Source organism: Oscillibacter sp., from assembly GCF_032018205.1.
Classification (GTDB): domain Bacteria; phylum Bacillota; class Clostridia; order Oscillospirales; family Oscillospiraceae; genus Oscillibacter.
Window position 1 is genome coordinate 140,883 of record NZ_DALZOY010000004.1, and the last position, 92,473, is coordinate 233,355.

At 57.6% G+C, this 92,473-nt stretch carries 76 protein-coding genes, 1 pseudogene and 1 other annotated feature (1 of these 78 running past the window's edge); of the genes and pseudogenes, 21 read left to right on the forward strand and 56 right to left on the reverse strand.

Annotated elements, in window-relative coordinates; translation table 11 throughout:
- Together RTU96_RS04820 and RTU96_RS04825 are read right to left on the reverse strand one after the other, a co-directional pair.
- Positions 1 to 2,113, reverse strand: partial view of a DUF3656 domain-containing protein gene (locus tag RTU96_RS04820; protein WP_312635262.1) — the 5' portion only. 14 nt of this gene lie to the left of the window's left edge; 2,113 of the gene's 2,127 nt are visible here — the first part of the coding sequence; its start codon is at positions 2,111 to 2,113; its stop codon lies off the left edge, out of view.
- On the reverse strand, positions 2,113 to 2,460 hold the full coding sequence (locus RTU96_RS04825; RefSeq protein WP_293009622.1) for a cell division protein ZapA: 348 nt from the start codon (positions 2,458 to 2,460) through the stop codon (positions 2,113 to 2,115). The genes RTU96_RS04820 and RTU96_RS04825 overlap by 1 nt, the downstream gene beginning before the upstream one ends.
- A gap of 261 nt (positions 2,461 to 2,721) precedes the next feature.
- On the opposite strand from RTU96_RS04825, the gene RTU96_RS04830 reads away from it, so the two are divergent.
- Positions 2,722 to 3,651, forward strand: coding sequence for a DnaD domain-containing protein (locus RTU96_RS04830; protein WP_293009621.1), 930 nt, complete (start codon positions 2,722 to 2,724; stop codon positions 3,649 to 3,651).
- Positions 3,652 to 3,663: 12 nt separating this feature from the next.
- Entirely contained in the window at positions 3,664 to 4,659 is a 996-nt protein-coding gene (locus tag RTU96_RS04835) for an ATP-binding protein (protein WP_312635264.1), read from the forward strand.
- A 256-nt stretch (positions 4,660 to 4,915) separates the two neighbouring features.
- Here RTU96_RS04835 and RTU96_RS04840 read toward each other — a convergent pair whose 3' ends face one another.
- The 16 genes from RTU96_RS04840 to RTU96_RS04915 form a co-directional block, all read right to left on the reverse strand.
- Positions 4,916 to 6,727, reverse strand: coding sequence for a VanW family protein (locus tag RTU96_RS04840; RefSeq protein WP_312635265.1), 1,812 nt, complete (start codon positions 6,725 to 6,727; stop codon positions 4,916 to 4,918).
- 40 nt (positions 6,728 to 6,767) lie between these two features.
- The gene (locus RTU96_RS04845) at positions 6,768 to 7,628 is read right to left on the reverse strand and encodes a ParB/RepB/Spo0J family partition protein (protein ID WP_312635266.1); all 861 of its coding nucleotides are present in this window, start codon (positions 7,626 to 7,628) and stop codon (positions 6,768 to 6,770) included.
- Between the two features lie 297 nt (positions 7,629 to 7,925).
- Positions 7,926 to 9,632 carry a S8 family peptidase gene (locus RTU96_RS04850; RefSeq protein ID WP_312635267.1) on the reverse strand — a complete coding sequence of 569 codons (1,707 nt, stop codon included), beginning with the start codon at positions 9,630 to 9,632 and terminating at the stop codon, positions 7,926 to 7,928.
- A gap of 121 nt (positions 9,633 to 9,753) precedes the next feature.
- Positions 9,754 to 11,460 (reverse strand): S8 family peptidase, encoded by a 1,707-nt coding sequence (locus RTU96_RS04855; protein ID WP_312635268.1) that lies wholly within the window; start codon positions 11,458 to 11,460, stop codon positions 9,754 to 9,756.
- Between the two features lie 36 nt (positions 11,461 to 11,496).
- Complete coding sequence (locus tag RTU96_RS04860; RefSeq protein WP_312635269.1) at positions 11,497 to 13,203, reverse strand: S8 family peptidase; 1,707 nt, start codon at positions 13,201 to 13,203, stop codon at positions 11,497 to 11,499.
- Positions 13,200 to 14,927, reverse strand: a complete 1,728-nt coding sequence (locus RTU96_RS04865) for a S8 family peptidase (protein WP_312635270.1) — start codon at positions 14,925 to 14,927, stop codon at positions 13,200 to 13,202. Before RTU96_RS04865 ends, RTU96_RS04860 begins: the two co-directional genes overlap by 4 nt.
- Before the next feature lie 81 nt (positions 14,928 to 15,008).
- Positions 15,009 to 15,257 (reverse strand): hypothetical protein, encoded by a 249-nt coding sequence (locus tag RTU96_RS04870; RefSeq protein ID WP_294855426.1) that lies wholly within the window; start codon positions 15,255 to 15,257, stop codon positions 15,009 to 15,011.
- Positions 15,258 to 15,461: 204 nt separating this feature from the next.
- Positions 15,462 to 16,457, reverse strand: a complete 996-nt coding sequence (locus tag RTU96_RS04875; RefSeq protein ID WP_312635272.1) for a bile acid:sodium symporter family protein — start codon at positions 16,455 to 16,457, stop codon at positions 15,462 to 15,464.
- A gap of 9 nt (positions 16,458 to 16,466) precedes the next feature.
- On the reverse strand, positions 16,467 to 17,426 hold the full coding sequence (gene prmA, locus RTU96_RS04880; RefSeq protein WP_312635274.1) for a 50S ribosomal protein L11 methyltransferase: 960 nt from the start codon (positions 17,424 to 17,426) through the stop codon (positions 16,467 to 16,469).
- 81 nt (positions 17,427 to 17,507) lie between these two features.
- Positions 17,508 to 18,386 carry a DegV family protein gene (locus tag RTU96_RS04885; protein ID WP_312635353.1) on the reverse strand — a complete coding sequence of 293 codons (879 nt, stop codon included), beginning with the start codon at positions 18,384 to 18,386 and terminating at the stop codon, positions 17,508 to 17,510.
- A complete protein-coding gene (locus RTU96_RS04890) occupies positions 18,386 to 18,958 on the reverse strand; it encodes a DUF1836 domain-containing protein (RefSeq protein ID WP_312635276.1) in 573 nt (190 codons plus the stop codon). The genes RTU96_RS04885 and RTU96_RS04890 overlap by 1 nt, the downstream gene beginning before the upstream one ends.
- A 163-nt stretch (positions 18,959 to 19,121) precedes the next feature.
- Positions 19,122 to 20,501: a tRNA uridine-5-carboxymethylaminomethyl(34) synthesis GTPase MnmE gene (mnmE, locus tag RTU96_RS04895; protein WP_312635277.1), complete on the reverse strand. Its 1,380-nt coding sequence runs from the start codon at positions 20,499 to 20,501 to the stop codon at positions 19,122 to 19,124.
- A 79-nt stretch (positions 20,502 to 20,580) separates the two neighbouring features.
- Complete coding sequence (locus RTU96_RS04900; RefSeq protein WP_312635278.1) at positions 20,581 to 22,731, reverse strand: polyribonucleotide nucleotidyltransferase; 2,151 nt, start codon at positions 22,729 to 22,731, stop codon at positions 20,581 to 20,583.
- Between the two features lie 180 nt (positions 22,732 to 22,911).
- Positions 22,912 to 23,178, reverse strand: a complete 267-nt coding sequence (rpsO, locus tag RTU96_RS04905; protein WP_293009607.1) for a 30S ribosomal protein S15 — start codon at positions 23,176 to 23,178, stop codon at positions 22,912 to 22,914.
- A 345-nt stretch (positions 23,179 to 23,523) separates the two neighbouring features.
- On the reverse strand, positions 23,524 to 24,555 hold the full coding sequence (locus RTU96_RS04910; protein WP_312635279.1) for an alcohol dehydrogenase catalytic domain-containing protein: 1,032 nt from the start codon (positions 24,553 to 24,555) through the stop codon (positions 23,524 to 23,526).
- A gap of 16 nt (positions 24,556 to 24,571) precedes the next feature.
- Complete coding sequence (locus RTU96_RS04915) at positions 24,572 to 24,979, reverse strand: hypothetical protein (RefSeq protein WP_312635281.1); 408 nt, start codon at positions 24,977 to 24,979, stop codon at positions 24,572 to 24,574.
- A gap of 321 nt (positions 24,980 to 25,300) precedes the next feature.
- Here RTU96_RS04915 and RTU96_RS04920 point away from each other — a divergent pair, with 321 nt between their 5' ends.
- The 7 genes from RTU96_RS04920 (at position 25,301) to ileS (ending at position 33,074) form a co-directional block, all read left to right on the forward strand.
- Positions 25,301 to 25,663 (forward strand): GntR family transcriptional regulator, encoded by a 363-nt coding sequence (locus tag RTU96_RS04920; protein ID WP_312635282.1) that lies wholly within the window; start codon positions 25,301 to 25,303, stop codon positions 25,661 to 25,663.
- Positions 25,660 to 26,556, forward strand: a complete 897-nt coding sequence (locus RTU96_RS04925) for an ABC transporter ATP-binding protein (protein ID WP_312635283.1) — start codon at positions 25,660 to 25,662, stop codon at positions 26,554 to 26,556. Before RTU96_RS04920 ends, RTU96_RS04925 begins: the two co-directional genes overlap by 4 nt.
- Positions 26,531 to 28,531 carry a hypothetical protein gene (locus RTU96_RS04930; protein WP_312635284.1) on the forward strand — a complete coding sequence of 667 codons (2,001 nt, stop codon included), beginning with the start codon at positions 26,531 to 26,533 and terminating at the stop codon, positions 28,529 to 28,531. Before RTU96_RS04925 ends, RTU96_RS04930 begins: the two co-directional genes overlap by 26 nt.
- 47 nt (positions 28,532 to 28,578) lie before the next feature.
- Complete coding sequence (locus RTU96_RS04935; protein WP_312635285.1) at positions 28,579 to 29,226, forward strand: peptidoglycan recognition family protein; 648 nt, start codon at positions 28,579 to 28,581, stop codon at positions 29,224 to 29,226.
- Positions 29,227 to 29,232: 6 nt separating this feature from the next.
- Positions 29,233 to 29,511, forward strand: coding sequence for a hypothetical protein (locus tag RTU96_RS04940; protein ID WP_312635287.1), 279 nt, complete (start codon positions 29,233 to 29,235; stop codon positions 29,509 to 29,511).
- A 173-nt stretch (positions 29,512 to 29,684) separates the two neighbouring features.
- Positions 29,685 to 29,937 (forward strand) — a binding site (T-box leader).
- 47 nt (positions 29,938 to 29,984) lie between these two features.
- Entirely contained in the window at positions 29,985 to 30,218 is a 234-nt protein-coding gene (locus RTU96_RS04945) for a PF20097 family protein (protein WP_312635288.1), read from the forward strand.
- Positions 30,219 to 30,260: 42 nt separating this feature from the next.
- Positions 30,261 to 33,074 (forward strand): isoleucine--tRNA ligase, encoded by a 2,814-nt coding sequence (gene ileS, locus RTU96_RS04950; protein ID WP_312635289.1) that lies wholly within the window; start codon positions 30,261 to 30,263, stop codon positions 33,072 to 33,074.
- A 113-nt stretch (positions 33,075 to 33,187) separates the two neighbouring features.
- Here the strand turns inward: ileS and rsmI are convergent, their stop codons facing one another.
- The 3 genes from rsmI to RTU96_RS04965 all read right to left on the reverse strand — a co-directional run bounded on the left by rsmI (position 33,188) and on the right by RTU96_RS04965 (position 35,076).
- Positions 33,188 to 34,033, reverse strand: coding sequence for a 16S rRNA (cytidine(1402)-2'-O)-methyltransferase (gene rsmI, locus RTU96_RS04955; protein ID WP_312635290.1), 846 nt, complete (start codon positions 34,031 to 34,033; stop codon positions 33,188 to 33,190).
- Positions 34,030 to 34,773 (reverse strand): methyltransferase, encoded by a 744-nt coding sequence (locus RTU96_RS04960; protein ID WP_312635291.1) that lies wholly within the window; start codon positions 34,771 to 34,773, stop codon positions 34,030 to 34,032. Before RTU96_RS04960 ends, rsmI begins: the two co-directional genes overlap by 4 nt.
- Positions 34,774 to 34,902: 129 nt before the next feature.
- On the reverse strand, positions 34,903 to 35,076 hold the full coding sequence (locus RTU96_RS04965; protein WP_293009967.1) for a DUF362 domain-containing protein: 174 nt from the start codon (positions 35,074 to 35,076) through the stop codon (positions 34,903 to 34,905).
- 311 nt (positions 35,077 to 35,387) lie between these two features.
- Here RTU96_RS04965 and RTU96_RS04970 point away from each other — a divergent pair, with 311 nt between their 5' ends.
- From RTU96_RS04970 to RTU96_RS04980, 3 genes are all read left to right on the forward strand, one after another.
- Positions 35,388 to 35,843, forward strand: a complete 456-nt coding sequence (locus RTU96_RS04970) for a CtsR family transcriptional regulator (protein ID WP_312635293.1) — start codon at positions 35,388 to 35,390, stop codon at positions 35,841 to 35,843.
- Positions 35,844 to 35,935: 92 nt separating this feature from the next.
- Positions 35,936 to 36,445, forward strand: a complete 510-nt coding sequence (locus RTU96_RS04975) for a UvrB/UvrC motif-containing protein (RefSeq protein ID WP_312635294.1) — start codon at positions 35,936 to 35,938, stop codon at positions 36,443 to 36,445.
- A 32-nt stretch (positions 36,446 to 36,477) separates the two neighbouring features.
- Complete coding sequence (locus tag RTU96_RS04980) at positions 36,478 to 38,928, forward strand: ATP-dependent Clp protease ATP-binding subunit (protein WP_312635295.1); 2,451 nt, start codon at positions 36,478 to 36,480, stop codon at positions 38,926 to 38,928.
- A gap of 151 nt (positions 38,929 to 39,079) precedes the next feature.
- Here RTU96_RS04980 and RTU96_RS04985 read toward each other — a convergent pair whose 3' ends face one another.
- A complete protein-coding gene (locus RTU96_RS04985) occupies positions 39,080 to 40,969 on the reverse strand; it encodes a CvpA family protein (protein WP_312635296.1) in 1,890 nt (629 codons plus the stop codon).
- Positions 40,970 to 41,254: 285 nt separating this feature from the next.
- On the opposite strand from RTU96_RS04985, the gene ppdK reads away from it, so the two are divergent.
- Positions 41,255 to 43,888, forward strand: coding sequence for a pyruvate, phosphate dikinase (gene ppdK, locus RTU96_RS04990; protein ID WP_312635297.1), 2,634 nt, complete (start codon positions 41,255 to 41,257; stop codon positions 43,886 to 43,888).
- Between the two features lie 233 nt (positions 43,889 to 44,121).
- On the opposite strand, the gene RTU96_RS04995 is transcribed toward ppdK, so the two are convergent.
- The 7 genes from RTU96_RS04995 to argC all read right to left on the reverse strand — a co-directional run bounded on the left by RTU96_RS04995 (position 44,122) and on the right by argC (position 53,746).
- Positions 44,122 to 45,909, reverse strand: a complete 1,788-nt coding sequence (locus RTU96_RS04995) for a methyl-accepting chemotaxis protein (protein WP_312635299.1) — start codon at positions 45,907 to 45,909, stop codon at positions 44,122 to 44,124.
- A gap of 524 nt (positions 45,910 to 46,433) precedes the next feature.
- Positions 46,434 to 47,534, reverse strand: a complete 1,101-nt coding sequence (locus RTU96_RS05000; RefSeq protein ID WP_312635300.1) for an alanine racemase — start codon at positions 47,532 to 47,534, stop codon at positions 46,434 to 46,436.
- 22 nt (positions 47,535 to 47,556) lie between these two features.
- Positions 47,557 to 48,972, reverse strand: coding sequence for a Na+/H+ antiporter NhaC (gene nhaC, locus RTU96_RS05005; protein ID WP_294855463.1), 1,416 nt, complete (start codon positions 48,970 to 48,972; stop codon positions 47,557 to 47,559).
- 286 nt (positions 48,973 to 49,258) lie between these two features.
- A complete protein-coding gene (locus RTU96_RS05010) occupies positions 49,259 to 50,482 on the reverse strand; it encodes an aspartate aminotransferase family protein (protein WP_312635301.1) in 1,224 nt (407 codons plus the stop codon).
- A gap of 40 nt (positions 50,483 to 50,522) precedes the next feature.
- Positions 50,523 to 51,395, reverse strand: coding sequence for an acetylglutamate kinase (argB, locus tag RTU96_RS05015; protein ID WP_312635302.1), 873 nt, complete (start codon positions 51,393 to 51,395; stop codon positions 50,523 to 50,525).
- A gap of 11 nt (positions 51,396 to 51,406) precedes the next feature.
- The gene (gene argJ / locus RTU96_RS05020) at positions 51,407 to 52,627 is read right to left on the reverse strand and encodes a bifunctional glutamate N-acetyltransferase/amino-acid acetyltransferase ArgJ (protein WP_312635304.1); all 1,221 of its coding nucleotides are present in this window, start codon (positions 52,625 to 52,627) and stop codon (positions 51,407 to 51,409) included.
- Between the two features lie 45 nt (positions 52,628 to 52,672).
- Positions 52,673 to 53,746: an N-acetyl-gamma-glutamyl-phosphate reductase gene (gene argC / locus RTU96_RS05025; RefSeq protein WP_312635305.1), complete on the reverse strand. Its 1,074-nt coding sequence runs from the start codon at positions 53,744 to 53,746 to the stop codon at positions 52,673 to 52,675.
- A 181-nt stretch (positions 53,747 to 53,927) separates the two neighbouring features.
- On the opposite strand from argC, the gene RTU96_RS05030 reads away from it, so the two are divergent.
- Positions 53,928 to 54,821 (forward strand): LysR family transcriptional regulator, encoded by an 894-nt coding sequence (locus RTU96_RS05030; RefSeq protein WP_312635306.1) that lies wholly within the window; start codon positions 53,928 to 53,930, stop codon positions 54,819 to 54,821.
- Positions 54,822 to 54,963: 142 nt separating this feature from the next.
- On the opposite strand, the gene RTU96_RS05035 is transcribed toward RTU96_RS05030, so the two are convergent.
- From RTU96_RS05035 to miaB, 18 genes are all read right to left on the reverse strand, one after another.
- The gene (locus RTU96_RS05035) at positions 54,964 to 55,635 is read right to left on the reverse strand and encodes a YoaK family protein (protein WP_312635308.1); all 672 of its coding nucleotides are present in this window, start codon (positions 55,633 to 55,635) and stop codon (positions 54,964 to 54,966) included.
- 375 nt (positions 55,636 to 56,010) lie between these two features.
- The gene (gene lepA / locus RTU96_RS05040) at positions 56,011 to 57,822 is read right to left on the reverse strand and encodes a translation elongation factor 4 (protein WP_312635310.1); all 1,812 of its coding nucleotides are present in this window, start codon (positions 57,820 to 57,822) and stop codon (positions 56,011 to 56,013) included.
- Positions 57,823 to 57,870: 48 nt separating this feature from the next.
- Positions 57,871 to 58,911 (reverse strand): hypothetical protein, encoded by a 1,041-nt coding sequence (locus tag RTU96_RS05045; protein ID WP_312635311.1) that lies wholly within the window; start codon positions 58,909 to 58,911, stop codon positions 57,871 to 57,873.
- A gap of 10 nt (positions 58,912 to 58,921) precedes the next feature.
- Positions 58,922 to 60,361, reverse strand: a complete 1,440-nt coding sequence (locus RTU96_RS05050) for an MBOAT family O-acyltransferase (protein ID WP_312635312.1) — start codon at positions 60,359 to 60,361, stop codon at positions 58,922 to 58,924.
- Positions 60,362 to 60,365: 4 nt separating this feature from the next.
- Complete coding sequence (locus RTU96_RS05055) at positions 60,366 to 61,043, reverse strand: helix-turn-helix transcriptional regulator (protein WP_312635313.1); 678 nt, start codon at positions 61,041 to 61,043, stop codon at positions 60,366 to 60,368.
- Positions 61,044 to 61,270: 227 nt separating this feature from the next.
- Positions 61,271 to 62,155, reverse strand: a complete 885-nt coding sequence (locus tag RTU96_RS05060) for an HAD family hydrolase (protein WP_312635316.1) — start codon at positions 62,153 to 62,155, stop codon at positions 61,271 to 61,273.
- Positions 62,156 to 62,333: 178 nt separating this feature from the next.
- Positions 62,334 to 63,149: a DivIVA domain-containing protein gene (locus RTU96_RS05065; protein ID WP_312635317.1), complete on the reverse strand. Its 816-nt coding sequence runs from the start codon at positions 63,147 to 63,149 to the stop codon at positions 62,334 to 62,336.
- Positions 63,150 to 63,224: 75 nt separating this feature from the next.
- Positions 63,225 to 63,665, reverse strand: a complete 441-nt coding sequence (locus RTU96_RS05070) for a cell division protein SepF (protein WP_293009945.1) — start codon at positions 63,663 to 63,665, stop codon at positions 63,225 to 63,227.
- The gene (locus RTU96_RS05075) at positions 63,662 to 64,378 is read right to left on the reverse strand and encodes a YggS family pyridoxal phosphate-dependent enzyme (protein ID WP_312635318.1); all 717 of its coding nucleotides are present in this window, start codon (positions 64,376 to 64,378) and stop codon (positions 63,662 to 63,664) included. Before RTU96_RS05075 ends, RTU96_RS05070 begins: the two co-directional genes overlap by 4 nt.
- A gap of 16 nt (positions 64,379 to 64,394) precedes the next feature.
- Entirely contained in the window at positions 64,395 to 65,696 is a 1,302-nt protein-coding gene (locus tag RTU96_RS05080; protein WP_312635320.1) for an HlyD family efflux transporter periplasmic adaptor subunit, read from the reverse strand.
- 51 nt (positions 65,697 to 65,747) lie between these two features.
- Positions 65,748 to 65,972 (reverse strand): RNA chaperone Hfq, encoded by a 225-nt coding sequence (gene hfq / locus RTU96_RS05085; protein WP_312635322.1) that lies wholly within the window; start codon positions 65,970 to 65,972, stop codon positions 65,748 to 65,750.
- A gap of 59 nt (positions 65,973 to 66,031) precedes the next feature.
- A complete protein-coding gene (gene miaA, locus RTU96_RS05090; RefSeq protein WP_312635323.1) occupies positions 66,032 to 66,976 on the reverse strand; it encodes a tRNA (adenosine(37)-N6)-dimethylallyltransferase MiaA in 945 nt (314 codons plus the stop codon).
- Between the two features lies 1 nt (position 66,977).
- Positions 66,978 to 67,157 (reverse strand): DUF6440 family protein, encoded by a 180-nt coding sequence (locus tag RTU96_RS05095; RefSeq protein WP_312635324.1) that lies wholly within the window; start codon positions 67,155 to 67,157, stop codon positions 66,978 to 66,980.
- An 18-nt stretch (positions 67,158 to 67,175) separates the two neighbouring features.
- Positions 67,176 to 69,257: a DNA mismatch repair endonuclease MutL gene (mutL, locus tag RTU96_RS05100; RefSeq protein ID WP_312635325.1), complete on the reverse strand. Its 2,082-nt coding sequence runs from the start codon at positions 69,255 to 69,257 to the stop codon at positions 67,176 to 67,178.
- Positions 69,258 to 69,282: 25 nt separating this feature from the next.
- Positions 69,283 to 69,993 (reverse strand): type II CAAX endopeptidase family protein, encoded by a 711-nt coding sequence (locus tag RTU96_RS05105; protein ID WP_312635326.1) that lies wholly within the window; start codon positions 69,991 to 69,993, stop codon positions 69,283 to 69,285.
- Positions 69,994 to 70,015: 22 nt separating this feature from the next.
- The gene (mutS, locus tag RTU96_RS05110) at positions 70,016 to 72,619 is read right to left on the reverse strand and encodes a DNA mismatch repair protein MutS (protein WP_312635327.1); all 2,604 of its coding nucleotides are present in this window, start codon (positions 72,617 to 72,619) and stop codon (positions 70,016 to 70,018) included.
- A gap of 99 nt (positions 72,620 to 72,718) precedes the next feature.
- Positions 72,719 to 73,549, reverse strand: a complete 831-nt coding sequence (locus RTU96_RS05115) for an MBL fold metallo-hydrolase (RefSeq protein WP_312635329.1) — start codon at positions 73,547 to 73,549, stop codon at positions 72,719 to 72,721.
- A gap of 49 nt (positions 73,550 to 73,598) precedes the next feature.
- Positions 73,599 to 75,017, reverse strand: a complete 1,419-nt coding sequence (miaB, locus tag RTU96_RS05120) for a tRNA (N6-isopentenyl adenosine(37)-C2)-methylthiotransferase MiaB (RefSeq protein ID WP_312635330.1) — start codon at positions 75,015 to 75,017, stop codon at positions 73,599 to 73,601.
- Positions 75,018 to 75,229: 212 nt separating this feature from the next.
- Between miaB and lspA the strand changes: the two genes are divergently transcribed.
- The gene (gene lspA / locus RTU96_RS05125; protein WP_312635331.1) at positions 75,230 to 75,724 is read left to right on the forward strand and encodes a signal peptidase II; all 495 of its coding nucleotides are present in this window, start codon (positions 75,230 to 75,232) and stop codon (positions 75,722 to 75,724) included.
- On the forward strand, positions 75,693 to 76,616 hold the full coding sequence (locus RTU96_RS05130; protein WP_312635332.1) for an RluA family pseudouridine synthase: 924 nt from the start codon (positions 75,693 to 75,695) through the stop codon (positions 76,614 to 76,616). Before lspA ends, RTU96_RS05130 begins: the two co-directional genes overlap by 32 nt.
- Positions 76,617 to 76,721: 105 nt before the next feature.
- On the opposite strand, the gene RTU96_RS05135 is transcribed toward RTU96_RS05130, so the two are convergent.
- A complete protein-coding gene (locus RTU96_RS05135) occupies positions 76,722 to 78,194 on the reverse strand; it encodes an S-layer homology domain-containing protein (protein ID WP_312635333.1) in 1,473 nt (490 codons plus the stop codon).
- Between the two features lie 36 nt (positions 78,195 to 78,230).
- The gene (locus RTU96_RS05140; protein ID WP_312635334.1) at positions 78,231 to 79,253 is read right to left on the reverse strand and encodes an LCP family protein; all 1,023 of its coding nucleotides are present in this window, start codon (positions 79,251 to 79,253) and stop codon (positions 78,231 to 78,233) included.
- 257 nt (positions 79,254 to 79,510) lie between these two features.
- Here RTU96_RS05140 and RTU96_RS05145 point away from each other — a divergent pair, with 257 nt between their 5' ends.
- From RTU96_RS05145 to RTU96_RS05160, 4 genes are all read left to right on the forward strand, one after another.
- Positions 79,511 to 80,614 (forward strand): polysaccharide deacetylase family protein, encoded by a 1,104-nt coding sequence (locus RTU96_RS05145; RefSeq protein WP_312635335.1) that lies wholly within the window; start codon positions 79,511 to 79,513, stop codon positions 80,612 to 80,614.
- 106 nt (positions 80,615 to 80,720) lie between these two features.
- The gene (locus RTU96_RS05150; protein WP_294855489.1) at positions 80,721 to 81,428 is read left to right on the forward strand and encodes a response regulator transcription factor; all 708 of its coding nucleotides are present in this window, start codon (positions 80,721 to 80,723) and stop codon (positions 81,426 to 81,428) included.
- Positions 81,425 to 82,861: a HAMP domain-containing sensor histidine kinase gene (locus tag RTU96_RS05155; protein ID WP_294855490.1), complete on the forward strand. Its 1,437-nt coding sequence runs from the start codon at positions 81,425 to 81,427 to the stop codon at positions 82,859 to 82,861. The genes RTU96_RS05150 and RTU96_RS05155 overlap by 4 nt, the downstream gene beginning before the upstream one ends.
- Before the next feature lie 10 nt (positions 82,862 to 82,871).
- Positions 82,872 to 84,242, forward strand: coding sequence for a trypsin-like peptidase domain-containing protein (locus RTU96_RS05160; RefSeq protein ID WP_312635337.1), 1,371 nt, complete (start codon positions 82,872 to 82,874; stop codon positions 84,240 to 84,242).
- 287 nt (positions 84,243 to 84,529) lie between these two features.
- Here the strand turns inward: RTU96_RS05160 and RTU96_RS05165 are convergent, their stop codons facing one another.
- On the reverse strand, positions 84,530 to 86,953 hold the full coding sequence (locus tag RTU96_RS05165) for an MMPL family transporter (RefSeq protein ID WP_312635339.1): 2,424 nt from the start codon (positions 86,951 to 86,953) through the stop codon (positions 84,530 to 84,532).
- Positions 86,954 to 86,988: 35 nt separating this feature from the next.
- Entirely contained in the window at positions 86,989 to 89,289 is a 2,301-nt protein-coding gene (locus tag RTU96_RS05170) for a hypothetical protein (protein ID WP_312635341.1), read from the reverse strand.
- A 321-nt stretch (positions 89,290 to 89,610) separates the two neighbouring features.
- Here RTU96_RS05170 and RTU96_RS05175 point away from each other — a divergent pair, with 321 nt between their 5' ends.
- Complete coding sequence (locus RTU96_RS05175) at positions 89,611 to 90,261, forward strand: TetR/AcrR family transcriptional regulator (RefSeq protein WP_312635342.1); 651 nt, start codon at positions 89,611 to 89,613, stop codon at positions 90,259 to 90,261.
- Positions 90,262 to 90,353: 92 nt separating this feature from the next.
- Here the strand turns inward: RTU96_RS05175 and RTU96_RS05180 are convergent, their stop codons facing one another.
- The 5 genes and pseudogenes from RTU96_RS05180 to RTU96_RS05200 form a co-directional block, all read right to left on the reverse strand.
- Positions 90,354 to 90,755, reverse strand: a complete 402-nt coding sequence (locus RTU96_RS05180; RefSeq protein ID WP_312635343.1) for a sulfite exporter TauE/SafE family protein — start codon at positions 90,753 to 90,755, stop codon at positions 90,354 to 90,356.
- Positions 90,752 to 91,102 (reverse strand): TSUP family transporter, encoded by a 351-nt coding sequence (locus RTU96_RS05185; protein WP_312635345.1) that lies wholly within the window; start codon positions 91,100 to 91,102, stop codon positions 90,752 to 90,754. The genes RTU96_RS05180 and RTU96_RS05185 overlap by 4 nt, the downstream gene beginning before the upstream one ends.
- 94 nt (positions 91,103 to 91,196) lie before the next feature.
- A complete protein-coding gene (locus tag RTU96_RS05190) occupies positions 91,197 to 91,388 on the reverse strand; it encodes a DUF1540 domain-containing protein (protein ID WP_312635346.1) in 192 nt (63 codons plus the stop codon).
- A 276-nt stretch (positions 91,389 to 91,664) separates the two neighbouring features.
- Positions 91,665 to 92,096 carry a 3-hydroxyacyl-ACP dehydratase FabZ gene (fabZ, locus tag RTU96_RS05195; protein WP_312635348.1) on the reverse strand — a complete coding sequence of 144 codons (432 nt, stop codon included), beginning with the start codon at positions 92,094 to 92,096 and terminating at the stop codon, positions 91,665 to 91,667.
- Positions 92,097 to 92,342: 246 nt separating this feature from the next.
- A pseudogene (locus RTU96_RS05200) lies at positions 92,343 to 92,473 on the reverse strand (electron transfer flavoprotein subunit alpha/FixB family protein); the annotation flags it as partial.

Consider the following 92,473-nt stretch of genomic DNA (forward strand, 5'->3'; position numbering starts at 1 on the left):
GGTCAAACAGGCCGCGGGTAAATTCCGCCGGAGCGTCCCCGCCGGAAAGATAGTCCCGAAAAACCTGAACGCACTCTTCCGGGGACTCCGTGGTAAACCGCAGCCGGGCATACCGCAGGCCAAGGCGCTTCCAGTCGTCCCGGTCTCCCAGATACAAAGGCTTGCAGTTTTGAAGCTCCGTCCGGTGGCCCCAAGCGGGAAGAAGGGGGAAAGCCGCGCCCGTTCGGTCCATCAGGGCATAGGGACGGCGGCAGGAACAGCCGGTTTCGTTGCGAACAAGGCAGTTTTCCGTAAGCATCAGGGGAAGACGACCGTAGACAATGGCCTCCGTAGGCAGAAGTTTCGGCATGTCCCGAATCTGCGCACCCCGCAGCTCAAAGGAAACCGTGGCGGATTGCAGGCCCTTGTTTGCCAGATATCCCAGCGCTCGTCCGTTAAAAACGTTTAAACCAAAATCCCCATAGAGAGAAAGGCCCTGATTACGCAGCAGGGGCAGATGCCCCAGATTTCCCACCATGGCGGAGGAAACGCCCAGACCCTCCGCCTTTTTCAGCAGCTCTGAAAAATAAGGCTCGTCCCCGTCCCGCCAGACACGAGGGAGAACGACGCAGTATTCCCCTTCAAATGTCGGCAAAGCGTCCAGAGTTTCAAAAAACTCCAAGGGAAGATATACTCGTCTCGGGTGCAGAGCCAAAAGCGCGGGTGTAAGCTGCTCCCGGCGGACCAGAGAGCAGGTCAGGTCCGGTTCTCCGGCATCGTCAGCGGCCCTTTCAAGAGGGGGAACGGACAAAACGCGCCGCTTTGGCGGCGCAATCCGCAGCGCGGTGAGATTTGCCAAAGCGTCCCGCCGCAGGGCATTTACCGTTGCCGCCGACACGGACAGCCCTTCCTCAAGCGTCACCGACACGGCTTCGCACCGATAGGCGGTGCCGCCGGTTTTTTTCAGCCGGGTTTCCAGCTCCTCCGCTGTCACCGCCCGGTTTCGGGCTTCTTCGGGTACGGTGCCGCTTGCCGTGCCTGCCCGGTTCGCGTCGTCCCGGACAGTCAGGGTACAGGGCTGGTTTTTGCGAAAAACGGCCTCCATGGACACGGGGACCGTCCGCATACCGCCCTTTTCAACAGCGGCTTTCGCCTGCGCGAACAGCTCCTTCGGCTCCTCCGCGTCCGCGGGACGCACTCCAAACTGAGCAGGACCGGACAGGCCCCGCCAGTATCCGTCGGTAAAGCCGGAGCGGGAAAAGGCGGCCTCCAGCGCGGCGGCTTCCTCCGCCGTGGGGCCACGGTGCTCCCGCAGAAAGCGGGCATAGATACCCGTTACCACCGCCACATACTCCGGGCGCTTCATGCGCCCTTCCAGCTTCAGGCAGGCCACTCCCATTTGGGCCATGCCTTCTAAAAAGCCTGCCAAACAGTTGTCCTTCAGGCTGAGGGGGTAGGCACTTTTTTGGGGATTTCCAAGCAGAGACGGCGGAGATTCCAGTCCGGACACGTCCGGTCCGGATAACTCCGTCAGGGTATAGGGCAAGCGGCAGGGCTGGGCGCACCGGCCCCGGTTTCCCGACCGACCTCCAATCAGCGCGCTCATGGCGCACTGACCTGAATAGCACATGCACAAGGCCCCGTGGACAAAGACCTCAATCTCGGCGGGGCAGTTTTTGCAGATGTTTGCGGTGTCCTCCCGGGAGCATTCCCGGGCGATCACCACCCGCTCACATCCGTCCGCCGCCGCTTCGCAGGCCCCCCCGGAGGTAAACAGGCTCATCTGGGTGCTGGCATGGAGCGGAAGGTCCGGCAGGGCGCGGCGCAGCAGGCCAAACAGGCCCAAATCCTGCACGAGCACCGCATCCACCCCCAGATTGGAGGCGGTTTTTGCGCAGGCGAGGGCGGCGTCCAACTCCCGGTCAGACACCAGCGTGTTCAGCGTCAGATAGACCTTTACGCCTCGCTCGTGGCAGTATTGCAGCGCCTCAAAAAACTCCTCATCGGAGAAGTTTTTCGCGCTTTGACGGGCATTGAAGCTGCCCCAGCCCAGATATACCGCGTCCGCTCCGCACTCCACGGCGGCGCGAAGGGACTCCGGGGATCCGGCGGGGGAGAGAAGCTCTGGACGCATCAGCGCCGGTTCCCGTTTCCGCCGGTCTTAGCGTCCAGCTTTTGCTGAAGGCGAAAAACCTCCCGCTTCAAATCGGAAACCTCACCTTGGGCGCGGCCCGCCTCATCCGCGTAGTTTTTAATCTCGGAGCGCAGCTTTTCCGCCGCCTCATAGGACTTAAACAGCTCGTCCGCGATGTTGACGGCGGTAAGGACGGCGGCGTCCGTCCGGCCCACCTTGGCGCCGGTGAGCAGCTCGTCCATTTTTTTGCACACAAAGGCGCCCACTTTTTCCATGTATTCCGGGGACTCGTCCGCCACAAAATTGTAATCCTCTCCGCAGATCGTCACGGTGACACGGTTATTCATCCTGTGATTCCTCCTCTTTTAAAGCTGCCGCCCGGGCGCGGCATAGTAACCCATTTTTATAAGTCAGCATTATATCATATATGCCCGCAGGATTCCAGCTTTTTTCCACGCTGGAGCAAAGTTTTGGGCTTGTCAGAAGCGCTCAAGTCGTATACAATGGGGAATGTCAAAAAGCCGGGGCGGTTCAGTCTCCGGGAGAACGGGCAATTTCGCGCACCTTGGTGGGCGGCGCTGCCGTAAGACAGAGGGGAGGCGCGCCGGATGGCAGGAATTTTAAAGCATTTGGGAGACGAGAGCGTCACCGTTTCCGGGGCCGCGCTGCGCCGCCTTTTAGAGCGGGGGGACGGGGACGCGTCTCTTTTATATCTGGCGCTGCTGCGCCATCAGGGGCTTACCCAGCCCCGGTCCCTTGCGGGAGAGCTGCGCTGGGAGCGGACCCGCATCGAAGCGGCAGAGCTGGTGCTTCGCCAGTTGGAGCTGGTGTCTCTTCCGGCAGCGGAGCTGCCGGAGCCGGCGGACGAGCGGCCGGACTACCGGCAGGAGGACGTGACGGGGGCGCTGGAGGATGACGGAGTGTTTCGCGGCCTTGCCGCCGAGGTGGAGCGGAAACTGGGGAAAAAACTTTCCACCCCGGACATGGGGACGCTTTTGGGGCTTTACGACTATCTGGGCCTGCCCTCCGACGTGATTTACCTCCTGGTGTGCCACTGTGCGGAGCGCATTCGCTTGCGCTATGGAGAGGGACGCCGTCCCACCCTGCGTCAGATTGAAAAAGAGGGATACGCATGGGCGCGAATGGGGCTTGATACCCAAAGCGCGGCAGCGGAGTATCTGAAAAAATACGCCCGGCGGCAGGAGGCTCTGCCCGCCTTTATGCGGGTCCTTCAATTGGGCGACAGAACGCCGGTGGGGGCGGAAGAAAAATACTTGGCCGCGTGGCAGGAGTGGGGCTTTTTGCCGGAGACGGTGGCCTTGGCCTATGAAAAGACGATTTTAAAGTGCCACGAGCTGAAGTGGCCTTACATAAACGGCATCCTGAAGCGCTGGCACGAGGCGGGACTGCACACCCCAGAGCAGGTGGCGGCGGGGGACCGTCCCCGGACGCAGGCCCAGCAGCCCCGGCGGGATCAGCGTCCGCCGGAGGAGGAGATGTTCCGGTATGTGCAGGCGCTGCACCGGGGCAAGGAGTAAGGGGGAAGCGGAATGTCCTACGACGGAAAAATCATGCGCCGGGCATCCGCCCGGTTCGACGCGGACCGCCGCCGCCGGGAGGAGGCCTTCCGCAGGCGGCAGGAGCAGACCTATGCCCGCGCGCCCCGTCTGCGGGAAATCGACGCGGAGCTGACCTCTACCATGAGCCGCATTATTGTCTCCGCCCTGCGCAAGGGGTCCGATCCCCGTCCGGCAGTGGCGGTGCTGCGAGACGGCAACTTAAGCCTTCAGCAGGAGCGGACACAGCTTCTTGCGGATTTGGGACTTTCGCCGGACTATCTTGAGTACAAGCCCGCCTGCCCTTTGTGCGGCGACGCGGGAACAAAAGGCGAGGCGGCGTGCGTCTGCCTGAAGCGATACTATGCGCAGGAGCAGCAGGCGGAGTTGTCCCGCTCTCTGGATTTAGCAGGGCAGAGCTTTGATACCTTTTCCATGGATTGGTATGACCAGACCCCGGACCCGGTTTACGGCATTTCCCCCCGGGAGAACATGGAAACGGTATACGAGGTTTGCGCAAACTATGCCCACGCGTTTAAAAAGCACGGTGGGAACCTGCTGCTGTACGGCAAGCCGGGACTTGGAAAGACCTTTCTCTCCTCCGCCATCGCGGGAGAGGTCAGCGCCGCGGGCTTTTCCGTGGTGTACGACACTGCGTCCCACGTGTTTTCCCGGTTTGAAGATCGGAAATTTGGCCGGGACGAGGGGGAGGGCGTAGAAGAGGATGTGGAGCGCATTATGCACTGCGACCTCCTGATTCTGGACGATTTGGGGACGGAGATGACCACCTCATTTGTCCAGAGTGCCCTGTATGAAATTGTCAACACCCGGCTGCTGGAACGTCGGTCTGTAATTCTGAATACGAACCTGTCCCCGGAGGAGCTTGCCAGACGGTATGGGGCGCAGATTGGTTCGAGACTTGAGGGCGAGTATCAGATTCTTCCGTTTTTTGGACGGGATATTCGTCGTTTGAAAAAGGAGCGGGGCTGAGGCCCAAACAATGGCCTTAAACCGAAGACAGAGAACGCGTAGCCTGTCGTACTGCGTGCCGAATGCGGGGTGGCTCGTTATACCCGTCGGCTCCAGCGGCGTTTTATAAGGGTTCCCCGCTGTTGATTCAGGTGAATAAAAAACGGTCCCTACTTCAATACAATCTGTATTGAAGTAGGGACTTTTTCCTGTCTGTTATTATACAGCAGAGCAGGGTATTTCATTGAAAAGTGCTGGCCGCAAGATTTGCCGCCGCTTACAGCGAGGGCAGGGGGGAGATAATTGCATTCGGGCCGGAGCCCGTGTCGTTCCCCGTTCCGGTTTCTCCGGAAATGGGCGTTTCTTCGACGGGGGGCGTGACAGTGCCGGGCGTTCCATCTGTGGGGGTCACCGTGCCATCGTTTCCCGTTCCGGTTTCTCCGGGGGTCGGTGTTTCCGAGGGAACAACCTGACCGGGCAGCTCGCCCGGAAGCGGACTGACCACGGGAGCGGGGCCCTTTAAGATAATCTTGTTGCGTACCTTATAGTCGCTGTTGGCTTCAAAGGTGCTGGAAATCAGATTCCCTTCGCTGTCGTAAAGATTGCGGTACGTTTCCACTTTATACCCGGTGTAGGGGGTGACCTTCACCGACTCCGTCCCAGCGGGAAGGGTGGCGTCGTCCTCGTAGACCACGGTAAACGGCGTGGTGGAAAGGGTTTTGTTGGTCATCTTCACCGTGGTGTCGTCCACCTTGGTGCCGTATAGCGACATGGTGAGATAGCCCTTGGAATAAATCGACTCGACCTTAACGGGATAATTGGTGTCGTTGCGGAAGCGGTAGTTTGGTCCGCCCCAGCTAACGGTGGCGTCCATCCCCTTGGGAATGTATGCGGGCACATAGCGGTGGGCGTACCGCTCCACAATTTCAAGGTTCGACTTCAGCGTCGCCAGATACAGCGTGGAGGACGGCTGACACACGCCGCCGCCAATTTCGTCCACCGTCTCCCCCTGTACATAGGCAGGAGCGGGCAGATAGCCCCGTGCGGCGGTCCGCTGTCCCACCACCTCGTTATAGTCAAAAATATCGCCGCTGTTCAAGACCGTTCCGTTGACGGCGTCTGAGGCCAGCTTTACATTGCCAATGCGGGCGGCGGTGCCGCCCACGTGGGTGGTGTAGGAGCCAAGCATATCCCGGAATAAAACAGGGGCAAGCTCCTCCGCCGTGACGGCGGGAAGCTGAATATCGGCGGGAATTTCCACAGTGCTGCCGGGCTTAGCGGCGTTCATCCCGGACTGGGCCAGCGCCACGTCAAAGTCAGCGCCCACTTGCTCGGGCGTAATCGTGCCGGTGGCGGCGTCATATCCTGCGTTCTTTACGTCCCCGGAGGTCTGGTCGTAAATCTCCTGCGCGGAAACTGTCCGAGCAGACTCGGCAAGATAGGGAACGTCCAGTGCAAGGTTCAAATCCCACGCGCCAGCCTCAATGCTCTGAGTAAGCGTCTGGGGGTCCACGGTGCGGCCGTCCTCAGCCATGTGTATCAAAATAGAGGCATCACCCAGTTCGTAAGTGGTGTCTTGGCTGGGAAAGGAAAGAAGCTGTGCGGCGGCCTCGGCGGCAGCCTGCGTCTTTTCTTTGTCCAGAGAGATCAGGTCCGCCGTGTCGGAAAATGTACCCGCGTTGGTGAGATACCGCCAGCCCAGCGTGAAAAAATTGCCCTGCAGATTTCCCTGATGGGCGCTGCGAGCCACAGTGGAAGCGGAAATCTCCGCTCCCAAATCCGACAAAGCCACATAGGCGTCCGGCACAGGAGCGCGCTCCGGAACCTGAGACGCCGCGTCGTCATAGAGATAAAGGCCAATTTTCATAGCAGGGAAGGTCCGCTCCAGCTTTTGCGCGGCTTGCGTCACCGTCAGCCCGCCAAGATCCTGCCCCAGAATCTGGGTATTTTTCCAAAGCTGGCCGTTGTTGGCGGCATAGGCGCAAAGACCGACATATCCCGCCGCCAGAGCGCTCAGCAGCACAAAGGCAATGGCGAAAGGCAGCTTCAATTGTTTTTTCTGCGCTTCCTGCACCATTACAGTATCCATGGACTCCTCCCCGTACTTTCTAAATTGAAACAAAAAAGGCCTAGTGGTTCTCAGTATAGCACGTTTTAGGAGAAATGACATTACAATCCTGTAACAATCCGGGCACTTTGGCCCTCGTCTCCCGGGGGATGCGAATGGTCAGGATAATGGCCTCCTCCGTTTCCTCCCGCTGGCTTTGGGCGTCGATTCCGGCGCTTTGAATCAGCTGAAGCCCGTGGTCCACGCTGTTGAGAAACAGGCGCACGTCTTTCAGCACATAGGTCTTCCGCCCGCGAAAAGGCGTGCGCTGCGCTGCCTCAATTCGCCGGGTGACATACCGCTCTGTCTGGGCAACATTCAACCCGGCGGAGGCCGCGTATTTCGCCGCCTCCAGCCGCACATCCTCGCCCTCCAGCCGCAGAAGGGCCCGGGCATGACGCTCGGTCAGGCCGCCTTCCGTCAGCACCCGGCGGCACTCCGGAGACAAGCGCAGCAGCCGCAGCTTGTTGGCAAAGGCGGAGGGGGACAGCCCCAGCTTTTTTGCAGCCAAATCCTGCGTAATGCCTGTTTTGCGCACAAAGGCGGAGAGCGCTTCGGCTTCCTCAAAATAGTGCAGATCCTCCCGCTGAAGATTTTCCACCAGTGCCAGCAGCGCCGCTCCGGCGTCGTTGGCGGCCCACTCAAGACAGGGCACTGCCGCAAGCCCCGCAAGCCCCGCCGCCCGAAGCCGCCGTTCTCCTGCCACCAGTTCCCACCGATCCGGCCCCTGGCGGCGGACGGTCAAGGGCTGCAAAATTCCATTTTCCCGGATAGAGGAGGCCAGCGATTCCAGTCCCGCCGGGTCAAAGACCTGCCGGGGCTGGGCCGGATTGGGAAACACACACCCGATGGGCAGCATCAAAACCCTCTGCTCCAGTTCCATAAAAGCACCCCCTCTTAATTTCCTATATTTTACAGACGGGCCTTTGAAAAAGGACACTTTTTTGGTCGAACCCAACAAAAGTTGCAAGACAGGGTGGAAGGGAGGGGAAATGTGTAAAATTGGTCAAATCAGAAACGCCGCAAAAAGAAGAGGCCGCGAAAGAAAAACCCCAAAAAAAGCGATGCGAAAAAGACTGCGGTTGCCAGATTAAGCCCAAAAGCCCCTAAAAAGCGAGGGGGAAAAAGCCCCGGCCTTCGGGCCGGGGCAAGGCTGCGCACTGAAATCCGGTTTTGGCGGCTACCGTGTTTCCCGCATGAGGTTGAAGGTCTGCACCAAGTCCAGCGCGCCATAGCCCCACTGGGTATTGGGATAAAAAACGGTGGGGCTGCGTCGGCAGCCGCGAATTAAGTAAGCCCGAATTTGGTAGGTACTCATTGACACGTCGTTTCCGTTTACAACGCCCCATTGCAGCATCAGGGCGCAGGCTCCCGCCGTAATAGCGGCGGCCACGCTGGTGCCCGTCATGGTACCCGGCCCTGTGGGGTAGATGCCCTCCACATTGACGCCGGGGGCGCACAGGTCCGGGGCCATCATATTGATGCGGGTAGGTCCCCAGGAGGAGCTTGGATACAGGCTGTCGTCTGCTATGTTGTAGGCGCCGATGCACAGGGCTCCCACGGTGGTGGCGGGCACGGTGATGGTGTAGTTGGGGTTGGCCGCCAGAAATTCAATTCCCGGGGAGGACAGACCCGTGAGAGGAAGCCATGCATTGAACCCGCCGTCCAGCACCAGATCGCCGTATACGGTGATGGTCCAGATGCCCGGAATGGCGTTGTTTACCCGCACGACGGTGAGCTGTCCGCCGCTTCCCTCAATGGGAAAGAAATATCCAACCTGAACGGAGGACTGCTCAAAAACCAGATTGGTGGTGGTAATGGTTCCGGATTTAGGGGGGATTCTGGCGGCCAGCTCTCCGGTGGGAGAGCGGACGGCGACGGACAGCCTGTCGGACACCCCGCTCCAGATGGTTGTGTAAATGACGGAGGATTCGTTGGTCACGGAGATGTCAATGTTCTGAAATTCGCCCACGGCGGAGATTCTTCCCTGGGTGTGGTGGCGGGCCTGACTTTCATTTCCCGCGGCGATGCACAGGCACACGCCCACCAGATTGGAAATTTCGCTGAGGTATTCCTCAAAGATGGAAAAGCCGTCGTGGCTGCCGGAATTTGTTCCAATTCCAAGGCAGATGACCACGGGGCGGTTCAGCTCCTGCGCTTTCTTGAGAACGTATTCCACCCCGATCATCACGGCGGTGGAGCCAAACGCGTTTGGCTGATCCGGGGGTACGGCGAACAGGTCCGTATAAAAGGGGCGGGCCCGTTTCAGCTTCACCACCACCAGCTCCGCATCCGGCGCGGCGCCGAGAAAGTCGTCCACCTCCCGCCCCGCCGCCACGGAGGCCAGAAAAGTTCCGTGGCCGTCGGTGTCCCGCTGGGGAACAATCTCATAGGGATTTTCCGAGGCCAAAGCCTCGTTAATCTGGGCGTGGGTATATTCCGTGCCGATGAAAAACCCCTCGGGGGGCGTGCCCACCGTAGACTGGTCAAAAATTGCCTGAATCTTGCTGGTGCCGTCCTCATAGCGGAACACCTGCTGCGTATAGTCGATGCCGGTGTCCACAATGCCCACCAGAACGCCCCGCCCCCGCAGACCCAGATACGGCTGGCGATGGATGCCCCCAATGCCGGAGGCCTCTACCTCCGGACGGCCCAGAAGGCCCAGCACCACCGGAATGGAGCCGGCATAGTTGCTTCCCATCCGGCTCAGAGTATCTAAAAATTCGCTGGACTTGGCATAACAGACCACATACCGCTCGGCCAGAGTCTGGGTAGCCACAACGTTGGGATTCTCCCGCAGAAAGCTATCCAGAATGTCGTTTCCCCGGACAATAAAGTCAACGGTGTCGGGGGAGTTGATAAATTCCCTCAGTTCTTCCTCGTTCAAGGAAAACGCCTCCAATCGTGAGTGCCGGAGAAATACCGAACTATTTAAAATAGCAGGGTACATCGGAAATTTTGCAAGGGGATGTAAATTTAAGGTGACAGCGGCGATGTTTGATGCTGTCTTACATTTCCCGCATAAGCTGAAAGGATTGCAGCAGGTTCAGCGTTCCGTAGCCCCACTGGGGGTTGGGGTAGGACTGGGTCTGGGTGCGGTCGCAGCCCCGGATGAGATAGGCGCGGATGGGACAGGTGCTCATGGCGGGTTCGTTGCCCTCTACCACGCCCCACTGCATCAGTAGTGCGCAGGCCCCGGCGGTAATGGCGGCAGCCGGGCTGGTTCCGCTCATCACGCCCCGCCCCGTGGGATAAAAGCCCTCAATATTTACGCCCGGAGCGGCGAGGTCCGGAGTAACCTGCTCGTGCCGGGTGGGCCCCCATGAGGAGTTGGGATACAAGGTTCCGTTCATGCTGTTATAGGCTCCGCAGCCGATGGCGCCCATGGCGGTGGAAGGGACCGTCACCGTATAATAAGGGTCCGCGTCCAAAAACTCAACGCCGGGAGTGACAAAACCTGTGATGGGGAGCCATGCGTTGAAGGTCCCGTCCAGAATGATGTCTCCGTGCATGGCAATGGTCCAGACTCCCGGTGTGGCATTCAAAACCCGGACAGAGGTAAGTTGGCCACCGCTTCCCTCCAAAGGGTAATAGCTGGCTACTCGTACCTGAGAGCGCTCCATCACCGCGTTTGAGGTGAGAACAACGCCGTCTTTGGGCGGCTTTCTTGGCACGTATTCTCCGGTGGGGGAGGTAACGGAAACGGACAGCTTGTCGGAAAAGGCGCTCCAGACAGAGACAAAAAAATTTGAATCCGGTTGCACCACTTTTACGTCAATATTTCGGAAGTCGCCCTTGGACGTGACAATGCCTTTTGTGTGGCCGCGGGCTTGACTTTCGTTTCCGGCGGCGGAGCACACGCATACGCCCGCCAAAGCCGCGATTCCGCTCAAATATTCCTCAAAAATGGAAAAGCCGTCGTGGCTTGCAAAATTGGTGCCAATGCCAAGGCAAATCACCACCGGACGCTTCAGCTCGTGGGCCTTTTGAACGATGTACTCGACCCCGATCATCACGGCAATGGAGGAAAACGCGTTTTCCTGTTCCTCCGGTACGGCAAATAGCTCCAGTCCAAATGGTCGGGCCTTTTTCAGCTTTACCACGATCAGCTCCGACTCCGGGGCCACGCCGGTAAAGTCCTCTTGATGCTGTCCGGCCGCCACGGAGGCCAAAAACGTGCCGTGGCCCGCCGTGTCCCGGGAGGGAACGATTTCATAAGGATTCTCCGACTTAAGCGCCTGGTTAATCTGCTCGTTTGTGTATTCCGTGCCGATAAAAAACCCCTTGGGCGGTGTGCCAGTGATGGACTGGTCGTAAAGAAAATGAATTTTACTGCTTCCATCTTCCCGGCGAAAAACGCTTTGGGTATAGTCGATGCCGGTGTCTACAAAGCCCATCAGCACACCCTCTCCGTGGAGGCTCATGTAGGGCTGCTGCCGAATGGAACAAATTCCTGCCTCCTTCAGGCCCGGTCCGCATAAGGGGCCCAGAATTACCGCGATAGAGCTGATATAGCCGGTGCCCAGCGTAGTCAGCAGCCGAGGATATGCTTCCACGGTGGTATAGCACACCACATATCGCCCCGCCAAAGTTTGGGTCGCAATAATATCCGGATTTTCCTCAATCAGGCGGTCCAGATCGTCGGTACCCCGCACTACAAAGCCCACCGTGTCCGGCGAATCAAGAAATTGCTGCATAGACGGATTGACCGCCATTGCACGGCCTCCTTTCAAAGCGTGATAACAGGAGTTTCACAGCTCCCGCATAAGGTTAAAGGTCTGAATCAGGTTCAGGGAACCATACCCCCACTGGGTGTTGGGGTAGGTCATGGTGGGACTGCGGTTGCAGCCGCGGATTAAATAGGCCCGAATCTGATAGGTGCTCAGGGAGATGTCATTTCGCTCCACAATGCCCCATTGCATCATCAGCGCACAGGCCCCCGCCGTAATGGCCGAGGCCACGCTGGTTCCGCTCATGGTGCCGGGTCCCGTGGGAAAAATCCCCCCCACGTTTACCCCCGGGGCCACAATGTCCGGCGCCATTCGATCCAGCCGGGTGGGCCCCCAGGAGGAGTCGGAGTAAAGGCTGCCGGTGGTGCTGTTGTACGCGCCGCAGCTAATGGAGCCGAACATAGTGGACGGGCAGGTGACGGTATAATAGGGCGTGGCTGACAAAAGCTCCACCGTAGGCGAGACAAAACCGGTAAGGGGCAGCCAGGCGTGAAACGTACCGTCAAGAATAATGTCTCCGTAAAGCGTGATGGTCCAGATGCCCGGCGTGGCGTTATAAATGTTTACGGAGGAGAGCTGGCTTCCTGTACTCTCGTAGGGAAAGTAATACTCCACCTGAACTGCGGATTTCTCCAAAATCAGATTGGAGCGGCTGAAGGCCCCGGGCCGGGAGGGAATCCGCCCCACCAACTCCCCCGTGGGGGAGCGGACAGATAGAGAAATTTTGTCCGCAATGGTGTTCCAGATGCCGAGAATGACGTTGCCCGCGTCTTCGCCCACTTTTAAATCAATGTTTCGGGTGGCGCCCTTTTCGACAATTGTACCCTGCATATGGTGGCGGGCCTGACTTTCGTTTCCGGCGGCGGTGCACACGCACACGCCACGAAGGTTTGCGATGTTGCTGAGGTATTCCTCAAAAATAGAAAAGCCGTCGTGCGCGCCGAAGGTGGTGCCAAGGCCGATGCAGATAACCACTGGACGGTCCAGTTCTCGGGCTTTTTTTACAATGTACTCCACGCCGATCATAATGTCGGTAGACTCATAGGCGTATTGCTGCCACGACGGAACGGCAAACCAATTGAGGTAAAAGGGACTTGCCTTGCGCAGCTTTACCACAATCAGCTCCGATTCCGGCGCGGCCCCAATAAAGTCCCCGGACTCGCTCCCCGCCGCCACGGACGCTAAAAAAGTGCCGTGACCGCTCTCGTCCTTTTGAGGGACCAGCTCATAGGGATCTGGGTTGCGCAGGGCCTCGTTAATCTGCGTATTGGTGTATTCTGTACCAATAAAAAATCCTTGGGGAAATGGTCCGTCCACCGTCTGGTCGTAGAGATACTGAATTTTGCTGGTGCCGTCGGGGTAGCGAAAAGCGCTTTGAGTATAGTCGATGCCGGTGTCCACAAAGCCCATCAGCACGCCCTGCCCCCGCAGATCCAGATAAGGCTGCTGCTGAACCTGAATAATGCCCGCCGCCGACAGGTTTGCGCTGTCGAGAAGGCCCAGCACCAAGGAGATGTAGCTGATGAAGCTGGAGCCGAACTGGCTGATCAGGTTGTTAAAGGTCACTGTGTCCGTGTAGCAGACCAGATACCTTCCGGCCAGAAGCTGCGTGGTGTGAATAGCGGGGGTGTTTTGAAGAAGCTGGTCGATAAATGCATTTTTTCGCAGGACAAACGTCACCGCATCGGAAGAGTTGGGGAGCTGCTGAGCGTCCTCCGTCTCATTCATGAAAACGCGCCCCCCGTCCTTGTATATTCCACCAAATCCCCCATGGCTTCGCAAACGCTCAGGGCACCGTAGCCCCACTGGTTGCTGGGGAACACGGTTGAAAACTGCCGGTTGGCACTTTTGCGTAAAAAGGCTTTTACTCGCTGGCCGTATAAAAACGGGTCGTTTCCCATGACAATGCCCCACTCCATCATCAGGGCCGCCGCCCCCGCCACAAAGGGGGAGGCCATACTGGTGCCGGTATAGGCATCGTACCCGCCGCCGGCCCGGGTGGTGAGGACGCTGACGCTGGGCGCCACCAGATCGGGCTTGATGCGCAGGCCGTTTTCACCCAAGGCGCCCCGCCCGGAAAACACGGTGGCGATGCGCAGCATCGCGTTGTACCCGCCCACGGAAATTACATTCTGCACGGTAGAGGGCAGGGTCAGCGTGAGATTCACGTCGGCCCGGAGAAAGGCAGTGTTTCGGGTCACATCCTCCACGGTGGGAAGCCAGATGTTAAACTCTCCGTCCACGATTTCACCCGCCCGGGCAATCAATCGCCACACCCCCGGGGACACGCCTGTTCCCAACGTAGAAAAGAGAAAGTAGACCTCCTGTTGAACGGTGTAGTGGTTGGGCTGGGCGTAAATAATCGAGATTTCCGTGCCGTCCAGCGTTGTATGGGTAACGCTTTGCAGGGACTGGATAATCCCCGTGGACCTTCCACTGGGGCTGAGCAGTTCATAAGTAACGGTGTCCGCAAAATTTTTCCACAGGGTCATGTAAAGCCGCCGGGGAAGACCCGTGACGGCGAACTCGATGATGGAAGTCTCGTTGGCCGAAAGTTTTCCATGGTAGTGGTGAGCTGCGCCGCCCTCGTTTCCGGTGGCCACGGACATAACTGTTTTCCAGCGCTCACACATGGAGTTTAAGTACTGCTCAAACAGGGAATCGCCGGTGTGAGAGCCGTTGTTTGTGCCGTAGCTGAGGTTGATGCTCAGGGGCATGTTCAGCGCCAGCGCCTTGTCAGACAGGTATTTCACTCCCCGCATAATTTCCGTGGTACGGGTAAAGGATTCATTTCCCGTGTGGCCCAGTTTTACCACAATCAGGCTTGCCTTCGGGGCAACGCCCGCTTCCACGCCGCCGCTGGAGGCCCCGTTTCCGGCGGCAATGCCCGCCACCGCTGTTCCGTGGCCCGCAGTATCCACGGAGGGAACAACGGAGCGGGGGTTCGGGCTTGCCAAAGCCTCGTCAATTTGAATACTGCTGTATTCCACACCGCTGCGAAAGCCTGCCGGGGGCGGCCCCACGGAGGTCTGGTCCCAGAGATAAAGAATTCGAGTGCTGCCGTCAGGATTCCGGAAGTCGGGATGCGTGTAATCAATGCCGGAATCAATGATGCCCACAATAACCCCGGCGCCCGTTAGCCCAAAGGCGTCGGGCCGCTGGACGGGGGGGACGCAGGTGCTCTCCAAACTGTCCCGCAGCATAAAGGTAAGGACCTTGGGCAGCTCGATAAACTCAATCTGCGGAAATCCGTAAAGCTCCGCCAGCCGGTCCACCGGTAAAGTGATGATGGCGTAATCGGGGCTGAGCAGTTCAATATCGGCGCCAAGCAGCGCGCCGATACTTAAAAGATCTCCGTTGTATTTGACAATGACCTCCAGCAAGCCGCTTTCGGTAAATTCGTTGGATTCAAACCGGGTTAACTTCTCAAGACGCACCGGCTGTGGGGGCATAGAATCCCTCCTTGCATGAACTCTTATATGTTTTAATCCAAAGCCCCAACGCCCGCGCGCGAAAGGGGCGCAGCGGGCGCGTTAATAAAGGCAGTCTACCAGCGAGACGCGCAACTGGGAATATTCATAGTGGGCTGATTTCCATATGTAGCCGTACAGAATTCCACCGTGTACCTCCGTGGGGTACATCCAAAAACCGTCGCCGTAGACGGTCCATATATAGACAAGATAGCCCACATGCTGGCGAATGGAGGCGGGGCCGGTTCCCCGCAGAATCCGGCAGTAGGTCGGGACCGTGTTGGGCGGTCTTGTTATCGGCATTTTTCGCATACCGCATCCTCCTCATATCCGACACCGGGGGCGTTGACAGCAACACGCACGTCAATCTTCGCCCGCTTGATTTATGATATTCCCAGCGTATGAAAGAGGTGCTGCGCATATGAGGGGATTTTGCTTGCGGCGCTCTTTAAAACAAAAAAGCCCCCAAAGCAGCTAAGCTGCTTTGGGGGAACGGATGCATTTCAGAGAAAGCCTTTACTGGGGCACGGACGCCGACTCTGCCTCCCAAGCCGCCTGATCCGCTTGTCCGGCTTTGGTTCTTCGCAGAAGCTTCACCGCAAGAGCCATCATAATCTGGGTAAAAATCGGAGCAAAGGCCACGGGAAACAGCACGTCGGGGGGGAAATACTGCGCTGCCAGCACAGCGCCTGCGCTGATGTTCCGAGCGCCGGTGACAATTGTCACAGTCTGCACAGAGGGGAAGTCCAACCGCATCAGACGGTGGGATACAAACCAGCCCAGAAAGTAGGAAAAGACGGACAGGCCAACCAGCACCACAATGACCGCCAGCAGAGTGGGAGTGACAGATTTTAAAAACGGAGCCACGCCTGTGGCGTTGGAGACGATGATGAGAAACATCAGAAGCTTTGCAAAGGGAGAAAGGCGCGGCTTCCAATGCTGGGCAAACTGCCCGCCCCGGATGCGGTGGCATAGCAGGGCGAGGGTGGCGGGCAGCGCCACCATGAACAGAAGATCCTTCATCATTCCTGATGCGTCCATCACCACCATAGAGCCAACCAGCAGCTTCATGCTTAAAGGGACCATAAGAGGGGAGAGCAGCGTGTCCAGCAGCAGAGCCGACAGGCACAGGGGCAGGTTGCCCCGGCCAATGGTCACCCACATCAGGGAAACTACGCCGGTGGGCAGCACGAAGTTCAGCACCAGCCCAGTGGTAAACAGTGGATTGTCCGGAAACAGCGGGGTGCAAAGTCCCAGACATAAAACTGGAACCACCAGATGCAGCAGTACCAAAACTATCAGCACGGGGACGGGGTGGGTTGCCACATGACCAATCTGACGAAAACTGCATCCCAGCGTGTTGATAAACGTCATGGCCGCAAAAATCACGGGCGTAAAGGGGACCAGCACGCTGAAGGGCTTGCAGAAAAAGATGCCCAGCAGCAGGCAGGCGATGGTAAACCAGAGAATCTTATCCGAAAGAAACCGGTCAAGCTTTTGCAGTTTTTCCATGCATCCCCCTCAGCGGCAGACAAAGGCGAACCAGCCGCCGTCTTCATGGGATTCCAGAATCGCCCAGCCGCAGCGGCGCAGTCCGTCCGCTACTTCCACAGCCCGGTCGTCAATGATTCCGGAGCACAGAAACAGGCCCCGTGGCTTTAAAAACTGCCGCGCCATGGGCGCAAGGCCCAAAATCACGTCCGCCACGATGTTGGCCGTCACAATGTCGTAATTTCCGCCAAGGGAGGAAACAAGGCCCTCATCACCCAACACGTCGCCGGAGAGGACGGTATACCGGTCCCGGCCCACGCCGTTGAGCGCCGCGTTTTCATAGGCAACGTTGATGCAGTTTGCGTCAATGTCCACCGCTGTGGCGGAGGCGGCCCCCAGCTTCAGCGCCGCGATGGAGAGAATGCCGCTGCCGCAGCCCAAGTCCAGCACGGTATCGCCGGGTTTCACCGCCTGCTCCAATGCCTCAAGGCACAGTCGGGTGGTGGCGTGGCTGCCGGTACCGAAAGAAAGACCGGGGTCCAGAATAAGAGGCACCCGGTCCCCGGGGTTTACACTGTCTTTTTCCCACTGGGGAATCACCAGCAGGCGGCTTCCGATGTTTAGGGGCTTATAATACTTTTGCCAGCCATAGGCCCAGTCCTCTTCCTTCAGGGATTCCATCGTCATCAAAAGCGTTCCGCAGCCGGAATGGGTGCGTCTGAATTCTTCCAAAGCGATGCGAACCTCTCCCAGCCGGGCAAAGCCCGCCTCGTTCTCCTCTAAGTAAAAGGTGATGCGAGACGCGCCGGACTCCTTTTTCAAGAGGTCTTCGTCCACGTAATCCCAGCTCTGCCGGTTTTCCTCCAAAAATGTGTGAAATTCCGTCTCGTCGTCAATGACCACGCCGTCGATGCCAAGGCCCGAAAGAAACGCCTCCGTTGCCTCCAGACCCTCGTGGTTTGTATCTATATGGACTTCCAGCCAGTTCATCAGGCTGCGCCTCCCGTTTCATCCGCCTCAACGGACCGTATTTTAATTGGTCTGTGCGGGGGCTTGCCGGGCCCCGGTTTCTCAGCGCTCCGTGCCAAGGAAAAACAGCGCCACCACGCCGCAGCCCGTGTGGCTGCCGATGACAGGGCCTACGTAATTGATATGTATATTTTCACTGGGTGTGCCGAAGCGGCGGGTGATCTCATTGGCCACCAGCTTCGCGTCGTCATAGCAGTCTCCGTGGCTGATGAAGATTGTCTGCCCGGCGGGGTTCACGGAAAGACGCTCCATCTCATCCACCAGCGCCGTCAAAGAGGCCCTGCGCCCCCGGGCTTTGCTGACGGGAATGAGATGCCCTTCGTTGTCCATGTGCATCACGGGCTTGATGGACAGCATCGTGCCAAATAAGGCGGTGGTGGCGCTGATGCGGCCGCCCCGCTTCAGATGGTTCAAATCGTCCACCGTAAACCAGTGGCACACATGATATTTTTCCTCTTCTGCGTAGGCCAGCACCTCGTCGATGCTTTTTCCGGCCTTTTTCTGCCGGGCGCAGAGCCAAACGAACAGTCCCTGCCCCATTGAGGCACACAAAGAGTCCACCACGTAAATTTTGGCCTCCGGAAATTCCGGGCGCAGGTCGTCCGCCGCGATGGCGGCGGACTGATGAGTGGTGGATAGGCCCGAGGAAAAGCTCAGACACAAAATGTCCTTCCCCTGAGACAAAATTTCCCGCATTTTGGTCTCAAACGCGCCCACGTTGATGGCGGAGGTGGTGCCTGTCTCTCCTGCGCGTATCTTTTCAAAAAACTCCAAAAAGCCAAGCTCGCGCCCGTCCAAATAGTTGTGATATTCCTGCTCCCCGATATGAAAGCTCAGGGGAAGAACCTCCAGCTCCAGCTCTGCCGCCATGTCGGCGGACAGGTCGCAGCTGCTGTCGGTCAAAATTACAAAATCGCGCATCATTCCGCATCCTCCTCTTTCTTCTGCCGATTCCGCTTCTCACGGACCGGCTTTTCCTCCATCTCGCCCCGGCGGTGGCGCAGCAGCGTCACATACCGGCGGCTGGCCGCTCCCGCGGCATAGCTTAAAAGAGCAAAATGAATGGCCGAGTCCGCCAGCTTTTCCGGGTCCTGGTGCTGGTCCATCTGGCTGGCGGTGAGCGCCATGGAGGAATCCAGACTGCGGCAGAAGGCGAGGTAGCCTGCCTCCACGCTGCCGGAGTCCTTTAGCTCCTGATCCAGCAAAAGGCCCATGTCCTTGGAGGAAAAGACCTGCTTGAGCACGCAGATCACCGTAAGATATGCCAGATGCTCCCGGTTATATTTTTTGCCATCGGCCCGGGGCAGCAGCCCGGCCTTGGTGTAGTTGTTCACCATGGCGGCGGTCAGTCCGTCGTCCCCGTCAAAGCGCAGAACCTGCCGGTCCATATAGCTGAGCACCTGATCCATATACAGAGAAAAGTCGGGAAGCTGGTCCCAATCCACCGGGCGCTGCTCCCGCAAACGCGCCTGTAAGTGCGTCTGATCCTCCATTATGCGTCCCCCTCTCAAAATGGGCTTCATTTACAGAGAGAATACCACAATTATCTGGTTTTGTAAATCGCATTTTGCGGAAACCAATATCAGATAGAGCCGGCAAAACAGGCAAGACCTCCGGCTGCGCCTGTCCTGTCGAAACTTCAAAGAAACCGCCCAATTACTTGCCGACGCAGAACCGGGAGAAAATGGCGGATACGATGTCCTCTTTGGCCGTGCGGCCTGTCAGCTCTCCAATTGCACCCATGGCCTCCTCCGTGTCAGCCAAAACCACGTCCGGGGTCAGCCCGGCGCGCAACGCGTCCAGCCCCCGGCAAAGAGCGGCCTTGGCCCGCCCCACGGCGTCTGCCTGCCGAGGATCGGTCAAAAGAAGCCCGGCGGCTTCCGTCCCGTCGGGGAAGAGTGCGGCAACGGCGGATTCCAGCGTGTCCAGCCCCTGCCCGGTGACGGAGCTGAGGGAGATGATTCCCTCCGGCGAAATTGACAACTCCCCGGGAAGGTTTAAAACCTCTGTGCCGCCGCTTTGCAAATCCTGTTTGGTAAGGATCAAAAGCCAGTGGGGACAGCGACTTGCCAGCTCCAAAATCGCGCCATCCTCCTCCGTAAATTCCGCAGTTCCGTCCAGCACGGCGAGGACCAGATCGGCTCCTTCCACGGCAGACTTGGACCGCTCCACCCCCAGCCGTTCCACCAAGTCCTCTGTCTCCCGGATGCCGGCAGTGTCGATCAGCCGCAGCAGTGCGTCGCCGCAGAGGACAGACTCCTCCACCGTGTCCCGCGTGGTTCCCGGCACGTCGGTGACAAGGCACCGGTCAAAGCCCGCCAGCGCGTTCAGCAGGGAGGATTTTCCCGCGTTGGGCCGTCCGATAATGGCGGTGCGCACGCCAGATTTCAAAAGGCGGCCCCGGCTCCATGTGGCAAGCAGGCGGTCGAGAAGTTCCTCCGATTCCCGCAGCGTGGCGGTCAGTCTCTCTGCGTCCAAATCCTCAATGTCCTCGTCGGGATAGTCCACCACGGCGTAGAATTGAGAGGCAATGGCCGTCAGGCTTTCATAAACGCCGGACAGGCTGCGGCCCAGTGCCCCGTTTACCTGCATGGCGGCGTTTCGAGCGGCGGCGGGGCTTTCTGCTTCAATGAGGTCAATGACGGCCTCTGCCTGCGTCAAATCCAGCTTGCCGTTTAAAAAGGCCCGCTGGGTAAATTCTCCGGGCCGGGCCTGCCGCGCACCGGCGGCAAACAGAGCCAATAAAAGCTCTCCCATCGCCACGGGGGAGCCGTGGCAGTGAAGTTCTGCGCTGTCCTGGCCGGTATAGCTGGCGGGGGCAGGGAAACGGACGACCATGCCGCCGTCCAGCACGCGGCCTTCCGTATCCAGCATCCGGCCCATGAAAAGCTTGCGGGGCTCCAGCGCTGAAAATTGCTTTTGGCAGTCCGGGTGAAAAACCCGGCCCACCACCGCGTCCGTCTCCGGGCCGGAAACGCGAATCACGCCGATAGCCACGGGGGTTTTCCCCGTGGCGATGGCGGCAATGGTATCCATGGCGGCTCCTTTCCGTGCAGCGCACAAAAGCGACGGGGCGGAGCGACTGCTCCGCCCCGTATTTCAAAAAGGAAAAAAATTACTGAATGGGCTCGCCCTTGGCCTTCTTCTCTTCAATTTCCTTCATGGCGTCTCTGTGGGAGAGGTTCCAGCGGCCCTTCTCGTCAATTTCCATAAACTTGACCCACATCATGTCGCCCACCTTGCAGGCGTCTTCCACCTTCTCAATGCGGCGGTCCGCCAGCTTTGAGATGTGGCACAGGCCGTCCTTGCCGGGGGCAATCTCGATAAATGCGCCGAAGGTCATCAGGCGCACCACGCGGCCATAATACAGCTTGCCGACCTCGGGAACAAACACGATGTCGTTGATGCACTTTCTGGCGGCCTCACCGGAGGTGGCGTCCGCGGCGGCAATGAAAATGGAGCCGTCGTCGTTGATGTCAATTTTCGCGCCGGTGTCGGCCACGATTTTCTGAATCACAGAGCCGCCCTTGCCGATGACCTCACGGATACGGTCCGGGTCAATGTGCATGGTGATCATCTTGGGGGCGTAACGGGAAACCTCGGTCCGGGGAGCGGAAATGCAGGGCAGCATCACCTGATCCAGAATCTCGATGCGTGCATCCCCGGTAATTTCCAGCGCGTTTTTGATAATTTCCATGGTCAGGCCGTCGTTTTTCAGGTCCATCTGAATGGCGGTGATGCCCTTCTTGGTGCCTGCCACCTTAAAGTCCATTTCGCCGTGGAAATCCTCCACGCCCTGAATGTCGATAAAGGTGGTGAAGCCGCCGTTGTCGTCCTGAATCAGGCCGCAGGAAATGCCAGCCACGGGGGCCTTGATGGGCACGCCCGCATCCATCAGCGCCAGAGTGGAGCCGCAGATGGAGCCCTGAGAAGTGGAGCCGTTGGAGGAAACCACCTCGCTCACCACGCGGATGGCATAGGGGAATTCCTCCACAGAGGGAAGCACGGGGACCAGCGCCCGCTCGGCAAGCGCGCCGTGGCCGATTTCCCGGCGGCCGGGACTGCGGGCGGGCTTTGCCTCGCCAACAGAATAGCCGGGGAAGTTGTAGTGGTGCATATAGCGCTTCTCCGTCTCCTCCCAGATGGTGTCCAGCTTCTGGTTGGCGGAGAGAGTGTCCAGTGTGCAGGCGGAAAGCACCTGCGTCTGGCCGCGGGTGAACAGGCCCGAGCCATGGACCCGGGGAAGAATGCCCACCTCGGCGTCCAGCGCGCGGATTTCGTTGCTCTTGCGGCCGTCGACCCGGTGGCCTTCCAGCAGCCAGGCCTTGACGATCTTCTTCTGGAACTTATAGGTGATCTCGTCCAGATACTGGTCCATATTGGGGTATTCCTCAAGGAACAAACCGTGCCACTTCTCAATGAGCTGGTTCCAGCGGCTTTCACGGATGTTTTTGTCGTCGGTGTCCATGGCGGCCTTGGCGTCGTCCATGGTTGCAGCCACGATTTTGTCAAACAGCTCCTGATTGAAGTCGGCATGGGGATACTCGAACTTGGCCTTGCCGATTTCGCTCACCATCTGGTTAATCAGGGCAATCTGCTTCTGGTTCTCCTCGTGAGCCATGCGGATGGCCTCGTACATGGTGTCGTTGCTCACTTCGTTGGCGCCGGCTTCGATCATGACCACCTTTTTGCCCGTGGAAACCACGGTCACGTCCAGATCAGAGACCTTGTGATCCTCAGAGTTGGGATTGAACACCAGTTTCCCGTCCACAAGGCCCACCTTCAGCGCGGACACAGGGCCGTTCCAAGGAATATCGGAGATGGCGAGGGCGGCGGAGGTGCCGATGAGAGCGGCAATTTCGGGAGAGCAATCCCGGTCCACGCTCATGACCGTGCACATCACGGACACGTCGTTGCGGAAATCGTGGGGGAACAGGGGGCGGATAGGCCGGTCAATGACACGGGAGGTCAAAACGCCCTTTTCGCCGGGGCGGCCCTCGCGCCGGTTAAAGGAGCCGGGAATGCGGCCCACGGAGTACAGCTTCTCTTCAAAGTCCACGCTCAGGGGGAAGAAGTCAATTCCGTCCCGGGGACGGGCGGCGGCGGTGACGCAGCACAGCACGCGGGTGTCTCCGTAGCCCACCATGACGGCGGCGTTGGCCAGCTCCGCCAGCTTGCCTACCTCCAGAGTGAGAGGACGGCCCGCCAAGTCCATCTCGTACTTGCGGTAGCCGGGGTATTGACGCTTGGTAATAATCGTTGACATGTTGCATTCTCCTTTTGGAAAAATAAATTTTTTGCGTCATACTGGCCATTTAGCACTTGAAAACACGGCCTCGCAGGGGTTCTTTCGGGGGCGCATTTTCAACTGCTAAAGGCGCTTTTGGCGGCGCAAAATCTATGAAAAGGGGGCGGTGCAGACAAACTACACCGCCCACGCTTCATCTTACTTACGAATGCCGAGCTTTGCAATCAGGGCGCGGTAACGCTCGATGTCCTTCTTCATGAGGTAGTCCAGCAGGCTGCGGCGCTTACCGACCATCATAATGAGGCCGCGATTGGAGTGCTTGTCCTGAGGGTTCGCCTTCATGTGCTGAGTGAGGGTGTTAATCCGCTCCGTCAGAATGGCGACCTGAACCTCGGGAGAGCCAGTGTCCGTGGCATGGGTGCGGTTCGCGTCGATAACCGCAGTTTTTTCTTCCTTGCGCATCATAATTGTTTCCACCTTTTTTGAAAATTACCCACAAAACTGCGCATCGGGCCGGTGAAAGCCACGAAACGAAGCGTTGGGGCGCCGCATGTTTGCGTGCTTTTTTACTATATCATAAGGATTCCCGGTTGTAAAGATTATTTTCATATTTCTGTTCATCATTTTTCGCCAAAAATGCCGAAATTCAAACGTTTTGACTTCTATTCCCGCTTCTTATAAATCTCTGTCCAGCTAAAACAAAAAACTTTGCCAAAGAAGAAAAAACCCCGAAAAGCCGTGAGCTCGGCTTTTCGGGGCGTTTTTAAAAAGATATAACAAGTGGAAGCACGCGCAGTCCCATTCCTGTGCTTACAGATGGCTCCGACAGTCCACCATGACTTTCACCACGTCGCCGGTGGGGGAGCCGCACAGTTCCATGCCCTGCTGCACCTGATCCAGAGGGAGGACCTTGGTGATCAGCTCGTCAAAATTGATAGGGGCGGCCTCCATCATCTCAATGGCGGCGTCAAAATCCTTGTGGTTGTAGTTGCGGGTGATGATCAGGTTGACCTCCTTCGTGAACAGCCGCTGAAGCTGAAGCTGCATGGGCTTGGGATAAGCCGCCACCGGCACGATATGGGAGTGGGGGTGAATCAGCTCAACCATGGTGTCAAGTCCCGCCTGTGTGCCCGAAACCTCAAACACCGCGTCGGCGCCCACGCCGTCCGTGGCTTCAAAAACGTACTGACGCAGGTCTGTTTCCTTTGGGTTCACTACCGTGAACCCAAGCTGCCGGGCCTTTTCAATCCGAACGGGATTTACTTCGGAAATTACCACCTGAAGCCCCAGATACCGGGCCACCAGCGCCGGCATCAGTCCAATGGGGCCGCTGCCGATGACCACGGCATAGTCCCCGCCCTTGGACTGGGAGCGCTCCAGCGCGTGGAAGCACACGGCCAGCGGCTCCACAAGCGCGCCATGGAGCAGGCTGATGCCCTCGGGCAGGCGGTGAAGCGTGCGCTCGTGGACCGTCCAGCAGTTGCACATAGCGCCCCAGGAGTCCAGCCCCATGAAGTTGAGGTTGGCACAGCAGTTGTTGTCCCCCTCTTTGCATACAACGCAGTCCTCGCAGTAGTCCAGCGGGCAGACCGCCATCCGGTCCCCCACCTTCCACTCCGTGACGCCCTTGCCCACCCCGGACACAATTCCGGCGCACTCATGGCCGATGGCCCGGGGGAGGGATTTAAACCGGTAATCGTAATCGCCGTGGTAAACATGCAGGTCCGAGCCGCAGATGCCGCAGTAGGCCACGTCCACCTGTACCTCATGGGCCTTGGGGAGAGCGGGCTCGAAATCATGCAGGGCAAAGGAATGGTTGCCCTCGTACAAATTCGCTTTCATAAACAGGTACCCCTTTTCAGAATTGTCGCCGAATATAAAGTGCAATTACTACTGATTTTTCAGCAAATCTCATGCCAGTTAAAGGGCAAATTTGGCTTTCAGCAAGCAATTTTCGAAATATTCCAGAAAAGTTTGTAATTTTATCCTTAATTAAAAATGAATTAACTAGAAAAAGTGGCCCACAAGGGCCGTTCCCGGGGAGGAAAAGAACGCCCGAAGGATAAGCAATGGAAAAACGGCGCATGGAAGAGATGGTTTTGAGGTGGCGGCGCATCGGATGATGCTGTTTTACATCTGAAGTTAAAAAAGCGCAACATTCTCTGGCACACTGCACAACAAAACGAAAAAAACTTCGTGAAATGGAGTCCAGCGAGAATCTGCCGAACATTTCTTTTTGAGGCAGCCAACAATCCAGTTTCGTCATGATTTTTTCCTCCCAGATTTTAATTGATCATCATACGGGGCCGCGCAGACAAGCCGCATTGTAAATATTATATAAGAATCGTTTGAAAAGGCGCTTTGGTTAAGATTAATTATACCAAAGGGTCTTTGACTTTTCTTTGGAATTTCTTTGCAGAACATTCAAGTTTTTATTTTGGCGTAGAATCTCACGCTTTTCTTCCAACCAAACCAAAAGGGGATTAAAAACATCTTGACAGCAGAAAGTGAACGTGTTATCTTAACTGTACTAATACGGATAATACAGTGAAGCCGGGAAACCGGCGAACAAAACGGAGGTGGTAAGATGATCAGCCTGAATTACCGGGATTCAAGGCCCATCTACGAACAGATTAAAGACGGACTGCGAAAGCTGATCGTCACCGGTGCGCTGGCGGCGGGAGAAAAGCTGCCGTCAGTGCGGGTGCTGGCAACCCGGCTTAGCATCAATCCCAACACGATTCAGCGGGCCTACAACGATCTGGAGACGGAGGGGTATATCTACTCTGTGCCGGGGAAGGGAAGCTTTGCCGGGGAGCGGGGAAGCGCGGACGCAGCGCGCCGCGAGCTGCTGAAAGATAAGACGCGCCAGCTTTTACACGAGCTGCGGGTGTTGGGTGTGACACCGGCGGAGCTTGAGACGCTGTTGAAGGAGGGAGAAACGACATGATAGAGATTCAAAACGCGGTAAAAACATTTGACGGCTTTGCTGCGCTGGACGGGATCACCCTGACGGTGCCCACAGGCGCGGTATACGGGCTGGTGGGGCCCAACGGGGCGGGCAAGTCCACACTGCTGCGGTGCCTTAACGGTGTGTACCGCCCGGACGAGGGCACGGTGAATATGCAGGGGGAGCCTGTGTGGGAGAATCCGGCGCTAAAAGCGCGGATCGGCTCTATTCCCGATGATTGGCACTATTTTTTGCAGGCCAGCACACAGGACATGATGAAGCTTTACCGGGGGATTTACCCCACCTTTTCCATGGAGCGGTATAAAAAGCTGGAAGACGCGTTTCCCATCGATCCCCGTAAGGCGATCCGGCATCTGTCCAAGGGAATGCAGAAGCAGGCGGCCTTCTGGCTGACCATGAGCTGCATGCCCGATTATCTTCTGCTGGATGAGCCGGTGGACGGTCTGGACCCGGTGATGCGCAGACAGGTGTGGTCGCTGGTGCTGGACGATGTGGCGGAGCGGGGCACCACGGTGCTGGTTTCCAGCCACAATCTGCGTGAGCTGGAGGACGTGTGCGACCATGTGGGCATTTTGGATCACGGAAAGGTGCTGCTGGAGCGGTCTTTGGAGCAGCTTCAGGACAACATGGTGAAGCTTCAGGTGGTATTCCCCGAGGAAATAACCGAGGTCCCCGCCGAGATTCCGGCGCTCCATACCTCGCGTCTCGGACGCATTCATACTCTGATCCTGCGGATGAATGCCAAGGAAGCGGAGACGCTGCTGGCACAATACAAGCCTGTGCTGGTGGACGCTGTGCCGCTGACGCTGGAGGAGATTTTCATTTACGAGTTGGGAGGTGCGAACTATGCAGTCAAAGACATTGTCCTCTAAGGGACTGTTCAGCCCCGCCCTGTTTCGCAATGATCTGGTTCGATTCTGGCCCCTTTGGGCGCTGTATCTGGTAATGTGGCTTCTGATGATGCCAGCGTTCCAGTTTTTGGAGCTGTTTGGCCAAAACGGCTGGGAAAACATGACGGATATGCAGGCCTACGCCATGAGAGAGGTGGCAGGCATGGCCACCGGCGCAGCGCTGGCGATGAGCGTGGGCTTTGGATGCCTGTTTGCGATGACGCTGTTTTCCTATCTCACCGGAACCCGGTCCGTGGGGTTTGTCCACGCCCTTCCCACTCGGAGAGAGGGTCTGTTTGTGACACACTATCTGGCCGGTGCGGCGGTGTTTATCGGAACCCATGCCATCACAGCGCTGCTGACGGCTCTGGTCTGGAGCGCCGCAGGGATGGGGAAGCTGTGGGTCATTGGCCTGTGGTTCCTGTATGCCACCGGGCAGATGCTGTTCTTTTACAGCTTCGCGGTGCTTTGCGCGGCGTTTGCAGGGCAGATGTTGGCCATCCCTGTGTTTTACGGGGTGTTTAACTGTCTGATTTATGGGGTGACGAATCTGTTTTGGAATCTGTGTCAGATTCTGCTGTACGGCTGGACGACCCCCGCCGACCCCGCGCTGGTGGTCTGGCTTACACCGATTAACAAGCTGGCTCAGCTAAGCTGGGACCGATGGAATTATTCCCGCGGCAGCGAGGCGTATTGGAGCGCTTTGCAAAGCGGACTTGTCACCGTGGGGGTTTACGCGCTGGTGGGCGTGGCAATGACGGTTGCGGCGCTGCTGGTTTACAGGCGCCGCCACAGCGAGTCCGCCGGGGACACCGTGGCCGTAAGCTGGGCAAAACCTGTTTTCCGGTACGGCGTGGGCGCATGCGTGGGTCTGAGCGTTGGGCAGCTCCTCTACATCATTCTGTGGGACGCATTTGGCCGGACAGGGGAGTCTTCCGTGGCGCTGGTGATCTGCATGGCGGTTTTGGGCCTTGTGGGCTACTTTGGGGCAGAGATGCTGCTGCAAAAATCCTTCCACATTCTAAAACGCAGCTGGAAGGGAGGCGCGGTCTTGGCTGCCACGCTGATTCTGGCGTGCGTGGCCCTTGAATTGGATCTTCCGGGTGTTGAGCGGCGCGTTCCCGTGGCGGAGGATGTACAGTCATTGGAATTCCAGCTTTACGGGCAGGATTCCATTTATGGCGACAGTCAGAATCCTGAGATGATTGATCGCTTCCTGACACTGCATCAAATGCTGGTGGAAGAGCGCCCTACGGATAGCGACTGGGATGAAAACGCGCTCTATGGAAGCGTAAATCTGGACTACACACTGAAAAGCGGCGCCCATCTGCGCAGGAATTACAGCTTTACGATCTCGCCCTCGGAGATTGGGGCCCATGCCGCACTGGCGGAGCAGTTGACAGAGCTTGCCCGGGACCCGGAGGTGTGGCAGGCGTATATGAAAGAGCGCTTCGAGCCGGGCCGGCTTATGACGGTGGAAATGTATTATGACAGGGAAGGCCGCACGCTGACCTTTGAGGGCGATACCGCCCGGGAAATTCTGGCGGCACTGAAAAAGGACATTGAAGCGGGCCACGCGGGGACCTATATCTTTGATTCTAAAGGCTGGCGGGCCAATACGTTTTCCACAAATCTGTCGTTCTATTACCGTACGCCGGAAGACATCGGCAAAGAAAACTATTATAACGACAGTTACTCCGAGGACGTGCAGATTTCCAAGGACTATACCTACCTTCTGGCAGCGCTGGAAAAGGCCGGAGTGGATATAGACGGCCTGACTACGTATCAGACATACTATGACGAGGACTACGAAGAATACGTGTATTACGAAAATCCCATTTCCCCCGGAGAAACGGGGGAATACCGGGGGCCGGAGGAGTCAGAGATCGTGACGGAGCAGGATTCCTCCGCCGTCATCGGCGGAGCCGACGGCCCCACCGCGGTTTACGTCGGCTAAGGCGCGGGAGCGGAAAGCGCATGGCTTACAGAGAAAAAAGAAGGCGCATGAATCCACGGTTTTTTGCGCTGTGCCTGGCGGCGGTCCTTGTGATCGCCGCCGCTGGCGTTTGGATTTGGGGAAAGATTGGCTCCGATGTTTCGGCAGAGACGGTGGTGCTGCCGGACTATGTGAAGCAGGAATTTTTGACGGTGAATCCATGGTCCCGCCCCGGCACGGAGTTGGAGCAGGTGAAGGGAATTGTCATCCATTACGTGGGCAATCCCGGCACCTCGGCGGAAGCCAACCGCAGTTATTTTGAGGGCCTTGAGGACGGCCATCTGGAGATTTACGCCAGCGCCCACTTTATTGTGGGACTGGAGGGAGAGGTGCTTCAGTGTATTCCCATGACGGAATGGGCCTACGCTTCCAACACCCGTAATGAGGACACCCTCTCCATCGAGGTCTGCCATCCCGACGAGACAGGGGAATTTCTCCCCGTGACCTATGACCGGGTGGCGGAGCTGACGGCGTTTTTGTGCGACGCGTTTGGGCTGACCTCCAGGGACGTTCTGCGCCACTACGACGTGTCGGGAAAGAATTGCCCCAAGTATTACGTGGAAAACGAGGATGCGTGGCAGACCTTTTTGACGCAGGTGGACAGCGGCATAGCAGCGCTGGAAAAAGAAAGAGCAGAAAAAGAGGCGCAAAGCTGAAACTTTTTGCCTCTGAGAACCGTCATATCAATCAAGAAGACGGCGGATGGGGAACTTCGCCGGGAAATTGTGTGCGGGGCGGCGGAAGCCGCAGATAAGAAGAAGGGAGCTTTCCGAATGGAAGCCACAAGAAATGCCGGACTCTGGCGCGTATGGGTAGACACCGTGAACCGTATTGTCTCCTTCCACGAGGCGGAGGGCTTCCGGCCCATTGAGTTTCGCAGCCGGGAGATGTTTTTGTCCTGCGTGGACGAGTACACGGGGAAGCATTACCGATACCAGTGATAAAGGAACGCTTTGCGTTCCTGTTTGCCGGGGGCTTGCTGTCTGTGAATTGCAGGCGGCAGGCCCCTTGGCTTTGCATTCAGGAAAGCCGGGCCGCCTTCCGGGCCGCCTTCCGGGGAATTTCCGACTTGACAAATCGGCGGCGGCGGGTATAATAGTGTTGAAAAATTGAATACTTGGCGTAGATAAGGACGAGTAAGACCCAGCCCCTGCACAGAGAGCGGCCCATTTTGGTGGAAGGGCTGCCGACAGGCGGGACCTGAAAATCACCTTGGAGCCTCCTGCTGAAAGACGACGCGAGTAAGTTAGGACGTGTGACGGCGTTACCCGTCGGCCTGTGAATGCAGGCTGTGAGCGGCTTTTCCCGCAAGGGGGGAGCAACGAGAGTGGTACCGCAGAAGTATTTTAAACGCTTCTGTCTCTTTAAGAGACAGGGCGTTTTTTATTTTGCATGAAAGGGGATCCTAAAGTAAATGGACTGTCCCAAGTGCGGCCAAGAGATGGAACCCGGAATCATGTATACCGAGAAATACGGTTACTGGACGCAGCAGGAGAAGCTGCCGATTTTTCGCGCACCCAAAGACAGTGTGCTGCTCAGAGCGCCGGGGGATGACTCCGCGAGCGGATTCGACATGTTTCCGTTTCATGATTTCCCCGGAACGATGCTGTGCCGTGCCTGTAAGATTGCCGTTTTTGAATACAACTGATTGTTAAATATTTTTGATTGATTATAATTAGGAGGAATTTCCATGGACTATAACAAGACCATCAATCTGCCCAAGACCGACTTCCCCATGCGGGCGGGCCTGCCCAAGCGGGAGCCGGAGATGCTCAAGCGCTGGGAGGATATGGACCTCTATAACGCGCTTTTAAAAAAGAACGAGGGAAAGCCCCTGTTCAACCTTCACGACGGCCCTCCGTTTTCCAACGGCGACCTGCACATGGGCCACGCCCTGAACAAGTCCATTAAGGACTTTATCACCCGGTCCTATGCCATGCGGGGCTATTATACGCCCTATATCCCCGGCTGGGATAACCACGGCATGCCCATCGAATCTGCCATTATTAAGAAGAATAAGCTGGACCGCAAGTCCATGTCTGTTCCCGAGTTCCGTTCTGCGTGCCACGATTTTGCCCAGCACTATATCGACGTGCAGATGGACGGCTTCAAACGCATGGGCGTTATCGGCGATTGGGAGCATCCCTATAAGACCATGGACCCCGGCTTTGAAGCCGAAGAAGTCAAGGTTTTTGGCGAGATGTACAAAAATGGACACATTTACAAGGGTCTCAAGCCCGTGTACTGGTGCCCTCACGACGAGACGGCTCTGGCTGAGGCGGAGATTGAGTATCAGGACGATCCCTGCACCACCGTGTATGTGAAGTTCCCCATGTTTGATGACGGAGGAAAGCTCGGCAAGTTCGACCCCAGCAAGCTCTTTTTCGTCATCTGGACCACCACCATCTGGACCCTGCCGGGGAACCTTGCCATCGCCCTGCACCCCGAGGAGAGCTATGCTCTGGCGAAGGCCCCCAACGGCGAGGTGTATATCATGGCCGAGGCACTGGCGGAAAAGGTCATGAAGCTGGGCGGCTTTGAAGAGTACGAAATCGTGGAGACGCACCCCGGCGCGTTTTTTGAGAATATGCTGGCGAAGCATCCCTTCCTTGACAAAACCAGCCGCCTGCTGCTGGCGGACTATGTCACCATGGATTCCGGCACCGGCTGCGTTCACACCGCCCCCGGCTTTGGCGCGGACGACTATGATACCTGCCGCCGGTACGGCATGGACATGGTGGTGCCCGTGGACGATCAGGGCCGCCACACCGACTATGCCGGAAAGTATGCGGGCATGAAGACGGAGGAATCCAACTCCGTGATTCTGGCGGATATGAAGGAGAGCGGCGCACTGTTTGCTCAGGAAAATATCGTGCACAGCTATCCCCACTGCTGGCGCTGCAAGGGAGCCATTATTTTCCGCGCCACGCCCCAGTGGTTTTGCTCCGTGGACTCTTTCAAAGAGGAGGCCTGCGACGCCTGCGACGATGTGCGCTGGGTACCCGCGTGGGGCAAGGAGCGCATGAAGTCCATGATCCGGGAGCGCAACGACTGGTGTATCTCCCGCCAGCGCAAGTGGGGCCTGCCCATTCCCGTGGTATACTGCAAGGACTGCGGAAAGCCTGTCGTCACCGACGCGTCCATTGACGCCATCTCCAAGCTCTTTGCGGCTGAGGGATCCAATGTCTGGTTTGCCAAAGAGACGGAGGACATTCTGCCTCATGACTTTGCCTGTCCGCACTGTGGCGCCAAATCCGGATTCACCAAGGAAGAGGACACACTGGACGGCTGGTTTGATTCCGGTTCCACCCACTATGCCTCCATGAAAAAAGATCAGGGCTTCTGGCCTGCCACCGTCTATATGGAGGGGTTGGATCAATACCGTGGCTGGTTTCAGTCTTCTGTGCTGACCGCCGTGGGTGCTTTTGGCAAGGGCGCGCCGTTTAAGGAGTGCGTCACCCATGGCTGGACCGTGGATGAGCAGGGAAAGGCCATGCACAAGTCGGCTGGCAACGGCATGGACCCCGCAGAGATTTTCGAGCAGTACGGCGCGGACCTGCTGCGCCTGTGGGCGGCTTCCGCAGACTATCACTCGGATGTGAGCGGATCGGACAGAATCTTCAAGCAGCTCAGCCAAAACTATCTGAAATTCCGCAACACTGCCCGGTACTGCCTTGGCAATCTGGATGGGTTTAATCCCGATGATCTGATTCCTGCTGATCAGATGGAGGAACTGGATCGCTGGGCCGTTACCCGGCTCAACGCTCTGACGGAGAAATGTCTCAAAGCCTATGACGACTATGAATTTTTTGTTGTAACCCACGCCGTCAATGACTTCTGCGTTCTGGAGCTGTCCAACTTCTATCTGGATATCATCAAGGACCGTTTGTACTGTGAGGAAGCGGACGGCAAGCGCCGCCGCAGCGCCCAGACCGCCCTGTTCCTGATTCTGGACACCATGACGAAGCTGATGGCCCCGGTTCTGGTCTTCACCTGCGACGAGATTTGGCAGGCAATGACCCACCGGGCCGGGGACGATGGGCGCAACGTGCTGCTCAACGAAATGAACGGGTCTTTTGCAGACTATGCGCTGGGCGAAAAGGCCATGGAGCGCTGGGAGACGATTGTCCGCCTGCGGGACGACGTGAACGCGGTGTTGGAAACCGCCCGTGCCGACAAGAAGATCGGCAAGGCACTGGAGGCACGCGTTTCCCTTCACGCGGACGACGACGCGGCGGCGCAGGCGCTGATGGCCACTGTGGGCGTGAGCCTTGCCGAGGTGTTCATCGTCTCAGATTGCAGCATCACCACGGCGGAGCCTGCGGCGGAGGCCACCGTGGGCAAGGGGACCAACTTCCCGGGTCTCACCGTGGAGGTGGGCCGGGCTGCCGGCGCCAAGTGCGAGCGGTGTTGGATGCAGTCTGCCAAGGTGGGGGAGAATCCCGACTATCCCACCCTCTGCCCCCGCTGCGCGGACGTGGTTTCCAAGCTGCCCCGTTTTTAAAACGAATAAGAGCTTATAAAATGCCGCGCCGGAGGAATTTCCTCCGGCGCGGCGTTTTTTATTCTACTTATGTGAAATGCTGAAGCAGGAATTTTGGAAGCGGGTCTGCTTCTTTAAAGCTCCTCCGCTTCGGCGGCCACGGCGGCGCTGTACAGCTCGTTCCGGGAAAGACCCGTGGCCTCAGCGACCTGCCGCACGGCGTCCTTCATTCGCAGGCCCCGGCTTTTCAGCTCCAGCACCTGACGGACGCCCTCCTCAGGCGTAATTTCCGTCTCCGCCGGAGGGGCTGCTCCCTCCAGCACGAGGACATATTCTCCCCGTGGACTGTTCTCCCGGTAGTAAGCCACGGCTTCTCCCAGCGTGCAGCGCATCGTCTCTTCATGCAGCTTGGTCAGCTCCCTGCACAGGGCAATTTTCCGCTCCGGGCCGAAAAAGGCGTACAAATCGTCCAGCGTGGTGCGCAGCTTGTGGGGCGCTTCGTGAAACAGCATGGTGCGGCGTTCGTTTTGGAGGGAGGAAAGGTGCTCTCTCCGCTCCTTTTTGTTGGTGGAAAGAAAACCCTCGAAGGTAAATCGGCCTGTGGGTAGACCGCTCACTGCCAACGCGTTCACCGCCGCGCAGCAGCCGGGGATGGCCAGAATCTCCACACCCTGCTCCGCGCAAAGGCGCACCAGCTCCTCTCCCGGGTCGGAGACGGCGGGCGTGCCTGCGTCCGTCACCAGAGCGCAGTTCTCTCCCGCCAGCAGGCGGTTTAAAATAGACTGCCCGGCGGAAACGTGGCTGTGGGCGTGATAGCTCACCATCGGGCGCTTGATTTCAAAGTGATTCAGCAGTTTTACCGAAACGCGGGTGTCTTCGGCGGCAATAAAATCCACCGTTCTCAGCGTCTCCACCGCCCGGGGAGAAAAGTCGCCCAGATTCCCGATGGGCGTGGCGACCAGATACAGCGTTCCGCTCATGGCGTGTTCTCCTTTTGTTCAGGTGTTCGGAAATAGGCGGCGGCATATTCCGCCGAGGGCATACCGGACGCATCTGTCAGGCACAAAGGCGGCCCGATGGCAAGGCCGGGCTTTCCGCCCCGGCGGGCCTCTAACAGTAAAAGAGACGGCGCGGCTTCCGGACGGGATTCTACCATCCGCAGTCGCTTTGGCTCCAGTCCGTTTTCCCGCAGGGCGCAGAGCAAGTCGCACAGCCGCTCCGGGCGGTGGACCAGACAAAAAGCACTACCCCAGCGCAGCAGATATGCCGCCGCGCGGCATAAATCCGAAAGGGTGCAGTCCGTCTCGCTGCGGGCCGTCCGCCTTGAAGGGATCGGAGCGGTTGCGCCGCTTCCGTCCGAAAAATAAGGGGGATTGGAGACGCACAGATCGAAGCTCCCGGCGGGCAAAAGCTCCCGAATTTGACGCAAATCGCCCCGCAGGGTCCGCAGACGGTCCCCAAGAGCGTTTTCTGCCGCCGCCATGTCGGAGAGCACGGCGGCGTGGGGCTGAATTTCAACGCCGGTGATTTGCAGCTCCCGCTGCCGCTGAAGGAGAAGCAGACCCAAAAGCCCCGTTCCGCTGCCAAGATCGCAGACCCGCAGACCGGGACGCAGCGGGGGAAAGCTCCCCAGCAAAAAACTGTCGGTGCCGGGCTTGTGGGCGCGCTCGTCCCAGCAAAAGCGCAGGCCCCCGGGGCACAGACTGTCCCATTGCTCCACGGCGAGCGCCCCCTTTCCGACTGATGTGCTTCTATTATACGGCAAAGTACCGCCCCGCGCAAGAGATGCCCCTCCGGGCATAATAAAAGCACCGCAGAAAACCTGCGGCGCTTTTATGTACGAATCTGGTTATTCGCCGGGAACGATGGCGCTGCTGGGGCAGGTATCGCTGCAAGCACCGCAGTCCAGGCAAGCGCCGGCATCGATCACATAGGAATCATCACCCTGGCTGATAGCACCGGCGGGGCAAACATCCGCGCAGGAGCCGCAGCTTACGCAGGCAGAAGTAATCTTGTAAGCCATGGAAAAGCACCTCCATAAAATTAGTAAACTTATTGTAGCACACGTTAAAAAAAAAGCAAGCGTTTCTGTGAAAAATATATTGGAAATTTAGGCAGTTTGTCGTGTATAACCGCGTTTTTCGTAACTTTTGAGAGAGGTTGGGTGGTGTTCACAATTTCTTTTCAATTTGGTCAAAGAAAGTCAAAAAATACCCATTGACATTTTTGCTGGCGGTGCTATACTACGTATCAAGCAAAGGTTAAAGAAAGTCAAAGTCAAACCTGATACAAGGCGCTATGAATGAATTAACATAAGAGAAAGAGGCGGTTCAAGTGGGTATTTCCGATTTGATTGCCAGCTTCCTGCAAGAAAGCCTGAACGAGACTGACGGCGGAGTGCTGGAGGTGCAGAGAAGCGATTTGGCCCAGCGGTTTAACTGCGTGCCAAGCCAGATTAACTACGTAATGAGCACCCGGTTTTCCCCTGAGCACGGCTATATCGTGGAAAGCCGCCGGGGTGGCAACGGCTATATCCGGATTACCCGGGTGCGGATGGACCGGCAGACGCTGCTGATGCATGTGATTAACTCCGTGGGCGACCGGCTGGATTTTCCCTCGGCAAGAGCGATTTTGAGCAACTTGGTGTCCTCCGGTGCGCTGGAGGACAGCGTGGGGGAAACACTGTTGACCTGTATGGACGACCGGGTGCTGGGGGCTGTGCCCCGAGAGCTACGGGATTTCGTCCGGGCGGAAATGATGAAGCAGGTTTTGATTCATCAGGTGGAGTGATTTTCCCCGTCCACGCGCCGGGAAGACAGGGTGGCGCACAGTACAACTGTTTTTAATAATGATTTTTATATAGACTTGAGGAGGAAACAATTATGAAATGCGAACATTGTGGAAAGAATGAAGTGAACTTCGTTTATGAGAGCAACGTGAACGGGCATGTGGAAAAAGCCCATCTTTGCAGCGAATGCGCCGAAAAGCTGGGCTACACTCAGGCGGTGGTGGCGCATAACCGCAGAATGATGCAGGACTTTTTCGGCGGCGGACTGCTGGACAGCTTTTTCAGCCCTCAACCCTCTCTGTTGGGACCGTCCCTTTTTGGGGAGGACATTTTCGACGATTTCTTCCGCCAAATGCCCGCGCTGGGCGCGGCTCCTGCGCAGCAGCAGGAGGTCCGGGAAAAGCCTTTGGTGGAGGAGAAAGAGCAGGCATATTTTGCGAAAATGCGCCAGTTGAACGCTCTGCGTCTTGAGCAGAGAGCCGCCGTGCTGCGGGAGGACTTTGAAAAGGCCGCCCAGCTACGGGACCAGATTCGGGAGCTGGAGCAGGAAAAGCCGCAGAACCATGCGCCTGCCAAGGATCAGGCGCCGCCCAAAGCGGAATAACAAGGACTTTCCTTTGAAAGGGGAGAAAAACAATGAATGAGACAAGATTCAGCCCCAGAGCCGAAGAGGCCCTGCGGCTGGGACAGGAGGCGGCGGGAGAGCTGGGCCACGGCTATGTGGGGACCGAGCATCTTCTGTTGGGCCTTTTGAGAGAACCGAACGGCACGGCTCACGGTGTGCTGGAAACCGCCGGACTGACCGACGGCATGATTGTGGAAATTATTAAAAAGAGCGTGGGGGCGGGCCTGCCTGGCGGCAACCCCGCGCAGGGACTGACGCCCCGCGCTAAGCGGGTGGTGGAGCTGGCTGTGGAGGACGCGGCCCGAGGTGGCTATAACTTTGTGGGCACCGCCCATTTGCTGGCGGGCCTTCTGCGGGAAGGGAACAACATGGCGGTGCGCATCCTGCGGACCGCCGGGATGGATGCCAAGCAGCTTTACACCGCCCTGATGCAGAAAATGAACGAGGCTCCCCGGGCGCAGGGCCGAGAAGGGACCCGGCCTACCGGGGGCGTTCGGGATGACAGTCAGGACAAAACCCTGCGGGAGTTTACCCGAGACCTGACCGCAAGCGCTCGGGCGGGAAAGCTGGACCCAGTGATCGGACGGGACGCAGAGATTCAAAGAGTGATCCAAATTCTGTCCCGCCGGACAAAAAACAACCCCGTTCTGATTGGAGAGCCGGGTGTTGGCAAAACCGCCATCGCCGAAGGGCTGGCCCGGAAAATTGCGCTGGGCGATGTGCCCGACGAGCTGCTGGATAAGCGGGTGCTTTCTCTGGACCTCTCCGGCATGGTTGCCGGAACCAAGTACCGCGGCGAGTTTGAAGAGCGCATCAAAAAGGCGCTGGACGAGGTAAAGCGAGACGGAGACGTGATTCTTTTCATCGACGAGCTGCACACCATTGTGGGCGCGGGCAGCGCCGAGGGCGCCGTGGACGCGGCCAACATTATCAAGCCTGCGCTGGGCCGCGGCGAAATCCGCTGCCTTGGTGCAACCACACTAAATGAGTACCGCCAGTATATTGAAAAGGACGCAGCTTTGGAGCGGCGGTTCCAGCCCGTTCAGGTGGGCGAGCCGACGCAGGAGGCCAGTCTTGAAATTCTCAAGGGGCTGCGCAAGCGGTATGAGCAGCATCACAAGCTGAAAATTACCGACGAGGCCCTCTCCGCCGCCGTAGAGCTTTCTTCCCGGTATATCAACGACCGGTTTCTGCCCGACAAAGCCATCGACCTGATGGACGAGGCCTCCTCTAGGGTACGGATGGAGGAGGAAGAGCCCTCCGAAGAGCTGAAGAGTCTGGAGGAGAAAATCGCGGCTTTGCAAAAGGACAAAACCGCCGCCGTGGCGGCGCAGGACTATGAAAAGGCCGCCCAGCTTCGGGATATCGAAAGGGATTATCAGGAGCAGGCGGAACTGGAGCGGGACAAACGCCGCCGGAACAATTCCTCTCACCGCCCCGTGCGGGCGGAGGATGTGGCTGCCGTGGTGGCAGAGTGGACGGGAATCCCCGTCACCCGCCTGACAGAAGACGAGGGCGCCCGACTGCTGCGGATGGAAGACGAACTTCACCAGCGGGTGGTGGGTCAAAGCGAGGCCGTGGCGGCTGTTGCAAGAGCCATCCGCCGAAGCCGGGTGGGGTTGAAGGATCCCAAGCGGCCCATCGGCTCCTTCCTGTTCCTCGGCCCCACGGGCGTGGGGAAAACCGAGCTGAGCAAGGCTTTGGCAGAGTCCATGTTCGGCGACGAGAAGGCCATGATCCGCATTGATATGTCCGAGTATATGGAGCGGCACACGGTCTCCCGTCTGATTGGCTCTCCCCCCGGCTATGTGGGCCACGAGGAGGGCGGACAACTGACGGAAAAGGTTCGCAGAAAGCCCTATTCCGTGGTGCTGTTCGACGAGATAGAAAAGGCCCACGAGGACGTGTGGAACATCTTGCTGCAAATCCTTGAAGACGGACGCATTACCGATTCTCAAGGCCGCACCGTGGACTTCAAAAACACCGTCATCGTCATGACCAGCAACGTGGGCGCGTCCAGCATTACCTCCGCCGGAAACCGGCTGGGCTTTGACAGCGGCGCGGCTGTGAACGATGAAGCGGGAGCCTATGAAAAGGCCCGCGAGCTGGTGCTGGATGAGCTGCGGCGCACCTTCCGTCCCGAGTTTTTGAACCGGATTGACGACATCATTGTCTTCCACCGCCTGACACAGGGGGACATCACCGAAATTGCCCGCCGGATGCTGAAGGCCACCGAAAAGCGCATGTCCGCCATGGGCGTGAAGCTGGAGGCCGACGACGCGGCGGTGGAGGCCCTTGCCAAGGAAGGGTTTGACCCCAAATATGGCGCGAGGCCTCTGCGCCGGGCCATTCAAAGCAAGGTGGAGGACGCCGTGGCGGAGCAATTGCTCAGCGGGGGCCTGAAATCGGGCGACACGGCCCACCTCAGCTATACGGATGAAAAGCTCTGCGTGCACAAGTAATATCTGAACCTGCAAGAAGCGGTGGACGGTCATATGACCGTCCACCGTTTTTTGCGCATAGCACAATTATAATTGATGTGCTTGATTATCCGAAAGTTCAGATAGAAACCTTTGCGACCGCGTTTGATCGTCCCGCGAAGGGTTAAAGAACTCACGCAACCTCAGCGGGGGACTGCACGTCGGCAGGCGCCTGCTCCGTCTGCGCTCCTTCGGGCTCCGAAACGTCCGTCTGGGCGGGAGGCAAAACTGACTCCGCCGTTTTGCCCTCTGCCGTCACGCTGCCCGCCGTGAGGATGCTGCCCTCGCTGCCGGCGGTATAGGTGACACGCACCCGGTCGCCCACGTTGAGAATCACCGCCAGAGGATTTTTTGCCGCGCTGACGGCGTAGAACGTATCCGCCCCCTCCAAACGCAGGAAGTAATAGCTGTTTCCGTCCATCACCGCCGAGCGGATTTCTGCCAAAACACCCGAAATTTCCTGCTGATCGGAGGGGACCACCTCCGCCTGATCGTTGTCAATCAGCTTGTTGTCCGCCAAAGCCGTGCGGTAGTTGATTTCGCACTCCGCAAGGGTGGACCCGGTGGCCACGATCTGATACTGCTGGACGTTGACCATGGCGTACATCTTCACCAGGCCGTCCGCGCCCTTCAGCGCCATAAAATAGGTGGGCTGCTCGGCGATGTTCAAAAGCAGGGGGAAGGTTGCGTTATAGTTCATCTGCTGGACCTTGCTCTGGGCGGAGCCGCGAGCGGAATACTCCGTGGCCCCCGCGATGGAGTAGAAATGCGTCTCCTTGGTCCGCTGGTTGCACAGCAAAAAGCCGATAATGGACTCGTCGGAGGTGACAGAGGTAACGCCGGTGTACATATACACGTCGTCTCCGATGGCAATATAATTATAGCCATCCGTGGTCTGGGTTACATTGCGCTGACCGAAGATGGAGTTAAAAAAGCCGCTGTGATAGCTTCCGTAATAGTCGTACTGCTGCATCACCAGCTCGCTGTTGTACACCCGGTCCACCCAAGTGGGAACATCCTCGTAATACGTGCTTTCGCCGGTGATGGCGTTGGTGAGCACCGCGCCATGGATATCCACGCCGCCAAACAGGCCGATGGTTTTCACAATGCGGGCGCTGACCCAATAGGGAACGCCCTCCTCGTCAATCTCAAACACCGGCGCGTCAAACATCATGGTGGGGAACTGAAACCGAAGGTGCCGGTTAAGATTGCGGCCAAAGTGCTCCGCCACGGTGTATTTCATACCCTCGGGAAGCCGGATTACATCCGCGTCCTGCGTCACCATGTCAATGATGATATAGGCCGGAAGGCCCTCCGCCCGGTTCGTAAACCATTTGATCAGATCGCCGTAAGCCAGAGAGGTGACGCGGACAGGGCGGCCCCGGTAGTTAATCTGGGTATAGGTGCTGAGAATCTCAAACTGGGAAACCATGTCCGCCAGCTCGCCCAGCTTCCGGTTGCCCAGCAGGGCGGCGGAGTCCGCATCCAGCATGGGAATCTGATCATAGGAGATCTCATCCACATCCTGGGCAAAGTCTCCGGTCTCAATCGGAAGCAGCTCACTGTAACTCTTGGCGCGAATGACCACCCAGCCCGCAAGCGAGCCCACCGCCGTCACAATAATCATTGCCAATGCCAGAGAAAAGGGAATTGTGCACTGCTTTTTTACAAAATGGAAGTAACCCTTCGCTCCGTCGCCCTGAAAGCCGGAGGTGAGCACCGCGCAGCCGCAGTATACCGCGCACAGCAGGAATAGAAACACATAAAACTCCTGGCTTTGGAAATTCAGCGCAGGCAGATTTACATAAAAGTAAACCAGCCCAACCGCCAGCGTCACCAGCAGATTGAGCAGCACGCGTGTAAAGCGGTTGCCAACGGACTTGCGGGGCTTGCGCTCCTTTTTGGGCCGCCGAGTAAATGGCGGGGGAGTGGCCCCGTTTCCGTCGCTTTGAGGTCCCCCAAAGCCCCCGGAGCCGTTGGGATCAAAGCCGTTTCCGGGCGTAAAATTGAAGTTAAAAGGCATATTTAGTTAGCCCTCCTCGTAATTTTTACCTATTTTACAGTTGCTTGTATTATATGTCAAATATGTGAATAAATCAACTCGCTCCGTTTTTAGGCCGGAATTTCATGTGCGTTGTAGAAATTGTACAAAATTTCTCTTGCAATTTTTGCTCTCCGTAGTTCGTATGATTGAATTGTGACTTGTCTTTTCCTTCATATCCCTATATAATGATTCTATTCAATTCTTGAGGCAATCGTTTACTGGCTTTCCCTGCCGCAGGGCAATTCTAAGACGGAGGAAAAACACATGGCAAAAAAATATGTCTACAAATTTTCCGAGGGAAATAAGGAAATGCGCGAGCTGCTGGGCGGCAAGGGCGCAAACCTGGCCGAGATGACTCTGGCCGGGATGCCCGTCCCTCAGGGCTTCACCATCACAACCGAGGCCTGCACCCAGTATTATACCGACGGTCGCCAGATCAGCGCCGGCATTCAGGCGGAGATTGAGGAGAATATGACCTGGCTGGAGGGGGAAAACGGCAAGAAGTTCGGCGACCCCAGCGACCCGCTGCTGGTTTCCGTCCGCTCCGGCGCACGGGCCTCCATGCCCGGCATGATGGACACCATCCTGAATCTGGGCCTGAACGACGTGGCCGTGGAGGGCTTTGCCAAGAAGACCGGCAATCCCCGCTTTGCCTATGACTCCTATCGCCGGTTCATTCAGATGTTCTCTGACGTGGTGATGGAGCTGAGCAAGAAGCGCTTCGAGGAAATCATCGACGAGATGAAGGCCAAAAAGGGCGTGGAAAACGATCTGGATCTGGACGCCGAGGATATGAAGGCGCTGACCGTCAAATTCAAGGAATTTTACAAGAAGGAAAAGGGCGAGGACTTCCCGCAGGACCCCAAGGTTCAGTTGATGGAGTCCGTGAAAGCCGTGTTCCGGTCCTGGGACAATCCCCGGGCCAACTTCTATCGTCGGATGAACGAGATTCCCTACGACTGGGGCACCGCCGTCAACGTGCAGTCCATGGTCTTCGGCAACACCGGAAATAACTCCGGCACCGGCGTGGCTTTCACCCGCAACCCCGCCACCGGCGAAAAGGCTCTGTTTGGCGAGTATCTCATCAACGCTCAGGGCGAGGACGTGGTGGCCGGCGTGCGGACTCCCTCTCCCATCAGCAAGCTGAAGGACGAGATGCCCGAGGTTTACGAGGAGTTTGCCCAGATTGCCAACAAGCTGGAGGCCCATTACCGCGATATGCAGGATATGGAGTTTACCATTCAGGACCGCAAGCTCTATATGCTTCAGACCCGCAACGGCAAGCGCACCGCCGCCGCCGCCCTGAAGGTGGCTGTGGATCTGGTGGACGAGGGCATGATTACCGAGAAGGAAGCCGTTTTGCGGGTGGACCCCAAGCAGCTGGACGCACTGCTGCACCCCCAGTTTGACCCTGAGGCCCTGAAAAAAGCCGCCGTCATCGGCAAGGGTCTGGCCGCATCTCCGGGCGCTGCCTGCGGCCGCGTGGTCTTCACCGCCGAGGACGCCAAGGAGTGGTCCGACCGGGGCGAAAAGGTGATTCTGGTCCGGCTGGAGACTTCTCCGGAGGATATCGAGGGCATGCAGGTTGCGCAGGGCATTCTCACCGTCCGGGGCGGCATGACCTCTCACGCCGCCGTGGTGGCCCGTGGCATGGGCACCTGCTGCGTGTCCGGCTGCGGCGAAATCGTGGTGAGCTATGAGAAGAAGCAGTTTGAGCTGGGCGGAAAAACCTATTCCGAGGGCACTTGGATTTCTCTGGATGGCTCCACCGGCAATATCTACGGCGAGGCCGTGGGCACCATCCCTGCCGACCCCAACTCCGGCTATTTCGGCCGTATGATGGGCTGGGCCGACGAGTATCGCCAGATGGGCGTTTACACCAACGCCGATACGCCCAGAGATGCCGCTCAGGGCCGCGGCTTTGGCGCGGAAGGCATCGGCCTTTGCCGCACGGAGCATATGTTCTTTGAGGGTGCGCGTATCAAAGCAATGCGGGAGATGATCGTGGCTGAGACGGAGGAGGAGCGCCGCAAGGCTCTCGACAAGCTCCTGCCCTATCAGCAGAGCGACTTTGAGGGTATTTATGAGGCCATGGAGGGATGCCCCGTTATCATCCGCTTCCTAGACCCCCCTCTGCACGAGTTCCTGCCCACCAAGGAGTCCGACATTCAGGAGATTGCCGGCGAGTTGAACATTACCGTGGAGAAGCTGAAAAACGTCATCGAGGGCCTTCACGAGTTTAACCCCATGATGGGCCATCGCGGCTGCCGTCTGGCCGTTTCCTATCCGGAGATTGCCGAGATGCAGACCACCGCTGTCATCAATGCCGCCATCGCCGTCACCAAAAAGGGCGTGTACAGCATCACCCCCAACATCATGATTCCCCTGATCGGCGAGGTGAAAGAGCTGAAGTACGTCCGCGAAATCGTGGTGGCCGTGGCCGATAGGCTCATTAAGGAGTCTGGCGTTGATATGAAGTATGAGGTGGGCACCATGATTGAGATTCCCCGTGCTGCCCTCACCGCCGACGAGGTTGCCAAGGAGGCCGATTTCTTCTCCTTCGGCACCAACGACCTGACTCAGATGACCTTTGGCTTCAGCCGTGACGACGCAGGCAAGTTCCTGAACGCCTATTACGAGAAGAAGATTTACGAGTCCGATCCCTTCGCCCATCTGGATCAGACCGGCGTGGGCAAGCTGGTGGAAATGGCCGTGAAGCTTGGCCGCCAGACCCGCTCCGATCTGCACCTTGGCATCTGCGGCGAGCACGGCGGCGACCCCACCTCCGTGGAGTTCTGCCACAAGGTGGGTCTGGACTATGTGTCCTGCTCTCCCTTCCGTGTGCCCATCGCCCGCCTTGCAGCGGCGCAGGCCGCCATTAAGAATCCGCGGAAATAAGGATTTCCCTGATTTGAAGGCATCATAAGCAGACAAAAGCGCCCCTTGATTTCTGTTGAAATCAAGGGGCGCTTTTTATAGTTTCGCAATGCCGGAAAGAGCTGCGCTTGAATGGAACCAACGCGGCGGTGCGCCGCAAAAGACGTGTCCATCGGCTCCGGTCAGTGCTGAGGAAAGCTATGAATATTCATGGGAATGCACCACTGCCGGTGGTGCATTCCCATGGACTGTGTTTAATATTTTTCTCGGCCTGCGGTAAGCGCCGCTCGGGATTCCTGAACAGCCTCGGCCAACTCCGCGCCTGTCTCCGGGTCTTTAGAGGAGGGCTGCACGGTGCTGTCATGATCCTCCAGCTTAAATTTTGCGATTTCATGCTGCAAAGCCTGTGCCTGCGCGGCCAGCTCCTCGCTGGAAGCGGAGCTTTCCTCGGCAGTTGCGGCATTCGTCTGAACGACCGTGGAAACCTGCGTCAGGCCCTCGCTGACCTGCTCGATGGAAGCAGCCTGCTCTGAGGAGGCTGCTTCGATTTCCTGCATTGCCTGCACGACCATACCGGCTTTTCCGGAAACGTCGGCCAGACGCGCAAGGGTATCCGCCGCCAGCTTTTCACCCTCGGCAACCGTGGAAACGGACTTTTCAATCAGCTCGGCGGTTTGCTGCGCGGCCTCGGCGGACTTGGCCGCGAGGTTTCTAACCTCATCGGCGACAACGGCAAAACCCTTGCCGGCGCTTCCGGCACGGGCAGCCTCGACAGCGGCGTTCAGGGAAAGAATATTTGTCTGGAACGCGATGTCTTCCACCAGCTTTGTAATCTTTGAAATTTGCTGAGAAGAGTCGCCGATCTCTTTCATGACGGTGTTAAGACGCTGCATATACTCGTTGCTGACTGCCGTGCTCTCACCGACCTGATTTACGTACTCAGAGGCCTTTTTCACGCTGAGCGCATTGCTTTCGGCCAACTGAGAGACGCTGGTGATGGAGGAGTTCAGCTCTTCCACGGTTGCAGCCTGCTCGGTTGTTCCCGCCGCCAGAGCCTGCGCCCCGCTGGAAACCTGTCCCGCGCCTGTGTCAACCTGATTTGAAGCCTCGTTAATGGCGGAGAGCACGTTGTTGAGCGCTGAAGCGGTTGCTGCAAGGCCATGCTTAATGGGCTTGAAATCACCTTCGTAGTCCAAGTCAACCCGTATTCTCATATCTCCGCCTGCGAGAAGCTCCAGCTTGGCCCCGATGTCCTGTATGTAGGACAGTATCTTTTCATTTGCGTTTCGGATGCTGTCAGCCATACGGCCAAGCTCGTCCTTGCTCTTATAAGTAACCTGAGCGCGCATATTGCCTTTTTCGATTTCTTTGTATACGCCTTCAATTTCCTTGATAGGCCTTGCAATCGAGCGGGTAATCATAATGGTGATGATAATACAGAAAAACAATGAAAAAAGTGCGGATCCCGCAAGAACAGCCAGCGAGATTGCTCTTGTCCGCGCGGCTTGCACGTTAAGCTCGCTCATGCGGGTGTTGATGGTTTCCGCAACCTCGTTCACAACATCCCCAACTTGCGAGGCATTGGGAATATACTCGTCAATCAATAGCTGTTTGCCCTGTTTCAGCGAATCGACAGTGCCGCGCTTTGCATAAGAAAGCAGAACCTGCTGATAGGTCTCGTTTTTTTCCATAATTTCATCAAGACTCTTCAGGGTTTCCTCACTTGCACCGGAAGCCACCCTAAAATCCACCAGCACTTCGTCAAGCCCGGCCTGCTCGGATGTAATTTTATCTATATATTTCTGCTGCTGCGATGCGTCGTCAGTCAGAAACACCAGAGCCATGTACCGTTGCAGGGAGATGCTATACCTGCGTAAAGTCCAGACATTTACGGTGTTTGGAAGAGCGTCGTCCTGATATCGGGTAATCTGCGAATACAGTGTATTCAGACTAAATAAGGACATAACGGTTGAAATAATCAGCAGAGCAAAAACGGTCCCGAACCCAATGGTTAGCTTTCTGGAAATTTTTAAATTTCTCATAATATATCCTCCCATACCCAATGTTGCTATATTTTTTGTGCCTGCAGTGTCAATTTCTCTTTGTGTTTTGCGCCAAAACGGTCTTTTGCCAGCGTGTCTCCGAGAAAGCAAAAGCGCGCATTTCAACAAACTAAGAACAGTAGGAATGTGCGTAATTTGTCTTTATTAAAAAAGCCAGAATATCTGGCAATGCATTCAGAGATAGAGCCGCAGGCTATTATATTGCCTAAATTTAAAATGTTACAAAAACATTTTGAGATTCAAAAAAGAGAACAAAATGTATCATATTCCTTTGGAGACTAATTGTCAATACACCTGTATCAGTGGGTTTCACCAAAAGAAGATCAAATTCAATGCTAAATATTGCGGTTTTAGCAAATAACGCATTAAATGAATAGCGTAAAAAATTATTGACCTGTATAAATTGCAATTTTATCTCGGCAGACAGCCTGATTCTGCAAAAAATGAGCAGGACCTCCGCTTGCGGAGGCCCTGCCGGCATGTTCGAGAGATGGCTGCGGAGCTTAACGCGGTTCTCCGCCCCGATAGGTAATTTCCACGCTGCTCGTGTTGGTCAGATACACCAAAGAGGGGTAGGCCACGTCAAATTCCAGCACGTCGCCTACCTGAATTTGATCTTTTACAGCCTCCACATCCAAAATGGTGTGGTCGGAGGAAGCCCCCAGAATCTCCACGCCGGGAAGTCGGGGCCTGATGTCGGCAAAATCGCCGTAATCCACTCGGCCAAGAGCCACCAGTGCCCGCCGCCGAATGCCCCGGTCTTCGTAGCTTGCAATTTTTCCGAAGGCGTCCACTGTCAACTCTCCCACAGGGAAGCTGGGCTTGTCCCGGCATTCTACAACCTCCGCTTTGAGGGTAAATACGTCCTTGTGGGTAAAGTCCGGGCTGCATCCGTAAATTTGCCCGGTAAGGACAATTTCGCCCAGACGGAGCAGGTTCATGCGGCAGGGCATGGTCCCGTTCAGAACCATGTACATGGAGGTGGACGCACCGCCGCTGATATACTCCAGAGGACGGCCAATGGCTTTTTCCACGTCTGCCGCCAGAGAAACCAGCCCCTGCATGTTTCTTGTGTTGGGCTTCACAGAGCCATAACAGCTCAGGTTGACGCCAACGCCGATCAGACGGAGGTTTTGGAGGCTGCTTTCGATTTCCAAAGCCGCGTCCACCACTTCCTCCGCGTCCCAAAAGCCCTCCCGCAAATCGCCAAGGTCAATCATCAAAAGAACCTGATGAATTTTACCCTGCCGTTTTGCAGCGGCGTTCATGGCGCGGATGACGGTGAGATCGCTTTGCAGGCTGGCATCGCTCAATGCCACCGCGTCCTCCGCCTCGGAGAGCATAGGAACGCGAATCAGCATTAGCTGCGCCTCGATCCCGGCGGCGCGCAGGTCGCGAAGCTGGTCGATGCGGGAGGTGGCCACGAATCGCACGCCGCTGCGGGCGAACACCCGCGCCACCTCCGGAAGCGCCGTTGCGCCCTTAACAACGCCGGCAACCTCCACACAGGAATCCTGGCAGCGCTCATTGAGCGCTGCCAGATTCTCCTGCAATTTATCCAAATCAATCTCCAATTGGGGATAACGAGTTTGGTTTGCAGACATACATTTGCTTCCTGTCTTTTAATTATTTGGCTACCGGCGCCGCACCCTTCTTCTTACTTGCCAGGCGCACGCCGTCCGCATCGGCCACGGTCAGGCCCATAAAGGCCATCACGATCACGACGATGGGCATCAGCCAGTTAAACACGGCGTAAGGTGCATACTGGGCGGTGGTAATGCCCAGGGTGCTGAAAATAAACACGCCGCAGGTGTTCCAGGGGATCAGGGCGGAGGTAACGGTGCCTGCGCCCTCCAAGGCGTTGGACAGAGTCTTGGGGTGCAGGCCCATCTTGCGGTATTCCTCGGCGTACATCCGGCCGGGAACCACGATGGAGATGTACTGCTCGGGCATGGTGGCGTTGGAAATCACGCAGGTGGCTTCGGTAAGAGTGACCAGCGTGGCGGGGGTCTTGGCAAGCACCTTCAGCTTGTTCACGATGACCTCGAGCTGATGCGTATACTCCATAATTCCACCGAACATCATAGCGATGATGGTCATGGAGACGGAGAACATCATGTTCATAAGGCCGCCGCTGGAAAGCAGGCTGTCAATAGACTCCACGCCGGTGTTGCATTCATAGCCGCCCATGCCGCAGGAGAAAAGGGTGCCCAACGTGCAGTCCGGCTGGAAGATCAGGCCGCACAGAGCGCCGGAGAGAATGCCAAGAGTGATGCCGGGAATAGCCGGAATCTTGCAGGCCACCGCCACAATCACGATAACGGGAGGCAGCAGCAGAATCGGATTGACGTTAAACAGGCCGCTCAGCGCGTCGGAGAGGACCTGCACCTGACTCAGGTCGGCCTCGCCGCCGTGATACTGGGTGAAGCCCAAAACGCCGTATACCACCAGACACACAGCGTAGACCACGGCGGTGGGAAGAATCATAAATCTGACGTGGGTCATCACGTCGGTTCCGGCCATAGCGGGGGCCAGATTCGTGGTGTCGGACAGGGGGGACATCTTGTCGCCAAAGTATGCGCCGGAGATGACCGCGCCGGCAGTCATGCCGGGGTTCATGCCAAGGCCCATGCCAATGCCCATCAAAGCTACGCCCATGGTGCCCATGGTGCCCCAGGAGGTGCCGGTGGCCAGAGAGGTGACAGAGCAGATCAGCAGCGCTGCGATAAAGAAGATGCTGGGCTTGAGAACCTTCAGGCCGTAGTAGATCATAGAGGGAACGACGCCCGAGTCAATCCACACGCCGATCAGAATGCCGATAATTGTGAGAATAATGATAGACTGCAGTGCTTTGTAAATGCCGTCCATCATGGACTTTTCAATGTCCTCCCACTTGTAGCCGAGATACAGTGCCATCAGTGCGGCGCCGATCACGCCGATAAACATGGGAACGTGGGGATCCACTCCGTAGACAACGATGCCAATTGCCAGCATGGCCACGAGGAACAGCATGGTCAGCAGGGCCTCCCACAGTCTCGGCATTCTGGGCTCTTTTACCTTGTTTTCTCCACTCATCGTTTTACCAACCTTTCTTCACTTTTCATGTCGATTTTTGTTGATCGCCAATGTATTCGTTCAGAGGTATGCTTTTACGGTAATTTGGTGAGTTCTTCTCTTCGATGAAATAACCGACATTTCGCAGTTATGCCGCCCTTTTCTCTCCGAAAACCACTCATGCAGGGGTTCGGGCGCCAGCGGGCCGGGGCCGCCATCTTCCCCGGGCCGCCCAAAAGCGGCCTGCGGAGAAGAGGAGCAGCCGGGAAGGACTTTACCAGCCCAGTTTGGTCATGGCGTCGTCCACGGCCTTGATTACAATGTCAATCTCTGCCTCGGTGACAATCAGGGGAGGCACAAAACGAAGCACGTTCCCGTTGGTGTTGTTGATCAAAACGTTGCTGTCCTTGAAGCACAGGTCCACCACGGGCTGGCCGGAAGGCTGATTCAGCTCAATGCCGTCAATCAGGCCGAGGCCCCGGATTTCCTTCACGGCGGAGGGATGCTTTGCGGCAATCACTTCCCGCATCTGCTGGCGGAAGTATTCGCCCACCTTGGCGCAATGGTCGATGACGCCCTCGTTGAGCATCACGTCCAGCGTGGTGGCGGCCAGCGCGCAGGCCAAGGGGCCTCCGGCAAAGGTGGAGCCGTGGGTGCCGGGGGTGAGGGTCTGGGTGGCTTCGCCACGGGCGCAGACCGCGCCAATGGGAACGCCGGAGCCCAGCGCCTTTGCCATGGAGCAGGTATCGGGCTCCACGCCGTAGTTCTGATGGGCAAACAGCTTGCCGGTGCGGCCGGAGCCAACCTGTACCTCATCGAACATCAGCAAAATGCCCTTCTCGTCGCACAGGTCCCGCAGGCCCTGCAAAAACTCCTGAGAAGCGGGACGAACGCCGCCCTCGCCCTGCACGGGCTCGGTGAGGATGCCGCAGACATACTCGTCCATCAAATCCTTTACGGAGTTCAGATTGTTAAACTCGGCATAGCGGAAGCCGGTGGGCAGGGGCTCGAAGAAGCGATGGACGGCATACTGGCCGGTGGCGGTAGCGGTAGCCAGCGTGCGGCCATGGAAAGAGTTTTTCATGGTGATGACCACAAAGCGCTCGGGGTGGCCGTGGTCCTTGGCAAACTTGCGGGCAAGCTTGATCTGGCCCTCGTTGGCTTCCGCGCCGGAGTTGGCAAACAGAACCTTGTCAAAGCAACTGTTTTCAACAATCAGCTTGGCGGTCTGCACGGCGGGCTCGTTGTAAAAATAGTTTGAGCAGTGCAGAATCGTTTCCGCCCGCTCCCGCAGGCACTTTGCAATGGCGGGATGGCAGTGTCCCAGACCATTGACGGCAATGCCGCCCACAAAGTCCAGATACTTGTTGCCGTCCTTGTCAAAGACATAAGCGCCTTCGCCCCGCTCCATGGAGATGGGCATGCGGACATGGTTGCCGTACAGATACTTGTCACCGGCCTCGATGACCTCCGCGTTGGTTTTGTAGAGCTCAATCATGGTGGTTGCCTCCTTGTAGTTATCTGAAATATTATTTTGGTTATTGAATGCCCACGCTGGGCCGCTCCGTCCCCACGGTGGTGCCGATGCCCTCGTCGGTAAAAGCCTCGTACAGGATACTATGGGGTTTGCGCCCGTCAATGATGTGCACGCTGCCAACACCCTCTTCGATGGCCTGCACACAGCAGTCCACCTTGGGAATCATGCCGCCCGCGATGGTCCCCCGGTCCTTGAGCATCTGAACATCCCCGGTGTTGAGATAGCTGATGACGTCCCGCAGCTTGATATCGTTGCAAAGGCCCTCAATGTCCGTCAGCAGCACCAGCTTTTCTGCACCCAGCGCGCTGGCGAGCTTGCCCGCGGCGGTGTCGCCGTTGATGTTGTAGGTGTGGCCCTGCCCGTCGGTCCCCACGGGCGCGACCACGGGGATAAAGCCTGCGTCCAGCATGGCGAGAATGGATGTGGGGTCCACGTAATCAATGTCGCCCACATAGCCCAGCTCTTCGCTGCGCTTGTGGCAGTGATAAATGTCCCCGCTGACGCCGGACAGGCCCACGGCCTTGCCGCCAAGCTTGTTGATAAAGCCCACCAGCTCGGTGTTTACCTGCCCAACCAGCACCATTTCCACCACCCGCATAATGTCCTCGGAGGTGTAGCGCAGGCCGCCGATAAACTCCACGGGGATGTTCAGCGTCTCCAGCATTTTGTTGATGCCGGGGCCGCCGCCGTGGCTCAGCACGGGCCTCAGACCCAAGAGCTTGAGCATCACCACGTCGTGCAGCACGGCGTCCTTCAGCTCTTCGTTGATCATGGCGTTGCCGCCGTATTTGATGACGACGATTTTACCGGCATATTTTTGCAGGTAGGGCATCGCCTCCATCAAGGTTTCCACCTTGTTTGCGATGTTGGTCATATGTACCCTCCTTAAGAGCGATAGTCGCCGTTGATCTTCACATAGTCATAGGTCAAATCGCAGCCCCAGGCCTTGGCCTGCCCGTCGCCCTGATAGAAACGGACGATGATGGTGATATCATGCTCGGTGAGGATTTCCTTGGCCTTTTCCTCGCTGAAATCGGTGCCAAAGCCGTCCTTCATTACCTGCACCTCGCCGGCGGCGCTCTTAATGATGCAGTCTGCCCGGGTGGGATCCACATCCGCGCCGGAATAGCCCGCGGCGGCCATAATGCGGCCCCAGTTGGCGTCCCGTCCGAAGACAGCGGCCTTGAACAGCATGGAGCCCGCGATGGACTTGGCCACCAGCCGCGCGTCGTGCTCGGTGGGCAGGCCATAAGACTCCACCTCGATGAGGTGGGTGGCGCCCTCTCCGTCGGAGGCAATGCGCCGGGCGATGTCGATGCAGATGTACTCAATCAGGCCTGCCAGAGCTGCCTTGTCCTCTTCCGTTTTGATTTCCACACCAGAGGCTCCGTTGGCCAGCAGGAAGATGGAGTCGTTGGTGGAGGTGTCGCCGTCCACCGTGCACATATTGAAGCTCTTGTCCACTGCGGCGGAGAGCATCTTCTGCAAATCCGCAGAGTCGGCCTTGGCGTCGGTGGTGACATAGGCCAGCATGGTGGCCATATTGGGATGGATCATGCCGGAGCCTTTTGCCATGGCGCCGATGCGGATGGTTCCGCCGGAAAGGGTCAGCTCATAGGCGGATTCCTTGCGCATGGTGTCGGTCGTCATGATGGCCCAGGCGGCCTCTGTCCCCTTGTCAGCAGACATGTTAGGCACCACACGACGCACGCCGTCCAGCACCTTATCCACAGGAAGGCGCTGCCCGATGACGCCAGTGGAGCAGACAAACACCTCGTCCTCACCAAGGCCCAGAAGCTTTTCCGTCTCCGTCTCCACCAGCTTTGCATCCCGGATGCCCTGCTCGCCGGTGGCGGCGTTGGCATTGCCGCTGTTGATGACGATGGCGCGGGCCTTGCCCTTTTTAAGAATCTCCCGGCCCAGAATCACCGGGGCGGCGCAGAACTTGTTGGTGGTGAAGCAGGCGGCGCAGGCGCAGGGCTGCTCGGAATACAAAACGGCCACGTCGGGCTTTTCTTTTTTGCGGCTTTTAATCCCCGCGTAAACAGCTCCGGCTGTAAAGCCCTTGGGAGCGGTAACTCCACCCTGAATCACTTGATATGCCATATGCATGACTCCTCTCTGAATATGAATGGGAAGGAAACCTAAAAGTTATGGATACATGGGTGGGACCAGAAGGCCGGTGGTTTCCGGCAGGCCCATAATGAGGTTCATGTTCTGAATGGCCTGGCCTGCCGCGCCCTTACCGATGTTGTCGATTACGGAACTGACGATCAGACGATGGGTCCGCGCGTCATACACGGGGGTCATGGCGCACAGGTTCGTGCCGTAGACCCACTTGGTCTGCACGGGTTGGCTGGCGGGGAAGACCATGACGAAAGGCTCGTCCTTGTAAAATTCGGAATACATCTGATAGAGCTCGTCGTTGGAATAGTCCTGATCCAGCGTGGCATAAATGGTGACCTCAATGCCGCGGACCTGAGGCAGGAGGTGGGGCTGGAAGTTAATGTACTGCCAGGTTTCCGGCTTCATGGTGTCCCGGCCGGTGATGTAGGCGATGTTCTGCTCAATCTCAGGGGTGTGGCGGTGAGACGCGCTCAAGCTGTATGCACAGAAGTTATTCTCCGCCTCGGTGAGCAGCTTGTTCAGCCCCGGGCGGCGACCCGCGCCGGTATAGCCGCTCTTGGCGTCGATTACAATGGTGTTTTCCACGATGTGGCCCGCCTTCAGCATGGGCTGAAGCCCCAGCGTGGAGGCAGTGGGATAGCAGCCGGGGTTCGCAATCAAGTTTTTGCCCCGGGCCAGATCGCGCATCACTTCGGGAATGCAGTAAACAGCCTCCCGGGTCATTTCGGGGTCGGGATGCTCGGCGCTGTACCACTTGTTCCAAACCTCAGCGTCCCGGAAGCGGATATCCGCGCCGATGTCGATGAGCTTCTTTCCCTCGCCCAGAACGATTCTGGCGAACTGAACCACCTCGCCGGAGGGGACGACAATGAACACAACGTCGCTCGCCCGGGCAGTAAGACGTACATTTTCCTCCGTCAGCTCCATGATGTCCCTGTCGTAAAAGCCGCGCAGAGCGGGATGAGACTCCTGAATTTTGCTGCCCACCCCAAAGGTATCCAGCACGTTGACAAGCTCCGCCTCGGGATGATTGACCATCATCCTAAGCAGCTCCCCACAGACATATCCCGTGGCGCCGATGAACGAATAGCGAACCATGACACTTCCTCCTTTTTTATCTTGCCAAAGCCGAAAAACGGCTTTTATTTGGGAATTGACACAGCTAACTGTTGAAATCCCCTAGCATCTATTGTATAGTTTAATGAAGAAATAAGAAAGCGAATTATTTTTTTACATAACATTCTAATTTGGAATGTAAAAGGGAGCTGAAAATTTTTCCATGAGCATTCGGAAATACATTGCCTATCTGCGAACCATTGAAACCGGCAGCATCACGCAGGCGGCAAACGATTTGGGCTATACCCAGTCCGCCGTGAGCAAAATGATTGCGGATTTAGAGGATTTGTGGCAGGTGACGCTGCTAACCCGCAATCGCTCCGGCATTGAGATTACCTCGGAGGGGCGGAATCTTTTGCCGAAGCTTCAGGAAATCGTCAGAAATTACAGGGATTTGAATTTTGCGGTTTCTGAGCTCCATGGGGTTCACTCCGGGCTTTTGCGGGTGGGCTGCTTTACAAGTCTGTCCACCAGCGTGCTGCCATCGGTTCTGCGCCTGTTTCATGAGAAATATCCCAATATTCAGATACAGCTTTTCACGGGAGAATACTGCAATATTACCGACTGGCTGCGCCGTGGCATGATCGACTGCGGCTTTCTGGCCATGCCCGCCGCCGGTGAATTTGAAACCACCTATCTCTTTCAGGATTCGCTGGTAGCAATTTTACCGCCGGAGCATCCCATGGTCAACGAGCCTTGCTTTCCCGTCAGCCGCCTGCCGGAGGAAAGCTTTGTAAACCTCAAGGAGGTGCAGGACTATGAGATTACTCAATTTTTGGATCACCTTAAAACCCGCCCCAAAACCATCTATGAGGTGACCAGCGATTTTGCTCTGCTGTCTATGGTGGAGTGCGGTCTGGGTATGAGCATCGTGCATGATTTGATTCTGCGGCCCAACCGTTACAATATTGTCCGTCTGCCCATGGATATCACTCAGTTTCGAGAGGTGGGCATCGCCCTCAAGCGCGATATCACGCCCTCGGCGGTCACATCGCTGTTTTTGGAGCATGTAGTGTTCTGCATGAAAAAATCGGCCTTTCTCGAGGGAATGAATTAAAGAGAAAAAGTGGCGGAATGCGGGAAGACTCGCTTCCCGCCATTTTTTAAGAAATTCTTTCTCCCGAAGGCGCAGAGATTCGCCCACACTGCCGTATTTGGCAAGCCCGATTTCTCCCGCACAGGGCGGACAAGGCTTGGGCCTACTCTTTTTCCCGCAGAATCATTGCCACAAAAGCCGCTGCCTGAAAACCCACGGCTCCGAGCACCGTTTGCTGGGGGAACAGGGCCGACAGCGCGGTGCCTATAGCCGCTCCGACGATAAAAAAGCTGATGACGGCATAGTAATACGCCCCTTTTTTCAGCAGCACCTTGTCACGACGCAGCGCGCCCGCATACAGCGCCTCTGTCCCGCTGCGCAGGTTGCCGGTGCACATGGTGGTGGCAAAGGCGTGGCCCTGCACCTTGCGGAACGCCTCCACCTGCATGGCGCATACAAACGCAACCAGCGCGTTTACCGCCCCGTCGGCATCTCCCAGTGGAATAAAGGAAACCAGAATCAGCACCGCCATCTCCGCTCCCAGCGTAAAATGCCGCCAGTGGAAGCGACCAGCTTTGTAAAGGCGACGGCTTTTTATCATCTCCGCGGCCAGCACGCCCAGAGCGAAGGCAAAGATCGGAACCAGATACGACAGCGCCGCACTCCACTCCCGCCGAGCCAGACGAATACCAAGCAAAACGATGTTTCCCGTTTCGGCATTGGCGAAGACACCGCCCCGACAGAGATAGGTATATGCGTCCAGCACGCCGCCGGACACTGCCAGCAGCGCCGCCACGAGGAAGCTCTCTGAGGGCTGACGCCTTTCTTTTTTCAAATAAAAATCTCCCCTCAAGTCCAAATCGATGACTCGCCAAAACACCAGATATATTTAATCCTGCAGTGTTTGACTGTTCTTTGCGAGTTTACTTTTATTTACAATTTATATTATCCGCCATTTCGCAGCTTCCGTCAATATCCCATATGGAAACATTCAAATAGATATGCATAATTTTTTTGTGAAAAACTGCAATAAAATTTAAACAATCCTAAAAAATCCTTGTATTACAAACAGTTTATGGATTATTTGTTTTTGAAAAAAACTAAATAATTAAAATTTGTGATATATTATTTAAAATTTATGAATTTTATTTCATATTGAGCTTGAGCAATGCCCGGCCCCTGTAAGGGGCCGGGCATTGCTTTGAAAAAATCATTCGTCCCCGTCCAGTTTGAGAACAGCCAGAAATGCCTCCGTGGGGACCTGAACGGTGCCGAGGGAGCGCATTTTCTTTTTGCCCTCCTTCTGCTTTTCAAGCAGCTTTTTCTTTCGGGTAATGTCGCCGCCGTAGCACTTGGCAAGCACGTCCTTGCGCATGGCCTTCACCGTCTCCCGGGCGATGACCCGGCCACCGATGGCTGCCTGAATAGGGATTTCAAAAAGCTGGCGAGGAATGTTGTCCTTCAGTTTTTCACACAGCCGCCGCGCCCGGGGATAGGCCTTGTCCCGGTGGGCAATGAAGGACAAAGCGTCCACATGGTCGCCGTTGAGCAGCAGATCCACCTTCACAAGGTCGCTGGGGCGATAGCCTGAAAGCTCATAGTCCAGCGAAGCATAGCCCTTGGTGTTGGCTTTCAGGGTGTCAAAAAAGTCGTAGATAATCTCGTTGAGGGGCATCTGATAATGCAGCTCGACCAGGTTCGTGTCCAGATACTGCATGTCCTTAAATTCTCCCCGCCGGTTCTGGCACATGGGCATAATGTTACCCACATACTCGTTGGGGCTGATGATGGACACCTTCACATAAGGCTCCTGCGCCTCCAAAATGGCGGTGGGGTCGGGATAGTTGTGGGGATTGTCCACGGTGAGCTCCGTGCCATCGGTTTTTGTCACGTGATAAATAACGGAGGGAAGGGTCGTCACCAAATCCAGATCAAACTCCCGTTCCAGCCGCTCCTGAATCACCTCCATGTGCAGCATTCCCAAAAAGCCGCATCGGAAGCCAAAGCCCAGCGCCGCAGAGGACTCCGGCTCAAAGGAGAGGGACGCGTCGTTCAGCTTGAGCTTGTCAAGGGCGTCCCGCAGGTCGGGGTACTCAGACCCGTCCTCGGTGTAGATGCCGCAGTAAACCATGGCCTGCGCGGGCCGATAGCCCGGGAGCGGCTCTGCCGCCGGGCGCTCCGCGCCCGTCACCGTGTCGCCCACCCGGGTGTCCTTCACATTTTTGATGCTGGCGGTAAAATACCCCACCTCGCCGGCCTCCAGCGTGTCGCAGGGTTCCAGCCCCAGAGGCAGCAGATGACCGCACTCCACGATGCCGTACACCGCGCCGGAGGCCATCATTTTCACCTGCATCCCGGGGCGCAGGGTTCCGTCCATCACGCGCAGATAGACCACCACGCCCCGGTACGCGTCATACTGGCTGTCAAAGATCAGAGCCTTCAGCGGTGCAGCCCGGTCCCCCTTGGGGGCGGGGACGTGCTTCACCACGTCCTCCAGCACCGCGTCGATGTTGATGCCCATTTTTGCCGAAATTTCCGGCGCGTCCATGGCGGGCAGGCCGATGATGTCCTCGACCTCCTGCTTTGCCTTTTTGGGGTCGGCGGCGGGCAGGTCAATTTTGTTGAACACCGGCAGAATTTCCAGATTGTGCTCCATGGCAAGATAGGTGTTGGCAAGGGTCTGCGCCTCCACGCCCTGAGTGGAGTCCACCACCAGAACGGCTCCCTCGCAGGCGGCAAGAGAGCGGGAAACCTCGTAGTTGAAGTCCACATGGCCCGGGGTATCGATGAGGTTTAGCTCATAAACCTCGCCGTCCTGTGCCTTGTATTTCAGCTTTACGGCCCGGGCCTTGATGGTAATGCCCCGCTCCCGTTCCAAATCCATGTTGTCCAGAAGCTGGCTGGACATTTCACGGGCGGAGACGGCCTCGCATTTTTCAAGCAGCCGGTCGGCCAGCGTGGATTTGCCGTGGTCGATGTGGGCGATGATGGAAAAGTTGCGGATATGAGACTGATCGGTCATATATGGAAAGCCTCCTTGGCGCCTGTCCCACAGGGGGTGCGGCGCGATTTACGCGAAGATTTTTTCGTAGTCGTAGTTTACCACAAAGGCGTGGAGCGCGTCCAGCCTCTCACGGTAATTCTCCTCTGTCAGACGGTATTCGTCCCCGGGCATGGCCTGAGACATGGCATAGGTCACCCGGCCCGCCACATGGATGTGGTCGGCGTAGTTTTCCAGATCGCAGATGGTGTCCGTGTCGGTCAAAAAGCACTGAATGTCTGCGTTTTTATAGGGCAGCAGCGTCTCCGCGGTACGGCGCAGCAGGGAAAACACCGCGTCGGTTTCACCCAGACGCTGCATTTTGTCCCAATAGAGGATGCTGTATGGTGAGAGGAAAAAGACGAACTCCGTGTCGGGATGGGCCTTCAGCCAGCTTGTCACCACCGCCAGGTTTTCGTCGCAGTCCTGTAAAAACGCGTCCGCAGAAAGGGGGGCGTCTGCAATTTCCGGCCGCTCATAACTGCCAAGGGCCAGCTCGCGGCTGAAATACATGGTTCCGTCCCACATGAACGCGTCCTGCAAGGGAAGCGTCTGCCCTCGGGCCTTTTCCCCCGCGGCGTAGACGGCGCGGAGCAGCACGTCCTTGCTGAAAAGGTACTCTGTGTCGTTCCACGGCTTGTCGTCATAGAGATAATCCGGAAGCTGGTCCGGCGCGTCTGACGCGGGACGAGCCAGAATGTTGGGGTCCAGACCGAAAATCACCCGTTTCACGTTCTGACGTGTGTAGGCGTAGTCCAGCGCCTGCGTAAACTCGTGAAACCCTCCGTTGGGAAAAGTCACCTTCACGGTGGAGGTGTCGTAAAACACGTCGAACCAGAAGGGACGGTAATTGGCGGCAAGGGACGTGCCCATCAGCACTGTTTCATAGCTTTGGCTCCGTAAAAGGCCCGCCGCCTGATACCGTTCGTCAAACCAGACCTCTCCCTCTGGGTCCGGGTCGTGGTAGTGGAAAAAGGGGTCCACCGCCGCCACCGTGCCGGCGCAGAGAAACAAAATAAACATAAAGCCCGCCAAAAGCCCCACGGCCCAGCGCTTTTTTGCGTTTTTCACAGCGCCCTCCTCAAAAATTCGCATAGATGAACGTGGACACCCCGGAAAACGACAGCACGGCCCACGCTAAAAGGATGCAGCAAACCGCGCCCCGCAGGAAGGTTGGTCGGAAGGTTTCCATCCGGCGGATGGTGTTTCCGGGCTTCAGCGCAGCAAGCAGTGCGATCAAAAACACCGCCGTCAACAAAAACATGCCCGCGTTTGGTCCAAGCCCCAGCGCGGAAAGAGCGGTCGTCTCTGAGGGGAGCAGGTTTTCCGTCATGAAAGGAGGGATTCCCACGCCGATGGAAAAAGCGCTTCGCAAAACGGACGCCGCCGCCGAAAAAGACGGGGCGCGGAAAAAGACCCACGCCAGATTCACAAATAAAAACGTTCCTGCCCAGCGCAAAGCCTTTGGCAGGTGAGTAAGCCGCGCCCCGGCGGCCCGCTCTATGACCTGCGCAAGACCGTGAAGCAGGCCCCAGACGAGGAATGTCCAGCCTGCTCCGTGCCAGAAGCCGCTGACGAGAAACACCAGCAGAATATTGCCATAGGTCCGCAGTTCGCCCCGGCGGCTGCCTCCCAGAGGAAAGTACAGGCACTCCCGCAAAAATGTTGTCAGCGTGATGTGCCACCGTTTCCAAAACTCTCCCACGCTCAAGGAGCGATAGGGCGAGTCGAAGTTTATGGGAAGACGCAGGCCAAGCAGCCGGGCCGCTCCTGCGGCAATGTCGCAATACCCGGAGAAGTCAAAATACAATTGCAGGGTATAGCCCAAGATGACAAGCCACGCGCCGGGGGCGGTAAGCCCGTCTAAATGCGCGTAGCCGCCGTTGACCACCGCGCCCAAAGAATCCGCCAGCAGGACTTTTTTCGCCATGCCGAAGGAAATGGCATACAGTCCCGCCGCCCGGTCGTCCCAGTCGGGGCGAAGAAATTTTTCGCCCCGAAGCTGAGGGAAAAACCCACTGGGGCGCAGAATGGGGCCGGAGGACACTGTGGGAAAAAATAGAGAAAACAGCGCAAATTCGTTCCGCCGTAGTCCGCTCAACTCCGTCGGCAAAAATTCCCCGGTGCCGACCTCCTTTAAAAACCATAGCTGCTGAAAGGTAAAAAAGCTCAGGCCCAAGGGCACCCAGCCCGGAGAGACGGTTCCGCCTGTGAAAAAACCCAGATACTTAAAGCCCAGCAGCACCGCGATGTGCCACGCCGCCGCCATGGCGAGTGCCCACTTGCGCGGTGTTTCCCGCCTGAAGTGGAAAGCCTGCGCGGCGGCAAAGGTCACAAAGCTTCCCAATACCAGCACGGCGAGGCCGAGCATGGTGTGGGGCTCCAGTCCCCACAGGTAGAATATCACGGAAAAAAGCGTTAACAGCGCGATTCCGGCCGGTCTGCTTTTTTTCGCCGCCATAGGGCAAAGAACCGCCGTCAGGGCCAGCAACAGCAGAAAAGACAGAGTTTGAAAGCCCATTTTCTCACTCTTTCACAAGGGCCGCAACCCTTGCGTCCGCGCTGTGAAGCACCTGCGTGATACACTGGCCGCTGCCGGGATAGCTTTTGCTCAGCGTCTCCCCTGTGGTGTCGGGGAAATTGGTCTTTTGGGACCGCAGGGTTTCCAGTGAGCGGACGTACCGCGTCTCCGCCAGCTTCATTCCGGCGGCAGGCAGGCCCATGGCCACCAGCTCCGCCGGGGCGGAGAACATGGACTCGTTGCCACCCCCGGCCCGGTGCAAGCGGCGGAAGAGAATGTAGACGGCGCCACCCAGCATCTGCGCAGCTTCGTTCACCGCGTCTTTGTCGTTGAGCCTGCCCAGAAGATCAAACAAAACGCTCACCGCTCCGCCGATCAGCTTGGATTGGAGGGTAGCAAGAACGCTTCCCCGCAGAATGTTTCCCTGATCCGCCATGCTGACAAGATCATCCTCCGTCAGCGCGCCGCCCTCGCGGGTAAGCGTTCGACCCAGCAAAAAGTCTGCCGACACATGGTAGTATTCGCAGGCTCGCACCACGAACGCAAGGCCCGGCTCCCGTGCCCCGTTTTCATAGTGGCTCAAAAGGGCCTGAGAAATGCCCAGCTCTCCCGCCGCCGACCGCTGGGAAACACCCCGCTCCTGCCGTAAAAGGGACAGGGTTCTTGAAAATTCCGTGTTCATTGTTTCTCTCTCCTTCGCGCTGATTCGCCGTCGAATCATCTGCTTTCTAAAATCAAACTGCACTTGTCGTCCGCCGCGCTCAAACCCGGAGGTGTCGCCGTATTTGACGAGGGGAGTGCAAGGCAGCCTCCCATGGCCCGCGCCATTGTCCGTCAAAACGCGGACGTAAAATTACACGCTGTATAGTTTAACAGAAACTATACAGCGTGTAAAGAGAATTCTTACGTTTAAAACAGACAGGCCTGCTCTGGCAGCTCACACCGCCCAATGGAGCGGAGCTGCTGGGTGTTTTCCTCCGTCAACTGCTCGGTGATCGCCATACGGCGCAGAATGTTTTTTACCGTCTCCTCCAGCGCCGTGCCGGGGGAGTAGTCCGCCGGAAAGATGAAGTCCACCCGGCCCTTGGCCAGCAAATCCTCCACCCCCGTCCGGTTGGACGCTTGATACACGGCGATGGCCTGTCCGCCGTAGGCCCGCATCATCTTCATGCAAGGCACATCGGAAAGCCCGTCCCCCACGTAGATCATGTTTGTAAAAGGGACGCGCTTGCCGTCGTCGGGCATGGAGGCGTTGAGGTCCCGGTCGTTGGACACGTCCAGCACGCCCTTGTTGATCCGGTAGACAAACTGGGTTTTGGCGGTGAAATTCACCGCCAGCTTGGGCCAGACCGGGCGGCCCTGCTCGTCGTAGTAAAACTCGCTGGCGTAAATCTCCTTGAACGCTCCGCTGATGGAGCTGCCCTCGATAATTTCCCGCAGGCCGGAGGAGATGACATAATGCTCCACCTGCACGCCCTGCTCCTCGCCGAAAGCATTCACCCGGGAAAACCAGTCCTCTACTCCGGGGAACAGAACAATGCTGCGACCCTTTTCCACCAGCTCCGCCCGGGTAAAGGGCAGGTTTTTCCGGCCCGCCTCCCGCAGCATGGTGTACATATAGGCAAGAATCCCGTCCATGCGGTTTTCATGTCCAAACCTGTTGGCCTGTTCCCAGAATTCCGCCGGGGCCATTCCAAGACTTGGGATAAAGGCGTAGTCCTGCATATCGGTGGTGCACAGGGTTTTGTCAAAGTCATAGAGAAACGCCGCAATGGGTCTGGTTTCCCGCTGCATAAGAGTCCTTCCTTTCCCGGATGAAGCCCACAAAAAAGCAAAACCGTCCCAAACCGGCAGGCGGCTCCTAAAAGCCATCTCGGTCTGAACGGCTTCGTGCGCTCCATCGTGCCCGTGGTCCGAAAAGCCTAAGCCCCGCCGAACGCATCGTCCGGCGGAACTCTTTGCTTCCAGCGGCTTATTCGGACCGGTTGTAGTTCCGTCCGAACTTCAATTCGTCCAGCTCAATTTTTTTTGTTGGCTCCTCCGACATGGGAATAAACGGATTCCCCTCGGGATAGGGAAATTCGTCGCCCTTTTCCGCTTCTGTCGAGGCGGGCTGCTCTACGCGGTCCGGTGTGCGCTCTGGCGCAGGCCGAGCCGTCGCTTCGGGCTGTGTCGGTTCGGATTGAGCCGGAATCGTTTGAACGGGCACGGATTCCCCGGCAAAATCCTCCGCCGGAATTTCGGTGGGGGCGGGTTCCTCCTGCCGGAAGGAGCCCATAATGCTGGCTTCGATTTCTCCGGTGGGAATTTCCGGCGCGGACGGAGCCGGCGCGCTCACCTCCGCCTGAGGGAGCTGCTCTAAAAACTGAAGCTGCTGGCGGCACAGGCCGCGCACCCGCTCCGAAAAAGCCGCCAGCTCCCGCTGACCGAGACGCAGACGCTCTTGCATCTCCTCCGCCTCGCGGCGCAAAGCCCCAATTTTCTCCTGCGCGTGAATTTCCCCGTCCCGCAGCATTTGATCGCGCTTTGCCTCCGCCTCCCGGACGATGGAGTCGGCCATCTTCTGGGCGGTGAGCAGGGTGGCTCGCATGGAGTCCTCCGTGGCGCGGTAATCCTCCACTTTTTCAACCAGTACCTTCATTTTTGCCTTCAATGCCGCGTTTTCCTTGTACAGCGCGGTGTAATCGTCGGTCACCTCGTCCAGAAATTCGTCCACCATGGCCATGTTGTAGCCGCCCATCACGGCTTTTGCAAACGCATGGCCGGAAACCTCCTGCGGTGTCAGCAATGCAATAACCCCCTCCGCGTCCGCGGGGACGCCGGTTTCATAGATTTTTCTCCCGGGCTCCCCGGGCGGACAGACTTAGAAATAAAGTCCGTTGTTCTCCAGCTCGTCAATCAGGTCTCCCTGAATGTCCACATGATAGGGCGTGATGATGTACGTATTGGCGGCCACCTTTTTAATCTTGCCCTCGCCGGCGTAGGCCACGCCGGACAAAAAGTCGATCAGCCGCCGGGCCACGTCCTTATTGGTGGATTCCAGATTGAGAACCACGGTGCGCTTGTCCTTCAGATGGTCTGCAATTTCCGAGGCGTTTTCAAACCGCTCGGGCTTCACCAGAACCACCTTCAACTGCGTCGTGGCGTGAATGTTGACCACCTTGTTGTGGCGCTCCTCCCCGCGGGAAGACTTGCGCTCTTCAAAGGCGCTCTCTCTGCGAGACGGTCCGTCAAAATCGTCAAAGTCCTCGTCCTCATCCTCATAGGGATGGGTCCATTTTTTTAGTTCATCCAAAAGGCTCATACAGTTCCCTCCTGATTTGCGGCGGGGTACGCCCGGTGGCCAAAAATGGCCGTTCCCACGCGGATCATGGTGGCTCCGGCGCGGATGGCGTCGGGATAGTCCCCGCTCATCCCCATCGACAAGATATCGAGTGTATTATCATATAGTTTTTGATTTATGTCAACATAAAGCCTGCCGACTTTTTCAAAATTTGCAAGATTTTCCCCCGGCTTTGTCTCGATGGGGGGTACCGTCATCAGTCCCCTCAGCCGGACGTGGGTCAGTTCCATCGCCTTTTGGGCGGCGGTGGAAATGGACGCGGAGTCGTAGCCGCTTTTGGCCTCTTCGCCGCCCACGTTTACCTCCAGAAGAATGTCTTGCACAATTCCCAGCTTTTCCGCCTGCTTTTCAATTTCCTCCAGCAGCGCGTCGGAGCCTACGGACTGAATCAGCGCCGCCTTTCCCACCACCTGACGCACCTTGTTGCGCTGCAAATGGCCGATGAAGTGGAGAGGCGCGCCGTCATAGGCGTTTTCAGCCAGCTTAGTCGTCATCTCCTGCACCCGGTTTTCTCCCAGCGCGTCGATACCGGCGGCAATCGCCTCCCGGCAGGCGGCGGAGTCATTCATTTTACTGGCCCCAACCAGCGTAATCTCCGCCGGATCACGGCCTGCGGCTTTGGCCGCCGCCGCGATTTCAGCGCGCACCCGCGCGACGTTTTCTTTAATCGACATAAAAGCCTTCCTTTCTCTAGCCCGCGTAATTGACAATCGCGCCGTGCTCCAGTCCCGCCGCGGAAAGAATCACCTCGTCGCCGGGGCGCAGGGCGGTCTTGCCAACCCCTTCCGCACGGACTACGGCGTAATCGTCGTCTCCCGACCACAGCACGGTCACAGGCTTAAAGCAGGCCTCCACGCCTACAATACAGTAAACACCGGCGGTGCCGTTTTCGTCCACCCGGATGGCCTGCTGGGGAATCCGAATGCCCGAGTAGGAGGAGAGTATCACGTCGGCAGATTGGCGGCGAAGCAGCGTAAGCTGCGCCAAATAGGAGCGTCCGCGGAATACCACGGCCACCCGCCCGTTTTCCGCTTCGCCGACGGACTGGACGGTGACGCTCAAATCCCGGTCCACGCCCTTGGCAAACCGCAGGGTCTGCGTGGCGCCGGGAACAAGGGCCTTTGCGTCGGCAGCAGAAAAAGCGCCCGCGAAGTACCACGTCTCTCCCACCACCAGCTTTCCAACGTCGCCGGTAGTCTCGGAGGGCTGTAGGCTGCCAAGGGTGGAGGGGGTCAGGGCGTCAAGCGTATCTGGCGTCAAAACCGTCTCATAGCCGTCCACCACGGCGGAATACAGCCCTGCCTTTGGGGCCGTCACCGTCCGAGAGGAGCCGGCGGACTGGGCCTTCAGCGAGGTAAGCTGGCTTTTCAGCTCCGCCGTCTGGGCTTTCAGTTCTTCGGCGTCCGTATAGGTGTAATCACGGCGCAGTACCAGCGCCTCCAGCTCTGCCACGCTGCCGGTGGCCGTGTCCAGCCGGTCCGCGGCCACGGCCCGGCGCATGGTTACAAGCGTTTCCGCGATCTGGCTGTCCAGTTGGAGGGCCGCTTCGCTGGCAGAGGCCGCCTCCGACGCGTAGTTTAACTGGTCCAGACGGGTCTGGAGCTTGTCAATCTCCGTCTGCCGGTCCAAGGAGGCCTGATCGGAATAAATCTGCGCCACCTTTCCGCCTGCGGCTACCCGCTCGCCCTCCCACCGGGTCAGCCGCAGCAGTCCGCCTCCGGAGTCCGGCAGCACCAGCTCGTCCCGCACCAGAAAGCCGGTGACGGAGAGGGTGTCCTCCACCTGATAGGAATAGGCCACGGCGGTAATCAGCGGGTCGGCATAGGCCTGATAGACCTTGACTCCAAAGTAGGTCAAAACTGCTAAAAAAATCAAGGCAGTTAAGGCTTTGGCGCCCAGCGCTCCGCCCTTTCTCCCGGCGGTGTTTCCATGGGCCGCTTCCGCCTCCGTGCTTCTGACGGATTCGATTTTCGGAGCGTTGTGTTTTTTCATAGGTACCTTCTTTGTCTTTTGGGCAGGACGCGCCATCTTTGCTTCGCCCGGTTATTCCTCGTTCAGGTCCACCGTCCGCACGGGGGCGATGGTGGAGATGGCGTGCTTGTAAATCACTTGCTGCTTGCCCTCGGAATCCAGAATCACCACAAAGGAGTCGAACCCTGTGATGATCCCCCGCATCTGAAAGCCGTTCATCAAAAACAGCGTGACGGGGACCCGATCCCGACGGGCCTTGGTAAGAAAAATGTCCTGCAAGTTTGATTTGTTCTGCATATGTATCCGCTCCTTTTCTTTTTTTCAAGCGGACCGAGCTTTCTCTGCCCGCCTTGGACCTAGAATAAGCCCTCCTCGGAGAGGATTTCAGTCGAAATCTGCATGGCGCGGACAAAATCTCTGGTTTTTTCCCAGTCAATCCAGTGGACGGACGGGTCCCGCCGCAGCCAGGTGAGCTGGCGCTTAGCGTATTGCCGGGAGCGGAGCTTCACTTCTTCCACGGCCTCGCCCTCGGTTTTTTCCCCAGCCAGAACCCCGGCGAACTCTTTATAGCCGATGGCCTGCATAGAGGTGGCGCTGCGGGGAAGGCCACGGCTTAAAAGCGCGCGAACCTCGTCTAAAAGCCCTGCTTCCACCATGGCGTCCACCCGGCGGTCAATCAGTGCCTTCATGTCGTCCCGGTCAGCAAACCGCAGCCCAATTTTCACCGCGTCGAATCTGGGAGGCAGCGCCCGCTCGGCGGCGTTGTGAGCGGAGATGGTCTGTCCCGTCTCGTGGAAGACCTCCAATGCGCGGAGAATGCGCTTTTCGTCGGCAGGATGGAGCTTTTCGGCGGAAATGGGGTCCACCCGGCGCAGCTCCTCCAAAAGAGGGCCGATGCCGTCCTGCTCCAGTCGGGCTTCCAACGCCGCGCGGCTGGCGCCGCCCGCCATGCCGGGGGCAAAGCCGTGGCCCCGCAGCAGCGCGTCCAGCCACAGCCCGGTGCCGCCTACCAAAACAGGACGTTTCCCCCGGGCCAGAATATCTTCCACCACCGGCGTGGCGGCAGAGACGTACCGGGCGGCGGACCAGTTCTCCTCTGGGTCCGCCACGGCCAGCAAGTGGTGAGGGATTCCCACCGTCTCTTCCGGTGTGGGGGCGGCGGTGCCGATGGTCATGCCCCGGTAAATTTGCATAGAGTCGCAGGAGATGACCTCTCCGTTGTATTTTTGGGCCAGTAAAACGCCCAACGTTGTTTTTCCGCAGGCGGTGGGGCCCACCACACAGATGAGCTTTTCCGCCATATCAGTTCTCCGGTCCCAGCGGGGTGACCACCGGCGTTCCGTCGGCATTCAAAAGGGGGGTCAGCCCAGCGGCGGAGCCGCTGAAGTGGAAGAAATAGTTTACGCCCGTCTCCCGGTCCACCCAGATTTCACTGCCGTTGAGCGTTCCCTCTCGCTCTATTTTTACAAATCGATTTGCCATACTATGGCTCCTTTCTTTTTATGCCCGTTTAAACATTTTCTCCAGCTCGTATTTGGTCATTCGCGCCTTCACGGGCCGCCCGTGGGGGCAGTATTGAATCTCGCCGGACTGCACCTTGTCTACCAGCGCCCGCAGCTCGCTTTCATCGCTGTCCCAGCCCGCTTTGATGGCGGCCTTACAGGCGATGGTGTGCAGCAGATTCTGCCGCTTTTCCGTGGGACTGCGCCCGGCGCGCAGATTTTCAGCCAGTTCCTCCAGCGTGGCGGGAATGTCCGCCGCGTCCAGATCTGCCGGGACCTCCCGCACCAGAACTGCCCCGTCTCCAAAGTCCTCGCAGGCAAGGCCCAGAGATTCCAGCAGAGGAAGATTTTCCAGCAGCAGCGCGCAGTCCTCGCGGGACAGCTCCGCCGCAACGGGGCGCAGCAGAGTCTGGCGCATCGGCGGCTGCTGGGATGCCATCAGGCGGTCGAAGTTGACCCGCTCGTGGGCGGCGTGCTTGTCGATTAGCCACACATTCTGGTGTGCGTCCTCGCAGACGATATAGGTTTTTAAAACCTCCCCTGCGATGCGCCAGGGAGCCTCCGGTCCGTCCTGTGTCATCCGTTCTCCCGGCAGGGTCAAAGTCTCCTGCTCCATGGGAATGGCGGGCACAAAGGGCCTTTCCTCTGAAACCTGCGGCCCTGCGGGTGCGGAATCGGTAGGCTGCTGGGAAAAATACGCTCCTTCGGCAGCGCGTGCAGACGCCTCTGTTTGAGAGTCCACCGTCCGGCCTTCCTCGTTCAAAGTCGCGTCCGGGACTTCCGCTTTTGCAGAAAAGCCACCGGAAACGGGAACGGAAAGCTCAACCGGATGGGAGGGCGCGTATGCAAACGCTTCCCGGGCGCTGTCCGCCACATGGACGGAGGAGGGCCGCTCGGTGTTCCACCCGGTAAAAGCGGGGGCTTTTTCTTCCGGGCTTTGTGTCCGGTCCGCAACTCGCCAATGGGTTCCGGCGTTGCTGTCCCCGGAAAGGGCGCTGTGGCGAAAGGTTTTCGCGTCCATGGTCTGGTAAAAATCCCCCCGGGGATTCACCACCGTCTCCGGTGCGGGAGCCGCCGCCTGCGGCAGTCCGTCCGCCGCCAAACTGTCCAGCACAGTGTGGTACACCGCGTCGAACACCTCTCGGTCCCTTGAAAATTTCACGGTGGTTTTGGCAGGGTGGACATTCACGTCCACCTCCGTTACTGGCAGGTCAATCCGCAGCACGCAGCCGGGGAATTTCCCTTTCATCAGTTGATTGCGGTACCCCTCCTCCAGCGCGGCGGTGAGAAGCTGGGATTTAATAAACCGTCCGTTAACAAAAAACGTCTGCATAGAGCGGGAGCCACGGCCCAAAAGGGGCTTTGTCACAAAGCCGGAGACAGTGACCTCGCCGCCCCGGCCTTCCACGGGTGTGAGCGTGCGGGCAAATTCCCGGCCAAGGGCGGCGTAAATTGCGGAGTCCGCCTTTCCGTCGCCGGGGGTGTGAAGGGCTTCGGTCCCGTCCTTGATGAAGCGGAAGGAAATCTCGGGGTGGCTCAGGGCCAGATGCTGCATCAGGCCGTTTACCGCCGCGGTTTCCGCGCTGTCCTTTTTCATGAATTTTAGCCGGGCCGGGGTGTTAAAAAACAAATCCCGGACAGCGATGGTGGTCCCCTCCGGAACCCCCGCGTCCCGTACCGATTCCGCAATGCCGCCCTCCAAGCGAAGGGAAGCGCCGGTTTCGCCCCGGCGGCAGGAGGAAATCTCCACCCGGCTCACGGAAGCGATGGCCGCCAGTGCCTCGCCCCGAAAACCCAGCGTGCCCACGCCCGCCAAATCCTCTGCGGCGCGGAGCTTGCTGGTGGCGTGGCGCAAAAATGCGGTGGGAAGCTCCTCCCGGGCGATTCCGCAGCCGTCGTCCGTCACGCGGATCAGGCGCATCCCGCCGTTTTGCAGTTCCACCGTTACGGCGGAGGCGCCCGCGTCCACGGCGTTTTCCACCAGCTCCTTCACCACGCTGGCGGGCCGCTCCACCACCTCGCCGGCGGCAATCAGGTCCGCCACATGGGGGTCCAGTTGTTGAATGTGGGGAATTGTCATAGCAAAACCTTTCTAATTCGTCCGCTCACAGCCGCGAGACCAGCACACTCAGCGCGTTGGCCAGTCCGTGCAGCGCCACGGAGGTCCACAGGGTTCCCGAATGGTCATAGGCCCAGGCAAGCACCGCGCCGGGCACCAGATATTGCAGCATCAGCCAGAAATAGGCCGCGTCCTGATTCCCCCAGGCAAACTGCCACACATGTAAAAACGCAAATAACACACTGCTGACAAGATAGGCCACCGTGCGGCTGCGGCTGCGAAGACCGCCGAAGACAAGGCCGCGGAAGAGAAATTCCTCTACAAACGGGGCAAGAAACAGCACGATGAGCAGTGTGCTTAGGGGCGCGGTGTCAATCCGGGCGGAAATGCTGACATCGTTCAGATTGGTCTGATTGTTCATCAGCGCGTGGGTCAGGCGATAGACAAGCTCGTTCAGACCGTACAGCGCAACAAGGCCCATGCCGAGGGTTTTCGCGGCCAGCGCCGCATTGTCCACCAGCGTCCGGGTGGAACGGCCCAGAAGGCCGTGGAAAATCATCGCCGTGACAGCAAAGAGCACGTAATAATAAATGGCGCTTTGCATTCCAGCGCTGATATTGACGTCCAAAAGCAGCTCTGCAAACCGAAACAGCGGGTCTGTTGCAAAAGGGAGGACCAGCAGATAAATCACAAAGAAAATCGTGCCGCCCGTTACTTCCCCCGAGGAGAGGTTTGCGTTTGTGCGCTGTCTTGCCATGTAGTTCTCCTTTTCGTTGTTGTCAGGACAGCTTGCGCTTCAGCTCGTACAAAAGGCCCATGGCCTCAATGGGGGTCAGCGTATCCGGCTGGCAGCGGCGCAGCGCGTCCAGCACTTCGCCCTCGCCCACCGCGTCCAAAGACACCTGTCGGGCCTCCTGCCGGGGCTTTACATACTGCACGCCGTTTTCCGCCTCCAGCTCTTCCAAAACGGTTCTCGCCCGGGCCACCACCTTGTCGGGCAGGCCCGCCAGCTTTGCGACCTCGATGCCGTAGCTCCGGTCCGCCCCGCCGGGGACGATTTTGCGCAGGAAGATAATTTCCTCGCCCCGGGTTTTCACGGCAATATTGTAGTTCACCGCGCCGGGAAGCGTGTCTTCCAGCTCCGTCAGCTCGTGATAGTGGGTGGCGAACAGGGTTTTGGCTCCCAGCTTTTTGGGGTCTGCGCAGTGCTCCACCACCGCACGGGCGATGGACATGCCGTCAAAGGTGGAGGTGCCCCTGCCGATTTCATCGAGAATCAGAAGGCTTTTTTTGGTGGCGTGGCGGAGAATGTCCGCCACCTCTGTCATCTCCACCATGAAGGTGGATTGGCCCGCCGCCAGATCGTCGCTTGCGCCGATGCGGGTGAAAATCCGGTCCACCACGCCGATGCGGGCCGCGGCGGCGGGGACAAAGGAGCCGACCTGAGCCAGCAGCACAATTAAGGCGACTTGACGCATATAGGTGGATTTACCCGCCATGTTGGGGCCGGTGATGATGGCCACCCGCTGCTCCCGCTCGCCCATAAACGTGTCGTTGGGGACAAACAGGCTGTCTTTCAGCACCTGCTCCACCACGGGGTGCCGTCCCCCGGTAATCTCGACAACGCCGGACTCGTCCACATGGGGGCGGCAATAGCCGTTCCGCGCCGCCACGCTTGCAAGGGACCCCAGCGCGTCCAGCTCGGCTGCCGCCCCCGCGGTCTGCTGAATCCGGGCGGCCTCGGCCACGATTTTTTCCCGCAGCGCGGTGAAAAGCTGATATTCCAGCGCCGTCACCCGCTCTGAAGCGGTGAGAATCTCCCGCTCCAAATCCTTCAGCTCCTGCGTGACATACCGCTCGCCGTTTGTGGTGGTCTGCTTGCGGATGTAGCTGTCGGGAACCTTGTCGATCATGGACTTGCTGACCTCGATGTAATAGCCGAACACCTTGTTGAAGCCTACCTTCAGGGTCCGGATGCCGGTCATTTCCTTTTCCCGGGCCTCAATGTCCGCAAGCAATCCCTTGCCCCCGTTCATCACGCTGCGAAGACGGTCCACCTCCGGGTCGTACCCGTCCCGGATGAAGCCCCCTTCCCGGACGGAAAAGGGCGGCTCGTCGCAGATGGCGGCGGCAATCAGCGCCCCCACGTCCGCAAGCGGGTCCAACAGGTCCGAAAGCTCACGAAGCCGCCGGTCGGAAAACGCGGACAGCCGCGCCGCGATGTCCGGCAGCTTTTCAATGGCGCAGCGAAGAGCCGCAAGGTCCCGCCCGCCGGCGGTGCCATAGGTAATGCGGCCGATCAGCCGCTCCAAATCCCCCAGCCCGCTCATGGCGGCAATCAGCTCCTCGCGGCCGATGGTGTTGTCCACCAGCGCGGCCACGGCGGAAAGGCGGCTGTTGATGGCGGTGACGGAGAGCAAGGGCCGTTCCAGCCAGCCTCGCAGACACCGGCCCCCCATGGAGGTTTTCGTTTTGTCCAAAACCCACAAAAGGCTGCCGCGCCGCTCCTTGCCCCGCATCGTCTCTGTCAGCTCCAGATTTCTGCGGGAGCTTAGGTCCAGCTCCATAAACCGGCCCTGCTCGTAATAGTCCAACCGGTTGATGTGACTCAGGTCCGTCTTCTGGGTTTCATGGAGGTAGCTTAAAAGCCCCCCCAGCGCCATTGCTGCCGCGGGATTGTCTGTGGGCAGGCTCTGCCAGCCATCCTCGCCAAATTGGATGAGGATGCTTTTTTCCGCCTCGCCGGAGAGAAAGCGACCCTCGCCGCCGTTTTCCACCCGGCAGTTGAATTTTTCCCGCAGGGCTTCCGTCAAATGCTCCTCGGCAAAGGCCTCGTCGTTCACCACCGCCTCGGCAGGAGAGAAGCGGCCCAGCTCGTTGACAATGTGCTCTGCCCGGTCTTTCCCTGAAAAAGATGTGACGTGGGTTTCACCGGTGGACATGTCGCAGAAGGCCGCCCCGGCGTGTTTGGAGTCAAGGTAGATTCCGCAGAGGAAATTGCCCGCCTTCTCGTCCAGACACGCCGCGTCGATCACGGTTCCCGGCGTCACCACCCGGATGATGTCCCGTTCCACCAGACCCTTGGCTGTTGCGGGGTCTTCCATCTGTTCGCAGATGGCCACCTTGTAGCCCTTGGCAATCAGCCGGGCGATGTATGCGTCGCTGGAGTGGTAGGGGATTCCGCACATGGGGACCCGATCCTCCGGGGCCTTGTTCGGGTCCTTATCCCGGCTGGTGAGGGTCAGGTTCAGCTCCTTCGACGCGGTGCGCGCGTCGCTGTCGAACATCTCATAGAAGTCACCCAGACGGAAAAACACGATGGAATCGGGGTTTTGCTCCTTGATTTTCAGGTATTGCTTCATCATGGGGGTCAATTCCGCCATGGATAGGTCACCTCATTCTCTTTCTAAGCTAAAAGCCGCAGGTCCCGTCAATACGCGAGACAATGTATGTAAAAGATCTCCGTTATGGTGCTGAAAGTGTCAGATTTCCACGGTGCTGCCGCCGGTCATATAGTGAAGCCGGTCCCCCAACTGCTCTTTCAAAATGGCAAACGCGTCCTGCCCGGTGCAATGGCCGGTGTAATAAACCGTAAGCTCCCGGGCCAAAAGCTCCCGGCCCACGGCTTCCACCAGCTCCCTCGGCTCTGTCTCGCCGGTTCCGGGACTGTACAAATGGAACCCGGCAAATACAGCGTCCGGCGACCGGCCCAAAAGCTCTTCCGCCCGGCGCAGGATGTTGACGATGCCCCGGTGGGAGCAGCCCGCAAGCAAAACGGCCTTGCCGTCCTCGTAAATCAGAAGGTTCTGCTCGTGGCGAAACTCGTCCATAGGGTAGTCCTCGCCTTGCTTTTCCTTAAGCTTATCGTTGGCATGGGAACGGTAATCAGCGGTTTTAATGTCGGAAAAAAGCCGCAGCGTGTCGTCAATTGTCAGCGCGTCCCCGGTAAGCGTCAGCCGGTCCTCAAAGGGGCGGACCTCCTCCGGCATCCCGATAAACTCCGGAACGCCGTTTTTACCCATTGCGTAATAGTCGCCCATGGCTGCGCGACTGAGATAAACCCGCGCGGTTTTGTTGACGGAAAGAAACGGGGCAAGCCCCCCGGAATGGTCGTCGTGGGCGTGGGAGAGCACAGCGGTGTCCACTAAAGCCAAATCCACGCCCAGAGCGCGGGCGTTATCCAGTACGGCGGGGCCGGGACCCATATCAAAGAGGATTTTGTGGGTTTTCGTCTCCACATACTGGCTCAGTCCGTGGGCGTGAACCACGTCGGCGCGGCAGGAGGTGTTTTCAAGCAAGGTTGTAATCTTCATGAGATTCGCTCCTTTCAAAAACCCCGCGGCAAAAAGCCGCCGAGAAAATTTAGACTGTAACTGCCTCTCCGTACAGCGCCCAGGTATTGCTGTCGGTAATTTTTACGTCCGCAAAGGTCCCGATAAGAGATTTGTCTCCCTTGACGCGCACCAGACGGTTCCCCTCCGTACGGGAGGAAAGGGGCCAGTCGGCGTCTTCGCTTTCCCCGTCCACCAAAACGCGCAGGGTTTTCCCTACATAGGCGGCGTGGGCGGCGGCGGACTTGGCGTTTTGCACCTCCAGCAGCCGATCAAACCACTTCTGCTTTTCGCTGCGGGGCACCGGGTCGGGCAGCTCCGCCGCTTTCGTGCCGGGGCGAGGACTGTAAATAAAGGTGAACAGTGCGTCAAAGCCCACGTCCTCCACCAGAGACACGGTTTGCATAGCCTCCGCCTCAGTCTCCCCGGGAAAGCCAATAATCACGTCGCTGGTGAGCACCAGATTGGGCATTTTCGCCTTTGCGTAGTTAATTTCCTCCAGATACTGCTCCCGGGTGTACCGCCGGTTCATTTCTTTCAGAACACGGTTGTTGCCGGACTGGAAGGGAAGGTGGAGCTGCTTTGAAACATGGGAACACCGGGCCATGACGTCAAACAGCTTGTGGGTCGCGTCCTTGGGATGGCTGGACATGAAGCGGATGAGATAGTCTCCGGGAATCTGGTCGATGTCGGAGAGCAGGTCTGCAAAGTCGTATCCGCCGCCAAGGTCGTTTCCGTAGGAATTTACGTTCTGGCCAAGAAGGGTAATCTCCTTGTACCCGGCCTCCACCAGCTCCCGTACTTCCGCCAAAACCGCGTCCCGGCTGCGGCTGCGCTCCCGGCCGCGGACGTAGGGCACGATGCAGTACGAACAGAAATTGTTGCACCCGTACATAATGGAAACCCAGGCCTTGGCCCCCTCCTGACGGAGGGTGGGAAGCCCCTCTGCAATGCTGCCGACTTCGTCCTCCACGGCGAACACTCGCCCGTGGGACTCGTATACCTGCCACAAAAGCTCCGGGAATTTCCACAGCGCGTGAGGGCCGAACACCAAATCCACATGGCGGTAGGATTCCTTCACCCGCTTGCCCACCCGCTCTTCCTGCGCCATGCAGCCGCACAGGCAGATAATCTGGTGGGGATTTGCCTTCTTCGTGTGGGTCAGGGCGCCGAGGTTGCCAAACACCCGCTGCTCCGCGTGCTCCCGGATGGCGCAGGTGTTGAGAATCACCACGTCGGCCTCCTTTGGCTCCTGCGTGAGGGAAAAGCCCATCTCCTTCAGCATGCCCATCAGCTTTTCCCCGTCGGCCACGTTCTGCTGGCAGCCGAAGGTGTCCACGCAGGCGGCGGGACCGCTTTCCCGCGATAAGAGCATGGTATGAATCAATTCCGTAAAGCCCCGCTGGCGCGCAATCTCCTCTGGGGCAATGGTCACGTTTTTGCGTTCCAAGGGTAAATCCTCCAAAACCTGAAAATGTCGATAATTTATCCACGTTAGCTTATCACAAAACAAAAAAAAGCACAAGCCGGATTTCCCCGGGGGCGGTGACCCGCGCCCCGGCAAAACGCGCCCATGGGGAAGTTGCTTTTTTTCCCCAAATGGGGTAGGATAGGGCATAAATCTTTCAGAGAATCGGCGCATACCGCGCAGGGAGGTCTTTTATGCTCTATCTTATCGCCGGCGCAGGGCTTTTGGCTGTGGACCAGTGGGTCAAGTATTGGGTGACGGTCCATCTGGAGCTGGGCGCGTCCGCGCCGCTGTTTCCTGGCTTTCTGGAGTTGCTGCGGATTCATAACTACGGCGCGGCCTGGTCCAGCTTTTCCGGGATGCGGTGGCTGCTGCTGGCGCTGACGGGGGCCATTGTGCTGGCAGTCATCTTTGCCGTGGCGAAAAAACTGGTTCGCCATCCGCTGGGGCTGGCCGCGGCCACGCTGATTATCTCCGGGGGCCTTGGCAATATTCTCGACCGGGCGCGGCTGGGGTATGTGGTGGATATGTTCAACTTCCAGTTTGTGCACTACCCCGTGTTCAACGTGGCGGACATCTGCATTGTGTCCGGGGCGATTCTGGGGGCGGTATACTACCTGTGGTTCTATGAGAAATACGATGGGAAGGAAAACGCCGATGGAAACGCTGACGCTGAGAGCAAGTCCTGAGGACGCGGCGCGGCTGGATGCGTTTCTGGCCGAACGGGGACCCGGACTGACCCGCTCTGCCGCCGCGCGGCTGATCGGGGAGGGCAAAGTGCTGGTGGACGGGAAAAAAGCCTCCAAGAGCCTGCGTCTTGCCGGCGGGGAGACGGTGACGGTGGAGCTGCCCCCGCCGGAGGCATCCGAAGCGTTGCCGGAGGATATTCCGCTGGACGTGGTGTATGAGGACGGGGACGTGATCGTTGTGAACAAGCCCCGGGGACTGGTGGTCCACCCCGCTCCGGGTCACCCCGGCGGCACGCTGGTGAACGCACTGCTGAACCGGTGCGGCGAGTCGCTTTCCGGCGTGGGCGGGGTGCTGCGCCCCGGCATTGTCCACCGCATCGACAAGGATACTTCGGGCCTCATCATCGCCGCGAAAAACGATTTTGCCCACGGTCGGCTATCTGCCCAGCTTCAGGACCATACGCTGGCCCGGACCTACGAGTGTATCGTGGTGGGAAATCTCAGGGAGGATTCCGGCACGGTGGACGCGCCCCTTGGCCGCTCTCCCGCTGACCGAAAAAAGCAGGCGGTGGTGCAAGGGGGCCGCCGGGCCGTGACCCATTGGGAGGTCATCGCACGCTACCCCGGCTTCACCCATGTGCGCTGTCATTTAGAGACAGGGCGCACCCACCAGATTCGCGTCCACATGGCGCATTTGGGCCACCCCATTCTGGGAGACACGGTGTACGGCGCGAAAAAGCCCGTCCCGGGATTGCAAGGCCAGTGCCTCCACGCGGCAGGACTTCGGTTTCTCCATCCCCGGACGGGGCAGCCGGTGGAGCTTACCTGCCCGCTGCCGGAGGAATTTTTGCGCCAGCTACGCAAACTGGAAGAGGGAAGGCGGCCTCTTTGAAGAAAACCGATCTGTTATAAAAAATCGAAAAGAGCCTGAGAAACCGAACCTTTAAAAAATCAGCCGCGCCGGAGAATGTTCTCCAGCGCGGCTTTGGTGATGCACTTACCATGGATGGAAGCTGCGGGACTGCGCCTCGGTCATGGCAAAATAGCGGTAATCCACGCCGTTTGTGCTGTCGCCCCATGTGGTATCAATGTGATAGGACGTGCCGTCCAAAGTGGCCACCGTCCAGATGTGGTCGGGGTTGGACAGGGCGTAGCAGTCGATGCCCTCCAACTTTAAAAGAAGGTTATAGGCCCCGGAGTATCCGTCGCACACAGCCGTTCCGTGGCGGAAGAGGGTATAACCGATGTGAGAAAGGGAGTCGGGCCCGGCGGCAGTGTCGTAAACACAGTTGTCACAAATCCACTTGAAGTAAACACTGGCTTTTTCCATCTGGGTCATGGTTGCGGTGATCGCGCCTTCGGACCACAACCGGTCGTGCAGGGCGATGGCGGCTTGAAGGGTGTAGTCCCGGTAGGCGGGAAGGTTTGCCCCCGCCGCCACGGCGGAAAAGGTCAGCGTCACCCGGCCGGTAATTGTTTCGTAGGTGCACTCCACGGAATTGTACATTTGCTCGCAGTAAGACTTGACGACGGCCAACGCTTTGTTCATCACGTCGCCCGCCTGTGCGGAGGTAATGTATGTGCCGTAATTCAGCTCCAGCACGTTCGTCTCCTGAGAGAGCATGTAGGCCACGCTGGAAGCAATCTGCTCCTGCGTGGAGGGTGCGGGGAAATAGGTGACGCTGGAGGTGACCAAATCTCCCCAAGAGGTGCCCGCCACGCTGTAATCCGGGGCCTCCGGGACCTCCAGAATGGTCCACGCGGGCGTCAAACGCAAAGCGGGGTCCACCATCCGGGTCAGCATGGCCGCCGCCGCTCCGCGGGTCACCGCGTTTTCAGGGCCGAAGGTTCCCGCGCTGTCGGACCCGGCGGACACGCCGGCTTTGTAAAGCGTCAGAATATCGTTGTAATAGGGCGTATACTCCGTCACGTCCGTGATAAACTGACGGGAGGCGTAAGCTCTTGTCACCAGCTCGTCGTTGATGGCGGGAAGCGTCTCCGCCGGGAGAGCCGCCGCCAGCACATGGGCCGTCTGGGCCCGGGTGGCAGGGCCTTTATAAAGCCCGTCCAGTTCCGAGGCAAGCGCGCCCACGCTTTGAAGATACGCGAGATACGGCTCATAGGCCGACTGGCCCTCAGTTCGGAAGGCGGCGGCGCCGGATTCGGCGTCCCCTGTGGCGTACAGGCTGCGAATGCGGCCCGCGAAAATCACAATCTGTCCCACGGTCATGCCGTCCTTCGGGCCGAAAGTGCCGTCGCTCTTGCCAACCGACAAACCGTATTCGTACAGGGCCGCTACGTTGCCGTAGAAAACCGAGGCGGGAGTTACGTCGGAAAATTCGCCGGCATAGGTTTTCGCGCGGACAAAATTATCCGCCGAGTTTTCAGCCGCCGCTGCGGGAACGCACAGGCCAACTGCCAGAACAAGCGCCAGCAGCAGCCCCGGCAGGCGCAGCTTCAGATATATCATAGGGTCTCCTCTTCTTCTTTCATCACGCAGCCGCGCTCAGGACAAAATGTTCAGATCCGCCAACACCCGATCTTCCACATAGGGGTTAAGATATTCGTTGACAATGAGCAGCACTTCGTCCGCTTTCAGATAAATATAGGGAGAATGCCACTCTCCGGGCAGGGTGGAAAAATTCACGTTGTCCGCACCCATGGAAAATGCCTCCTGCCCCAGCCAGGCAAGCTCGCCCAATTCCAGATCGGTTTTCACGTACTGCTGAAAAATCTTTGCAAACTGGGAAACCTTCGTCAGGTTGGCGGGCCGCAGAGTCTGCTTCGCCACGGTCTTTAAAAAATCCTGCTGGGTTTTCATCCGGCCAATGTCCTCGCTGCCGTAGCCGGTGCCGTCATTGTTGTGGCGAAAACGGACCACCTTCAGTGCTTCCGCGCCGGTTAAGTGACGCGTCCCGGCGGAGAAATGAATGGACAGGTTTTGAATCGGGTCGTCATAGTCCATGTCCACGGGAATGTTGAAATCCACGCCGCCGATGGCGTCCACCAGCGCGGAAAAGGCCTTCAGGCTGACCTCCACGGTGTAGTCCACCGGAATTCCCAACTGACCGGACAGGGTTTCCGCCGCCTGTTCCATGCCGCCGATGTTGTAGGCGGCGTTGAATTTATAGTTCTTGCCGTTGATGCGGCTTTTGGTGTCTCGAGGGATGTTCACGCCGTAAATCCGACCGGCTCCGGCGTCCACCGCCACCAGAATGTTGGTGTCGCTGCCGCCATTTCCGTCGTCCACGCCGGAGACGAGAATCGTGTAAAAATCGGGCTTTCGGGCCGAGTGGGCGGCCTTTGCCGCCAGAGCCAGCTGGTCGGCATCCTGCAAAGCCTGCTCCGCAGAGGAGAAGGTCTGAGACGAGGCGGGAAGGCCCGCGCCGTTCTCATCCTCCAGCTGGGGCGGGCGGACGATGGCCTTGTAGGTCAGGGTCAGCCCCACAAAAACGGACAGAATGACCACAAGCCCCAACAGGCGGCGCTGAAGCGGAGAAATACGGCGGCGACGGCGTTTTTTAACCATGGGTACGGCGAACTCCTTATCGGTCTCCGCCCGCTGGGCGGAAGGACCGTCAAATCTAAACGCCGACCCGTCGCAATGGAAAAAACGGGGGCGGCTGTCATGCCTCATTATACTGCCTTCCGGAGCAAAGCGCAAGATTGGATTTGCGGGGAAGGGCCTGTGTCTCTTAGCGCGGGAATGCTTTACAAAACCGCCGAAAGCGTGCTAAAATAGAGAAAAACCGCCGTGAGAAGATGGAAAGGGAGGGGGGTGGTCGCGTGAAAAAGAGATTTGCCGCCGCAGTGCTGGCGCTGGTTCTGATGGGAACCCTCTGTCCCCCTGTTTCGGCGGAGGATTCGGTCTATTTTACCGCCGTGGACGAGCGGGTTCTGGATTTGAAGGATTCCACCATGCCCTTCTGGTTCGGTGGATATCTGTACGTGGCCGCCACGGTGTTCCGGGAATCCGGCGTGAACTATTCCTATAATGTTGTCACCCAGACGCTGGTGCTGTACGACTCCAGCCGGTCTTTGGTGTTCGACGTTTCTACCGGCTCCGGCACCACCGGACAGGGGGAGCTGTATGACCATGTGTGTGTGACTCGTGGCGGAGTGACTTTTGTGGCGGCTTCGCCCGTGGCATCCTATTTCGACCGCGCATACAGCAATACGCCGGTCAACCATGGATACCTGATCCGAGTGAAAAGCGCCGCCGCCGTTCTGCCAGACAGCATGTTTACGGATACCGCTTCCTACCAGTTGGACGCGAAATACCAGCAGTATCAAAAGAAAAACACTGCCGACCCAGCGGACATTAACACAGGGGAGACAGGAGACTCCGAGGTCGAGGACCCCGCTTCTTCCGGAAAGTCGATTTACCTCTGCTTTCTGGCGGAGGAAGGGGAGACTGTGACCGCGTGGCTGGACGCGCTGGAGAGCCGGGGCGTTCACGCTGCATTTTATTTTACGGAGGAGGCCCTTTCCCGCAGCGGGGATCAGCTTCGGCGCATCGCGGCCTCCGGCAGTGCCGTGGGCCTGATCCCCGGATTCGGAGGGGGCGCGGCGGAGCGGTTGGACACCATGAACCGGACATTGTTTGCCGAGGCGGGGATGAAAACCCGGCTGGTCTATGGGGCGGCGGGGGACGCAGCCGCGCTCCGGGCGGCGGGTTACTGTCCGCTGAGTCCCAGCATTGACCGTGCGCAATACGGCCTTGGATCTTCCGGCGCGGCGAACACGCTTCTGAATCAAATTGGAAAACGGCGGGGCCCTGTGTCCGTGTGGCTGGGGAGCGACGTGACCGCCGGGGCTCTGCGGGTGTTTCTCATTTCCGCCGCAGAGGAGGGGGACCGGCTGCCCGCCATGACGGAAACGGCCTTTTAAGCGTGTGTTTTACAAAAAATTCAACATCTGAGAACCAAAGCGTATATAATGGACAATATAGAGCGGGGGAGACACCCCCATTTTAAAAAAGTACGGAGGCAGGACTATGGCGCGAAACATTCTGGTTGTGGAGGACGATCACAACATCTCCGACCTGATCCACATGTATCTTGTGAAGGAGGGCTTTGACGTCCGCATCGCCGCAGACGGCGGCAGGGCAGTGGAGGAATTCCAGAAGCAGGCGCCCGATCTGATTCTGCTGGACATTATGCTGCCGGTGATGGACGGCTGGGCCGTGTGCGCGAAAATCCGGGAGACCAGCAAGGTTCCCATCATTATGCTGACCGCCAAGAGCGAGGTGTTCGACCGCATTCAGGGTTTGGAGATGGGGGCGGACGACTATATTGTCAAGCCCTTTGAAATGAAAGAGCTTCTGGCGAGAATTAACGCGGTGCTCCGCCGAACGGAGATTCCCAACGACACGTCGAAAAAGCTGACCTTTGACAAGCTGGTGGTGAATCTGGATTCCTACGAGCTGATTGTGGATGGCAAAAAAGTGGACACGCCGCCCAAGGAGCTGGAGCTGTTGTACCATCTGGCCGCCACGCCCAACCGGGTGTATACCCGCAACCAATTGCTGGACGAGGTGTGGGGCTTCGACTATTTCGGAGACAGCCGGACCGTGGACGTGCATATCAAGCGCCTGCGGGAAAAGGTGGAGGACGTGTCCGACCAGTGGGCGCTGAAAACCGTGTGGGGCGTGGGCTATAAGTTTGAGGTGATGGGCGCGGCGAAGCAGACGGAGAAGGCATGAAACGGTTGGGCGAGCGCTTTCCGGGGCTGTATTGGCGGCAGATGCTTTTGACCATGGGTACCGTCCTTCTGACGCTGGCGCTGCTGGGGGCATCCTACTCTGCGCTGGGCTATAACTTCCTCCGCCAGCAGCGGATCAACGATATGGAAACCCGTGCGGACGTGGTGGCCCGTCTGTCCGCCGGCTATCTGAGCAGCGGCGGCTTTTCAAGCGAAACGGAGCTTTTGACGCTGGCGGGCTTTGCCGCGTCCATATCCGACTTGAATTTTCTTGTCTGTGACACGCAGGGCCGGGCCCTGCTTTCCACTGACCCGGGACTGGACGGGCTGTCTGTCACCATTCCTCAGAAGCTGATGGACAAGACCCTGACGCAGGGCGCCAGCTCCGGGCGCTCCAATTTGAATGGTGTGTACACGGAAAAGCACCTTTTGGTGGGGATTCCGGTGGCAGACGCGGCGGGAAAACAGGTGGGCGTGGTGTTTGCCGTGTCCGTGCTTCACTCTGCTCTGGACAAAATGTGGCAGGGGTTTATCGGCCTGTTTGTCATGACCTCCTGCGTGGTGCTGATGGTGGCGTTTATGGCTTCCTCCGTCACTGCCATGCGGCAGGTTCGGCCCATCCGGGAGATGGTGGCCGCCACCCGGCGGTTTGCCGACGGGGAGTTTGACATCCGCATGCGGGACACGGAACGAAACGATGAAATCGGCGAACTGGCGGTTTCCTTTAACAACATGGCCGAGACGCTGCTGCAAACAGAGCGCAAGCGCAGAGAGTTTGTCGCCAATATCTCTCACGAGCTGAAAACCCCCATGACCACCATCGCCGGGTATACCGATGGTATTCTGGACGGGACCATCCCCTATGAAAGTGAAAAGCAATACCTGCAAATTATTGCGGAGGAGAGCCGCCGTCTGAGCCGCATGGTCCGGCGGATGCTGGACGTGAGCCAGCTTCAGGCCATCGACCCCATGAAAAGCGGGGCTCACTTCGACCTTTGCGAAAGTATGCGCCGGGTGCTGATTTCCATGGAAAAGAAAATTACCGACCGTGGGCTGGACGTGGACGCGGACATCCCGGAGGAGCCAATTTTGGTTCTGGGGGACAACGACATGATCACTCAGGTCATTTACAATCTGTTGGAAAACGCGGCGAAATTCGCAACGCCCGGCTCCGTGCTGTATCTGGGCGTTGCACGGCGGGACGGCAAGGCCCGTGTCGTCGTGCGCAACGAGGGAGACACCATTCCGCCCGAGGAGCTGCCGCTTTTGTTCGAGCGGTTCCACAAGAGCGACAAATCCCGCAGCGAGGATAAGACCGGCGTGGGGCTGGGACTTTATATTGTTAAAACCATTTTGGAGCAGCACCGGGAAAAAATCAATGTGACCAGCGAGAACGGTGTCACCGAGTTTTCGTTCTCCCTGACCGCGGAATAACGAGGCGCAGATGAACGACCAGTATTTAAAAATTGAGCCCCTTGACGGGCAGGCCCCTGTGCCAGACGGGAGCGGGGCTGACCCCCGGGAGGTGGTGGAATACTATCCGCCCCTGCCCTGCCCCCGGGAGGTGGTGGAGGTTTATGTCCAGCCCCGGCGGCTGCCGGGCCGGGCGGAGCCACCTGCTTCAGTGAATATCATCCCTGTGGTTGGACCGGTTTCGGCCCCGGCGGTTTCTCAAAGACGGGGCCGGGGAAAACGTGGGCTGTGGATTTTTCTGGTCTGCCTTGCCGTTGCGGGAGGCTTGGCTGTGGGCGCGTTCTTTTTGAACGGCGGCTTTTTTTACTTCAATCCCTCTTCTTCGGGGGAGGAATACCTGCAAAACGAGGACTGGGATCAAGAGGAGGTTTCCATTGAGACCTATCCATACGGCCAGGGCGCAGTGATGGAGTTGGCCGCCGCCAAGGGCGGTGCGCTGACCATTCAGGAGATTTACCGCAGGGTGAACCCGGCGGTGGTGACGGTGATTGCCCAGTTGGACCGGGGCGCGTCGGTGGGAACCGGCATGATTTTCCGGGAGGACGGGTATGTACTCACCAACTATCATGTGGTGGCGGGAAGCCACGATTGCAGTGTGACGCTGGCCTCCGGCAGGACCTATGAGGCCCTCTATGTGGGTGGAGACAGCGGAAACGACGTGGCGGTTTTAAAGCTGGAAGCCACGGGCCTGCCTGCGGCAGAGATGGGAGATTCCGACGCGCTGACGGTGGGCGACACGGTATACGCCATCGGAAATCCTCTGGGCGTGGAGCTGCGGGGAACGCTGACGGACGGCATTGTCTCCGCCATCAACCGGGATGTGGACGTTTCGGGCCGCACCATGACGCTGATCCAGACCAATGCGGCTTTGAACGAAGGAAACTCCGGCGGCCCACTCATCAACGCATACGGACAGGTGGTGGGCGTGAACACCATCAAGATGATGTCCTTTACCTCAAATGTGGAAGGGCTGGGCTTTGCCTTGCCCATGCGGTCGGTGCAGAAAATGGTGAATGACATTCTGGAGAGCGGGCAGGTCCTTCCCGAACCACGGCTGGGCGTCACCATCCTCGACATGCCCAAGCTTCTGCCCGACGGAACGCAGGGCGTGGAGGTGCAGGACGTGAGCATCGGCTCCGCTGCCGACAGAGCCGGGGTGAAAGGTGGGGACGTAATTGTTTCTGCAGGCGGGCAGGCCGTGACTGAGCGGCATATGCTGTTGAACGTCCGCCGCCAGTTCCGCATCGGCGACGACTTGCCTATGAAGCTTTGGCGGGACGGGGAGTATTTAGAGGTCGTCCTCCATCTGGACGAGGCGTTTGAGAAACTGCCCGCCGATTGAAGCGCCAAGGGAACCGAATATCAATTCCTACGAAGGGGCGGACAGTCGAAACTGTCCGCCCTGTTTTTTTCTGCGAGGCAAGGCGTATACCCATTGCTCGGATACTGCCTGCACCAGAGAGGAAATTATCTGTTAAGACCCCTTCTGTGCGAAAGGCCCGGAAGAGGGACGCTGAATATTGCGTCTGTCGATGGCAGGAGAATCGGATTCGCCAAGGAAGCTCCCATCCACGCAATAAGCGTGGATGGGAGCTTCCTTTTTTCCAAGGCAAAAGTGCGAAATTCAACTCAATGTGTTTTTGCAAGCGTCTCTTCTCCGGCTTTTTTTGCATCCGAGGGGTCAGGGGGCATGCCTTCGGAATCTGCCTTATTGCCGGAAGCGGCCGGAACTTTTGTTTTCCCGCGGGGAAGGGAGCGCTTAAACCCGGCAAAATGCTTCTTTTTCCGAGGCGCTTCGCCGGAAGAGGTCTCCGACTTCTCGAGAATGCTCTTTATTGGCGCAGTCTGCGGGGAAGATGCTCCGATAGAAACGGGCTTGTTTTCTGCATGGGAGTTCTCGCCGCCGTCTGCATCTGCTTTTTTTCCGATGGGAAGCTTTTTTGCGGCGGATTGCAGGGCCTTTGCAACGCGGGAGGGCTTTACCGGCGGCACGGTCCGCCAGTACCGGCTGGTTTTATTGAACACCGGCTCGCACACACTGAGAATGGAGGGCATGATAAAAATGCTGACCATCGCAGAAATCAGCGCGCCCCGGGCCAGCATCACGCAGATGGACCCAATCAGGTCGATACTGGAGACAAAGGACACGCCCAGCGTGGCACAGAAGAGCACCAGTGAGCTGGTGATGATGGAGGGATCGGAGGAGGTGGCGGCAATGTGGATGGCCTCGTCCCGGCTTTTCCCGGCGCGCAGTTCTTCCTGAAGGCGTGTAGTCATTAAAATGGCATAGTCCACCGTGGCACCAAGCTGCACGCAGCCGATGATGGTTGGGGCGATGAAGGGAATGTCCGTCCCGGTAAAATAGGGCACGCCCTGATTGATGAAGATGGCAAGCTCAATAGTGCCCACCAGAACCACCGGAACGGTGAGAGACTGGAACACGAATAAAACGATCAAAAAGATAGCGGCCATGGAGATGTAGTTGGTAATGTTAAAATCCACGGCGGAAGTTTCAATCAAATCATTGGTCATGGCCGCTTCGCCGGTAATCAGGGCGCCGGAGTCGTATTGCTTGAGAATTCCCCGCATCCCATCCAGTTGGTCGGATACTTCCTGAGATGCAGTGGCGTATTTGGAGTTTACCATCATCATCTGCCAACCGTCCTGCTTGAGCATGGTGCGCACCTCGTCAGGCACAAAAAATTCCGGAATCCCAGCGCCCAACAGAGAGTGATAGGACAGCACCGAGGTAATGCCAGGCAGGTCCTCAAGAGCATTTTCCAGTTGATTCATGTCAGTTGCGGAAATGTCGTCCCGCAAAAGCACAAAGTGAGACGTACCCATGTCGAAATCGCTCTTCAGCTTTTCATTGGCCACAATGGAAGGAAGGTCCTGCGGCAGGGACTCATCCAGCTTGTAGTAGATACCCGCGTGGTTCTGCGCATAAACGGCGGGCAGGAACATCAGAAGAGTGAGGCCCACGAAAACCCAGCGGTGCTTCAGAATGTGGACATTGATTTTATCAAAGCTGGGAATCAGCGTTCTGTGCTTGTGCTGGTCGATTTGCTTATCAAACAACAGCACCAGAGAGGGCAGCACCAAAATCACCGTGGCAATGCCCAACAGCACGCCCTTTGCCATGACGATGCCAATATCCCGGCCCAGTGTCAGCCGCATAAAGCACAGGGCCAAGAAGCCGGCAATGGTGGTCAGGCTGCTGCCGGAAAGAGAGGTAAATGCGGACACAATGGCCTTTGCCATGGCGTCGCGCTTATCTTCGTAATTACTCCGCTCTTCCTCGTAGCGGTGGTAGAGAAAAATGGAATAGTCCATGGTAACGCCAAGCTGCAAGACGGCCGCGATGGCCTTGGTAAGGTAGGAAATCTGGCCCAAAAAAATGTTGGAGCCGAAATTGTAGATGACAGCCAACCCAATGCTGGCAAGAAATATAAAGGGCAGCACCGTGGATTCCAGCGTCAGTGACATGGCTGCCAGCGCCAGAAGAACCGCAAGGCCCACGAAGAGCGGAAGCTCGCTGTCCATCAGGTCCCGGGTATCCTTAATGACCACGGAAAAGCCCGCCAGAAAGCACTTGTTGTTGCATACCGACCGCACCTGATCAATGGCCTCCATCGTCTCGTCCGAGGCGCCGGGATGGTCGTACTGAATCATCATCATCGTGGCATCCCCAGAGAAAAACATATCTCTCAGGTTGGCGGGGATAAACTCGGTGGGAATCTGGATGCCCACCATGCTGCTGACCCAGATGGCGTTGCTGACGCCGGGAATATCCTGAATTTCCTGAATCAGCCGGTTGCTGTATCCGGCGGGCATATCCTCCACGATCAACATACTGGTGGCTGCCATTTTAAACGGGTCCTCCAGCAGCTTTTCCCCCTGAGAGGACTCTGAACTCTGGGGCAGGTAGGACAGAATATCGTAGTTGACGCGGGTTGCTGCAAACCCGATTGCGGATGGAATCAGCAGCAATACGGCGATAAGCGCCACCAGCTTGGGCCGACGTGTCAGCCCGTGTGCAATTTTTCCAATCACAGGAGGTCACCTTCTTCTTTCATACCGGCGGGCCCTCAGTGAAAAATCCCGGTGATTGAGGACCAAAGGTCATGGAACATCTGGCCCACGCGACTTCCAAAGCTGCCCTTGTCAGCGGCGGTAGACGCTGTTTCCTCCTCGTCCTCATCCGGAACCTTGATCTCCTGAGAGCGGATCAGAATTTGAATACTTTGGGGCGCTGGGTTCTGGCCGGAAGTCAGCGACTGGGCTGGGGCGGTGCTGTCCATGTTCAGCAGGTTATCCACATCGCCCGTATGCTCGTTCCACGTATCTGTGATGATGCTGTCCAGACTGTTCTTTGCGGATTTAATATCCTTGCTGGTGGCAAGGGCGGCGGCAGTCTGGCGCAGGGAGGCAGCCAGCCCCTCCAGCGTCTGCTTGGTTCCGGCATCCAACTGCTCGCCGGAGGTTCGGGCCAGAACTTCCGTGTCCGAAATCAGTTTTTCCGCGTTGCGGATAGAGCCTGCGGCGGTGACGCTTAAATCCTCCAGGGTTTTGAGGCTTTCCTGCGCCTTGGGTTCGTAGGAGCTTAAAAGCGTTTCCAGCTCGCCAATCTTGACGAGAAGTGTGTCGGCCTTGTCCGTGGCGGACTGTCCAACTTCGGCCAGCTCTTGCGCGTCGTCCAGGAGATTGGTCAGCGCAAACATCTTGTCGCAGATGGAGGACAGTCTGCTCACCACGTCGGCAGTGGGACCGGCAATGCCGGTAAGAGTAGAATTAATGGAAGAAGTCGTGTTGATCAAATCACTGGAGATTTCCTCTCCGTTTGCCAGAAGAGCCGCCATGGCTTCGGCGTTGTCTTCGCTGGTACCTTGCAGAATTAGCGCCTGCTTATAAAAGTTCTCAAGAGACTTACCTGAGCTCACGCCATGTGTGTCCATCAAGGCTTTCAGAGTCTTGGCCTGCTGCTGTGGTGCGTAGTTTCCATCACTGGAATCTAGATCGGGTTGACCGGCCAAATATGCTAATTGGCCAGCCTGTGCCGTGGCGGTTTCCGGATCAGTTCCGCCGGCAATTAATATGGATTGAATAAAGCTTTCTAAGGTGTCGGCGTTATAGGCACTGGAAAGAGTGCTGGCCAGTTGGGCGTTGCTTTGAAGAACTGATGGAGTTGATACGGTTACTCTTGCGTTGTTTAGAGCAAGTCTCAAGCTGTCCAGATTGCCGCTGAGCCGTCTCATTTCAAATACCAGAGATTTCAAATCCTCGCTGTTGCCATCCAAATTTTTCAATGCGTTTTTCGTCTTTGAAAGCTCAGTTCGCAGCGAAACAGCCGTGTCGCTCATGGTTTTCAAAATGTCCTTTGACTTCGTCAGCGTTTTGCTGGCGGCCTGTACCTGCTCTGCCACAGGGTCCAGCAGGGTGGCGATGCTTTCCATGTCCAGCTTGGAGGTGTCGATCCCGTCGTAGATAGAGCCTTTTCCGGCAGAGATGGTTCCCCGGGCTTTGTTCAGTGCGTCAAGTCCCTTGGCGCTGGAATAAAGGCTGCCAGTCATGCTGCTCAAAGCGTCCAGTGTGGTGTCCAAACTGTTGTTAAGCTTTTCGTAGTCATCCTCCAGCTCGTCCTTGCGGTCGCTCAGCTCTGCAATCTGATCCAACTGCGACAGCGTGGCCGGGAGCATCATGAATGTCATGCCGCCAAAGGAAAAATCGTCGGAGCCAACCTCAATGGTAAAATGCTGCTCTTCTCCCGGCAGAGCCAGAAACAGCACCGTGCGCAGATTGCCCACCAGTTGAACCTGTGCGCCCTTCGCTTTCAGGGAAAGAATATCGTCCTGATTAAATAGGGCCATGGCCTCCAGCGTATAGTTGTTTTTTGCGTAGTCGCTTGCATTTTCATTGGGAATAATGTCGAGATTGATATTCACCACGCCGGTTTTTCCCGCCAAATCCTCCGCCTTGGTGGGGACGCCGTTCAGCGTGTAAGACAGGGCGATGGTCCAGGGCAGGGCGGCAAACGGTGCGGTGGTCTTTCCCTCAAAATAAAAGTGAGAAGGTGCGGCTGCCTTGCTGAAATCAAAGGTAGTGACATTGTCTTTCTCAGTGGGGGCCGTACCGTCGGTCAGGTTTACCACCTCGTCGTAAGTACCGTAATCCGTCAGGGCCGTGGCACCGTTGAGGGCGTAGCTTTTTACTACGCTGCCCTCAGTCAGGTTGCCGTAGTAATCCAGCGTGGCGTAATAGGCCTCGTCGTAAGTAGGGGCCACGCCGTCGCCAATTTTTTCCGCTGCGCCCACGGGAATCAGCGTGGCCGGAAGCACCGCCGCCAGCGTCAGCGCAAGCGCGCGCGTGAACTGCGGGAATTTGTAAACCATAAAAATGCTCCTCTCAATTATGAACATATGTCCTTTAGTGGATTTATGTTAATTTTATACCAGAGAGAATTATAGTATGGTCTTATTCAAAAAGCAATAGGTTTAAGCAAAAATAAACAACAATTTTTCATTAAAATATTTTTGTTGATTTTTAGACAGAGTTGAAATATAATAGCCGCAAGCGGCCATAATTGAACCGCTGCGTATTTCAGGCAAAAGTCGGCCGGCTTTTTCGGCCCCGCCGAGGTTTTCTGCGGCGGCTTGGGCTTGTAGGGAGATTCGCGGCCAAGGGCTGCGGATTCACTTTTATGTGAAAGGGGCATGAACAAAGTGGAAAAAGGAGAGGATCGGCGGTCGCGCCGCTCTCAAAAGCTGCTGAAAAAGGGACTGCTGGAACTGATGCTGGAAAAAAGGTTTTCCGCCATCTCCGTGCGGGATGTAACAGAGCGGGCGGATATGAACCGGGGAACGTTTTATCTTCATTATCCGGACACCACCGCGTTGCTTCAAAGCGTGGAAACGGACATGCTGGCAGAGGCCCAGCTTTTAATCGACGAGCATATTGCGGAGTTTGAGGCGGGCGGCTCTCTGCGCCCGGTGTTTAAGCCGATTTTGGACTATATTGTGAAGCATCGCCCGGAGTTTGAGGCGCTGTTTGCCAATAATTCTACCAGCAATTTTACCGACAGGCTTCAAGAGCTGATTCACCGCAACGGCGTGAGCCTTGTGCGGGCAAAGTTTCACACAGCGTCTTCTGCGCAGATGGATTTTCTGATCAGCTTTATCGGGTACGGGCTGATCGGCCTGATCAAGACGTGGTTCGATCAGGACATGGTTTTGCCCAGAGAGGATTTGGTCCGGCAGGCGGACCGCCTGGTCAACGGCGCGGCGATGGGAATCCTCTCCGACGCAGGCGAATTTAAAAAAAATGAAACGCCGCATATCGGCGCAGAAACGGGGGAAAACGTCTAAAACGTTTTCCCCCGCGTGGTTTATCGGCGCGGTGTTTGATTAAAAAAACATTTCCGATCCTCTCGGGCATAAAAAAGACTGTTCCGTCTTACCTAAGACTTTTTCTCCGGATTGTCTTCCGGCGGTTCTTCCGGTTTCTTTTTTCGGGGCCACAGCAGCGAAACGCCCGAAGCCAACAGATAGATGCCGAAGGGCTTGCGCAACAGCTCCACATCCATCGCAGTGGCGGCCCAAGCGCCCGCAAGGGCAAAGATGACCGCCCATGGGATGGAACGCTTAAGCGTAGGCTTGTCCAGAAATCCGTTTTTCCAGTGAAACACCAGCGCGGCTGCGGCAGTGGGCAGAAAAAACAGCAGATTGATGCCTTGCGCCGTCCGCTGGTCCACACCCAGAAACAGCGTCATTACCAACAACAGAAGTGTTCCGCCACCCACGCCCCAAGCGGAGAGAATGCTGGCCCCCAGCCCGCAGAAAAAAGGCAGCAGCCAATTCAAAGCAGATACCTCACCGCTCCGTAAAAAAGAAAAACGGCAAACAGCCGCTTAAGCCACTTGGCGGAAATTTTTCCGTACAGCCGCCCCCCTATAAAGCCCCCTGCAAGGCCGCCCAGCAAATACGGCAGAGCGGTTTTCAAGGACAGCTCCGCTCGCAGAAAATACACCGCCGCCGACACCGCGCAAATGGGGAAAATTACCGCCACACAGGTGGCATACAACGTTTGTTTTTTTAAGGAAGACCTGCTCATCACCGGGATAAACACCATTCCCCCGCCGCCGCCGAACAGGCCGTTTGCAAGCCCCGCCGCCGCGCCTGCGACTCGCCCCCGCCACTTCTCGTTCATGCCTGCCACACTCCCCAGCTTCTTATGTATTCCCGGAGGCGGCGCCTCCGGGAAGCTTGCGGATGGGACCGCAAGCGGCTGACTTAACTCTGCCTTACTTCAGCTTGAAGCTTTCGCAGTCCACGCACTTGCTCTCGGTGGGGTTAGACTCATGGGTGCCCACGGAGATGGCATTCAGCCCGCAGTACTGCTTGTCCTGGCAGTGATGAGCGCAGTTGTCGACCGTGCACTTGATGCTGGTGTTGGCAGTGCATTCGCTGCCGTGGTTGGTCATGTCCTTCATCATAAAAAAGCCTCCTGATGAAAAGAATGTTGAAGGACTGCCGGTTTTGCCAAGATTGTCGGCACAACCGGCGATCCTTTGGCTTTCGCCGCAAATAGTCTGTGCACAGGTGTGGGTTTTATGCTAAAAAATTTTTAATCAAACAGCTTTGAAAACAAAAAGAGGACCGGAGGCAGATGCCCCCGGTCCCTTTAAAAAATCTTGTATGGAGAGAATCATCGCCGCAGCCTCGGCTGAGGTAATAATTTTCATAGTTGTCTCCTCTGCGTCCTGCGGCCTTCAGCGCATGGCCAGAGTGACGTCTCCGCTTACGGCCAGCTCGCCGTGGTTATAAATCTCCGCAGAGCAGGTTGCGATGGCCTTTTCCGCCCGCTCGGAGGCCATCTTTGCGCGAATCTCAATGGTATCTCCCGGCAAAATTTTTTTCAGAAAGCGCACGTTGTTAATGCCCAAAAACAAAGGGATTTTACCTGCGTAGCGCTCCATCTTCAAAAGCAGGATATCCGCGGTCTGCGCCATGCACTCCACGGAGTAAACGCCGGGCAGCACGGGCTCCCCGGGAAAATGCCCCTTAAAAATCTCCCGGGCCGGATCCACATAAAACCGGGTTTCAATGTGCTCGCCGGGAATCAGCTCCTCCACCGTGTCTATCAGCAGCATCGGGTCGCGGTGAGGAATGACCTGCTTGACCTCTTCGTGAGAAAGTTTCATACAATTCTCTCCCTTTCACCAATCAATATTTTTATGTGGAGGTCTATCAAAAAACAAACTGTTCCGCACATAATTGACACAAAATTAACAATGCTGGATATACAAATCGGCATTTCAGTGCAGCGACGCTATATCGCAACAGGTGAGATGCCGTACTTGGGAGAAGAGGCCCCGCCGATTGCCGCAGCCAGCGGCGGGACCTCCTCGCAGTGGTATATTGCGCGATGGATTTGCCTCGCGTTTTTTTTACTGCGCAGCCTTGGCGGCGCGAACGGCGTCGGTCAGCAGGGGTGCAACCTTGAACAGATCGCCGCAGATGCCGTAATCGGCAATCTCAAAGATGGGCGCGGTGTCGTTCTTGTTCACCGCGATGATGC

Excerpts from the sequence above, each read along its gene's own strand:
- RTU96_RS04825 (WP_293009622.1), bottom strand. The coding sequence starts at position 2,460 with ATGAATAACCGTGTCACCGTGACGATCTGCGGAGAGGATTACAATTTT.
- RTU96_RS04830 (WP_293009621.1), top strand. The coding sequence starts at position 2,722 with ATGGCAGGAATTTTAAAGCATTTGGGAGACGAGAGCGTCACCGTTTCC.
- RTU96_RS04835 (WP_312635264.1), top strand. The coding sequence starts at position 3,664 with ATGTCCTACGACGGAAAAATCATGCGCCGGGCATCCGCCCGGTTCGAC.
- RTU96_RS04840 (WP_312635265.1), bottom strand. The coding sequence starts at position 6,727 with ATGGATACTGTAATGGTGCAGGAAGCGCAGAAAAAACAATTGAAGCTG.
- RTU96_RS04845 (WP_312635266.1), bottom strand. The coding sequence starts at position 7,628 with ATGGAACTGGAGCAGAGGGTTTTGATGCTGCCCATCGGGTGTGTGTTT.
- RTU96_RS04855 (WP_312635268.1), bottom strand. The coding sequence starts at position 11,460 with ATGGCGGTCAATCCGTCTATGCAGCAATTTCTTGATTCGCCGGACACG.
- RTU96_RS04860 (WP_312635269.1), bottom strand. The coding sequence starts at position 13,203 with ATGAATGAGACGGAGGACGCTCAGCAGCTCCCCAACTCTTCCGATGCG.
- RTU96_RS04865 (WP_312635270.1), bottom strand. The coding sequence starts at position 14,927 with ATGCCCCCACAGCCGGTGCGTCTTGAGAAGTTAACCCGGTTTGAATCC.
- RTU96_RS04870 (WP_294855426.1), bottom strand. The coding sequence starts at position 15,257 with ATGCGAAAAATGCCGATAACAAGACCGCCCAACACGGTCCCGACCTAC.
- RTU96_RS04875 (WP_312635272.1), bottom strand. The coding sequence starts at position 16,457 with ATGGAAAAACTGCAAAAGCTTGACCGGTTTCTTTCGGATAAGATTCTC.
- prmA (WP_312635274.1), bottom strand. The coding sequence starts at position 17,426 with ATGAACTGGCTGGAAGTCCATATAGATACAAACCACGAGGGTCTGGAG.
- RTU96_RS04885 (WP_312635353.1), bottom strand. The coding sequence starts at position 18,386 with ATGCGCGATTTTGTAATTTTGACCGACAGCAGCTGCGACCTGTCCGCC.
- RTU96_RS04890 (WP_312635276.1), bottom strand. The coding sequence starts at position 18,958 with ATGGAGGATCAGACGCACTTACAGGCGCGTTTGCGGGAGCAGCGCCCG.
- mnmE (WP_312635277.1), bottom strand. The coding sequence starts at position 20,501 with ATGGATACCATTGCCGCCATCGCCACGGGGAAAACCCCCGTGGCTATC.
- RTU96_RS04900 (WP_312635278.1), bottom strand. The coding sequence starts at position 22,731 with ATGTCAACGATTATTACCAAGCGTCAATACCCCGGCTACCGCAAGTAC.
- rpsO (WP_293009607.1), bottom strand. The coding sequence starts at position 23,178 with ATGATGCGCAAGGAAGAAAAAACTGCGGTTATCGACGCGAACCGCACC.
- RTU96_RS04910 (WP_312635279.1), bottom strand. The coding sequence starts at position 24,555 with ATGAAAGCGAATTTGTACGAGGGCAACCATTCCTTTGCCCTGCATGAT.
- RTU96_RS04915 (WP_312635281.1), bottom strand. The coding sequence starts at position 24,979 with ATGACGAAACTGGATTGTTGGCTGCCTCAAAAAGAAATGTTCGGCAGA.
- RTU96_RS04920 (WP_312635282.1), top strand. The coding sequence starts at position 25,301 with ATGATCAGCCTGAATTACCGGGATTCAAGGCCCATCTACGAACAGATT.
- RTU96_RS04925 (WP_312635283.1), top strand. The coding sequence starts at position 25,660 with ATGATAGAGATTCAAAACGCGGTAAAAACATTTGACGGCTTTGCTGCG.
- RTU96_RS04930 (WP_312635284.1), top strand. The coding sequence starts at position 26,531 with ATGCAGTCAAAGACATTGTCCTCTAAGGGACTGTTCAGCCCCGCCCTG.
- RTU96_RS04935 (WP_312635285.1), top strand. The coding sequence starts at position 28,579 with ATGAATCCACGGTTTTTTGCGCTGTGCCTGGCGGCGGTCCTTGTGATC.
- RTU96_RS04945 (WP_312635288.1), top strand. The coding sequence starts at position 29,985 with ATGGACTGTCCCAAGTGCGGCCAAGAGATGGAACCCGGAATCATGTAT.
- ileS (WP_312635289.1), top strand. The coding sequence starts at position 30,261 with ATGGACTATAACAAGACCATCAATCTGCCCAAGACCGACTTCCCCATG.
- rsmI (WP_312635290.1), bottom strand. The coding sequence starts at position 34,033 with ATGAGCGGAACGCTGTATCTGGTCGCCACGCCCATCGGGAATCTGGGC.
- RTU96_RS04965 (WP_293009967.1), bottom strand. The coding sequence starts at position 35,076 with ATGGCTTACAAGATTACTTCTGCCTGCGTAAGCTGCGGCTCCTGCGCG.
- RTU96_RS04975 (WP_312635294.1), top strand. The coding sequence starts at position 35,936 with ATGAAATGCGAACATTGTGGAAAGAATGAAGTGAACTTCGTTTATGAG.
- RTU96_RS04980 (WP_312635295.1), top strand. The coding sequence starts at position 36,478 with ATGAATGAGACAAGATTCAGCCCCAGAGCCGAAGAGGCCCTGCGGCTG.
- RTU96_RS04985 (WP_312635296.1), bottom strand. The coding sequence starts at position 40,969 with ATGCCTTTTAACTTCAATTTTACGCCCGGAAACGGCTTTGATCCCAAC.
- ppdK (WP_312635297.1), top strand. The coding sequence starts at position 41,255 with ATGGCAAAAAAATATGTCTACAAATTTTCCGAGGGAAATAAGGAAATG.
- RTU96_RS04995 (WP_312635299.1), bottom strand. The coding sequence starts at position 45,909 with ATGAGAAATTTAAAAATTTCCAGAAAGCTAACCATTGGGTTCGGGACC.
- RTU96_RS05000 (WP_312635300.1), bottom strand. The coding sequence starts at position 47,534 with ATGTCTGCAAACCAAACTCGTTATCCCCAATTGGAGATTGATTTGGAT.
- nhaC (WP_294855463.1), bottom strand. The coding sequence starts at position 48,972 with ATGCCGAGACTGTGGGAGGCCCTGCTGACCATGCTGTTCCTCGTGGCC.
- RTU96_RS05010 (WP_312635301.1), bottom strand. The coding sequence starts at position 50,482 with ATGATTGAGCTCTACAAAACCAACGCGGAGGTCATCGAGGCCGGTGAC.
- argB (WP_312635302.1), bottom strand. The coding sequence starts at position 51,395 with ATGACCAACATCGCAAACAAGGTGGAAACCTTGATGGAGGCGATGCCC.
- argJ (WP_312635304.1), bottom strand. The coding sequence starts at position 52,627 with ATGGCATATCAAGTGATTCAGGGTGGAGTTACCGCTCCCAAGGGCTTT.
- argC (WP_312635305.1), bottom strand. The coding sequence starts at position 53,746 with ATGGTTCGCTATTCGTTCATCGGCGCCACGGGATATGTCTGTGGGGAG.
- RTU96_RS05030 (WP_312635306.1), top strand. The coding sequence starts at position 53,928 with ATGAGCATTCGGAAATACATTGCCTATCTGCGAACCATTGAAACCGGC.
- lepA (WP_312635310.1), bottom strand. The coding sequence starts at position 57,822 with ATGACCGATCAGTCTCATATCCGCAACTTTTCCATCATCGCCCACATC.
- RTU96_RS05050 (WP_312635312.1), bottom strand. The coding sequence starts at position 60,361 with ATGGGCTTTCAAACTCTGTCTTTTCTGCTGTTGCTGGCCCTGACGGCG.
- RTU96_RS05055 (WP_312635313.1), bottom strand. The coding sequence starts at position 61,043 with ATGAACACGGAATTTTCAAGAACCCTGTCCCTTTTACGGCAGGAGCGG.
- RTU96_RS05060 (WP_312635316.1), bottom strand. The coding sequence starts at position 62,155 with ATGCAGCGGGAAACCAGACCCATTGCGGCGTTTCTCTATGACTTTGAC.
- RTU96_RS05070 (WP_293009945.1), bottom strand. The coding sequence starts at position 63,665 with ATGAGCCTTTTGGATGAACTAAAAAAATGGACCCATCCCTATGAGGAT.
- RTU96_RS05075 (WP_312635318.1), bottom strand. The coding sequence starts at position 64,378 with ATGTCGATTAAAGAAAACGTCGCGCGGGTGCGCGCTGAAATCGCGGCG.
- RTU96_RS05080 (WP_312635320.1), bottom strand. The coding sequence starts at position 65,696 with ATGAAAAAACACAACGCTCCGAAAATCGAATCCGTCAGAAGCACGGAG.
- hfq (WP_312635322.1), bottom strand. The coding sequence starts at position 65,972 with ATGCAGAACAAATCAAACTTGCAGGACATTTTTCTTACCAAGGCCCGT.
- miaA (WP_312635323.1), bottom strand. The coding sequence starts at position 66,976 with ATGGCGGAAAAGCTCATCTGTGTGGTGGGCCCCACCGCCTGCGGAAAA.
- RTU96_RS05095 (WP_312635324.1), bottom strand. The coding sequence starts at position 67,157 with ATGGCAAATCGATTTGTAAAAATAGAGCGAGAGGGAACGCTCAACGGC.
- mutL (WP_312635325.1), bottom strand. The coding sequence starts at position 69,257 with ATGACAATTCCCCACATTCAACAACTGGACCCCCATGTGGCGGACCTG.
- RTU96_RS05105 (WP_312635326.1), bottom strand. The coding sequence starts at position 69,993 with ATGGCAAGACAGCGCACAAACGCAAACCTCTCCTCGGGGGAAGTAACG.
- mutS (WP_312635327.1), bottom strand. The coding sequence starts at position 72,619 with ATGGCGGAATTGACCCCCATGATGAAGCAATACCTGAAAATCAAGGAG.
- RTU96_RS05115 (WP_312635329.1), bottom strand. The coding sequence starts at position 73,549 with ATGAAGATTACAACCTTGCTTGAAAACACCTCCTGCCGCGCCGACGTG.
- lspA (WP_312635331.1), top strand. The coding sequence starts at position 75,230 with ATGCTCTATCTTATCGCCGGCGCAGGGCTTTTGGCTGTGGACCAGTGG.
- RTU96_RS05130 (WP_312635332.1), top strand. The coding sequence starts at position 75,693 with ATGGAAACGCTGACGCTGAGAGCAAGTCCTGAGGACGCGGCGCGGCTG.
- RTU96_RS05135 (WP_312635333.1), bottom strand. The coding sequence starts at position 78,194 with ATGATATATCTGAAGCTGCGCCTGCCGGGGCTGCTGCTGGCGCTTGTT.
- RTU96_RS05140 (WP_312635334.1), bottom strand. The coding sequence starts at position 79,253 with ATGGTTAAAAAACGCCGTCGCCGCCGTATTTCTCCGCTTCAGCGCCGC.
- RTU96_RS05150 (WP_294855489.1), top strand. The coding sequence starts at position 80,721 with ATGGCGCGAAACATTCTGGTTGTGGAGGACGATCACAACATCTCCGAC.
- RTU96_RS05155 (WP_294855490.1), top strand. The coding sequence starts at position 81,425 with ATGAAACGGTTGGGCGAGCGCTTTCCGGGGCTGTATTGGCGGCAGATG.
- RTU96_RS05160 (WP_312635337.1), top strand. The coding sequence starts at position 82,872 with ATGAACGACCAGTATTTAAAAATTGAGCCCCTTGACGGGCAGGCCCCT.
- RTU96_RS05170 (WP_312635341.1), bottom strand. The coding sequence starts at position 89,289 with ATGGTTTACAAATTCCCGCAGTTCACGCGCGCGCTTGCGCTGACGCTG.
- RTU96_RS05175 (WP_312635342.1), top strand. The coding sequence starts at position 89,611 with ATGAACAAAGTGGAAAAAGGAGAGGATCGGCGGTCGCGCCGCTCTCAA.
- RTU96_RS05185 (WP_312635345.1), bottom strand. The coding sequence starts at position 91,102 with ATGAACGAGAAGTGGCGGGGGCGAGTCGCAGGCGCGGCGGCGGGGCTT.
- RTU96_RS05190 (WP_312635346.1), bottom strand. The coding sequence starts at position 91,388 with ATGATGAAGGACATGACCAACCACGGCAGCGAATGCACTGCCAACACC.
- fabZ (WP_312635348.1), bottom strand. The coding sequence starts at position 92,096 with ATGAAACTTTCTCACGAAGAGGTCAAGCAGGTCATTCCTCACCGCGAC.